83 protein-coding genes, 1 tRNA gene and 1 pseudogene are annotated in these 90510 nt (G+C 69.9%); 39 read left to right on the forward strand and 46 right to left on the reverse strand.

Features of this window, described 5'->3' with window-relative positions:
* Nucleotides 1-3590 (reverse strand): glutamate synthase-related protein (locus tag VEC03_RS16925; RefSeq protein ID WP_324917793.1); only part of this gene is annotated, 3590 nt, incomplete at its 3' end.
* A 66-nt stretch (nt 3591-3656) separates the two neighbouring features.
* The gene (locus VEC03_RS16930) at nt 3657-4418 is read right to left on the reverse strand and encodes a transposase (protein WP_324917796.1); all 762 of its coding nucleotides are present in this window, start codon (nt 4416-4418) and stop codon (nt 3657-3659) included.
* A gap of 122 nt (nt 4419-4540) precedes the next feature.
* On the opposite strand from VEC03_RS16930, the gene VEC03_RS16935 reads away from it, so the two are divergent.
* The gene (locus VEC03_RS16935; RefSeq protein WP_324917798.1) at nt 4541-4726 is read left to right on the forward strand and encodes a hypothetical protein; all 186 of its coding nucleotides are present in this window, start codon (nt 4541-4543) and stop codon (nt 4724-4726) included.
* On the opposite strand, the gene VEC03_RS16940 is transcribed toward VEC03_RS16935, so the two are convergent.
* From VEC03_RS16940 to VEC03_RS16990, 11 genes are read right to left on the reverse strand one after another with little or no spacing between them, the layout of a single operon-like run.
* Complete coding sequence (locus VEC03_RS16940; protein WP_414708514.1) at nt 4723-5601, reverse strand: class I SAM-dependent methyltransferase; 879 nt, start codon at nt 5599-5601, stop codon at nt 4723-4725. The two genes, VEC03_RS16935 and VEC03_RS16940, sit on opposite strands and share 4 nt — an antisense overlap.
* Nucleotides 5571-6128: a DUF1415 domain-containing protein gene (locus VEC03_RS16945; RefSeq protein ID WP_324917804.1), complete on the reverse strand. Its 558-nt coding sequence runs from the start codon at nt 6126-6128 to the stop codon at nt 5571-5573. Before VEC03_RS16945 ends, VEC03_RS16940 begins: the two co-directional genes overlap by 31 nt.
* A 33-nt stretch (nt 6129-6161) precedes the next feature.
* Nucleotides 6162-7361: a CynX/NimT family MFS transporter gene (locus VEC03_RS16950; protein ID WP_324917806.1), complete on the reverse strand. Its 1200-nt coding sequence runs from the start codon at nt 7359-7361 to the stop codon at nt 6162-6164.
* Nucleotides 7358-8485: a deoxyguanosinetriphosphate triphosphohydrolase gene (locus VEC03_RS16955; protein ID WP_324917809.1), complete on the reverse strand. Its 1128-nt coding sequence runs from the start codon at nt 8483-8485 to the stop codon at nt 7358-7360. The genes VEC03_RS16950 and VEC03_RS16955 overlap by 4 nt, the downstream gene beginning before the upstream one ends.
* Before the next feature lie 35 nt (nt 8486-8520).
* Nucleotides 8521-9630, reverse strand: a complete 1110-nt coding sequence (gene aroB / locus VEC03_RS16960) for a 3-dehydroquinate synthase (RefSeq protein WP_324917812.1) — start codon at nt 9628-9630, stop codon at nt 8521-8523.
* Nucleotides 9631-9660: 30 nt separating this feature from the next.
* Nucleotides 9661-10188: a shikimate kinase gene (locus VEC03_RS16965; protein ID WP_324917815.1), complete on the reverse strand. Its 528-nt coding sequence runs from the start codon at nt 10186-10188 to the stop codon at nt 9661-9663.
* Nucleotides 10189-10207: 19 nt separating this feature from the next.
* On the reverse strand, nt 10208-12313 hold the full coding sequence (gene pilQ, locus VEC03_RS16970; protein WP_324917818.1) for a type IV pilus secretin PilQ: 2106 nt from the start codon (nt 12311-12313) through the stop codon (nt 10208-10210).
* Nucleotides 12310-12852, reverse strand: coding sequence for a pilus assembly protein PilP (locus tag VEC03_RS16975; RefSeq protein ID WP_324917821.1), 543 nt, complete (start codon nt 12850-12852; stop codon nt 12310-12312). Before VEC03_RS16975 ends, pilQ begins: the two co-directional genes overlap by 4 nt.
* Complete coding sequence (locus tag VEC03_RS16980) at nt 12849-13520, reverse strand: type 4a pilus biogenesis protein PilO (RefSeq protein ID WP_324917824.1); 672 nt, start codon at nt 13518-13520, stop codon at nt 12849-12851. Before VEC03_RS16980 ends, VEC03_RS16975 begins: the two co-directional genes overlap by 4 nt.
* Before the next feature lie 5 nt (nt 13521-13525).
* On the reverse strand, nt 13526-14146 hold the full coding sequence (locus VEC03_RS16985; RefSeq protein WP_324917827.1) for a PilN domain-containing protein: 621 nt from the start codon (nt 14144-14146) through the stop codon (nt 13526-13528).
* Complete coding sequence (locus VEC03_RS16990) at nt 14143-15222, reverse strand: pilus assembly protein PilM (protein WP_324917830.1); 1080 nt, start codon at nt 15220-15222, stop codon at nt 14143-14145. Before VEC03_RS16990 ends, VEC03_RS16985 begins: the two co-directional genes overlap by 4 nt.
* A gap of 268 nt (nt 15223-15490) precedes the next feature.
* On the opposite strand from VEC03_RS16990, the gene VEC03_RS16995 reads away from it, so the two are divergent.
* Nucleotides 15491-17971, forward strand: a complete 2481-nt coding sequence (locus VEC03_RS16995) for a penicillin-binding protein 1A (RefSeq protein WP_324917833.1) — start codon at nt 15491-15493, stop codon at nt 17969-17971.
* Nucleotides 17972-17980: 9 nt separating this feature from the next.
* Here the strand turns inward: VEC03_RS16995 and cyaY are convergent, their stop codons facing one another.
* Nucleotides 17981-18310 carry an iron donor protein CyaY gene (gene cyaY / locus VEC03_RS17000; protein WP_324917836.1) on the reverse strand — a complete coding sequence of 110 codons (330 nt, stop codon included), beginning with the start codon at nt 18308-18310 and terminating at the stop codon, nt 17981-17983.
* An 84-nt stretch (nt 18311-18394) separates the two neighbouring features.
* On the opposite strand from cyaY, the gene lptM reads away from it, so the two are divergent.
* Nucleotides 18395-18583, forward strand: coding sequence for an LPS translocon maturation chaperone LptM (gene lptM / locus VEC03_RS17005; RefSeq protein WP_414708515.1), 189 nt, complete (start codon nt 18395-18397; stop codon nt 18581-18583).
* Nucleotides 18580-19851, forward strand: coding sequence for a diaminopimelate decarboxylase (gene lysA / locus VEC03_RS17010; RefSeq protein WP_324917842.1), 1272 nt, complete (start codon nt 18580-18582; stop codon nt 19849-19851). Before lptM ends, lysA begins: the two co-directional genes overlap by 4 nt.
* A gap of 3 nt (nt 19852-19854) precedes the next feature.
* On the opposite strand, the gene VEC03_RS17015 is transcribed toward lysA, so the two are convergent.
* The 5 genes from VEC03_RS17015 to VEC03_RS17035 all read right to left on the reverse strand — a co-directional run bounded on the left by VEC03_RS17015 (nt 19855) and on the right by VEC03_RS17035 (nt 25763).
* The gene (locus VEC03_RS17015; RefSeq protein ID WP_324917845.1) at nt 19855-20490 is read right to left on the reverse strand and encodes a protein-methionine-sulfoxide reductase heme-binding subunit MsrQ; all 636 of its coding nucleotides are present in this window, start codon (nt 20488-20490) and stop codon (nt 19855-19857) included.
* On the reverse strand, nt 20490-21485 hold the full coding sequence (msrP, locus tag VEC03_RS17020; RefSeq protein WP_324917848.1) for a protein-methionine-sulfoxide reductase catalytic subunit MsrP: 996 nt from the start codon (nt 21483-21485) through the stop codon (nt 20490-20492). Before msrP ends, VEC03_RS17015 begins: the two co-directional genes overlap by 1 nt.
* A gap of 63 nt (nt 21486-21548) precedes the next feature.
* On the reverse strand, nt 21549-22868 hold the full coding sequence (ccsB, locus tag VEC03_RS17025; protein ID WP_324917851.1) for a c-type cytochrome biogenesis protein CcsB: 1320 nt from the start codon (nt 22866-22868) through the stop codon (nt 21549-21551).
* Complete coding sequence (locus tag VEC03_RS17030) at nt 22865-24985, reverse strand: cytochrome c biogenesis protein ResB (RefSeq protein WP_324917854.1); 2121 nt, start codon at nt 24983-24985, stop codon at nt 22865-22867. The genes ccsB and VEC03_RS17030 overlap by 4 nt, the downstream gene beginning before the upstream one ends.
* A gap of 103 nt (nt 24986-25088) precedes the next feature.
* Nucleotides 25089-25763, reverse strand: coding sequence for a c-type cytochrome (locus VEC03_RS17035; RefSeq protein ID WP_324917856.1), 675 nt, complete (start codon nt 25761-25763; stop codon nt 25089-25091).
* A gap of 85 nt (nt 25764-25848) precedes the next feature.
* Between VEC03_RS17035 and yihA the strand changes: the two genes are divergently transcribed.
* Nucleotides 25849-26526, forward strand: coding sequence for a ribosome biogenesis GTP-binding protein YihA/YsxC (gene yihA, locus VEC03_RS17040; protein ID WP_324917858.1), 678 nt, complete (start codon nt 25849-25851; stop codon nt 26524-26526).
* Nucleotides 26523-27446, forward strand: a complete 924-nt coding sequence (locus VEC03_RS17045; RefSeq protein ID WP_324917860.1) for an alpha/beta hydrolase — start codon at nt 26523-26525, stop codon at nt 27444-27446. The genes yihA and VEC03_RS17045 overlap by 4 nt, the downstream gene beginning before the upstream one ends.
* Here the strand turns inward: VEC03_RS17045 and VEC03_RS17050 are convergent.
* A complete protein-coding gene (locus VEC03_RS17050) occupies nt 27440-28306 on the reverse strand; it encodes a lipid A biosynthesis acyltransferase (protein ID WP_324917863.1) in 867 nt (288 codons plus the stop codon). The genes VEC03_RS17045 and VEC03_RS17050 overlap by 7 nt on opposite strands.
* Nucleotides 28306-29124, reverse strand: a complete 819-nt coding sequence (locus tag VEC03_RS17055; protein ID WP_324917866.1) for a lysophospholipid acyltransferase family protein — start codon at nt 29122-29124, stop codon at nt 28306-28308. The genes VEC03_RS17050 and VEC03_RS17055 overlap by 1 nt, the downstream gene beginning before the upstream one ends.
* A 133-nt stretch (nt 29125-29257) precedes the next feature.
* Between VEC03_RS17055 and metK the strand changes: the two genes are divergently transcribed.
* Entirely contained in the window at nt 29258-30442 is a 1185-nt protein-coding gene (metK, locus tag VEC03_RS17060; protein ID WP_324917870.1) for a methionine adenosyltransferase, read from the forward strand.
* A gap of 43 nt (nt 30443-30485) precedes the next feature.
* On the opposite strand, the gene VEC03_RS17065 is transcribed toward metK, so the two are convergent.
* Nucleotides 30486-31376 carry a hypothetical protein gene (locus VEC03_RS17065; RefSeq protein ID WP_324917873.1) on the reverse strand — a complete coding sequence of 297 codons (891 nt, stop codon included), beginning with the start codon at nt 31374-31376 and terminating at the stop codon, nt 30486-30488.
* A gap of 249 nt (nt 31377-31625) precedes the next feature.
* On the opposite strand from VEC03_RS17065, the gene VEC03_RS17070 reads away from it, so the two are divergent.
* Genes VEC03_RS17070 through VEC03_RS17085 form a run of 4 tightly spaced genes read left to right on the forward strand, consistent with a single transcriptional unit; the run spans nt 31626 to nt 37006 of the window.
* A complete protein-coding gene (locus VEC03_RS17070) occupies nt 31626-32735 on the forward strand; it encodes a PA2169 family four-helix-bundle protein (RefSeq protein ID WP_324917876.1) in 1110 nt (369 codons plus the stop codon).
* A 21-nt stretch (nt 32736-32756) separates the two neighbouring features.
* A complete protein-coding gene (ligD, locus tag VEC03_RS17075; protein WP_324917879.1) occupies nt 32757-35351 on the forward strand; it encodes a DNA ligase D in 2595 nt (864 codons plus the stop codon).
* 18 nt (nt 35352-35369) lie between these two features.
* Nucleotides 35370-36125, forward strand: coding sequence for a histidine phosphatase family protein (locus VEC03_RS17080; RefSeq protein ID WP_324917882.1), 756 nt, complete (start codon nt 35370-35372; stop codon nt 36123-36125).
* Nucleotides 36125-37006 (forward strand): NAD(P)H-hydrate dehydratase, encoded by an 882-nt coding sequence (locus tag VEC03_RS17085; protein ID WP_324917884.1) that lies wholly within the window; start codon nt 36125-36127, stop codon nt 37004-37006. Before VEC03_RS17080 ends, VEC03_RS17085 begins: the two co-directional genes overlap by 1 nt.
* A 5-nt stretch (nt 37007-37011) precedes the next feature.
* Here VEC03_RS17085 and VEC03_RS17090 read toward each other — a convergent pair whose 3' ends face one another.
* A complete protein-coding gene (locus tag VEC03_RS17090; RefSeq protein ID WP_324917887.1) occupies nt 37012-39321 on the reverse strand; it encodes an NADP-dependent malic enzyme in 2310 nt (769 codons plus the stop codon).
* Nucleotides 39322-39439: 118 nt separating this feature from the next.
* On the opposite strand from VEC03_RS17090, the gene VEC03_RS17095 reads away from it, so the two are divergent.
* From VEC03_RS17095 to VEC03_RS17115, 5 genes are all read left to right on the forward strand, one after another.
* The gene (locus VEC03_RS17095; protein ID WP_324917890.1) at nt 39440-39922 is read left to right on the forward strand and encodes a TlpA disulfide reductase family protein; all 483 of its coding nucleotides are present in this window, start codon (nt 39440-39442) and stop codon (nt 39920-39922) included.
* Between the two features lie 143 nt (nt 39923-40065).
* The gene (locus tag VEC03_RS17100) at nt 40066-40908 is read left to right on the forward strand and encodes an electron transfer flavoprotein subunit beta/FixA family protein (RefSeq protein ID WP_324917893.1); all 843 of its coding nucleotides are present in this window, start codon (nt 40066-40068) and stop codon (nt 40906-40908) included.
* Nucleotides 40905-42005: an electron transfer flavoprotein subunit alpha/FixB family protein gene (locus VEC03_RS17105; protein WP_324917897.1), complete on the forward strand. Its 1101-nt coding sequence runs from the start codon at nt 40905-40907 to the stop codon at nt 42003-42005. Before VEC03_RS17100 ends, VEC03_RS17105 begins: the two co-directional genes overlap by 4 nt.
* Nucleotides 42006-42023: 18 nt before the next feature.
* Nucleotides 42024-43322 (forward strand): FAD-dependent oxidoreductase, encoded by a 1299-nt coding sequence (locus VEC03_RS17110; RefSeq protein WP_324917900.1) that lies wholly within the window; start codon nt 42024-42026, stop codon nt 43320-43322.
* Nucleotides 43323-43359: 37 nt separating this feature from the next.
* Nucleotides 43360-43647 (forward strand): ferredoxin family protein, encoded by a 288-nt coding sequence (locus VEC03_RS17115; RefSeq protein ID WP_324917903.1) that lies wholly within the window; start codon nt 43360-43362, stop codon nt 43645-43647.
* Nucleotides 43648-43654: 7 nt separating this feature from the next.
* On the opposite strand, the gene VEC03_RS17120 is transcribed toward VEC03_RS17115, so the two are convergent.
* From VEC03_RS17120 to VEC03_RS17135, 4 genes are all read right to left on the reverse strand, one after another.
* Nucleotides 43655-44266 (reverse strand): DUF2939 domain-containing protein, encoded by a 612-nt coding sequence (locus tag VEC03_RS17120; RefSeq protein ID WP_324917906.1) that lies wholly within the window; start codon nt 44264-44266, stop codon nt 43655-43657.
* A gap of 126 nt (nt 44267-44392) precedes the next feature.
* Nucleotides 44393-44599: a DUF6494 family protein gene (locus VEC03_RS17125; RefSeq protein WP_324917909.1), complete on the reverse strand. Its 207-nt coding sequence runs from the start codon at nt 44597-44599 to the stop codon at nt 44393-44395.
* A 52-nt stretch (nt 44600-44651) separates the two neighbouring features.
* Nucleotides 44652-45752, reverse strand: a complete 1101-nt coding sequence (locus tag VEC03_RS17130; RefSeq protein WP_324917912.1) for a HAMP domain-containing sensor histidine kinase — start codon at nt 45750-45752, stop codon at nt 44652-44654.
* A gap of 111 nt (nt 45753-45863) precedes the next feature.
* Nucleotides 45864-46322, reverse strand: coding sequence for a MerR family DNA-binding transcriptional regulator (locus VEC03_RS17135; protein WP_324917915.1), 459 nt, complete (start codon nt 46320-46322; stop codon nt 45864-45866).
* A 311-nt stretch (nt 46323-46633) separates the two neighbouring features.
* Here VEC03_RS17135 and VEC03_RS17140 point away from each other — a divergent pair, with 311 nt between their 5' ends.
* The 6 genes from VEC03_RS17140 to VEC03_RS17165 all read left to right on the forward strand — a co-directional run bounded on the left by VEC03_RS17140 (nt 46634) and on the right by VEC03_RS17165 (nt 54488).
* The gene (locus VEC03_RS17140; RefSeq protein WP_324917918.1) at nt 46634-48241 is read left to right on the forward strand and encodes an acyl-CoA carboxylase subunit beta; all 1608 of its coding nucleotides are present in this window, start codon (nt 46634-46636) and stop codon (nt 48239-48241) included.
* 40 nt (nt 48242-48281) lie between these two features.
* Nucleotides 48282-49436, forward strand: coding sequence for an acyl-CoA dehydrogenase family protein (locus VEC03_RS17145; protein WP_324917920.1), 1155 nt, complete (start codon nt 48282-48284; stop codon nt 49434-49436).
* A gap of 39 nt (nt 49437-49475) precedes the next feature.
* The gene (locus VEC03_RS17150) at nt 49476-51455 is read left to right on the forward strand and encodes an acetyl/propionyl/methylcrotonyl-CoA carboxylase subunit alpha (RefSeq protein ID WP_324917923.1); all 1980 of its coding nucleotides are present in this window, start codon (nt 49476-49478) and stop codon (nt 51453-51455) included.
* Nucleotides 51452-52327, forward strand: coding sequence for a 3-keto-5-aminohexanoate cleavage protein (locus VEC03_RS17155; protein WP_324917926.1), 876 nt, complete (start codon nt 51452-51454; stop codon nt 52325-52327). Before VEC03_RS17150 ends, VEC03_RS17155 begins: the two co-directional genes overlap by 4 nt.
* A gap of 90 nt (nt 52328-52417) precedes the next feature.
* The gene (locus VEC03_RS17160; RefSeq protein WP_324917929.1) at nt 52418-53302 is read left to right on the forward strand and encodes an SDR family oxidoreductase; all 885 of its coding nucleotides are present in this window, start codon (nt 52418-52420) and stop codon (nt 53300-53302) included.
* Nucleotides 53303-53327: 25 nt separating this feature from the next.
* Nucleotides 53328-54488 carry an acyl-CoA dehydrogenase family protein gene (locus VEC03_RS17165; RefSeq protein ID WP_324917932.1) on the forward strand — a complete coding sequence of 387 codons (1161 nt, stop codon included), beginning with the start codon at nt 53328-53330 and terminating at the stop codon, nt 54486-54488.
* 146 nt (nt 54489-54634) lie between these two features.
* Here the strand turns inward: VEC03_RS17165 and glmS are convergent, their stop codons facing one another.
* Nucleotides 54635-56485, reverse strand: coding sequence for a glutamine--fructose-6-phosphate transaminase (isomerizing) (gene glmS / locus VEC03_RS17170; RefSeq protein WP_324917935.1), 1851 nt, complete (start codon nt 56483-56485; stop codon nt 54635-54637).
* A 134-nt stretch (nt 56486-56619) separates the two neighbouring features.
* On the opposite strand from glmS, the gene VEC03_RS17175 reads away from it, so the two are divergent.
* Nucleotides 56620-57117 carry an Lrp/AsnC family transcriptional regulator gene (locus VEC03_RS17175; protein ID WP_324917937.1) on the forward strand — a complete coding sequence of 166 codons (498 nt, stop codon included), beginning with the start codon at nt 56620-56622 and terminating at the stop codon, nt 57115-57117.
* A 6-nt stretch (nt 57118-57123) separates the two neighbouring features.
* Here VEC03_RS17175 and glmU read toward each other — a convergent pair whose 3' ends face one another.
* Entirely contained in the window at nt 57124-58509 is a 1386-nt protein-coding gene (gene glmU, locus VEC03_RS17180; RefSeq protein WP_324917940.1) for a bifunctional UDP-N-acetylglucosamine diphosphorylase/glucosamine-1-phosphate N-acetyltransferase GlmU, read from the reverse strand.
* Between the two features lie 55 nt (nt 58510-58564).
* Here glmU and VEC03_RS17185 point away from each other — a divergent pair, with 55 nt between their 5' ends.
* Together VEC03_RS17185 and VEC03_RS17190 are read left to right on the forward strand one after the other, a co-directional pair.
* A complete protein-coding gene (locus VEC03_RS17185) occupies nt 58565-59401 on the forward strand; it encodes a DUF6279 family lipoprotein (protein ID WP_324917943.1) in 837 nt (278 codons plus the stop codon).
* On the forward strand, nt 59398-60540 hold the full coding sequence (locus VEC03_RS17190) for an MFS transporter (RefSeq protein ID WP_324917946.1): 1143 nt from the start codon (nt 59398-59400) through the stop codon (nt 60538-60540). The genes VEC03_RS17185 and VEC03_RS17190 overlap by 4 nt, the downstream gene beginning before the upstream one ends.
* Before the next feature lie 45 nt (nt 60541-60585).
* On the opposite strand, the gene VEC03_RS17195 is transcribed toward VEC03_RS17190, so the two are convergent.
* From VEC03_RS17195 to VEC03_RS17215, 5 genes are all read right to left on the reverse strand, one after another.
* Complete coding sequence (locus tag VEC03_RS17195) at nt 60586-60888, reverse strand: hypothetical protein (protein WP_324917951.1); 303 nt, start codon at nt 60886-60888, stop codon at nt 60586-60588.
* Nucleotides 60889-60996: 108 nt separating this feature from the next.
* Nucleotides 60997-61986 carry an MBL fold metallo-hydrolase gene (locus VEC03_RS17200; protein ID WP_324917954.1) on the reverse strand — a complete coding sequence of 330 codons (990 nt, stop codon included), beginning with the start codon at nt 61984-61986 and terminating at the stop codon, nt 60997-60999.
* Between the two features lie 139 nt (nt 61987-62125).
* Nucleotides 62126-63271 carry an alpha/beta hydrolase gene (locus VEC03_RS17205; protein ID WP_324917957.1) on the reverse strand — a complete coding sequence of 382 codons (1146 nt, stop codon included), beginning with the start codon at nt 63269-63271 and terminating at the stop codon, nt 62126-62128.
* Between the two features lie 56 nt (nt 63272-63327).
* On the reverse strand, nt 63328-64698 hold the full coding sequence (locus VEC03_RS17210; RefSeq protein ID WP_324917959.1) for a hypothetical protein: 1371 nt from the start codon (nt 64696-64698) through the stop codon (nt 63328-63330).
* Between the two features lie 151 nt (nt 64699-64849).
* Nucleotides 64850-65761 carry a LysR family transcriptional regulator gene (locus VEC03_RS17215; protein ID WP_324917962.1) on the reverse strand — a complete coding sequence of 304 codons (912 nt, stop codon included), beginning with the start codon at nt 65759-65761 and terminating at the stop codon, nt 64850-64852.
* An 87-nt stretch (nt 65762-65848) separates the two neighbouring features.
* On the opposite strand from VEC03_RS17215, the gene VEC03_RS17220 reads away from it, so the two are divergent.
* Nucleotides 65849-68068, forward strand: coding sequence for an indolepyruvate ferredoxin oxidoreductase subunit alpha (locus VEC03_RS17220; protein WP_324917965.1), 2220 nt, complete (start codon nt 65849-65851; stop codon nt 68066-68068).
* Nucleotides 68069-68073: 5 nt separating this feature from the next.
* The gene (locus tag VEC03_RS17225; RefSeq protein WP_324917968.1) at nt 68074-69699 is read left to right on the forward strand and encodes an indolepyruvate oxidoreductase subunit beta family protein; all 1626 of its coding nucleotides are present in this window, start codon (nt 68074-68076) and stop codon (nt 69697-69699) included.
* Between the two features lie 24 nt (nt 69700-69723).
* Here VEC03_RS17225 and VEC03_RS17230 read toward each other — a convergent pair whose 3' ends face one another.
* Nucleotides 69724-71046, reverse strand: a complete 1323-nt coding sequence (locus VEC03_RS17230) for a sialidase family protein (RefSeq protein WP_324917971.1) — start codon at nt 71044-71046, stop codon at nt 69724-69726.
* Between the two features lie 155 nt (nt 71047-71201).
* Between VEC03_RS17230 and VEC03_RS17235 the strand changes: the two genes are divergently transcribed.
* On the forward strand, nt 71202-71477 hold the full coding sequence (locus VEC03_RS17235) for a YkvA family protein (protein ID WP_324917974.1): 276 nt from the start codon (nt 71202-71204) through the stop codon (nt 71475-71477).
* Between the two features lie 15 nt (nt 71478-71492).
* Here the strand turns inward: VEC03_RS17235 and VEC03_RS17240 are convergent, their stop codons facing one another.
* The 4 genes from VEC03_RS17240 to xdhC all read right to left on the reverse strand — a co-directional run bounded on the left by VEC03_RS17240 (nt 71493) and on the right by xdhC (nt 76387).
* Nucleotides 71493-72911, reverse strand: coding sequence for a hypothetical protein (locus VEC03_RS17240; RefSeq protein ID WP_324917977.1), 1419 nt, complete (start codon nt 72909-72911; stop codon nt 71493-71495).
* Nucleotides 72912-73025: 114 nt separating this feature from the next.
* Nucleotides 73026-74354, reverse strand: a complete 1329-nt coding sequence (locus VEC03_RS17245; RefSeq protein ID WP_324917980.1) for a glycerate kinase — start codon at nt 74352-74354, stop codon at nt 73026-73028.
* A gap of 16 nt (nt 74355-74370) precedes the next feature.
* The gene (locus tag VEC03_RS17250) at nt 74371-75576 is read right to left on the reverse strand and encodes a urate hydroxylase PuuD (RefSeq protein WP_324917983.1); all 1206 of its coding nucleotides are present in this window, start codon (nt 75574-75576) and stop codon (nt 74371-74373) included.
* A 7-nt stretch (nt 75577-75583) separates the two neighbouring features.
* Nucleotides 75584-76387: a xanthine dehydrogenase accessory protein XdhC gene (gene xdhC, locus VEC03_RS17255; RefSeq protein WP_324917986.1), complete on the reverse strand. Its 804-nt coding sequence runs from the start codon at nt 76385-76387 to the stop codon at nt 75584-75586.
* Between the two features lie 149 nt (nt 76388-76536).
* Here xdhC and VEC03_RS17260 point away from each other — a divergent pair, with 149 nt between their 5' ends.
* A complete protein-coding gene (locus tag VEC03_RS17260; RefSeq protein WP_324917988.1) occupies nt 76537-77046 on the forward strand; it encodes a hypothetical protein in 510 nt (169 codons plus the stop codon).
* A 143-nt stretch (nt 77047-77189) separates the two neighbouring features.
* On the opposite strand, the gene uraH is transcribed toward VEC03_RS17260, so the two are convergent.
* A complete protein-coding gene (uraH, locus tag VEC03_RS17265; RefSeq protein ID WP_324917991.1) occupies nt 77190-77543 on the reverse strand; it encodes a hydroxyisourate hydrolase in 354 nt (117 codons plus the stop codon).
* A gap of 78 nt (nt 77544-77621) precedes the next feature.
* On the opposite strand from uraH, the gene puuE reads away from it, so the two are divergent.
* Genes puuE through VEC03_RS17280 form a run of 3 tightly spaced genes read left to right on the forward strand, consistent with a single transcriptional unit; the run spans nt 77622 to nt 81641 of the window.
* The gene (gene puuE, locus VEC03_RS17270) at nt 77622-78599 is read left to right on the forward strand and encodes an allantoinase PuuE (protein ID WP_324917994.1); all 978 of its coding nucleotides are present in this window, start codon (nt 77622-77624) and stop codon (nt 78597-78599) included.
* 5 nt (nt 78600-78604) lie between these two features.
* A complete protein-coding gene (gene uraD / locus VEC03_RS17275; RefSeq protein WP_324917997.1) occupies nt 78605-80389 on the forward strand; it encodes a 2-oxo-4-hydroxy-4-carboxy-5-ureidoimidazoline decarboxylase in 1785 nt (594 codons plus the stop codon).
* Between the two features lie 4 nt (nt 80390-80393).
* A complete protein-coding gene (locus VEC03_RS17280; RefSeq protein ID WP_324918000.1) occupies nt 80394-81641 on the forward strand; it encodes a M20 family metallopeptidase in 1248 nt (415 codons plus the stop codon).
* 63 nt (nt 81642-81704) lie between these two features.
* On the opposite strand, the gene VEC03_RS17285 is transcribed toward VEC03_RS17280, so the two are convergent.
* On the reverse strand, nt 81705-81971 hold the full coding sequence (locus tag VEC03_RS17285) for a GlsB/YeaQ/YmgE family stress response membrane protein (RefSeq protein ID WP_324918003.1): 267 nt from the start codon (nt 81969-81971) through the stop codon (nt 81705-81707).
* 419 nt (nt 81972-82390) lie between these two features.
* On the opposite strand from VEC03_RS17285, the gene VEC03_RS17290 reads away from it, so the two are divergent.
* The 5 genes from VEC03_RS17290 to VEC03_RS17310 all read left to right on the forward strand — a co-directional run bounded on the left by VEC03_RS17290 (nt 82391) and on the right by VEC03_RS17310 (nt 84701).
* The gene (locus VEC03_RS17290) at nt 82391-82918 is read left to right on the forward strand and encodes a hypothetical protein (RefSeq protein ID WP_324918006.1); all 528 of its coding nucleotides are present in this window, start codon (nt 82391-82393) and stop codon (nt 82916-82918) included.
* Between the two features lie 130 nt (nt 82919-83048).
* Nucleotides 83049-83321, forward strand: coding sequence for a hypothetical protein (locus VEC03_RS17295; RefSeq protein WP_324918008.1), 273 nt, complete (start codon nt 83049-83051; stop codon nt 83319-83321).
* A 380-nt stretch (nt 83322-83701) separates the two neighbouring features.
* Entirely contained in the window at nt 83702-84319 is a 618-nt protein-coding gene (locus VEC03_RS17300) for a hemerythrin domain-containing protein (RefSeq protein WP_324918011.1), read from the forward strand.
* Nucleotides 84320-84405: 86 nt separating this feature from the next.
* On the forward strand, nt 84406-84582 hold the full coding sequence (locus tag VEC03_RS17305) for a hypothetical protein (protein ID WP_324918014.1): 177 nt from the start codon (nt 84406-84408) through the stop codon (nt 84580-84582).
* A gap of 29 nt (nt 84583-84611) precedes the next feature.
* Nucleotides 84612-84701, forward strand: a tRNA-Ser gene (locus tag VEC03_RS17310).
* A 118-nt stretch (nt 84702-84819) separates the two neighbouring features.
* Here the strand turns inward: VEC03_RS17310 and hemW are convergent.
* The 5 genes from hemW to VEC03_RS17335 all read right to left on the reverse strand — a co-directional run bounded on the left by hemW (nt 84820) and on the right by VEC03_RS17335 (nt 89432).
* Complete coding sequence (gene hemW, locus VEC03_RS17315) at nt 84820-86016, reverse strand: radical SAM family heme chaperone HemW (RefSeq protein ID WP_324918017.1); 1197 nt, start codon at nt 86014-86016, stop codon at nt 84820-84822.
* The gene (gene rdgB, locus VEC03_RS17320; RefSeq protein ID WP_324918020.1) at nt 86013-86618 is read right to left on the reverse strand and encodes an RdgB/HAM1 family non-canonical purine NTP pyrophosphatase; all 606 of its coding nucleotides are present in this window, start codon (nt 86616-86618) and stop codon (nt 86013-86015) included. Before rdgB ends, hemW begins: the two co-directional genes overlap by 4 nt.
* A gap of 14 nt (nt 86619-86632) precedes the next feature.
* On the reverse strand, nt 86633-87370 hold the full coding sequence (gene rph / locus VEC03_RS17325) for a ribonuclease PH (protein ID WP_324918023.1): 738 nt from the start codon (nt 87368-87370) through the stop codon (nt 86633-86635).
* 135 nt (nt 87371-87505) lie between these two features.
* Nucleotides 87506-88408, reverse strand: coding sequence for a PP2C family serine/threonine-protein phosphatase (locus VEC03_RS17330; RefSeq protein WP_324918026.1), 903 nt, complete (start codon nt 88406-88408; stop codon nt 87506-87508).
* A 19-nt stretch (nt 88409-88427) separates the two neighbouring features.
* A complete protein-coding gene (locus VEC03_RS17335; RefSeq protein ID WP_324918029.1) occupies nt 88428-89432 on the reverse strand; it encodes a serine/threonine-protein kinase in 1005 nt (334 codons plus the stop codon).
* A gap of 28 nt (nt 89433-89460) precedes the next feature.
* Here VEC03_RS17335 and VEC03_RS17340 point away from each other — a divergent pair, with 28 nt between their 5' ends.
* A complete protein-coding gene (locus tag VEC03_RS17340) occupies nt 89461-90390 on the forward strand; it encodes a YicC/YloC family endoribonuclease (RefSeq protein WP_324918032.1) in 930 nt (309 codons plus the stop codon).
* Between the two features lie 10 nt (nt 90391-90400).
* Nucleotides 90401-90510, forward strand: a pseudogene (locus VEC03_RS17345) (guanylate kinase); the annotation flags it as partial.

Here is a 90510-nt window from a genome sequence, read left to right on the forward strand (position 1 = left end):
GGCTTGCCGGAGAACTTCTTGCGCAGCACCGGGTCCTGGGTGGCCACCCCCGTGGGGCAGGTGTTCAGGTGGCACTTGCGCATCATGATGCAGCCCTCCACCACCAGCGGCGCGGTGGCGAAGCCGAATTCGTCGGCGCCCAGCAGCGCACCGATGGCGACGTCGCGGCCGGTCTTCATCTGGCCGTCCGCCTGCACGCGGATGCGACCGCGCAGGCGGTTGAGCACCAGCGTCTGCTGGGTCTCGGCCAGGCCGATCTCCCAGGGCGAGCCGGCGTGCTTGATCGACGACCAGGGCGAAGCGCCGGTGCCGCCGTCATGTCCGGCGATCACCACGTGGTCGGCCTTGCACTTGGCGACGCCCGCGGCGATGGTCCCCACGCCGACCTCGGACACCAGCTTGACGCTGATGGAGGCGTGCGGCGCCACGTTCTTCAGGTCATGGATCAGCTGCGCCAGGTCCTCGATCGAATAGATGTCGTGGTGCGGCGGCGGCGAGATCAGGCCGACGCCGGGCACCGAGTAGCGCAGCTTGCCGATGTAGCGCGAGACCTTGCCGCCCGGCAACTGGCCGCCCTCGCCCGGCTTGGCGCCCTGGGCCATCTTGATCTGGATCTGGTCGGCCGAGGACAGGTACTCCGCGGTCACGCCGAAGCGCCCCGAAGCCACCTGCTTGATCCGCGAGCGCAGCGAATCGCCCTCGGCCAGCGGCAGGTCGATCTCGACCACGTCCTGGCCGATGATGCCGGCCAGCGTCTGGCCGGCCCGGATCGGGATGCCCTTGAGCTCCTGCCGGTAGCGCGCCGGGTCCTCGCCACCCTCGCCGGTGTTGCTCTTGCCGCCGATGCGGTTCATGGCGATCGCCAGCGTGGCGTGGGCCTCGGTGGAGATCGAGCCGAGCGACATCGCACCGGTGGCGAAGCGCTTGACGATCTCCTTCGCGGGCTCGACCTCCTCGACCGGGATGGCCTTCGAGGGATCGACCTTGAATTCGAACAGGCCGCGCAGCGTCATGTGGCGGCGGCTCTGGTCGTTGATCAACTGGGCGTATTCCTTGTAGGTGCTCCAGTTGTTGGCGCGCGACGCATGCTGCAGCTTGGCGATGGCGTCGGGCGTCCACATGTGCTCCTCGCCACGGGTGCGCCAGGCGTACTCGCCGCCGGCGTCCAGCATGGTGGTCAGGACGGGGTCGTTGCCGAACGCGGCCCGGTGCATGCGGATGGCTTCCTCGGCGATCTCGAACACGCCGATGCCGCCGACGCGGCTGGCGGTGCCGGTGAAGTACTTCTCGACCACGTCGTCGTTCAGCCCGATGGCCTCGAACAGCTGGGCGCCGCAGTAGCTCATGTACGTGCTCACGCCCATCTTGGACATGATCTTGGACAGGCCCTTGCCGATCGCCTTGACGTAGTTGTAGACCGCCTTGTCGGCGCTCAGCTCGCCCGGCAGGTCCTTGTGGATGGCCACCAGCGTTTCCATTGCCAGCCACGGGTGCACCGCCTCGGCGCCATAGCCGGCCAGCACGGCGAAGTGGTGCACCTCGCGCGCGGAGCCGGTTTCGACGACCAGGCCGGCGGTGGTGCGCAGTCCCTCGCGCACCAGGTGCTGGTGGATGCACGACAGGGCCAGCAGCACGGGGATGGCCACCTTGCCGGGGCCCACGCCGCGGTCGCTGATGATCAGGATGTTCTTGCCGCTTCGGATCGCATCCACCGCTTCCGCGTTGAGCGACGCGAGCTTGGCCTCGACGCCTTCCTTGCCCCAGGCCAGCGGATAGGTGATGTCCAGCGTGTAGCTGCGGAATTTGCCCTGGGTGCTGGCCTCGATGGCGCGCAGCTTGCCCATGTCCTCGTAGTCGAGGATGGGCTGGCCGACCTCCAGCCGCAGCGGCGGGTTCACCTGGTTGATGTCCAGCAGGTTCGGCTTGGGCCCGATGAAGGACACCAGCGACATCACGATCGCCTCCCGGATCGGGTCGATCGGCGGGTTGGTCACCTGGGCGAACAGCTGCTTGAAGTAGTTGTAGAGCGGCTTGTTGCGGTCGGACAGCACGGCCAGCGGGCTGTCGTTGCCCATGGAGCCTATGCCCTCCTCGCCGGCTACGGCCATGGGCGCCATCAGGAACTTGATGTCCTCCTGCGAGTAGCCGAAGGCCTGCTGTAGGTCCAGCAACTTGGCCGGATCGGACACCGGGATGTCCATCGCCCGCGGCGGGACGTCATCGAGCTTGATGCGCAGGTTCTCGATCCACTGCTTGTATGGCTTGCTGTTGGCGAGGTTGGCCTTGAGCTCCTCGTCGTCGATCAGCCGGCCCTGCTCCAGGTCGATCAGGAACATCTTGCCGGGCTGCAGGCGCCACTTGCGCACGATGCGGTTCTCCGGCACCGGCAGCACGCCGGTCTCGGAGGCCATGATCACCAGGTCGTCGTCGGTGACGCAGTAGCGCGACGGGCGCAGGCCGTTGCGGTCCAGCGTGGCGCCGATCTGTCGGCCGTCGGTGAACACGATGGAGGCCGGGCCGTCCCAGGGCTCCAGCATCGCGGCGTGGTATTCGTAGAACGCCTTGCGCCGCTCGTCCATGAGCGTGTGCTGCTCCCACGGCTCGGGGATCATCATCATCACGGCCTGGGCCAGCGGGTAACCCGCCATGGTGAGCAGTTCCAGGCAGTTGTCGAAGGTGGCGGTGTCGGACTGGCTGGGGAAGCTGATCGGGTACAGCTTCTTGAGGTCGGCGCCCAGCACCGGGGAGGACATCACGCCTTCGCGGGCCCGCATCCAGTTGTAGTTGCCCTTGACCGTGTTGATCTCGCCGTTGTGGGCGACGTAGCGGTACGGGTGGGCGAGCGGCCACTCGGGGAAGGTGTTGGTGGAGAAGCGCTGGTGCACCAGGGCCAGCGCCGAGATGCAGCGTTCGTCGGCCAGGTCGCGGTAATAGGTGCCCACCTGGCCGGCCAGCAGCAGGCCCTTGTAGACCACCGTCCGGCTCGACATCGAGGGGACGTAGTACTCCTTCGAGTGCTTGAGGCGCAGGCTCTGGATGGCGGCGCTGGCGGTCTTGCGGATCACGTACAGCTTGCGCTCCAGGGCGTCCTGCACGATCACGTCGTTGCCGCGGCCGATGAAGACCTGGCGCAGGATAGGCTCCTTGGCCTTGACCGCCGGCGACATCGGCATGTCGCGGTCGACCGGCACGTCGCGCCAGCCCAGCAGCACCTGCCCCTCGGCCTTGATGGCCCGCTCGAGCTCCTGCTCGCAGGCCAGCCGGGAGGCGTGTTCCTTGGGCAGGAAGATCATGCCGACGCCGTACTCGCCGGGCGGCGGCAATTCGACGCCCTGCCTGGCCATCTCCTCGCGGTAGAGCGCGTCCGGCAGCTGGATCAGGACGCCGGCCCCGTCGCCCATCAGTTTGTCGGCGCCCACTGCGCCGCGATGGTCCAGGTTCTCGAGGATCTTCAGGCCCTGCGTGATGATCGCGTGGCTCTTTTGGCCCTTGATGTGGGCCACGAAGCCGACGCCGCACGCATCGTGCTCATGGGCCGCCGAATACAGGCCGTGTTCTTGCAGATGGGAAATCTCGGCAGCCGTCGCCATGGCTCACCCTCCGGTTCGTCTCAGGGTTTGCCAGCATAGTGCAGCGCAGCACGACTGCCAAGAAAATTAAATGGGGTCAGATTCCAATTTCATGCCGCCACTTTCATCTGCATCTTTAATTGGGGACAGATCAATACCACGCACCTGCGCCTTGGGGCGGCCTTTGGAAAGAGGTGTCGGTCGCCGGCCGCTGCGCCGCCCCAGCTCGGCCAGGTACGAGGGATCGCCAAGGGCCCATCCCCTATGGGTCGAGTCCGAAAAGGCCTGCTGCACGTCGCGGTTGAGACCGTGGGCAATCAGGTCGGCGTAGGCCTGCTCCCTCGCGAACGGCGTATTGCCGAGCTCCCAGAAGAGCGGGTGCGGCGTGACGAGGCGGTCGGATCCCAGCCCCGCGTAGTGGCGGTGACTGGACCAGGGGTACTGGGCTGGCTCACCCACCATCCCGGCACGCACCGGATTGAGGTCGATGTAGACCATGCAGGCCAGCAGGTAGCGTTCGGCCTGGACCAGGGTCGAGCGGTAGCGGCCCTCCCACAAGGTGCCGCTGCGCCCGTAGCGGCCATTGAAGTAGCGCACGTAGCGGCGTCCGACGGCCTGCATCATCGCCGGCAAGCCCTTGTCGGTCTCCGGCGTGGCCAGCAGGTGGAAGTGGTTCCCCATCAGCACATAGCTGTGGATGGAGACCTTGAAGTCGCGCGCGTATTGCTGCAGCAGTTCGAGCAGGAAGCGGTAGTCGGCATCCTCCCCGAAGATCGGCTGGCGGTTGTTGCCGCGCTGGATAAGGTGGTGCGGGTAGCCGGGGACGGTCAGGCGTGGAAGTCGGGCCATGTCGGATGTGATTTGGGGTCTGACCCCAATTATCCGGATGCTGACGGCGGAGTGGGGGCTGGACCGACAGCCGACGAGGCACCGCGCACCAACAATGCAGGGTTCGCCGCCGGAGGTGCCCCATGCCGTTTGCTGTCTACATGATCGGGTTCCTGCTCTTCATGGCCATCGTGGTCTGGGCGGCGGTGGTGGTGGGCGTGCCGCAGCTCTACATCACCATCGCGGCCCTGGTGCTGCTGGTCGTCGGCGGCCTGGTCGGCCTGGCCCGGTCGCGATCGCGGCAGCGAAGGCCGCGAGGGCCCTATTAGGAGGCCGCTGCGGCCAGCGCCGGGAAGCGCACCGGCTCGAACGCTTCCAGGCCGAATTCCGCCAGCAACGCCCGCAGCCGCTGCGCCGCGCTGTGCTTTCTCTGCCCCGTGTAGCGGGCGAGGATCAGTTCGTTCTTGAGGCTGTGTTCCCAGCCGACCAGTTCGGTCACGGTCACCTGGTAGCCGCAAGCCTCCAGGTACAGGCAGCGCAGCACGTTGGTCAGTTGGCTGCCGATCTCGCGCGTGTGCAGCGGGTGCCGCCACAGCTCCGCCAGCGGCGTGCGGCTCAGCGACAAAGCCTTGTTGCGGCGCAGCTGCGCCGCCACCTCCGCCTGGCAGCACGGCACCAACGCCATCGCCCGCGCCTGCTTGCGCAAGCCGAAAGCGATGGCATCGTCGGTCGCGGTGTCGCAGGCATGCAGGGCGGTGACCAGGTCGATGCGTTCCGGCAGCCCTTCGTCGGTCGCGGCCGCGGCGGCGCTCGTGTTGAGGAACACCATGCGCTCGAAGCCCAGCCGGGCTGCGAGCTCGCGCGATCGCGTCACGAGCTCCGGCCGCGTTTCGATCCCGTACACGCGGCCCTTGCCCGAGGCCTTGAGCGACAGGTCGTACAGGATGAAGCCCAGGTAGGACTTGCCGGCCCCGTGGTCGGCGATGGTCGGCCCCTGCTCGGATTCGGGCAGCGCCTTCAGCAGCTCGTCGATGAAGCGGTGCAGGTGATGGACCTGCTTGAGCTTGCGGCGCGAATCCTGGTTGAGCTTGCCCTCGCGGGTGAGGATGTGCAGTTCCTTGAGCAGCTCCGTGGACTGCCCCGGCAGCAGGTCCGGCTCGCGGGCAGCCGTCGTCATGCCGACCCCGCCTGCAACGCCTGCCATCCCTCGGGGCCGAGCCGCTCCAGCGTGCGGACGTTGGCTTCGTAGATCGCCTCCGCCTGCGGGAACGCCGCCACGGCGCGGTCGATGCTGGCCTCGCGCAGCAGGTGCAGGGTCGGCCACGGGGAGCGATTGCTGCAGTTGGCGATGTCGTCCTCGCCGGCCCCGGCGAACACGAACTGCGGATGGAAGCTGGCCAGCTGCAGCGTCCCTTCCAGCCCCTTGCGCGCCAGCAGCCGCTCGCCGGCGCGCACCAGCTCGTTGAACAGCAGGAAGTCGTCGAAGCCTCGGGGCACCATGAGCAGGGTCGTGTCGCGCTCGCCGGCCGGCAGCGCCAGCAGCGCGTCGACCTGCGCTTCCAGGTCCGCCAGCACCGGCGCGAAGTCGTCGCCGTCGCTGAGCGCGTAGTGGACCTGCCCTTTCACGTGCACGGCCTTGGCGAAGGGACAGAGGTTCAGGCCGATCACGGCACGCTCCAGCCAGCGGCGCATGTCGGCGATCACCTGCGAAGGCGTGCGGTCTGCAGTCATGGGGGACGCGATTCTAGGGGTGTCCCCAAGTCCCTAGTGGCCGCGCACCTGCGGCAGGCGCGAGGTCCACGAGGCGAGCACCAGCCCCGCCAGCGCGCAGCCACCGGTGACCAGCCAGCTCCATTGCCAGCCGCCCGTGCGCGCGGCCACCCAGGCCACCAGGGGCGGGCCGAGGAACTGCCCCAGCGCCGACCATTGCTGCATCCAGCCGACGGTGGTCGACACGGTGCGCTCGCTCGGCGCCAACCGCACGGCCAGCGAGAACAGCGTGCCGGGAATCATCCCGCCGACCGTCGAGAACGCCAGCACCGCGAGGTAGCGCAGCAGGGCACCCGATTCCGGCGGGCCCAGCAGCGAGGAAAAGGCGACCACGCTCGCCAGGCCCATGGTGACGAAGCCGATCGACATCAGCGCGCGCGCCGTGAAGCCCTGTTGCAGCAGGCGCCCGGAAGCCAGGTTGCCGACCATGTTGACGGCCGCCGCGAGGGCCGTGGCCGCCGCCGCCGTGGCCGGCGCCAGTCCGGCTGCCAGGTAGATCGACGGCAGGAAGCCGATGACTGCCAGCCATTGCGAGGAATAGACCCCGAACGCCGCCGCCACCAGCCAGGGGCCGGGTGCCGCCAGGGTCTGCCCGATGCGGCCCAGCCAGTCGCGGGCGGGCGCCGGCGGCTGCACCGGGTCGGCGGGCAGCGCGCGCCCCAGCCAGGCGGCCATCACGAGCGACAGACCGCCCAGCAGCCACCACCACCCGGGCCAGCCGGTCCAGGCCATGAAGGCCGGCCCGCACAGCAGCGCAAGCGCGGTGGCGAACGGCATGTACGCGCCCCACACGCCCAGCATCCCGCTCATGCGCTGCGGTGGCACCAGGCGCCGGATCAAGCCCGGCGCCGGCATGGTGGCCAACAGGAAGCCGAAGCCCTCGACGGCACGCAGGACCAGCAAGGTGCCGGCACCGTCGGCCCAGCCCCCCAGCACGCTGGCCCCGCCGACGATCCACAGCCCCGTGACCATGGTCCGCTTCAAGCCCAGGCTGTCCGCCGCCAGTCCCGACAGCAGGCCCAGCGTCATGCCCGCGAACTGCACCAGCGACAACAGGAAGCCGGCCTCCACCAGCGTGATCGCCAGCGCGTCGCGCAGCACCGGGATGGCGGGTGGCAGCTTGCCGACGTGCACGGCGGCGGCGACGCCGCCCAGCACCACCAGCCAGGCGCGCCCGGCGGCCGCGCCGCTCACGGCAGCAGCCGGCGGCCAGTCAGCCGCTCGTGCTCGTGGGCCGCGAAGCGGTCGGTCATGCCGGCGATGTAGTCGGCGACGGCCCGCTCGCGATCGGGCCGCTCGTCGAAGCCCCCGCCCATCCGGGCCGGCTCGGCGACATACGCCTCGAACAGCTCGCGCACGACCTGCCGCGCGCCGTCCATGGTGGCCATCACCTGCGGATGGCGGTACAGGTTGTGCAGCAGGAACTGCTTGAGGGCGCCCGACTGCGCCTGCATGGCCGCGCTAAAGCGGACCAGCGGGGCGGCGCGGCGGGCCGCGTTCGCACTGTCAATGCCACCTGCGGCCAGCGCCTGCGCCGTCGCGTCGATGACGTCATAGACCTGGGCGCTCAGCATGCGGCGGATCGATTCATACAGCAGCCGGCGCCCGTGCAGGTGCGGATGCTCGGCCAGCGCCTCGCGGCGGAAGCGCTCGAACAGTTCCACCGTCTCGAGCTGCTCCAGCGCGAGCAGGCCGGAGCGCACGCCGTCGTCGATGTCGTGCGCGTTGTAGGCGATCTCGTCGGCCAGGTTGCACAGCTGCGCCTCCAGGCTGGGCTGTGTGCCGTCGAGGAAGCGCCGCCCCACCCCGCCCGGCTCGGCTGCCTCCAGCTTCTGTGCGTTGGCGCGCGAGCAGTGCTTGAGGATGCCCTCGCGCGTCTCGAAGCTGAGGTTGAGTCCGTCGTACTCGGGATAGCGCTCCTCCAGCCGGTCCACCACCCGCAGGCTCTGGAGGTTGTGCTCGAAGCCGCCGTATCCCCGCATGCATTCGTTCAGCGCATCCTGCCCCGCGTGGCCGAAGGGCGTATGGCCCAGGTCATGCGCCAGCGCGATCGCCTCCACCAGGTCCTCGTCCAGGCCGAGCGGCCGTGCGATCGATCGGCCCAGCTGCGCCACTTCCAGCGAGTGCGTCATGCGCGTGCGGAACAGGTCGCCTTCGTGGTTGAGGAAGACCTGCGTCTTGTAGACCAGCCGCCGGAAGGCGGTGGAATGGACGATCCGGTCGCGGTCGCGCTGGAACTCGGTGCGCGTGGGCGCCGGCGCCTCCGGGTGGCGCCGCCCGCGGGAGAGGTCCGGGTCGGAGGCGTAGGGAGCCGTCATGCGTGAAGAAGCAGCCGCGGCGCCATGCGCCGCATTCAGGCCGTGCAACGCTCTATCACCTCGCGCACCAGCGGCTCGGGCGCCGCGCGCATGCCGGCGCGCCCGGGTGACTCGATCACGACGAAGCGGATGTCGCCCGCTTCGGCCTTCTTGTCCAGCCGCATCAGTTCCAGGTAGCGATCCGCACCGAGCCGCGGTCCCTGCACCGGCAGTCCGGCCACGCGGACCAGCCGCGTGAAGCGGTCGACCAGGGCGTCATCGACCAGGCCCAAGGCACTTGACAACTGCATCGCCATCACCATCCCGCACCCCACGGCTTCGCCGTGCAGCCATTGGCCGTAGCCGAGGCCGGCCTCGATGGCGTGGCCGAAGGTGTGGCCGAAATTGAGGATGGCCCGCAGCCCCGATTCGCGCTCGTCGTGACCCACCACCGCCGCCTTGATCTCGCAGCTTCGCCGGACCGCATGGGCCAGTGCGGCCGCGTCGCGCCGGACCAGCGCCTCCAGGTTGCCTTCGATCCAGTCGAGGAAATCCATGTCCGCGATCGGCCCGTACTTGATCGCCTCGGCCAGCCCGGCGCTGAACTCGCGCGCCGGCAGGCTCGCCAGCGTGTCGAGGTCGCACACCACCTGCACCGGCTGGTAGAACGCGCCGATCATGTTCTTGCCGAGCGGGTGGTTGATCGCCGTCTTGCCGCCCACCGAGGAATCGACCTGGGCCAGCAGCGTGGTGGGGACCTGCACGAACGGCACGCCGCGCATGTAGCAGGCGGCAGCGAAGCCGGTCATGTCGCCGACCACGCCGCCACCGAGCGCGAACAGCACCGTCTTGCGGTCGCATCCGCGTGCGAGCAGCGCGTCGAAGATGGTGTTCAGCGTCGGCCAGTCCTTGTAGACCTCGCCGTCCGGCAGCTCCACCTGGTGGACCTGGCGGAAGCGCCCCTGCAGCGCGCCCGCGAGCCGCTCCAGGTACAGCGGCGCGACCGTCGTGTTGCTGACGATCATCGCCGCCGCGGCGGCGGGCACGCGCTGCCAGGTGGCGGCATTGCCCAGCAGGCCTTGGCCGATCAGGATGGGATAGCTGCGCTCGCCCAGCTCGATCGCTACTTCGTGCAGGACGGCCGGGTCGGATACGACGGAAGACATGGCCCCGGAAGTGTAAGGGGCCGCAAATGACTAGCCTGCCGGCAGGAGTCCCGCCAGTTCGAGCTGCATCACGATCATGTTCACCAGCGTGGGCACCGACGGCCGGCCGGTGTCGATGATGAAGTGCGCGGCCTGCCGGTACAGCGGGTCGCGCTCGGCATGCAGCTGGCGCAGCCGGTCCAGCGGATCGGCCACCTGCAGCAGCGGCCGCTGCGTGTCGCGGCGCAGCCGGCGCCACAGCTCCTCGGGGGTGGATCGCAGGTAGATCACGTGGCCGGCGCCACGCAGCGCCTGGCGGTTGGCCTCGCGCAGCACGGCACCGCCGCCGGTGGCCAGCACGCAGGGCTCGGCCTGCGCCAGTTCGGCCAGCACCTCCTGCTCGATGTCGCGGAAGCGCGCCTCGCCTTCCTTCGCGAAGAAGTCGCGGATCGTGCAGCCGATGCGCTGCTCGATCAGGTGGTCGGAATCGCGAAATGCGAGGCGCAGCCGGCGGGCCAGGTTGCGGCCGACGGTCGACTTGCCGCTGCCGGGCAGGCCGACCAGGACCAGGCTGCGCACGCCGGGCCTCGCGCCGCCCTCAGCGGACCGCCCCGCGGTCGGCGATCATCTTCGGCGTGATGAACACCAGCATCTCGCGCTTCTCGGAAGCGCGCTGCCGGTTCTTGAACAGGTTGCCGGCGACCGGGATGTCGCCCAGCACCGGGACCTTGGCCTCGGTCTCGGACTCGTTCATGTCGAAGATGCCGCCGATAACGACGGTGCCGCCGTTCTCCACCAGGACCTGGGTGCGGACATGCTTGGTATCGATGGCGATACCGGCCGCCGTGGTCTCGCCACGGCTGTCCTTGCTGATGTCCAGGTCCATGATGATGTTGCCCTCGGGCGTTATCTGGGGCGTGACCTCCAGTTTCAGCGTCGCGCGGCGGAATGCAACCGAGGTGGCGCCGCTGGAGGTGGCCTGCTGGTAGGGGAACTCCGTGCCCTGCTCGATCAGCGCCTTGGTCTGGTCGGCCGTGACGATGCGCGGGCTGGACACCAGCTTGAGCTTGTTGTCGGCTTCCATCGCCGAGATTTCCAGGTTCAGCAGCCGGGTCAGGTTGGACTCGAACAGCGACACCGCGAAATTGGCCGCCGGGAAGCCGCCGGCGCCCGAGGACGGCAGGCTGACGAAATCGCCCGCCGTGGTGCCGATGTTGCTGCCCAGCTGCGGTACGGTGCCGGGCGGGATGTCCGGAGCGATGTAGGTCGGCCCGAACATCACGTTGCGGCTGCCGTTGAACGTGAACGGCCGGCCACCCAGCCGAACCCCCAGCGACTTGCTGAAGGTATCGGCGGCCTCGACGATGCGCGCCTCGATCAGCACCTGGCGCACCGGGATGTCGAGCTTGGTGATCAGGTCCTGCACCTGCTGCAGGCGCGTAGGGATGTCGGTGACGAACAGCTGGTTGGTGCGCGGCTCGGCGATGACGCTGCCGCGCGGGCTCAGGATGCGGGCCGCGCCGCTGCCGCTGGTGATCTGCGCGGCGATGTCGGCCGACTTGGTGTAGTTGAGCTGGAACGACTGGGTGCGCACCGGCTCCAGGCTCTGGATGGCGGCCTGCGCCTCCAGCTCGAGCTTCTCCTTGGCGGCGATCTCGTCCTTGGGCGCGATCCACAGCACGTTGCCGGTCTTGCGCATGCCCAGGCCTTTGGCCTGCAGGATGATGTCGAGCGCCTGGTCCCAGGGCACGTCCTTCAGGCGCAGCGTGACGGCGCCGGACACCGAGTCGGAGGTCACGATGTTGAAGTTGGTGAAGTCGGCGATCACCTGCAGCAGCGAGCGGACCTCGATGCTCTGGAAATTGAGCGACAGCTTCTCGCCGGTGTAGCCGGGACCCTGGCTGAGCTTGGACGAGTCGATCTTCTGCTGCCGCACCTCGACCACGAACTGGTTGTCGCTCTGGTAGGCGCTGTGCTCCCACTGGCCCCGGGGCTCGATGACCATGCGCACGCGGTCGCCGGCCTGGGTGGTGGTGACGGTCTGCACCGGGGTGCCGAAGTCCGACACGTCCAGGCGGCGGCGCAGGCCCTCGGGCAGCGAGGACTTGAGGAATTCGACCACCAGCTGCTGGCCCTGCTGCTTGATGTCGACGCCCACCTGGTTGCTGGGCAGTTCGACCATCACGCGGCCGGCGGCGTCAGGCCCGCGGCGGAAGTCCAGGTCCTTGATCGGCTGGGTGTCGCGGTTGCGGCTCTCGGCGAAGGCCGTCTGGGCCGGCGTCGGTGCATTCGCGGCAACGGCGACCGGCTCCAGCGACACCAGCAGCGACTTGCCCTGCACCTGGGCCTTGTAGCCCGTGGGCGCCTTGAGGTTGAGCACCAAACGCGTGCGGTCGCCGGCGGTCACCACGTTGACCGAGCGCAGGTTGCCCTGGTTCAGCTCGATCGACGAGCGGCCCATGGCGTTGGTGGCACCCGGCACGTCGAGCGCGATGCGCGCCGGGGTCTGGATCGTGAAGCCGTTGGGCACGCCGGCCAGCGGCTGCGCGAAGTCGATGCGCACGACCTCCACGCCGCCCTGGACCGAGCTGGTGACGTTCTCGACCGCGTTCTGCGCACGGGCCGGCAGGCTCGCGCCCAGTGCCAGCAGGCACCCCACGCAGGCAAGGAGGAGGCGCCACGCGATGGATTGTTGTTGCTTCATTTCGACCTCTCTTGCAGTTGCAGCGTCGCGGTGCGCTCGATCCATTCGCCCGCGGCGTCCTGCACGATCTCGCGCAGCACGACCTCGCTTTCGCCGACCTTGACGATCTTTCCGTAGTTCTGGCCCAGGTACATGCCGGGGCTGACCTGGTACAGCAGGTTGTCCACCTTCACCAGCGCGACCGGGTTGCCCTGCTTGATCAGGCTGCCGACCATGGACATGGTGTCCAGCGGGTAGCTCTCCAGCGGTTGCTTGCGGCGCGCCAGCTCGGGCGCCAGCAGGCCGGTGCCGGAAGCGCTCTGTTCCGAGTCGCGCTTGAGCGCCTGCGTGAGCTTCTGGTTGCTGAAGGGATCGAAGGCGTTCTCCTGCGTATAGGACTGCGGGCTGAACTTCTTCGGTTCGGGGATGGGTTGCACCTTGGGCCGGGACTGCGCCCGCTGCTCGGCCATCCACTGGTGGATCTCGCCCTCGTCGGAGGAGCCGCAGGCGGCCAGCACCAGGGCGGCGGCCAGCGGCGCGGCGATGCGTAGCGCGCTCATTTCCTGCCTCCCTTGGGCGCGGCCTTGCGCTGCTTGTCGACCTCGTCCGAATCGAGGTAGCGGAAGGTCTTGGCCGTGGCTTCCATGACCAGGGTGCCGTCACGCACCGGGGTCACGGCGAGGTTGTTCAGCGTCACGATGCGCGAGAGGTGGGCGATGTCGGAGGCGAAGGCGCCGACGTCGTGGTAGCGGCCGGTCACGCGCAGCGCGATCGGCAGCTCGGCGTAGTACTCCTTGACGTTCACCTGGCCGGGGCGGAACAGCTCGAACGTGAGGCTGCGGCCCAGCCCGGCCTGGTTGATGTCGGACAGCAAAGCGTCCATCTCGGCCTTGCTCGGCAGCTGCTTCTCCAGCTGGGTCACGTACTGCTGGACCTGCTCGCGCTGCTGCTTCAGCGCCTGCAGGTTGATGGCCTGGGCCAGCTTCTTGCTGTAGTCGGCCTTGAGCGTGGTTTCCTTGGCCAGCTCGGCCTCCAGCTCGGCATCGACGTTGGACAGCCAGACGAACCACAGCGCCAGGACGATGACCACCATCAGCGCGAGGCAGGCCAGCAGCCGTGGCAGCGCCGGCCAGGTGGAGGGATCGTTGGGGTTGAGCCCGCGGAATTGCGCGGTGATCTTCTGCTGCAGCGCAGCCAGGTCGATCTTGGGTGCGGCGACGGTAGCCATGCGGATCAGCCCTTGGCGGCGGCAGGCGCGGGTGCGGAAGCAGCGGCGGCCGCCTTCTGCACCTCGCTGGAGCGCAGCAGCCGCACGCGCACGTTGAAGTTGGCGACGCGACGGTTGTCGCGCGGCCCCAGCGAGACGTTGCCCGCGACGATTTCGATCAGCTCGGGCTTGGTCAGGTAGGGACTGTTGTTGGCCAGGTTGCGCAGCAGTTCGGAGACGCGCTCGTTGGACTGCGCGACCCCCGTGATCGAGACCACCTGGTCGGACTGCTTCACGCTGCTGATGTAGACGCCGTCCGGCAGTTGCCCGACCAGCTCGTTGAGCAGGTGCACCGGCATGTTGCGGTCGGCCTGCAGGTCTTCCACGGCCTGCTGGCGGGCCCGCAGCGCCGCGATTTCCTGCTGCAGCGTGGAAATCTCCTTGATCTGGCCTTCCAGCTTCTTGATCTCGGTCTCCAGGACCATGTTCTTGTCCTGCTGGTTGGAGATCTGCGCCTGGTACCAGACGAAGACGCCCCCGGCGATCAGGCCGCCGAACAGGCCGGCGACGACCAGCGAGGCGAAGAACGCCTCGCGCTTGCGCTTGCGGGCCGCCTCGCGGTGCGGCAGCAGGTTGATCAGGATCACTGCAGGAACCTCCGCATGGCCAGGCCGCAGGAAGTCAGGTACGACGGGGCCTCCCGCCGCATCCGCTTCTCGCGCACGCCTTCGCCGATGTGCATGCCTTCGAACGGATTGGCCAGAGCGCAGGCAAAGGACGTCTGGGCGGTCACCGCCTCGTTGAGGCCGGGCAGCGCCGCCGACCCGCCGGCGAGCATGATGTGGTCGACCTTGTTGTGCGGCGTGCTGGTGAAGAAGAACTGGAGCGCACGGGCGACCTCCTGGGCCATGCTGTCCACGAACGGCCGCAGCACGGCGGTCTCGTAGTCGTCGGGCAGGTCGCCGCTGCGCTTCTTGGCCTCGGCTTCCTCGGGCGAGAAGCCGTACTGGCGCACGATGAGCTGGGTGAGCTGGGCGCCGCCGAAGGCCTGGTCCCGGTCGTACAGCACCTCGTCGTTGCGGATCACCTGCATGCTGGTGGTGAAGGCGCCGACCTCGAACAGCGCCACCAGCGTGTCGACGCCGCCGCCGGGCAGGGCCTCGATCAGGCGGCCGGCGGCGAGCCGGGAGGAATACGACTCGACGTCGATGATCACGGGCTTGAGTCCGGCGGCTTCGGCCAGCCCCTGGCGGTCCTGGACCTTCTCCTTGCGCGAGGCGGCAATCAGCACCTCGATGTCGCCGGCGGACGTCGGGCTGGGTCCGACTACGCAGAAGTCCAGGCTCACTTCGTCGAGCGAGAACGGGATGTACTGGTTGGCTTCCGCCTCGACCTGGACCTCCAGTTCCTGCTCGGTCATGCCGCCAGGCAGGATGATCTTCTTGGTGATCACGGCCGAGGGCGGCAGGGCCATGGCCACGCTGCGGGTCTTGGTCCCGCTCTTCTTGACCAGCCGGCGCATGGCCTCGGCCACCTCGTCGAACTTCTCGACGTTGCCGTCGGTGATCCAGCCGCGCTCCAGCGGCTCCATGGCGCAGCGCTCGAGCACCAGGGTGCCCGACTTGTCGCGACCGAGTTCGACCAGCTTCACGCTCGATGAGCTGATGTCCAGGCCCAGCAGTGGCGCCGGCGCCCGGCTGAACAACGAATCCAGAGCGATCAACCCAGTCTCCCGATCCGCCCTTACAAGGCGTAAAAAAACTTAAGATTCCACTTCAATGCTAGCAGTAACATCCTTGTCACCCAAAGGATTTTCCCGGCGCACCCCTAGCTCAACGTTGCCAAAAACCGACGCGGACGAGACCTCGTCCCCAGAGCGAAGGGAAGGGATCCAGCCATCAGGGCCGGTGCCGCCGGGCCGGGCAGGCCCAGCCGGACAGGATGTCCTGTAGCGCCTTCCTATACTCCCGGCACCTCACCCGCCGACCCGAATGCCCAACGACAAGACCGAAGGACGCCCGGCGTCCCGCCCGCGCCCGAAGAAGTCCCCGTCCAGCTGGAGCCGCCGCCTGCTGCGGCTGGGCTCGTGGGCGTTCGGGCTGGCCGCGGCCGGCGTGCTGTCCCTGGTGATGGTCGTCGCGGTGGCGCTGGCCGTCGCCTATCCCAACCTGCCCGACATCTCCGACCTGTCCGACTACCGGCCCAAGCTGCCGCTGCGGGTGTTCTCGGCCGACGGCGTGCTGCTGGGCGAGTTCGGCGAGGAGCGGCGCAACCTGACCCCCATAGCCGAGATCCCGGCGGTCATGAAGAATGCGGTGCTCGCGATCGAGGACGCCCGCTTCTATTCGCACGGCGGGGTGGACTATCGCGGCCTGCTGCGCGCCGCCATCGCCAACCTCGGCCGGGTCAAGAGCCAGGGCGCCTCCACCATCACCATGCAGGTGGCGCGCAACGTCTACCTGTCGTCCGAGAAGACCTTCACCCGCAAGCTCTACGAGGTGCTGCTGACCTTCAAGCTGGAGCACCTGCTGACCAAGGACCAGATCCTCGAGATCTACATGAACCAGATCTTCCTGGGCAACCGCGCCTACGGGTTCGCGGCCGCTTCGGAGATCTATTTCGGCAAGCCGATGAAGGAGCTCACCATCGCCGAGGCGGCGATGCTGGCCGGGCTGCCGCAGGCGCCCTCGGCCAACAACCCGATCAGCAATCCCAAGCGGGCCCGGGTGCGCCAGCAGTACATCATCGAGCGCATGGAGGAGAACGGCTTCATCACGGCCGCCGAGGCCGAAGCCGCCCGCAAGCAGGAACTGAAGCTGCGCACCGGGGGCACCGAGGCCGCGACCTACGCCGCGTGGGTGGCGGAGACCGCCCGACAGCTGGTGTTCGCCCAGTACGGCGCCGCCACCTACACGCGCGGCCTGAACGTGATCACCACCGTGCAGTCCAGGCAGCAGGAGGCCGCGTACCGCGCGCTGCGCAAGGGCATCATGGACTACGAGCGCCGCCAGTACTACCGCGGGCCCGAGGAGTTCATCGACCTGCCGCAGGACGCACGGGACCGGGAAGACGCCATCGACGACGTGCTGGCCGACCACCCGGACAACGGCGACGTGATGGCGGCGGTGGTGCTGGAGGCCGGGCCGAAGAAGGTGGTGGCCGTGCGCAGCGTCGGCGACCCGTTCGAGATCACGGGCGAGGGCCTGCGCCCCGCCCAGTCGGGCCTGTCGGACAAGGCGGCGCCCAAGATCAAGATCAGGCCGGGCGCCGTGATCCGGGTGGCGAGGACGCCGAAGAACACCTGGGAGATCACCCAGCTGCCGGAGGTCGAAGGCGCCTTCGTCGCCCTCAATCCGCGCGACGGCGCGATCCAGGCCATGGTGGGCGGCTTCGACTTCCACAAGAACAAGTTCAACCACGCCACCCAGGCATGGCGCCAGCCGGGCTCGGGCTTCAAGCCCTTCATCTACTCGGCGGCCCTGGAAAAGGGCTTCACGCCCACCACCATCGTCAACGACGCACCGCTGTTCTTCGATGCCGGCGTCACCGGCGGCCAGCCGTGGGAGCCGAAGAACTACGACGGCAAGTTCGAGGGGCCGATGCCGCTGCACACGGCGCTGGCCAAGTCCAAGAACATGGTGTCCATCCGCATCCTGCAGGCGGTCGGCACGCAGGACGCGCAGGACTGGGTCACCCGTTTCGGCTTCGACGCCGACAAGCACCCGGCCTATCTCACCATGGCGCTGGGCGCCGGCTCGGTCACCCCGATGCAGATGGCCGTGGGCTACGCGGTGTTCGCCAACGGCGGCTACCACGTCAACCCCTGGCTGATCAGCCGCATCACGGATCACCGCGGCAAGGTGCTGGTGGAAACGCAGCCCCCCCTGCCCACCGAGGCGATGCGGGCGATCGACGCGCGCAACGCCTTCATCATGAACCGGCTGTTGCAGGAGATCACGCGCAGCGGCACCGCCGCGCGCTCGCAACGGGAACTGAAGCGGCCCGACCTGTACGGCAAGACCGGCACCACCAACGACTCCATCGACACCTGGTTCAGCGGCTTCCATCCGTCGGTGGTCGCCGTGGTCTGGATGGGCTATGACAACCCGCGCCCGCTGGGCGACCGGGAGACCGGCGGCAGCCTCAGCCTGCCGGTGTGGATCGACTTCATGTCCACCGCGCTGAAGGGGGTGCCCGAGGTCACGCTCACGCCGCCGCCCGGCGTGGTGAACGTGGATGGCGAGTGGTACTACGAAGAGTACGCGCAGGGCGCCGGCGTCAGCAGCCTGGGGTTGCCGGCCACGATACCGGTCGAGCCGATCCCCCTGAGCGGCGCCAACGTGCGGGGCAGTTCCGGCCAGGGCACGCCCATCGTGCCGGGCGACCGCAGCCTGCTCAATGCCGACGGCATGCCGCCGCAACGCGGTGCGGCGGAGGAACGCCGCAGCATCCTGGACCTGTTCCGCAACTAGCGGCGTTGCTCACGCGCCGAATCGCAGGGGCTGGCCGGCCTGGTCGCTGGCCTCGCGGGCCAGGTCCTCGAAGAATTCGCCGCTGCCCTTGGTGTCCACCCAGCGCTTGCCGTCGAAGCGGTAGTGGAAGCCGCCGGCGCGCGCCGCCAGCCAGACCTCGTGCAAGGGCTTCTGCAGGTTGACGACGATCTGGCTGCCGTTGCGGAAGCCGAGCGTCACCATGCCGCCGACCCGCTGGCTGTCGATGTCCGCATCGGTCTCCTCGTTGATGCGGTCGCAGTCGCTCTCGACCTGCCGCAGCAGCGCTTCGGCCTGGTCCATGTACTCGGGGTCGGTCATTACAATTTTGCGATGTCGAAACTGCAGCGAATTCTATGCAGCGGGTCGCGCGCGGGCTGGCTCTGCGCAGCCGTCGCCGCTCTCATGCTGGCCGGCTGCGGCCAGCGCGGGCCGCTCTATCTCCCCACCGAACCCGCCGCTGCGGATCGCGCCACCCTGCCGGAGACGCTGAGGCCCGGAGGAACACCGACCACGCCCGCGCCGGCGCCACGGCCGCGGGACGACCGGCAAGGCGGCATGGGAACCGGGACGGCAACGCCGGTGCGGCCATGAGCACGACCCCGGGCCATCCCTTCTTCGCCTGGCGCGCGGGCCAGCTGCACGCCGAGGCCATCCCGGTCGAGGACCTGGCACGTCGCCACGGCACGCCGCTGTTCGTCTACTCGAAGGCGGCCATGCTGGCGGCGCTCGCGGCCTACCAGCGCGGTTTCGCGGGCCGCCGCTCGAAGATCTGCTACGCGATGAAGGCCAACTCCTCGCTCGGCGTGCTGCAGGTGTTCGCGCAGGCCGGTTGCGGCTTCGACATCGTCTCGGGCGGCGAGCTGCAGCGCGTGCTGGCCGCGGGCGGCCAGGCCGCGGACGTGATCTTTTCCGGCGTCGGCAAGACCCGCGTCGAGATGGCGCAGGCGCTCGAAGCCGGCATCGGCTGCTTCAACGTGGAGAGCGAGGCCGAACTGGAAGTGCTGGACGAGGTCGCCCGGGCCCACGGTCGCCGCGCGCCGGTGAGCATCCGCGTCAATCCCAACGTGGATCCGAAGACTCATCCCTACATCTCCACCGGCCTGAAGGGCAACAAGTTCGGCATCGCCCACGAGCGCACGCTGGCCGCCTACCGGCGGGCGGCCGACCTGCCGGGCCTGCGGGTGGTGGGCATCGACTGCCACATCGGCTCGCAGATCACCGACAGCAGCCCCTACCTGGACGCGATGGACCGCGTGCTGGACCTGGTCGAGGCCATCGAGGCCGCCGGCATCCCGCTGCAGCACATCGACTTCGGCGGCGGGCTCGGCATCGACTACCAGGGCGTGCTGCCGCCGGCGGCCGACCAGCTCTGGGCGCAGCTGTTGCGCAAGCTGGATGCGCGCGGCTACGGCGGCCGCGAGCTGATGATCGAGCCGGGCCGCTCACTGGTCGGCAACGCCGGCATCTGCCTGACGGAAGTGCTGTACCTCAAGCCCGGCGAGCAGAAGAACTTCTGCATCGTCGATGCCGCCATGAACGACCTGCCGCGGCCGGCCATGTACGAGGCCTACCACGCCATCCTGCCGGTGGCGCCGCGCGAAGGCACGGAAGCCGGCTACGACGTGGTCGGCCCGGTGTGCGAGAGCGGCGACTGGCTGGGCCGCAACCGCCAACTGGCGGTGCAGCCGGGCGACCTGCTCGCCGTGATGTCGGCCGGCGCCTACTGCATGAGCATGGCGAGCAACTACAACTCCCGCCCGCGGGCGGCGGAGGTGCTGGTGGACGGCAGCCAGGCGCACGTGATCCGCGAGCGCGAACAGCCGGCGGACCTGATGCGCGGCGAACGCCTGGTGGCCTGATCGCTACCCCGGCTGCAGCCGGGGCGCGCGCAGCCGCCGCCACAGCCGCCAACCGAGCAGCGCCGCGAGGATGGCGGCGTAGACGAACACCTCGGCGAAGTCGTTCTTGCCCGCGCGCATCCAGAAGAAGTGCAGGATCGCCAGCCCGGCGACCGCGTACACGGCGCGGTGCAGGGCCTGCCAGCGCGCCGCCCCCAGCCAGCGGATCGCCCGGTTGAAGGACGTCGCGGCCAGCGGCGTCAGCAGCACGAAGGCGGCGAAGCCAACCAGGATGAACGGGCGCTTGGCGATGTCGGCCGCGATCTCCGGGACGTCCAGGCCCATGTCGAACCAGGCGTACGAGACCAGGTGCAGGCCGGCGTAGAAGTAGGTGAACAGACCCAGCATGCGCCGAAAGCGCGCCAGCGCCGGCTGTCCGGCGACGATGCGCAGCGGCGTCACGGCCAGGGTCAGGCACAGGAAGCGCAGCGTCCAGTCGCCGAGCGAGCGGATCAGGTGCTCCTGCGGATTGGCGCCGAGCTGGTCGGTTGCCGCGGCGTAGAACAACCAGGCGAAGGGCAGCAGGGCCAGCACGAACAGCAGCGGCTTCGCGGCGGGGTGCAGCGCGGCCGGGCGCCGCCGCGGTCCGGCGGCCGCCATCAGTAGTTCTTCTTCAGGTCCATGCTCGCATAGAGCTGGCCGACCTGGGGCTCGTAGCCGTTGAACAGCAGCGTCTTGCGACGTTTCGCGAACAGGCCGCCTTCGCCGATGCGCCGCTCGGTGGCCTGGCTCCAGCGCGGATGGTCGACGTCGGGATTCACGTTGGAGTAGAAGCCGTACTCGTTGGCGGCGGCCTTGTTCCACGCCGTCCTGGGCTCCTGTTCGGTGAAGCGGATGCGCACCAGGCTCTTGGCGCTCTTGAAGCCGTACTTCCACGGCACCACCACGCGCACCGGCGCGCCGTTCTGCTTGGGAAGCACCTCACCGTACATGCCGAAGGACAGCAGCGTCAGCGGGTGCATGGCTTCGTCCATGCGCAGCCCCTCCACGTAGGGCCAGTCCAGCACGCTGGAGCGGATGCCGGGCATGGTGGCGCGGTCGGCCAGCGTGTAGAACTCGACGAACTTGGCCGACCCGAGCGGCTCCACGCGCTCGACCAGCCTGGCCAGCGAGTAGCCGATCCACGGAATCACCATCGACCAGCCTTCCACGCAGCGCAGCCGGTAGATGCGTTCTTCCTGCGGCGCCAGCTTGAGCAGGTCCTCCAGCGCGTACCTGGCCGGCTTCTTCACCAGCCCGTCGACTTCCACCGTCCACGGCGAGGTGCGCAGCGTGTGGGCATTGCGAACCGGGTCGGCCTTGTCGGTGCCGAATTCGTAGAAGTTGTTGTAGCTGGTGGTGTCCTCGTAGGACGTGGGCTTCTCCATCGTCATCGCGCCCGCCACCTTCGAGGGCTGCGCGGGCAGCGGCGCCAGCTTGTCCGGCCGCTGCACGGCGGCGAGCGCCTCGCGCGAGGCCCAGCCCGCCAGCGCCGCGCCGGCCGCGCCGCCGGCCATCAGCTTGAGCAGCTCACGGCGCCGCTGGTAGACCGCCTGCGGGGTGATCTCGCTGGCGATCGGGTGGTGGTAGCCGTCGCGGCCGGTCTTGATCAGCATGTGGGGTCCCCTTCGCGAGTTGGGCGGGCTGCCTGCACTACGCGCTGTGACCCGCAGCCGGGATCAGAGTTCGCCGTAGCTGTGCAGGCCCGACAGGAACATGTTGACGCCGAGGAAGGCGAAGGTGGTCACCGCCAGCCCGACCAGCGCCCACCAGGCCGACAGCGTGCCGCGCAAGCCCTTCATCAGCCGCATGTGCAGCCAGGCAGCATAGTTGAGCCAGACTATCAGCGCCCAGGTTTCCTTGGGGTCCCAGCTCCAGTAGCCGCCCCACGCCTCGGCCGCCCACAGGGCTCCCAGCACGGTGGCGATGGTGAAGAAGGCGAAGCCGACGGCGATGGACTTGTACATCACGTCGTCCAGCACCTCGAGCGCGGGCAGGCGCTGGGCGATGCGCTGCCGGCCCCACAGGATGCCGGCCACGATCAGCGCCGCGATGCCGAAATAGACGACCCAGTAGCTGCCGCCCGCTTCCTGCGAGCGCCGGAACACCATGGGCTCGAAGCACAGCACCACGCCCAGCAGCCACAGCGGCGCCAGCTTCCACCAGCGCGTCTCGCCCGCCTGCTGCTTGATCAGGTAGGCGAAGGCCACCATCGCCGACAGCGCGAAGGTGCCGTAGCCGATGAAGTTGGCCGGCACGTGCAGCTTCATCCACCAGCTCTTGAGCGCCGGCACCAGCGGCTGGATCTCGTGCGCCTCGCGCACCACCGTGTACCAGAGCAGGAAGCCGACCGCCGCGCTGACCACCAGCATGACGAAGGCACCCAGGGCGCGCGTGCCGTACTGCTGCTCGAAGTACAGGTAGAACAGCGCCGTCATCCAGCAGAACATCACGAACACTTCGTAGAGGTTGCTGACCGGGATGTGGCCCACGTCCGGGCCGATCAGGTAGCTCTCCCACCAGCGCACCATGGTGCCGACCAGCGCCAGCGTGACCGCCGCCCAGGCCAGCCGCGAGCCGATGCGCTCCATGGTGCCGGACTGGCTGCGCCCCACCATGCCGATCCAGTAGAAGGCCGTGCTCATGAAGAACAGCATGCTCATCCACAGGATGGCCGACTGGCTGGACAGGAAGTACTTGAGCCAGAACACCTCGTCGGCCCGGGCCAGCGAGCCCTGGTACGAGCCGATGCCCAGCAGCGACAGCCCCGCCACGACCACCATCAGCAGCTGCAGCGGACGCCAGAACCAGCCCAGCCAGATGGCGGCGGGGATGCTGGCCAGCAGGATGCCCTTCTCGTAGACGTCCATGTGCGCCGCGTAGCGGCCGAAGGCGTACAGGCCGCCCGCAGCGACCAGCAGGGCGAACACCCAGTCGAGCGGACGCCGGCGGGAGAAGAAGCCCTCGTGGAGGGTCAGGGTCTGGGTGGCGGTGTTCATGTGGATCCGAGCAATTGGGTACGCAGGCGGTCGAATTCGCGGTCGGTCTCCAGCGTCTTGCGGCTGCTGGACAGCGCCATGGTGGCATCGCTGCCCGACGGCGCCGGGCCGAGCCAGACCCACAGGCGACGCTCACGCACATAGAGCATCGCAAATATGCCGAAGATCAGCAAAGCGCACCCGAGGTAGACGACATTGCGGCCGGGGGATCTTGTCACCTGGAACACGCTGGCCTGGACCTGCTCGAAATCCTTGAGCTCGAAGGCCATGGGCGCCGGGTACAGGTGGGCATCGCCCAGCGCCAGCAGCGACTGGGCCATGAAGGCCTGGGTGCGCTCGCCCGGCTCCAGCGGCTTCAGGCCGGCACGCTCGCGGCCGAGCTCCGCCAGTTCGAACAGCACGCCGCCCAGGATGCGCACCACCACCTCGCCGGCGCGGCTGCGCTCGGCCTCGGGGACGCGAGCTTCCAGGTACTCGGACACCGCGGCCAGGCCTGCGCCCTTGCCGCCGGCGGCCGGGTCGCCGGCGAACAGGGCCAGCGCCTGGCTGGCCGAGGCGACCAGCTGCTGCGCCACCTCGGGCCGCCCGGGATCGGTGGCCTTGCGCGCGTAGCGCCGCACCGCCTCCTCGCGCTGGGCCGGATCGGCCAGCCCGGCCCGCATCCGCAGGAAGCCCTCCATGGTGCCTTCAGCGTCGGCCGGCACCCGCAGGTAGCGGAAGGCGTCGGACGGGTTCTCGCGCATGCCCAGCAGGAACAGCGGCACGCCCTCGCCCAGGTCCACCGGCAGCATGTAGTTGTGGAATTCGCGCGCCTGGCCGGCGGTATCGCGCAGCTTGTAGGTGATGGACGGGCCGACGTTGCGCAGCTCCTTCTTCGTCACCGTGCGGTCGGCGGCGCCGAGCCGGGCGGTGATCGACTCGCGCAGGTCCACCTTGCGCGGATCGGCGCCGCTGCTGCTGCCGTCGGCCATGTTCTCCACGTTGATCACCCGCAGGCCGGTGTACTCCAGCGTCAGCTGGTCGCCGCTGCCCTGCCCGGCGCGCTTCAGCTGGGTGCTGCCGCCGATCACGCCCTCGACCTCGAAGCGCTTGCCGCTGCCGTCCAGGGGCACCGCCGCCAGCTTCACGCGCGAGCCGCCGTCGTCGAAGCTGGACTGGTAGATCTCGATCCCGCGCCAGCTGACCGGATGGTTGACCTCCACCCGCGCCGGCACCTTCTCGCCGGTCTGGTGGTCGTGGATCACGATGTCGCTGGCAAACAGCTTGGGCATGCCGGTGGAGTAGTGCTCGATCACGAACTTCTTCAGCTCGATCGAGAACGGCAGGTCCTGCAGCAGGATGCCGTCGGACTGCGACAGGATGGCGGTGCCCGACTGGGTGCCCTCGGCCACCAGCAGGTTGCCGCGGAAGGTGGGATTGTTCGCCGCCAGCCGGTGCTTGTCGGCCACGTCGGCGATCATGCCGCCGCCGGTGTACGGCGCCTTGCCGCCGAACCACATCTGGGCGCGCACGATCAGGTCGCCGTCCAGCAGCCCGCCCAGGCAAACCAGCACGATGGCGCTGTGGGCGGCGATGTAGCCGATCTTGTTGGCGCCGCCGGTCTTGGCGGCGACCATCCAGCCTTCGCCCTTCGGGGTGCTGCGCTGCTGCAGCCGCACCTTCCAGCCGGCGCCGGCCAGCCCCTTGCCGATGCGGCGCGCGGCGTCGGCCGGAGCATCGGGCAGAAGGCCCTTGCCGCGGTGGTGGAAGGCCTGCAGGCTCTGCTCGCGGATGTTCTCCTTGTAGCTACGCATGTCGGCGATGAAGCGCGGCGTGTTGCGGGCGATGCACAGCGAGGTGCTGACCACCAGGAAGGCCAGGATCAGCAGGAACCACCAGGCGCTGTAGACGGCATTGAGCTTGATGGCCAGGAACAGCTGCGACCAGAACGGGCCGAACTGGTTGACGTAGTTCACCACCGGCTCGTGCTGCTTGACGATGGTGCCGATCACCGAGGCGATGCAGATCACCGTCAGCAGCGCGATGGCGAACCGCATCGACGAGAGCAGTTCCAGGGCGCTGCGCAGGCGTTCGGAGGGGGCGGGGGCCAGGCGCGTAGCCTGGGTGGAAGCGGTCATCGGGGCTTCTCAAGGAAAAAAGGGCGGGCATCCGAAGATCCCCGCCCGCTGTAGGGTCCGCGCGGGATTGCTTGGTTCCCGTCGCGGCCGTGTGCTGCTTGCTCTAACGCAAGCCGGCGATGTAGTCGGCGACCGCGCGAATTTCACGATCGTTGAGCTTGGCCGCGACATCCAGCATCTGCTGGCTGTTCTTGCGCGTGCCGTCGCGGAAGGCGACCAGCTGGGCCGCCGTGTAGTCGGCGTGCTGGCCCGACAGGCGCGGATACTGCGCCGGGATGCCGGCGCCGTTGGGGCTGTGGCAGGCCGCGCAGGCGGCGATCTGCCGATCCGGCACGCCGCCGCGGTAGATGCGCTCGCCCAGGGCGACCAGGTCCTTGTCCTTGGCGAAGCCGGGCTTGGCGGTCGACGCGGCCAGGTAGGCCGAGATGTTGCGCATGTCCTGCTCGGCCAGTTGCGCGGCGAAGGGCTGCATGATCGCGCTGGCGCGCTTCTTGTCCTTGAAGTCCAGCAGCTGCTTGACCAGGTATTCGGGATGCTGTTGCGCCAGCTTGGGGTTGGCCGCGATCGTGGAATTGCCATCGGCCGCGTGGCAGGCCGCGCACACCGCGGCGTAGCGCTTCTCGCCTTCGGCGGCATTCGGCTTGGCGGGCTGCGCGGCGGCCGCAGGCGCCGCGGCCGGAGCGGAAGCCGCGGGGGCGGCCCCGTTGGCCTGGGCGGAGGCGTCGAGCGCGAATGCGGCCAGGAGCGCGGCGGCGAGCAGGCTAGCGTGCAACTTCATGTTCTCTCGGTTCGGGTTCTACGGGCGCAAAACCCCATGATTCTACAATGGCCCTCCCCGGCCCCTCGCCGCAATTCCCCTGCCCATGACCCCACCGCCGGCCCCCGGCGCCGCCGCATCCGCGGGTGCGAAGGCCTCCGCCGAGCGCGCCCTGGCCTGGCTGCACACGGCGCGCTTCCTCACCACGGCGCCCACGCTGGAATTCCTGCCGCCGCACGAACACCCGGAGATCGCCTTCGTCGGCCGCTCCAACGCCGGCAAGTCCACCTGCATCAACACGCTCACGCAGCAGAAGCGACTGGCCTTCGCTTCCAAGACGCCGGGGCGCACCCAGAGCATCAACCTGTTCGCGCTGGGCAAGCAGGGCATCGTCGACGCGGTGCTGGCCGACCTGCCCGGCTACGGCTATGCGGCCGTCCCCAGGCAGGACAAGCAGCGCTGGCAGCAGGTGATGGCCAACTACCTGGTCAGCCGGCCCAACCTGCGCGCCGTGGTGCTGCTGTGCGACCCCCGCCACGGGCTGACGGAGCTGGACGAGATCCTGCTGGAGGTGATCCGGCCGCGGGTCGAGCAGGGCCTGAAGTTCCTCGTGCTCCTGACCAAGGCCGACAAGCTGAACCGGAGCGAGGCGGCCAAGGCGCTGTCCATCATGCGACTGCAGGCGGGCGGCGGCGAGGTCAAGCTGTTCTCCGCCCTCAAGCGGCAGGGCGTGCCGGAAACGGCGCTGCTGCTGTGGCAATGGACGCACGAGGAGACCCCATGATCGAACGCTTCCAGCTCGCGCTGCCGCACGGCATCACCCTCAGCTGCCGCGCTGCCGGCGCACGCGGCCGGCCGGCGCTGGTGTTCCTTCACGGCTTCCCCGAAGCGGCGTTCGTGTGGGACGAACTGCTCGAGCACTTCGCCCAGCCCGCGAACGGCGGCTTCCGCTGCGTCGCACCCAACCTGCGCGGCTACGAGCAGTCCAGCGCGCCGACCGAAGTGAGCGCCTATCGCGCCAAGCACGTGGTGCAGGACATCGCCGCCCTCATCGCCAGCGAAGGCGGCCGGCTCGAGTGCCTGGTGGCGCACGACTGGGGTGGCGCCGTCGCCTGGAACCTGGCCAACCAGCTGCCGCAGCTCACGCGCCGGCTGGCCATCGTCAACTCGCCGCACCCGGGCACCTTCCTGCGCGAGCTGCAGCACAACCCGCAGCAGCAACAGGCCAGCGCGTACATGAACTTCCTGATCCGGCCGGACGCGGAGAAGCTGCTGGCCGAGGACGACTACCGTCGCCTGTGGGGTTTCTTCACCCAGCTCGGCCAGGCCGACTGGCTGACCGAGGCGACGAAGCAGCAGTACCGCGATGTGTGGAACGGCCCCGGGGGCAGCCCGCCGGGGTCCGGCCTGGTGGGCGGCTGCAACTACTACCGTGCCTCGCCCCTGCGCCCGCCGAGGCCCGACGATCCGGCCGCCGCGGCGGTGACGCTGCCCCGCGAGATGCTGACGGTGGACCTGCCCACGCTGGTGCTGTGGGCGATGGAGGATTCCGCGCTACCGCCCTCGCTGGTCGACGGGCTGGAGGACTACGTGCGCGACCTGACGCTGGAGCGCGTGCCCGGCGCCAGCCATTGGATCGTGCACGAGCGCCCGCAGTTCGTGGCCGAACGCCTGCAGGTCTTTCTCGCGCGCCCCGTTCAATAGACCGGCTTGGCGCCGGCCGGGCGGCTCTTGAACCGCTTGTGCACCCAGTAGTACTGCTCGGGCATGCCGTCGATGTAGTCCTGCAGCCGCTCGTTCATCAGGGCGGTGTCGGCTTCCAGGTCGTCGGACGGGAAATCGTGCCAGGCCGGCAGCACCTGCACGTCGTAGCCGGTGGGCGTGATGCGCGTGAGCAGCGGCACCACCTTGGCGCGCCCCAGGCGCGCGAAGCGCGACAGCGAAGGCACCGTGGCGGCCGGGACCCCGTAGAACGGCACGAAGATCGATTCGTCGGCCCCGAAGTTCATGTCCGGCAGCAGGCACAGCGGCACGCCTTCGCGCAGGGCACTGATCACCGGCTTGACGCCGTCCACCCGCCGGAACAACCGCACGTTGCCGAACCGCTCCCGGCCCTGGCGGATCCAGGCATCGACGACCCGGTTCGACTGGTGCGTGTAGATGGTCATGAAGGGGCGGTCGGACTGCAGCGTCAGCGCCGTCCAGCCGGCATCCATGCCGACGAAGTGCGGCCAGAACACCACCGTGGGCTCGCGGCCTCCCAGTTCCGACAGCGCGCCGGTCAGCCGCACGCGCTCGCGCACCCGCTGCGGGTCGCCATGCCAGAGCCAGGACCGATCCAGCCAGGCCTGGGCGAAGGCGATGAAGACGCGCGGCACCAGCGCGCGCCGCTGGTCGGCCGTCCACTGCGGGAAGCACAGGTCCAGGTTGACGCGCACGACGTGCCGGCGCGCCGGCACCACCGCGTACAGCAGCCAGCCCAGCGCCCAGCCGAGCGCGCGCAGCACCGGCAGCGGCAGCGGCGCCATCAGCCGCATCAGGAGCAGGCCCGCGCGGCTGAGCATCAGCCGGCCCTCCGGGGCGTCTTGTAGCGTGCGTAGCCCCACAGATACTGCGAGGGGCATTCGCGGATCAGCGCTTCCATCTGCGCATTGACCTGGCCCGCAGCCGCCACCGGTTCGGCCGGCAGCTCGCCGGGCCAGGCGCGCAGGTGGATCCGGTAGCCGCGGCCCCAGCCCAGCCGTTCGCCCCAGGCCAGCAGCACCGCGGCGCCGGTCTGGCGTGCCAGCCGCGCCGACAGCGTCATGGTGTAGGCCGGCTTGCCGAAGAACGGCGCCCACACCCCCAGGCCTTCGGGCGGCACCTGGTCGGGCAGCAGCCCCACCGCCTGGCCGGCCTGCAGCGCCTTGAGCATCTGTTTCACGCCGGCCAGCGTGGTGGGTGCCGCGGCGAGATTGGGGCGTGCCCGCGCACGCTCCACCAGCGGGCGCAGCCAGGACTTGCGCGCCGGCCGATAGAGCACCGTGATCGGGCCGTAGCGCCGGGCATAGCCCTGCGCCGTGACCTCGAAGCAGCCCAGGTGCGGGGTCAGGAAGACGATGCCGCGGCCGCGCGCCAGCGCCGCGTCGATCAGTTCGGCGCCGGACCAGAGCACGCGCGGCGCGGCGCCGAACCATAGCCGCGGCACTTCCGCCACCAGCCGGCCGGATGCCGCCACCGCGCCGATCACCTCGCGCGGCCGGTAGCCGGCCTGCCGGGCGTTGGCGGCGAAGCGGCGCCGGTAGGTCGGGGAGCCGAGGAACGCCAGCCAGCCCAGCCCCCAGCCGATGCCGTGCAGCAGCCACAGCGGCAACACGGCCAAGGCGCGGAATAGCGGTATCACGTCGATTAGAATCGGCCCCGTCGCCGAGTTACTGAACTACTTGCAGGGCGACTCACGAAATTCTGCTAAAGCGTTCGCCCGAAGCTCCGGCCAAGGCAACGCGCCTCAACCGATACCGCTGGAGTTTATTCAAATGGCGAACGACTTCCTCTTCACGTCCGAATCCGTTTCCGAAGGCCATCCCGACAAGGTGGCCGACCAGGTTTCCGACGCCATCCTCGACGCGATCTTCCGCCAGGATCCGCGCAGCCGCGTGGCCGCCGAGACGCTGTGCAACACCGGCCTGGTGGTGCTGGCCGGCGAGATCACCACCAACGCGCACGTCGACTACATCCAGGTCGCGCGCGACACGATCAAGCGCATCGGCTACGACAACACCGAGTACGGCATCGACTACAAGGGTTGCGCGGTGCTGGTGGCCTACGACAAGCAGTCCAACGACATCGCCCAGGGCGTGGACCACGCCAGCGACGACCACCTGAACACCGGCGCCGGCGACCAGGGCCTGATGTTCGGCTACGCCTGCGACGAGACGCCGGAGCTGATGCCCGCGCCGATCTACTACGCGCACCGGTTGGTCGAGCGCCAGGCCCAGTTGCGCAAGGACGGCCGCCTGCCTTTCCTGCGCCCGGACGCCAAGAGCCAGGTGACCATGCGCTACGTGGACGGCAAGCCGCACAGCATCGACACCGTGGTGCTGTCCTCGCAGCACTCGCCCGAGATGAGCGACGGCACCAAGATGAAGCCGGCGTTCAACGAGGCGGTGATCGAGGAGATCATCAAGCCGGTGCTGCCCAAGGAGTGGCTGAAGGAAACCCGCTACCTGATCAACCCGACCGGCCGCTTCGTGGTCGGCGGTCCGCAGGGCGATTGCGGCCTCACGGGCCGCAAGATCATCGTCGACACCTACGGCGGTGCCTGCCCGCACGGCGGCGGCGCGTTCTCGGGCAAGGACCCGTCCAAGGTGGACCGCTCGGCCGCCTACGCGGCCCGCTACGTGGCCAAGAACATCGTGGCCGCCGGCCTGGCGCGCCAGTGCCAGATCCAGGTGGCGTACGCGATCGGCGTGGCCAAGCCGATGAACATCACGGTCTACACCGAAGGCACCGGCGTGATCCCGGACGAGAAGATCGCCCAGCTGGTGCACGAGCACTTCGACCTGCGTCCCAAGGGCATCATCCAGATGCTGGACCTGCTGCGCCCGATCTACGAGAAGACGGCCGCCTACGGCCACTTCGGCCGGGAAGAGCCCGAGTTCACGTGGGAGCGCACCGATCGCGCCGCCCGGTTGCGCGAGGCCGCGGGCCTGAAGGGCTGATGGCCCCTCGGACCGGGCGAAAGGCGCCCACCGGGCGCCTTTTTCATTCCAGCAGCGTCTGCTGCCGTTCGACCTCCTGCCGCTTCATTGCGGCGTAGGTGCCCAGGTCCAGTTCGCGCAGCTGCGGGTAGTGCTGGGTGGCCTTGTACCAGCCGCGGATGCGGCGGTCGACCTGCTGCTCCGGAGGGGCCGCGAGCGAATCCAGGTAGGCGTCGACCGCCAGGTAGTAGCGCATCGCATTGCGTTCGACCGCGCCGCGCACGCCGCCGATGTACAGCGGCTGTCCGCTCGCATCCTGTCCCACCACCGTGAACCCGGTCTTGTCGGCACCGGCCGTCGCCAGGTACAGCTGCATCGCCGTCCGGCCCGCCCAGCCGGCGCCATAGGAGTAGTCCAGGCGCAGGAAGGTGCGCTGGCCCTCCAATGGCACCGCCGAGACGACGATGCGGTAGTCGCGCGTGCCCACCGGGCCCTGGTCCGCCAGCAGGCGGCTCTCGAAATAGCCGGGCTGCAGCGCCACGTTGCGGTGCTCGAACCGGAGGCGGTAGGCCTGCTCCACCGGCTGGTCGAACCGGCGTCCGATGCGCACCCGCAGCGCGCTGCCGGACGGGCCCTCCACCGCATGGCAGTACTTGGTGTTGAACGGCAGGATCAGGATGTCGCACCAGCTCGCCGGGCGGCGCAGCGCGGCGCTGACTGTGGCGAACGGATGGTCGAGCACCGCATGGACCACGCCGGCGAGCCGCTCCTGCTGCTCGGCGGAGACGATGTGCAGGGGGCGGCCGAAGCCGTTGTTCCCCAGTTCGTCCTGCAACGCCTGGTACTGCGCATGCAATTCGTCCGCGTCCGCCAGGCCGGTCACCGGCCACAGCGCGGCGGCCAGCGCCAGCCAGGCGCCGGCGGCCACGCGCCGCACCGTCGTCGTCGAATGCATGGGCAGTTTCCTCGCCGGCAGCGTGCCTGCCCGCGTGGACCCGAGGTGTAGGACGCACCAGCGAATCGACGTGCGCGGCGCCGCGGCAAGCGGCACGGCAGCAATCGCCGTGCAGAGGCGGCGCCGTTTTCCTACACCCGGTCCTTGGCTTGGCTGACGGCCCAGTTTCGCGGGCCCCGGAAGATGTTCCTCGCAGGGGTGCGGCCGCGCCGCCACCCGTCGCCGTCCCGGACGGCAAGGAGCATTCACATGGCTGAAGACAAGGACCTGAACCGCGATCCCATCACCGACGAACCGGGCGCGCACCCGGTCGGCACCGGCGTCGGCGCCACCGGCGGTGCGGTGGCCGGCGCGGCCGCCGGCTCGATCGGCGGGCCGGTCGGATCGGTCGTGGGCGGCGTCATCGGTGCCGTCGTCGGCGGCCTGGCCGGCAAGGCCGCGGCCGAAGCCATCAATCCCACGGCCGAGGAGGCGCACTGGCGCGACAACTACATGCGCGAGCCGTACTACGAGCAGGGGCGCAGCTTCGACGACTACGGCCCCGCCTACATGCACGGCGTGCACGGCCGCATGCAGGAGGAAGGCGACTGGGATACGGCCGAGCCGCGGCTGGCCTCCGGGTGGGCCAACGCGCGGGCCGGTTCCGGCCTGAACTGGGAACAGGCCCGGCCCGCCAGCCGTGCCGCCTGGGAGCGGGTGGAGCTGCAACGCGGCGGCATGGCCAGCGACACGGCAGTGGTGCGTGCCAGCGACCTGGCCGGCGGCTCCCGGGGCCCCATGACCGGTGGGACCGACATGGCGCGCGCGGGCATAGGGACGGACCAGGATCTCGACGCTCCGGGAACGACGGCCGGCAAAGGCGCGGCCGGCCTGGTGGGCACGGCCCAGAGTGCGGGCAACACCCAGGGCGGCCGCGGCGACGTCATTGACGCCCTGCAGGACCTGGTGGAGTGCTGCAAGGACGGCGAGTACGGCTTCCAGGCCTGCGCCGACCAGGTGCAGCGGCAGGACCTCAAGTCGGTGTTCCTGCAGCGAGCGGACGACTGCCGGCGCGGCGCCGTCGAATTGAACCAGCAGATCCTCGGCCTGGGCGGCACGCCGAAGGACAGCGGCAGCGCCGCCGGCGCCGTGCACCGCGGCTGGGTGTCGGTGCGCTCGACGCTGTCCAGCCATGACGACAAGGCCGTGCTGGAGGAGGCCGAACGCGGCGAGGACAACGCGATGGCGCGCTACCGCAAGGCGCTGAAGCAGCCGCTGCCCGACGCCGTCCGGCAGGTGGTGGAGCGCCAGTTCCAGCAGGTGCAGCGCAACCACGACCAGGTCCGCATGCTGCGCGACCAGTTCCGCGCCGCCTCCTAGGCAGCGCGGCACGACAGCCGCATGGCCGACGAGCGAATCCCCGCCACCGCGTCCGACGCGCTGAAGACCTACAGGGCCAAGCGCCGGTTCGATGCCACGCCCGAGCCGGCCGAAGGCGGCATCGCCAACGAGGAGGAGCGCGCCTTCGTGGTCCAGAAGCACTGGGCCACCCGGCTGCACTACGACTTCCGCCTCGAGCTGGATGGCACGATGAAGAGCTGGGCGGTGCCCAAAGGCCCCAGCTACGACCCGGCCGACAAGCGCATGGCGATGCCGACCGAGGACCACCCGATCGCCTACAACCGCTTCGAGGGGTCCATTCCCAAGGGCAATTACGGCGCCGGCAAGGTCATCATCTGGGACAAGGGCACCTGGCACCCGCTGGAGGATCCGCACCAGGGCTGGCGCGAGGGCAAGCTGAAGTTCGAGTTGCGCGGCCACAAGCTGCAGGGCCACTGGACCTTGGTGCGGATGAAGGGCCGCGGCAACGGCCGCGAGGACCCCTGGCTGCTGATCAAGGAGCGCGATGCGCTGGCGCGGCCCGCCGGCGAGTTCAGCGTGGTCGACGAACGCCCCGACAGCGTGCAGCACCTGCCGGATCGGCCCGGCGCGGCAGCGGCCCCAGCACCGGCCAGCGCAAGCCCCGCGGCGCCTGCCTCGGGGCCTCCCGCGGGGTCGGTGCCCGCCGCGCTGCCGCAGGAGCTGCAACCTGAACTGGCCGTGCTGGTGGACGCGCCGCCGGCCGACACCGGGGCCTGGATCTTCGAGATCAAGTTCGACGGCTACCGGATGCTGGCGCGGGCCGAGGCCGGTCAGGTGCGGCTGGTCACCCGCAACGGCAACGACTGGACGGCACGGTTGCCCGGGCTGGTCGCAGCGCTGAAGGCGATGGACCTGCCGGACGGCTGGTACGACGGCGAGATCATCATGCCGGGGCAGGACACCCCGGCCGACTTCCAGGCCCTGCAGGGCGCCTTCGACAGCCGGCGCACCGACCGGATCGTCTACTACCTGTTCGACCTGCCGTACTGCGCAGGGCAGGACCTGCGCGACGTGCCGCTGGTGCAGCGGCGCGAGGTGCTGCAGCGCATCGTGCTGCGCAAGCCGCATCCCAACGTGCGCTTCAGCGAGGAGTTCCAGGCGGCACCGCAGGACCTGCTGGCGTCCGCCTGCCAGCTCGGCCTCGAGGGCCTGATCGCCAAGCGGCGCGACTCGGCCTATGTCGGCCGTCGCTCGAGCGACTGGCTCAAGCTCAAGTGCGCGCGGCGGCAGGAATTCGTGATCGGCGGCTGGACCGACCCCAAGGGCGCGCGCACCGGCATCGGCTCGCTGCTGCTGGGCGTGCACGACGACGACCGCCGGCTGCGCTACGCCGGCAACGTGGGCACCGGCTTCAACGAGCGCACGCTGCGCGAGCTGCGCCGGCAGCTGGACGCGATCGCCTCGACGCGCAATCCCTTCGAGGCCGGCAGCGGCTGGCCGCGCGGCGCGCACTGGGTGGCGCCGGATCTCGTGGCCGAGGTGTCCTTCGGCGAGTGGACGCGCGACGGCAAGATCCGGCACTCGGTGTTCCACGGCCTGCGCAGCGACAAGCCGGCGCAGGCGATCTCGATCGAGACGCCCGTGCGCCCGGATGCGGGCGCAGCGCCCCGGCCGGCCCGCGGCAAGCCGGCGCGGCGCGCGAAAGCCGCACCGGCTGCCCAGCCGCCCGCTCCCGGGCCGGGCGCCACGCTGCCGCCGACGCTGCGCGTCAGCAACCCCGACCGCGTGATCGATGCCCGCAGCGGGCTCACCAAGATCGAGCTGGTGCGCTACTACGCGCTGGTGGCGCCGCTGATGATGGAGCACCTGCGCCGCCGCCCGATCGCGCTGGTGCGCGCACCGGACGGCATCGACGGCCAGCTGTTCTTCCAGAAGCACCTGGAGCGCTACCGCATGCCCGGCGTCGAGCAGCTGGATCCGGCGATCTTCCCCGGCCATCCGCCCATGCTGGAGATCGCCAGCGGCGAAGGCCTGCTGTCGGCCGCGCAGATGAACGTGATCGAGTTCCACACCTGGAACGCGGTCGCCGACCAGGCCGACAAGCCGGATCGCATGACCTTCGACCTGGACCCCGGCGAAGGCGTCGGGTGGCCGCAGATGCAGGAGGCCGCCGGGCTGGTGCGGACCTTCCTGGAGGAACTGGCGCTGCCCGCCTGGCTCAAGACCAGCGGGGGCAAGGGCCTGCACGTGGTGGTGCCGCTGCGCCCGCAGCACGGCTGGGACACCGTCAAGGACTTCTCGCAGGCCATCGTGCAGCACCTGGCGAAGACGCTTCCGCAGCGCTTCGTGGCCAAGAGCGGGCCCAAGAACCGGGTCGGTCGCATCTTCATCGACTACCTTCGCAACGGCTTCGGCGCCACCACCGTCGCCGCCTGGTCGGCGCGGGCCCGGCCCGGGCTGGGCATCTCGGTGCCGGTGCGCTGGGACGAACTGCGCAAGCTCAAGGGCGGCGACCACTGGACGGTCGGCAGCGTGCACCAGCGCCTGGACGAGGGGAACGCGCCCTGGGACGGCTACCGCGACAGCAGCGCGAAGCTGGACGCGGCCATGCGCAAGCTGGGCTTTCGCCCCTGAGCCGGAGGCCGCCGCGAGATGCCCCACGACTGGCCGCGCACCCTGTGGATCGTCCGCCATGGCCAGAGTGCGGGCAACGTGGCGCGCGATGCCGCCGAGGCCGCCGGCCTGGCGATGATCGACATCGCCGAGCGCGACATCGACGTACCGCTGTCGCCGCTCGGGCGCGAGCAGGCCGCCGCCCTCGGCCACTGGTTCGGCGGGCTGCCGCCTTCGCGCCGGCCGGAGGTGATCCTGACCTCGCCCTACGTGCGGGCCCGCGAGACCACGCGGCTGCTGATGCAGGCCGGCGGGCTCGACACGGGACAGGTGCGGCTGCGGGTGGACGAGCGCCTGCGCGAGAAGGAGTTCGGCATCCTCGACCGGCTGACCGTGCTGGGCATCCGCGAGCGCTACCCGGAGCTGGCGGCGCAGCGCGGCCATGTGGGCAAGTTCTACTTCCGCCCGCCCGGCGGCGAGAGCTGGTGCGACGTCATCCTGCGCCTGCGCAGCGTGCTGGAGATGCTCACCCGCGAGCACGCCGGCCAGCGCGTTCTGGTGGTGGCGCACCAGGTCATCGTCAACTGCGTGCGCTACCTGGTCGACTGCCTGGAGGAGCACGAGATCCTGGCGCTGGACCGCAAGGGCGACGTGCCCAACTGCGGGGTGACCTCGTGGGAGCACGATCCGGCGCACGGCCTGGTGCCGGACCTGGTGAACTTCGTGGCGCCGCTGCGCGAGGCCGGCGCGCCGGTGACCCTGGAACCCGACGCGCTGGCGGCGCCGAAACCCTGATGGACCGCCGGCCGATCAGGATCGATGCGGGCTGCCTGCGCGACTGGCCTTTGCCCGCGCTTGCCGACGACGCCGACAAGGAAGCGCGCGGCCGCATCCTGGTGATCGCCGGCAGCCGCGAGGTGCCGGGCGCTGCCGTGCTCGCCGCAGCCGCCGCCTTGCGGGTGGGCGCCGGCAAGCTCGCGATCGCGACCCCGAGTTCCATCGCCACGCAGATGGCGTTCACCATGCCGGAGGCGCGCGTGATCGCGCTGCCGGAGACCGCGTCTGGCGGACTGGACCCGGCGGGCATCGAAGCGCTGGAAGAGGCCGCCACGGCGGCGCACGGCGTGCTGGTCGGCCCCGGCCTGCTGGACCGCGACGCCACCTGCGAGTTCCTGTGGCGCCTGCTGCCGCTGCTGCAGGAGCAGCTGGTCGTGCTGGACGCCCTCGCGATGGACTGCGTAGCCGGCGCCGGCCCGTTCGAGCGGCCGGTGCTGCTGACGCCGCACGCCGGCGAGATGGCGCACCTGACCGGCGCCAGCAAGGAGGACGTGCTGGCCGATCCGCTGGCCGCCGCCACGCGAGCCGCGCAGCGCTGGAACGCCGTTGTGGCCGTGAAGGGCCCTGCCACGGCCATCGCGGCACCGGACGGCCGCTCGTGGCTGCACGAGGGCGGCAATGCCGGCCTGGCCACCTCCGGCTCCGGCGACGTGCTGGCCGGCGCGATCGCCGGCCTGTGCGCACGCGGCGCCACGCTGGAGCAGGCCTGCGCCTGGGGCGTGGCGCTGCATGCGCGCGCCGGGGACCGGTTGGCGCAGCAGCTGGGCCCGGTCGGCTACCTGGCGCGCGAACTGCCGCGGGAGATGCTGGCCGTGCTGCGGGAACTGCAGCCGGCCTGAGCCGTTCAGGCCCGGATCGCGGCCAGCGCCGTCATGTTCACGATGCGCCGCACGGTGGCGGCCGGGTTGAGCACGTGCACCGAGGCGCGCGCGCCCAGCAGGATGGGCCCGACGGTGATGCCATGGCCGCCGGTCATCTTCAGCACCGTGAACAGGATGTTGGCCGAATCCAGGTCGGGGCAGATCAGCAGGTTGGCCTCGCCGTCCAGCGAGCCGCCGTCCATCAGGCTCTCGCGCCGGATCGGCTCCGACAGTGCGGCATCGCCCTGCAGTTCGCCGTCGCACTCGATGTCGGGCGCCAGCTGCGCGAACAGCTCGCGGGCGCGCCGCATCTTCGGCGCCGCGCCGCGCGTGGAGGAGCCGTAGCTGCTGTGCGAGAGGAAGGCCACCTTGGGCGGCAGGCCGAAGCGGCGCACCTCCTGCGCCGCCATCAGCGCGATGCTGGCCAGCAGCTCGGCGCTCGGGTTCTCGTTGACGTAGGTGTCGGCGATGAACAGGGTGCGATGCGGCAGCATCAGCGCGTTCAGCGTCGCCAGCCCGGGGGCGTCGGGCGCGGTGCCGATGACGTCGCGGATGTGCGCCAGGTGGGCGTCGAAGCGCCCGACCATGCCGCACAGCATGGCCTCGGCATCGCCCAGGTGCACCGAGAGCGCACCGATCAAGGTGTTGGAGCGGCGTACCGCGGCCTTGGCCGCCTCGGGCGTGACGCCGTTGCGGCCCATCAGCCGGTGGTAGGTCTCCCAGTACTGGCGGAAGCGCGCGTCGCTTTCCGGGTTGACGCATTCCAGGTCCTGGCCCAGCTTCAGGCGCAGGCCGGCGCGGGCGATGCGCGCCTCGATCACGGCCGGCCGACCGATCAGGATGGGCTGGGCCAGCCGCTCGTCCAGCGCGAGCTGCGCCGCCCGCAGCACCCGCTCGTCCTCGCCCTCGGCATAGATCACGCGGCGCCCGGCGCTGGCCTTGGCCGCCGCGAACACGGGCCGCATGATCATGCCGGTCTGGTAGACGAAGCGCGTCAGGCTCTGGCGGTAGGCCTCCAGGTCCTCGATCGGCCGCGTCGCCACGCCCGACTCGAGGGCCGCGCGGGCGACTGCGGGCGCAATGCGCAGGATCAGGCGGGAATCGAAGGGTGTCGGGATGAGGTAGTCCGGGCCGAACGTGAGCTCCTTGCCCGCGTAGGCGTTGGCGACTTCCTCGCTGATGTCGGCCTTGGCCAGCGCGGCGATCTCGTGCACGCAGGCCAGCTTCATGGCTTCCGTGATCCGGGTCGCACCGCAATCCAGCGCCCCGCGGAAGATGTAGGGGAAGCACAGGACGTTGTTGACCTGATTGGGGTAGTCCGAGCGGCCGGTGGCGATGATGCAGTCCGGCCGTGCCGCCTTCGCCACCTCGGGCCGGATCTCCGGCTCCGGGTTGGCCAGCGCCAGGATGATGGGCCGCGGCGCCATGGTGCGCACCATGTCGGCGGTCAGCACGCCCGGCGCCGAGCAGCCGAGGAAGACGTCAGCGCCCTGCACCACGTCGGCCAGGGTGCGGGCGGGGGTGTCCTGCACGTAGCGCGCCTTGGACGGGTCGTAGCCGCCGGGGCGGCCTTCGTACAGCACGCCCTTGGAGTCGCACACGAAGATCTGCCGCTGCGACACGCCCAGCCCCACCATCAGGTCGATGCACGCAATGGCCGCCGCGCCGGCGCCGGAGACCACCACCTTCACGGCATCGATGGACTTGCCCACCAGTTCCAGGCCGTTGAGCAACGCGGCGCCCGAGATGATGGCGGTGCCGTGCTGGTCGTCGTGGAAGACCGGGATGTTCAGCCGCTCGCGCAGCTTGCGCTCGATGTAGAAGCACTCGGGCGCCTTGATGTCCTCGAGGTTGATCCCGCCCAGCGTCGGTTCCAGCGCCGCGATGATGTCGACCAGCTTGTCGGGGTCGCGCTCGGCCAGTTCGATGTCGAACACGTCGATGCCGGCGAACTTCTTGAACAGGCAGCCCTTGCCTTCCATGACAGGCTTGCCCGCCAGCGGGCCGATGTCGCCCAGCCCCAGCACCGCGGTGCCGTTGGTCACCACGCCGACCAGGTTGCCGCGCGAGGTGAACTCCGCCGCCAGCGAGGGATCGGCCTGGATGTCCAGGCAGGGATAGGCGACGCCGGGCGAATACGCCAGCGAGAGGTCGCGCTGGTTGGACAGCGGCTTGGTCGGGGTGACCGCGATCTTGCCGCGCGTCGGGCCGCGGTGGTACTCGCGGGCGGCGTCGCGCAGCGCCTGTTCGGCGCCGGAAAGCGCCTGCCGGTCGGAGGGGAATTGCTCAGTCATGCGGGATCAAAGCCTCGAATCCCGTCACTCTATCGCCAACGCACGGAAGCCGATGGGCAAGGACAATGAAGCACCCGGGCCCGTAGGAGCGACCTGGACGCCTGGAGGAACCCGACCGATGCGGATGCTCGAAACCGCCACCCCTGCCCCGCCGCTCGAGGTCAGCGAGTGGCTGAACACCAAGGGACCGCTCGCGCTTCCGGACCTCGCCGGGAAGGTGGTGGTGCTGCACGCCTTCCAGATGCTGTGCCCCGCCTGCGTGCAACTGGCGACGCCGCAGATGCAGAAGCTGCAGGCGATGGTCGAAGGCAGCGAGGTCGCGGTGGTGGGCCTGCACACCGTGTTCGAGCACCATGCGGCGATGACGCCGGTGGCCCTCAAGGCCTTCGTGCACGAGAACCGCCTGAGCTTCCCGATCGGCATCGACCGCCACGACGACGGCGACGCCATCCCGCTGACCATGCGCGCCTACGGTTTCGAGGGCACGCCCAGCGTGGTCCTGATCGACCGCCAGGGGCGCATGCGCTTCCAGGGTTTCGGCCACCAGCCCGACCTGGCGCTGGGCGTGCTGATCGGCTCGCTGGTGGCCGAAACGGCCTGAAACCGGGCGAACCGGGCCGTTGGAAGGCCGGGCGCGGCCCGGCATTGCCTTCAATCAATCCGAAACCCCGGGTCAACCCGTGCCCGGGAACCTGTCGTGGGCCTGAATAATGGTAAAGAAGTACCGGAATACGGAGATACCCCATGAGCCTCCACATCGTCGCCTGCATCAAGCAGGTGCCGGACTCCAGCCAGATCCGCGTGCACCCGGTGACCAACACCATCATGCGGCAGGGGGTGCCCGCGGTCGTCAACCCGTTCGACCTGGTTTCGCTGGAAGAGGCGCTGCGCCTGAAGGACCGCTTCGGCGCGCACGTCACCGTGCTGAGCATGGGCCCCAAGATGGCGGCCGAGGCGCTGAAGAAGTGCATCTCCTACGGCGCCGATGACGCGATCCTGATCACCGACCGCGTGTTCGCCGGCTCCGACACGCTGGCCACCTCGTATGCGCTGTCGTCGGCGATCCGCACCATCGCCGCCTCTCGGCCGGTCGACATGGTGTTCTGCGGCAAGCAGACCATAGACGGCGACACCGCGCAGGTGGGCCCCGGCATCGCGCGCCGCCTCGGCCTGCAGCAGCTCACCTACGTGTCGCGCATCGAGTCCGTGGATCCGGTCGCGCGCGAGATCGTCGTGCATCGCCGCGCCGAGGGCGGCGTGCAGGTGCTGCAGAGCCGGCTGCCCTGCCTGGTGACCATGATGGAAGGCGCCAACACGATCCGCTTCGCCGGCATGGACGACATGTTCCGCGCGGCGCGGTGCGAGGTGCAGGAGTGGGACCACAAGGCCGCCGGCATCACCGAGCTCGCGCGCTGCGGCCTCAAGGGCTCGCCGACGGTGGTCAAGAAGGTGTTCGCCCCGCAGCCGCGCGCGAACAAGGCCGAGATCATCGACACCGCGGGCCGGAGCGCGCGCGAGTCGGTGCAGGCGCTGCTGGAGCGGCTCGGCAGCCGCCACCCCGGGCTGGAAGCCGAGGCCCTGCCATGAGCGGCGAGCACGAAGCGGCGACGTCCACCGCACCGGCAGCCGCGGCGCCGCGCCGCGCTGACGGCGCCGACCTGCGCGGCTGGCGCGGCGTCTGGGTCTACGTCGAACTCGAGCGCGGGCGCGTGCACCCGGTGTCCTGGGAACTGCTCGGCGAGGGCCGCAAGCTGGCCGACCACCTGGGCGTTCCGCTGTCGGGCATCGTGCTGGGGCCGGGGGGCGAAGCGACCCGCCAGGCCTGCGCCGAGGCGATCCGGCACGGCGCCGACGAGGTCCGCGTGGCCTGCGACCCGGTGCTGGAGCATTACCGCACCGACCCCTACGCGCAGGCGCTCACCAGCCTGGTCCAGCGCGGCCAACCGGAGATCCTGCTGCTGGGCGCCACCACCCTAGGGCGCGACCTCGCCGGTGCGGTGGCGACCACGCTGGGCACCGGCCTGACCGCCGACTGCACCGAGCTGCGCATCGACGACGAGACGCGCAGCCTGGCCGCCACCCGGCCCACCTTCGGCGGCACCCTGCTGTGCACCATCCACACGCTCGAATACCGGCCGCAGATGGCGACCGTGCGGCCGCGCGTGATGGCGATGCCGAAGCGCGATCCGCAGCGCACGGGCGCGATCGTGGAGGAGGCCGTCACCCTCGCCGAGGACGACGTGGTCACCAAGATCCTGTCGTACATCCAGGATGCCGACGCCGGCAAGGCCCAGCTGGCCTATGCCGACGTGGTGGTCGCCGGCGGCCGCGGCCTGGGCAAGCCGGAGAACTTCCAGCTGGTGCAGGAGCTGGCCGCGCTGCTCGGCGGCGAGTGGGGCGGCTCGCGTCCGGTGGTGCAGGCCGGCTGGCTGGGCGCCGACCGCCAGATCGGCCAGACCGGCCAGACCATACGGCCGCGGCTGTACATCGCGGCCGGCATCTCCGGCGCCATCCAGCACCGGGTCGGGGTCGAAGGTGCCGACGTGATCATCGCGATCAACAGCGACCCCAAGGCACCCATCATGGAATTCGCCACCTACGGCGTGGTCGGCGACGCCCTGCAGATCCTGCCGGCACTGACCGACGCCCTGCGCGAGCGGCAGGCCCTGCGGGCGGCCGCCTGACTACCGGAGACTAGCAGCATGGCCGAACATTTCGACGCGATCGTGGTCGGCGCGGGGCCCTCGGGCAACACCGCCGCCTACCTGCTGGCCAAGGCCGGCATGAAGGTCCTGCAACTCGAGCGCGGGGAGTACCCGGGCTCGAAGAACGTGCAGGGCGCGATCCTGTATGCCGAGGCCCTGGAGGAGGTGATCCCCAACTGCCGGCGCTCCGCACCGCTGGAACGGGCCGTCATCGAGCAGCGCATGTGGCTGATGGACGACCACTCCCACGTCGGCTCGCACTTCCGCGCCGAGGCCGGCAAGGACGAGCAGCCCACGCGCTACACCGTGGTTCGCGCCAACCTGGACAAATGGTTCTCGAAGAAGGTGCAGGACGCGGGCGCGCTGCTGGTGTGCGAGACCACGGTGCTCGACCTGCTCAAGGAAGGCGACCGGGTGGTCGGCGTGCGCACCGACCGCGCCAACGGCGAGATCCGGGCCGACGTGGTGGTGCTGGCGGACGGCGTCAACTCGCTGGTCGCCACCCGCGCCGGCCTGCGCCCGCCGGTGCAGGCCCAGGACGTCGCGCTCGCGGTCAAGGAGATGCACTTCCTGCCCCGCGCCACCATAGAGGAGCGCTTCAACATCCAGGGCGACCACGGGGTGGTGATCGAGATGTTCGGCAAGATCACCCGCGGCATGGTCGGCACCGGCTTCCTCTACACCAACAAGGAGTCGATCTCGCTGGGCGTGGGCTGCATGGTCAGCGACTTCAAGGCCTCGCGCCTGACGCCCTACCAGTTGCTGGAGGACATGAAGGCCCATCCCTCGGTGCGGCAGCTGATCGCCGGCTCGGAGGTCAAGGAGTACTCGGCACACCTGATCCCGGAAGGCGGCTACAACGCCATCCCGGTGGTGCACGGCGAGGGCTGGGTGATCTGCGGCGATTCGGGCGGCTTCGTCAACGCGGTGCACCGCGAAGGCTCGAATCTGGCGATGACCACTGGCCGGCTCGCCGCCGAGACCCTCATCGCCCTGCGCGACGCGGGCAAGGACTTCAGCGCGGCCAACCTGCGGCGCTACCGCCAGGCGCTGGAGCAGAGCTTCGTGATGAAGGACCTGAAGAAGTACCGCGACGTGCCACAGATCCTGCACGGCAACCGCCAGTTCCTGACCACCTACCCGGAGCTGCTGTCGCGCGCCGCGCACACGCTGCTGAAGGTCGATGGCGTGGACAAGCGGTCCAAGGAGCGGCAGATCCAGCGCGACTTCGTCGAGAAGCGCTCGCGCCTGGGGCTGTTCGGCGATGCCATCAAGCTGATCCGGGCCTTCCGCTGAAGGCGCACCCCCACACCATCCCTGGAGCGGAGCTTCCATGATCAAGGTCGAAGAGAAACTGTTCGAGAACCGCTACCGGGTGGACGAGGGGCGCTCGCACGTCGCGATCCGCCACCCCGACATCTGCCGCGACCAGTGCACCACGCCGGCCTGCACCTGGTGTTGCCCCGCCGGCTGCTACACCTTGTCGGAAGACCGCGGCGTGGTGCTGTCCACCGACGGCTGTCTCGAGTGCGGCACCTGCCGGCTGCTGTGCACCGAGCACCAGAACATCGACTGGGCCTACCCGCGCGGCGGCTACGGGGTGCTGTACAAGTTCGGGTGAACGGCCATCACCCGCCGGAGCGACCCGGCGTCGAAGCGGGCAGGTGCAGGCGCATCCCGCTCAGCTTCCAGGAAGCGAACCCGTAGCGATCCAGCACCAGCCCCACGCTGTCGTCCCGGGTCCGTTCATCGTCGGGATAGAACACGACGCGATCGGCATCCACGCGTTCGGCACGCCATCGCGCCGGTTGGCGCTGCCCAGAGGCGGGCGCCTCTGGCGCATCCGGCGTCGCGGACGGCGATGGCGAGGACTTTGCGCCGGACGGCCGGGGCCGACCCAGCCCGGTTCGGATGCTGTACATCAGCATCCGGGGCTGCACCAGCACCTCCACCACGCCGCCGACCATCATTCGCCCGACGGCCGCGCCGGCCGCTGCCAGAGGGCTGTCCTGCGTGTCCGCCAGGCTCCCAACCATGGCGGCCTCAAGCTGCCCCTTGATGCTGGCGCGAAGCCGCGGGAAGTCCACGTGCTCGTTGATCGTGTCGACGTCGCCGGCCTCGGCGGCCGCCTGCAGCTTGCGAATGGCCAGGTACGGCGAGAAGTACCAGTAGGCTGCGACGACAGCGAGCAGCAACAGCGCGCTCGCAGCCGCCAGCCAGGCTTGGCGGCGCAATGCCATGGGACCCTCCGGCGGAAATGCCCAGGCACTGTAGCGACGGCGGACGCGGGCGGAAGTAACCAGTTGAGGCGCCGCCAATGCATGAGCCACCGCCGTGGCTCCGGCCCCGGGACGCCGGCTGCCGCCCTACTGCAGCTTCACCTCGCCATCGAAACTGACCTTGAGGTCCAGGGCCGGGATGTCCAGCGTCATCCTGGCCGGCAGGACGTCCTGGCCGCCCAGCTTGCCTTGCTCGAGCGCGCGGGCGACGGCCTGTTCGATCTCGCGCTGCGAGCTCACGCCGACCAGCTTGAGGAACTTGCGGATGCTCATGTTCAAGGCTTCGTCGTCCATGCTGACCTCCGGCTGTTGGAACCCGCCATCCTAGGACAAGCGGCGCCCGCGGCTAATCCTGGATCGGCAGGATGATTTCGAACCGCGTGCCCTCGCCTTCGCCCCGGCTCAGCGCATTGACCGTGCCCCCATGCAACTGCACCAGCCGCCGTACGAGCGACAGTCCCAGTCCGAGCCCCTGTCCCCCTTCCTTCACCTGGGAGAAGGTGTCGAACACCCAATCGAGCTTGGACGGCGGGATCCCGGCGCCCGAATCGGTCACGCTGATGCAGACGCCCCGGGGGGCGCGCCGGGCTTCGATCCGGATGACGGACGCCGCGGGGGAGTACCGGGCGGCGTTGAAGAGCAGGTTGGTCAGGACCTGGTACATGCGGGCTGGGTCGACCCTCAGTTCCGGCACGTCCCCGGCCACGGCCACCTCGCAGCGCTGGTCCCGCGCACGCAGCGTCTCATCGACGGCTTCCAGGGCGGCCGCCACGAGGTCGGCCACCACGGCCCTCTCCAGCTTGAGCTCGATCTTGCCCTGCTGGATGCGGGCGGCGTCCATGAGGTCCTCGGTCAGGCGGTTCATGTACTCCGCCTGCCTCGCGATGATGGCGGCGGCGCGCCTCTGCAACTCGCTCGGCTCCTTGTCCAGTGCGATGGCCTGGAGGGCCGACCGGATCGCCGACAAGGGGCTGCGCATCTCGTGCGCCAGGGTTGCGAGCAGCTCGGACTTGCGCGCGTCTGCGGTTTCGAGTCGTTCGATCAGGTGCTTCGCCGCCTCGCGCGAGCGGATCGCCCGGTGGCTGATGTAGAGCACGACGACCACGAGTGCCCAGTAGAAGGCCGATTCCACGGCCTTCGCGGTCGATACGACCAGGACCTGGTGGCGCGGCTCGACGAAGAAGTAGTCGCCCCAGGCGAAGGACAGCAGCGCGCACAGCAGGCCGGCGCGCCACGTCCCGTGCCAGGCCGCGAACGCCACCGCGGCAAAGGCCGACGTGAAGGCATGGTAGGAGCCCAGGAAGGGATCCGCGGCATACCGGATGGCCAGGGCGAGGGCCGAGCACCCGGCGGCCAGCATCGCCTGCTTCCAGAACGGCGGTCGCGGCTCATCGAGCCGGAAGCGGCTCTGCCGAGCATCGTTCGAGGGTTGCGGCGCCGTGGGCACGAACTAAGGTAACAGAACTGCGGACGTGCGGACAGGGTGGATCCGGGGCCTCGAAGGCAGGCGTCCACCGGCGCAGTCCCGGGCGACCGCTTCAAGCGGCCGCCAGTTCCTTCACGACCCCCGCGCGGGTTTGCCGGCGCGCCGGCGCGAGGCCAACTGCTTGCGGCAGCTGTCGTTGATGACGCGCAGCTCGGCCAGGGTCTCGTCGATCTGGGCGCGCTTGCGTTCCAGTTCCGCGATGGCGCTGTCGGTGCGGCGGATGACGTACTCCAGCTGCTCCGAACGGCCTTCGCCGTGGTCGCCGTACAGGTCCAGGTAGCGCTTGATTTCCGCCAGCGGCGAGCCGATGGCCTTGGCGCGCAGGATCAGGGCCAGGCGCGCGCGGTCGCGCCGGGTGTAGACGCGGGCGCCGTTCACGCGCATGGGCGCGAGCAGGCCCTTGTCCTCGTAGAAGCGCAGGGCGCGCAGGGTGATGCCGAACTCGCGGCACAGCTCCGTGATGCCGAACAGCTGGGTCGCGCCCGGGTCGCGGTGCGAATCCAGGAACGCCTGCGCATCGGGCGGCGACACAGGCGCTGGTGCCGCCTTGCGCGCCGTCCCTGCCGCGGATCTCGCCTTGCCCACGGAAGTGCTCGCCAGCACCGCCTCAGATGACGCGCTGCAGGCGCAGCGCGACGCCCATGGCGCCTCCGACCTTCTTGCGGATGGCTTCGGTGCATTCCTGGAGGTTCATGGGGTCCTCGTGGTTGGGTGTGAGCGAGGCGGGATGGTATCGGCGCCACCGTCCGCAAATCCCGGGAAAAGTACCTATACGAAATCAGGTTGACCTTAACGTTACCCACTGCGTCTAATCCCGCGCATTCCCACCGGAAGCCCACCCCATGCCCGCGATCCGCTCCAAGCTCCAGGTCCAGTCGGAGGCCTTTGCCGCCAACCGGCAACGCATGCAGGCGCAGCTCGACGAGGTGCGGCGGCTGGAGCAGCTGGTGATCGCCGAGTCCGAGTCCAAGCGCGACAAGTTCGAGAAGCGCGGCCAGCTGCTGCCGCGCGAGCGCGTGGCCCGCCTGCTCGATCGCGGCACGCCCTTCCTCGAGCTCAGTCGCCTGGCGGGCCTGAACATGCACGACGACGACGGCAAGAAGGCCGTGCTGGGCGGCGGTTCCATCGTCGGCATCGGCGTGGTGGCGGGCCGCCGCTGCCTCGTGTCGGCCAACGACAGCGCCGTCAAGGGCGGGACCGTGGCGCCCATGGGGCTGCGCAAGGCGCTGCGCGCGCAGGAGATCGCGCGCGAGAACAAGCTGCCGCTGATCTACCTGGTCGAGAGCGGGGGCGCCAACCTGATGTACCAGAGCGAGATCTTCGTGGACGGCGGGCGCAGCTTCGCCAACCAGGCACGGATGTCCGCCATGGGCCTGCCGCAGATCGCGGTGGTGCACGGTTCGTCCACCGCCGGCGGCGCCTACCTGCCCGGCCTGTCGGACTACGTGATCCTGGTGCGCGGGCGCTCCAGCATCTACCTGGCCGGCCCGCCGCTGGTCAAGGCCGCCATCGGCGAGGACGCCAGCGACGAGGAGCTGGGTGGCGCCGAGACCCACGCGCGCGTGACCGGCCTGGGCGAGTACCTGTGCGAGGACGACGCCCACGCCATCGGCATGGCGCGCGAGCTGATGGACAAGCTGAACTGGGACACGGTCCCCGCGCGGGGCGCCTTCGCCGAGCCGCTGTACGACGAACAGGAGCTGCTGGGCGTGGTGCCCGCCGACGAACGCGAGCCCTACGACGTGCGCGAGGTGATCGCCCGGCTGGTCGACGGCTCCGACTTCCTGGAGTTCAAGGCCGAGTACGCGCCGGAAACGATCTGCGGCCACGCCCGCATTCAGGGTCGGCTGGTAGGCATCCTGGGCAACAACGGCCCGATCCAGCCGGCCGGTTCGACCAAGGCCGGGCAGTTCATCCAGCTGTGCGACCAGAGCGCCACGCCGCTCGTGTTCCTGCAGAACACCACCGGCTACATGGTCGGCTCGGCCGCCGAGCGCGGCGGCGCCATCAAGCACGGGGCCAAGATGATCCAGGCCGTGGCCAACGCGCGGGTACCCAGGTTCACCGTGGTGCTGGGCGGCTCCTTCGGCGCCGGCAACTACGGCATGTGCGGCCGCGGCTTCGACCCTCGCTTCATCTTCGCCTGGCCGAGCGCGCGCACCGCCGTCATGGGCGGCGCCCAGGCGGCGCAGGTGATGGACATCGTCAACCGCGCCAAGCTCGAGCGCATGGGCCTGCCGGCCAACGAGGCGCTGAAGGCGATGTCGGACGGGCTGCGCCAGCGCCTGGACCAGGAGTCCTCGGCGCTGTTCGGCACCGCGCGCCTGTGGGACGACGGGATCATCGATCCGCGCGACACGCGCCGCATCCTGGGCCTGTGCCTGGCCCTGTCCGAGGAGGCCCAGGCGCGCCAGCTGAACCCCAACACCTTCGGCGTGGCGCGCCTGTAGCCGCGCCTTGCCCCCGCATCCTTCTTCGAGCGAGGCCGCCATGCAATTCACCCCCGAACACGAGCAGATCGCCGACACCGTCCGCAAGTTCGTTGCCAAGGAGATCAACCCCCACATCGCCCTGTGGGAAGCCGAGGGCATGTTCCCGGCGCACCAGGTCTTCAGGAAGCTCGGCGCGCTCGGCCTGCTGGGGATCAAGTACCCCGTCGAGTACGGCGGCATGGGGCTGGACTTCAGCTACTCCATGGTGATGGCCGAGGCCTTGGGCGAATGCAACGCGGGCGGCGTGCCCATGGCCATCGGCGTGCAGACCGACATGTGCACGCCGGCGCTGGCGCGCTTCGGTTCGGACGAGCTCAAGCGCGAGTTCCTGGCGCCGTCCATCGCGGGCGAGCTGGTCGGCTGCATCGGCGTCAGCGAGGCCAGCGGCGGCTCGGACGTGGCGGCGATCAGGACGGTGGCCGAGAAGGACGGCGACGACTACGTCATCAACGGCTCCAAGATGTGGATCACCAACGGCATGCAGGCCGACTGGTGCTGCCTGCTGGCCAACACCTCGCAGGGCTCGCCGCACAGGAACAAGTCGCTGATCGTGGTGCCCATGAACACGCCCGGCATCACGCGCCAGGCCATCCACAAGATCGGCATGCATTCGTCGGACACCGCGCAGCTGTTCTTCGACAACGTGCGGGTGCCGCGGCGCCACCTGATCGGCCAGGAAGGCATGGGCTTCATGCTGCAGATGCTGCAGTTCCAGGAGGAGCGCCTGTACGGCGCGGCCGGCTCGCTGCGCACGCTGGACCGCCTGATCGACCAGACCATCGAGTACACGCGCCAGCGCAAGACCTTCGGCCGGCCCATCCTGGACAACCAGTCGGTGCACTTCCGGCTGGCCGAGCTGCGCACCGAGGTGGAGGCCCTGCGCGCGCTGACCTACCGCGCGGTGGAGGCCTACATTTCGGGCAAGGACGTGACCCGGCTGGCCTCGATGGCCAAGCTCAAGTGCGGCCGCCTGAGCCGCGAGGTGGCCGACGCCTGCCTGCAGTACTGGGGCGGCATGGGCTTCACCGCCGACAACCCGATCTCGCAGGCCTACCGCGACGGCCGCCTGATCTCCATCGGCGGCGGCGCCGACGAGATCATGCTGGGCATCATCTGCAAGCTCGAGGGCACCCTGCCCAAGCCCGCCGCATGAACGTGCCGGTTCGCCACTGCGCCACCGCGGAGTCCCGCCATGTTTGAAAAGATCCTCATCGCCAACCGCGGCGAGATCGCCTGCCGCGTGATCCGCACCGCGCGCACGCTGGGCTACCGGACGGTGGCCGTGTACAGCGACGCCGACGGCGACGCGCCGCACGTGCAGCAGGCCGACGAGGCCGTGCACATCGGCGGCGCCGCGGCGGCCGACTCCTACCTGCGCATCGATGCGCTGCTGGACGCGGCCCGCAAGACGGGCGCCGATGCGGTGCATCCGGGCTACGGCTTCCTCAGCGAGAACGCCGGCTTCGCCCAGGCCTGCGCCGATGCCGGCCTGGTCTTCATCGGCCCGCCCGCGTCGGCCATCCAGGCGATGGGCGACAAGGCGCTGGCCAAGCGCCGCATGATCGAGGCGGGCGTGCCCTGCGCGCCCGGCTACCTCGGCGAGGACCAGGGCGAAGACCGCCTGCACGCCGAAGCGCTCGAGCTCGGCCTGCCGCTGCTGGTCAAGGCCGTGGCCGGCGGCGGCGGCCGGGGCATGCGGCTGGTGCGCGAGGCCGGCGAGATCGAAGCGGCCATCGCCGGCGCCCGGCGGGAAGCACAGAGCGCGTTCGGCGACGGCACGCTGATGCTGGAGCGCCTGGTCGAGAACGGCCGCCACATCGAGATCCAGGTCTTCGCCGACGCCCACGGCAACGCGGTGCACCTGGGCGAGCGCGACTGCACCGCCCAGCGCCGCCGGCAGAAAGTGATCGAGGAGGCGCCCTCGCCCGTGGTGAGCCCGGCGATGCGCGAAGCCATGGGCCGCGACGCGGTCGCCGCCGCACTGGCGGTGGGCTACCGGGGCGCGGGCACGGTGGAATTCATCGTCGACGACCAGCTCAAGCACTACTTCCTGGAGATGAACACCCGGCTGCAGGTGGAGCACCCGGTGACCGAGGCGATCACCGGCTTCGACCTGGTCGAGTGGCAGCTGCGCGTGGCCGCCGGCGATCCGCTGCCGATGCGCCAGGAGGACATCCGATTCCAGGGCCACGCCATCGAGGCGCGCCTGTACGCCGAGGACCCGTATGCCGGCTTCGCGCCACAGGCCGGCACCGTCCGCTGGTGGCGCCCGCAGCAGGCGCTGCACGGCGGCGTGCGCATCGACGACGGGATCCGCGAAGGCGGCGAGGTCACGCCCTTCTACGACCCGATGGTGGCCAAGGTGATCGCGCACGGCCGCGACCGCGAGGACGCCATCCGGCGCCTGCGCGCCGCGCTCGCCGACGCACCGCTGCTGGGCCTGCGCAACAACGCGCGCTTCCTGTCGGACCTGCTCGACCACCCGGCCTTCCGCGGCGCGGCGATGACCACCACCCTGATCGACCGCTGGCTGGACGAGGGCGAGGCGCTGCTGCAACGCCCGCAGCCCGATGCCGCCACCTGGTGCCTGGCCGCCGCCGCCCTGGCCCTGCGCGAGGGCGCCGGCTGGCGCGCCGACAGCGTGGCCGCCTTCGACCTGCCGCTGCAGTGCGGCGAGGCGCGCCACACGCTGCGCGTGCGGCCCGACCGGACCGGCGAGGTGCGGGTCACGTTCGAAGGCGCCTCGCACGCCCTGCGCATCCTGCGGCTGGCCGACGGCGAGCTGCGCTACGAGGCGGACGGCGTGCTGCGCCGGGCCATCGCGCTGGTGCACGGCGCCGAGCTGCACCTGGCCGTGGGGTGCACGGTGCACGTGTTCAGCGAGCTCTCGCCCTTCCCGCAGCGCGACACCCGCCGCGACGCCAGCCGCGCCCTGGCGCCGGTGGCCGGCAAGGTCACGCAGGTGCAGGTGGCCGTGGGCGACCGCGTCACCGAGGGCCAGCCCATGGTCTGCGTGGAAGCGATGAAGATGGAGATGTGGCTGAGCGCGCAGGCCCCGGGGCAGGTGGCGCGGCTGCACGTGGGCGCCGGCGACCAGGTGGAGCTGGACGCCCTGCTCGTGGAACTGGACCTCGCCGCCGCCGGCGGCGAGGGGAACGACACGGAGACATGATGGACCAGGCGATCCTGACCTGCGCGCTGACCGGCGTGCTCACCAACCCGAAACAGCACCCGGTGCCGGTGACGCCGGCGCAGATGGCGGCCGAGGCGCGCGACGCGTTCAATGCCGGCGCATCGATCATGCATGTGCACCTGCGCATGCAGGAGGAGGGCATGGGCCACATGCCCTCCTGGGACCCGGAAGTGGCCGAGTCCGTGGTCGGCGCGATCCGCGACGCCTGCCCGGGCGTGATCATCAACCTGACCACCGGCGTCATCGGCAAGGACATCTCCGGCCCGGCGGCCTGCATCCGCCGCGTCCGGCCCGAGATCGCCGCCTGCAACGCCGGCAGCCTGAACTACCTGAAGATCAAGGACGACGGCCAGTGGGCCTGGCCGCCCATGGTGTTCGACAACCCGGTGGCCAAGGTGCAGCAGTTCCTGGACGTGATGGCCGAGTGCGACGTGCACCCCGAGTTCGAATGCTTCGACGTCGGCATCGTGCGCTCGGTCGGCATGTACCTCAAGGCCGGCATGCTCGAGCCCGGCATGGGCCGCCCCGAATACAACCTGGTGATGGGCGTGGCCTCCGGCATGCCCTGCGACCCCGACCTGCTGGCCCTGCTGCCGCGCTGGATGGCGCCCGACAGCGCCTGGCAGGCCACGCTGATCGGCCGCCAGGAGATCTGGCCGGTCCAGCAGAAGGTGGCCGAGCTGGGCGGCATGCTGCGCACCGGGCTGGAGGACACCTTCTACCTGCCGGACGGCAGCCGGGCCACCGGCAACGGCGTGCTCGTCGAAGCCCTGGCCGCCTGCGCGCGCCGGGCCGGGCGCAGCGTCGCCAGTCCCGCGCAGGCGCGCCAACTGCTCGGCCTGCGCCGCTGATGGCTGCTGCCAGGAGGCAGGTGAGCGGGCGCCAGCGCGAGGCGGTGGAGGCCATGTACCGCGACGCACCCTGAACGACAAGGAGGAACCATGGGCTACCGATCCGTTTTCACCGCCGGACTGTTCGCGGACAAGGTGGTGCTGGTCACGGGCGGCGGTTCCGGCATAGGACGCTGCACGGCACACGAACTGGCCGCGCTCGGCGCCCGCGTCGCGCTGGTGGGCCGCAAGGTCGAGAAGCTGGAGGCCGTGGCCGCGGAGATCGCGGAGGACGGCGGCGCCGCGCCCAGCATCCACGCCTGCGACATCCGCCATGAGGACGCCGTGCGCGCCATGGTGGCCGCCGTGCTCGCACGGCACGGCCGCATCGACGGCCTGGTCAACAACGCCGGCGGCCAGTACATGACGCCGCTGGAAGCGACCAGTGCCAAGGGCTGGGAAGCGGTGGTCGCCACCAACCTCACCGGCGGCTTCCTGGTGGCGCGCGAGTGCTTCGTGCAGTCGATGGACCAGCGCGGCGGCAGCATCGTCAACATCGTGGCCGACATGTGGGGCTCCATGCCCGGGATGGCGCACAGCGGCGCGGCCCGCGCCGGCATGGTGAGCTTCACCGAGACCGCGGCGATCGAATGGGCCGGGCGCGGCGTGCGCGTCAATGCCGTGGCGCCGGGCTACATCGCCTCCAGCGGCATGGACCGGTACCCGCCCGAGATGGGGCCCATGCTGCGCGAGATGGGCAAGACGGTTCCGCTGGGCCGCTTCGGCACCGAGGCGGAAGCGGCGGCGGCCATCGTCTTCCTGCTCAGCCCGGCAGCGTCCTTCATCAGCGGCAGCACGCTGCGGGTCGATGGCGCGCGGCCCCAGGTGCGCATGGGCTGGCCGATGCGCATTGCCGACGCGAAGACCCGCCAGCGCGAAGCCATCCGGCCCTTCGAGGGCTTCCACCGGGCGCAGGCGCCCAAGGTGTTTTCCTGATTCTTTCCGGCCCCGGGATCGTCCGATGTCCACCACCGCCGTGAACCGCGAAGAGCTGCAGCTGATGGCCGACGCCGCCCGGCGTTTCGCGCAGGCCGAGATCGTCCCCCACCTGCAGGCCTGGGAGGACGCCGGCGAGATTCCCCGCAGCCTCTACCGCCGCGCCGCCGAACTCGGCTGGCTGGGCATGGGCTACCCCGAGGCGCTGGGCGGCACGCCCACCGACTGGGCGGTGCGCAATGCCATGACCATCGCCCTGGCCCGCTACGCCGGCAGTGGCGGCCTGATGGCCAGCCTGTTCAGCCACAACATCGGGCTGCCGCCACTGGTGCGCCACGGCAGCCCGCAGCTGCAAGCCGAGGTGATCCCGCCGGTGCTGCGCGGCGAGAAGATCGCGGCGCTGGCCATCAGCGAGCCGGGCGGCGGCACCGACGTCTCGGCCCTGCGCACCACGGCGCGCCTCGAAGGCGACGAGTACGTGGTCGACGGCGAGAAGATCTTCATCACCTCGGGCATGCGGGCCGACTGGCTGACCGTGGCCGTGCGCACCGGGGAGAAGGGGCCGATGGGCATCTCCATGCTCGTGGTGCCGGGCGACGCACCCGGGCTCTCGCGCAGCCCGCTGCGCAAGATGGGCTGGCTGTGCTCGGACACGGCGCACCTGCGCTTCGACGGGGTGCGCGTGCCGGCGCGCTACCGGGTCGGCCAGGAAGGCAGCGGCTTCAAGATGATCCTGACCAACTTCAACGGCGAGCGCCTGTCGATGGCGGCGCTGGCCCTGGGCTTCGCCGAATGCTGCTACGACGAGGCGCTGGGCTGGGCGCGCCAGCGCAAGACCTTCGGCACCGCGCTGGTCGACCACCAGGTGATCCGCCACAAGCTGATGGACATGAAGATGCGCATCGAGTCCACGCGGGCCTGGCTGGACGCCGTGACGGCGCGGGCCGACAGCGGCGACCAGTCCGAAAAGGGGGCGGAGTGGGTGGCCCAGGTCTGCCTGCTGAAGAACCACGCCACCCAGTCCATGCAGTTCTGCGCCGACCAGGCGGTCCAGATCCTGGGCGGCATGGGCTTCATGCGCGGCACCGCGGCCGAGCGCATCTACCGCGAAGTCAAGGTCATGGCGATCGGCGGCGGCACCGAGGAGATCATGAAGGAGCTCGCTTCGCGGCAGCTGGGGATCTGAAGCCCCGTCGATCACTCCACCGTGACCGACTTGGCGAGGTTCCTCGGCTTGTGGTGGCCACATCACATCGCCGCGCGATGTGAGTGGCCCCCAATCCGAGTAACTCGCGCCTGCCGCGCGCGGCGCTGCGCGCCGCGCCAAGTCGTTCACTCTACGGTGACCGACTTGGCGAGGTTTCTCGGCTTATCCACATCGGTGCCCCTCGCCACGGCCGTGTGATACGCGAGCAGCTGCAGCGGGACCACGTGCAGCAGTGGGCTGAGCGGACCGTAGTGCTCGGGCATGCGGATGACGTGGATGCCGTCCTCGCTCTCGATGCGGCTGTCGGCGTCGGCCAGCACGTAGAGCACGCCGCCGCGGGCGCGCACTTCCTGCATGTTGCTCTTGAGCTTTTCCAGCAGCGCGTCGTGCGGCGCCACGGTGACCACCGGCATCTGGCTGGTCACCAGCGCCAGCGGGCCGTGCTTCAGCTCGCCGGCGGCATAGGCCTCGGCGTGGATGTAGGTGATCTCCTTGAGCTTGAGCGCACCCTCCAGCGCGATCGGGTAGTGCAGCCCGCGGCCCAGGAACAGCGCGTTCTCCTTGGCGGCGAAGTGCTCGGCCCAGCCGATGATCTGCGGCTCCAGCGCCAGCACGGCGCTCAGCGCGGCGGGCAGGTGGCGCATGGCCTTCAGGTGCGCGGCTTCCTGCGACTCGGTCATGCGGCCCTTGACGCCGGCGATCGCCAGCGTCAGCAGGAACAGCCCGGCCAGCTGGGTGGTGAAGGCCTTCGTCGAGGCCACGCCGATCTCCGCGCCTGCGCGCGTGATGTAGGCCAGCTTGCACTCGCGCACCATGGCCGAGGTCGGCACGTTGCACACCGTCAGCGTGTGCGGCATGCCCAGCTCGCGCGCATGGCGCAGCGCCGCCAGCGTGTCGGCGGTCTCGCCCGACTGGCTGATGGTGACGACCAGCGTGCGCGGGTTGGGCACCGATTCACGGTAGCGGTACTCGCTGGCAATCTCGACCTGGGTCGGCACCTTGGCGATCCCCTCCAGCCAGTACTTGGCGGTGCAGCCGCTGTAGTAGCTGGTGCCGCAGGCCAGGATCAGCACCGAGTCGATCTCCTTGAAGATCGCGTAGGCACCGTCGCCGAACAGCTCCGGCACGGCCGCCTGCACGCCCTCCAGCGTGTCGGCGATGGCGCGCGGCTGCTCGAAGATCTCCTTCTGCATGTAGTGGCGGTACGGCCCCAGTTCGGCGGCACCGCTGTGCGCGTGCACCGTCCGCACCGCGCGAGTGACCGCCTTGCCGCCCGCGTCCGCCACCCAGTACTTGCCCAGTTGCACGTCGACGATGTCGCCTTCGTCGAGGTAGACGATCTGGTCGGTGACGCCGGCTAGCGCCATCGCGTCGCTCGCCAGGAAGTTCTCCCCGCCTTCCGAACCGACTCCCAGGATCAGCGGCGAGCCGGCGCGCGCGCCGACCACGCGCAGCGGCTCGTCCTTGCAGAACACGGCGATCGCATAGGCCCCGCGCAGCCGCGCCACCGCCGACTTCACGGCCTCGAACAGGTCGCCCTCATACAGGCTGTCCACCAGGTGGCAGATCACCTCGGTGTCGGTCTGGCTGGCGAAGTGGTAGCCCTTGGCCTTGAGCGCCGCGCGCAGTTCGTCGTGGTTCTCGATGATCCCGTTGTGGACCAGGGCGATGCGGCCGGGGCGGTCGGCAGCGTGCTCGCCGGGCCCATGGCTGAAGTGCGGATGCGCGTTGTGGACGGCCGGCGCACCATGCGTGGCCCAGCGGGTGTGGGCGATGCCGGTCGTGCCTTCGATGCCATCGCGCTCCACCTGGGCCAGCAGTTCCGCGACCCGGGCCGTGCTGCGCGCCCGGCGCAGGCCTTTTTCGTGGACGGCCACGCCGCAGGAGTCATAGCCGCGGTATTCGAGCCGCTGCAGTCCCTGGACGAGGACGGGGACGATGTTCCGGGTCGAGACGGCGCCGACGATGCCACACATGGGTTTGCTCCTGGGAGGGGTGCGCAACTGTAGGAGCAGTGCAGCGAAACAATCGATCTGATTTCAGTCGATTATGAATTTTTCTGTCGATAGGATATTCTTGTCGAAGAACCTTTCACGTAGGCGCTGCTTCAATGGACGATATTTCACTGGATGCCATCGACATGGCTCTCCTGGACCAGTTGCAGCAGGACGCCTCGCTCACCAACCAGGCGCTGGCCGAGCGGGTGCACGTGTCGCCGCCCACCTGCCTGCGGCGGGTCCGGCGGCTGCTGGACGCCGGCTTCGTCGAGCGGCAGGTCGCCATCCTGGCGCGCGACCGGCTGGCCCCGCTGGCCGGCTACGGGCTGGATGCGATCGTGGAGATCACGCTGGACCGGCAGGACAACGCCGCCATGGAGGCCTTCGAGGCCAAGGTGGTGGCCGAGGCGGCGGTCCAGCAGTGCTACCGGGTCTCGCCCGGGCCGGACTTCATCCTGGTGGTGCAGGCGCCCGACATGCCCGGCTACCTGGCGCTGGCGCAGCGGCTGTTCACCGCCGACGCCAACGTGCGCAACGTGAAGGCCTTCTTCGCCGTCAAGCGGGCCAAGTTCGACCCGCGCATCGCACTGCCGCGGCCGGCCCGCGGCTGACTCCGTCTACTTGGGCGCCTTCTTCGGCCGCTGCCAGCCGGTGATGCTGGCCTGCTTGCCCCGCGCCACCGACAGCACCTCCGGCGCCGTGTCCTTGGTGATGGTGGAGCCGGCGCCCACGGTGCCGCCCTTGCCGATGGTCACCGGCGCCACCAGCACGCAGTTGCTGCCGATGTGCACGTCGTCCTCGATCACCGTGCGGTGCTTGTAGGCGCCGTCGTAGTTGGCGGTGATGGAGCCGGCGCCATAGTTGACGCGCTCGCCGACCACCGCGTCGCCCAGGTAGGCCAGGTGGTTGGCCTTGGCGCCGCGCGCCAGCGAGGAGTTCTTCACCTCGACGAAGTTGCCGATGTGCACCTGCGGACCCAGTTTCGCGCCGGGGCGCAGTCGGGCGAACGGGCCGACCTCCGCGGCCTCGCCGATCTGCACCTCGCCCTTCTCGCCATCGATGTGGCAGAAGGCCTCGAGCACGGCGCCGGCGGCGATGGTGGCGTTCGCGATCACGCAGTTCGGGCCGATGCGCGCACCGTCGCCCAGCACCACCTTGCCCTCGAACACGCAGTTCACGTCGATCTCGACGTCGGCGCCGCATTCGAGCGTGCCGCGCACGTCCAGCCGGGCCGGATCGGCCAGCCGCACGCCCTGCTCCATCAACTCGCGCGCCCGGCGCAGCTGGAACGCGCGCTCCAGCTCGGCCAACTGCACCGGGCTGTTCACGCCCTCGACCTGCACCCGGTCGTCACAGTCGATCGCCACCACCTCGACGCCATCGGCCACGGCATGCTTGACCACGTCCGTCAGGTAGTACTCGCCCTGGGCGTTGTCGTTGCGCAGGCGCGCCAGCCAGCGCTTGAGCAGCGCGTTGGGCGCCGCCATGAAGCCGGTGTAGATCTCGCGGATGGCGCGCTGGGCCTGGTCGGCGTCCTTGTGCTCGACGATGGCGCGCACCCGTTCGCCCTCGCGCACGATGCGGCCGTAGCCGGTCGGGTCGGGCATGACCACGCCCAGCAGCGCCAGCCGCTCGCCGCCGCAGGCGTCCACCAGCGGCTGCAACGTTTCCGGCCGGATCAGCGGCACGTCGCCGTTGAGGATGAGTGCGATGCCGTCGTCCGGCAGCTTAGGCACGGCCTGCTGCACGGCATGGCCGGTACCCAGTTGCGGCTCCTGGCGCACGAAGACCGCCTTCGGGGCGGTCTGCCGCACCGCGGCCTCGACCTCCTCGGCGCCATGCCCGGTGACCAGGATGGTGCTGCGCGCGCCCAGCTGCGTCGCGCAATCGACCACGTGGTCCACCAGCGCACGGCCCGCCAAACGATGCAACACTTTGGGCTTGCGGCTCTTCATGCGCGTGCCCTTCCCCGCGGCCATGATGACCACATCCACTGCTTTCATGTCGTTCCCTTTGCTTGCGACGCGCAGGGCGCCCCGCCTGGCCCGAATTATCGGCTTGCTGAGTCTTTCGCTCGCGCTCGGCGGCTGCAGCGCGCTCAAGCTCGGATACAACTCGCTGCCACAAGTCGCCTGGTGGTGGCTGCAGCGCTACGTGGACTTCGAGGGCGAGCAGGCGCGCGATGTCCGCGAGGACCTGCACCGGCTGCTGGCCTGGCACCGCAGCGCCGAGCTGCCCCGCATCGCCGCCCTGCTGCAGCGCGTCGAGCAGGAGGCGGTGGCCGACACCACGCCCGAACGGGTCTGCGGATTCGAGCCCGAGCTTCGCGAGCGCTACCTCGCACTGCGTCGGCAGGCCGAGCCGATGATCGCCGCGCACGCGATGACGCTGACACCAGCCCAGCTGCAGCAACTGGATCGGCGCCATGCACGCAACGCCCGTGCATTCGAGCGCGACTGGCTGCAGTTGACGCCCGCCGAGCAGCTGGACAAGCGCCTGCAGCAGATGCGCGAGCGCGCCGAGCGGGTCTACGGCCACCTGGGCGAACCGCAGCTCGCCGCACTGCGCCGGGAACTGGAGCAGTCGGCCTTCAGCCCGGTGTTGTGGCACACCGAGCGGCTGCGGCGGCAGCAGGACACGCTGGCGGTGCTGCGCGGGATCACCTCGCAGCCGGCGACGGCGGAACAGGCCCGGGCCGCGGTGCGCGGGTTGCTGGAGCGCCTCGACCGGTCGCCCGACCCCGCCTGGCGCGCCTGGCAGCAGGAGCAGGTGCCGGAGGCCTGCCGCCTGGTCGCCGCCCTGCACAACGCCACCACGGCCGAGCAGCGCGCGCACGCCGTGCGGCGCCTGCGCGGCTGGCAGCGCGACCTGGCGGACCTGTCGGCGGATCGATGAGTTCGGTCGCCGGCGGCAATCGCATGGTCGTGGTGTGGCGCTTCGCCGCGGCCACCACGCTGATCATGCTGGCCTTCGCGATGAGCGCGCCGGTGCTGGCCGTGAGCCTGCAGCAGGCCGGCGCCAGCCCCTCCGCGGTGGGCCTGTTCGCGATGTTGCCGTTCCTGATGATCGGCGTGCTGATCCCGCTGGTGCCGCGGGTGATCGCGCGCTGGGGCGTGGTCCGCACCTACCGCGCGGGCTGCCTGCTCGACCTCGCCGGCGCCGCCCTGTATGCGCTGACCGACCACTGGCTGCCCTGGTCGCTGGGCTCGGTGATCACCGGCATCGGCGCCGCGGCGCTGTGGAACGCCACCGAGGCGCTGCTCGCGCGCGAGGCACCGCCGGCGCAGCGCGGCCGGGTCATGGGGCTGTACCAGACCTCGCTCGGCGCTTCCCTGGCCATCGGCCCCTTCCTGCCCGGCCTGCTTGGCTGGGGCGCGCGGCCGGTGCTGTGGGCCGGCGCCGCCCTGGTGGCCCTGTGCTGCGGGATGGCGGCCGCCATCCCGGCGCGTTCCACCCGCGAGCCGCCACCGGGGCAGGCCGGCACCTGGGAGGCGATGCGCACCGTGCCGCTGCTGGTGCTGATCGCGTTCAGCGGCGGCGTGTTCGAAGCGGGATTGGGATCGGTCAGCGCGGCCCATGCATCGGCCATGGGATTGCAATTGAGCGCGGCCGCCACGGTGGCGGGCGCGATCGGCGTCGGCAGCTTCGCCTGCCAGTACCCGGCCGGCCTGGCGGCCGATCGTTTCGCGTTGCGCAACGTGTTCACGGTCGCCGCCCTGCTGCTGCTGGCTTCCAGCATCGCGGCCGGCTTCATCGCGCAGGCGCCGTGGCTGCTCTGGTGCGTGGGCGTGGTGTGGGGCGCGGTGGGCGGCGCGCTGTACACGCTCACCATGGTGGAAGTGGCCCACGTGTTCGCGGGCCGCGCGACGGCCGGGGGCGCCGCCGCCATGATCACCGGCTACACCGCCGGCGGCACGGCCGGCCCGGTTGCCACCGGCGCCGCGCTGCAGTACGCCGGCGTGGCCGGGATGGCGACGGTGCTCGGCCTGCTGGCCGTGGCGACCTTGGTGGCGGCCCGCAGCGTGCGGGATTGACGCCGCGGCCGCGAATGGACCTGCGGCATCGCCCGGGCGGGAGACTCAGTGCTCGCCCTTGGAGTGCGAACGGCCTTCCCGTTCCGCCTCCTTCATCTCGCGCGCTTCCTGCTCCGAGCGGGGGCGGGCCGCCTCGGCGTCGGACTTCACGTCGTGCGACTTCAGGTACTCCTCGGTGCGCTGGTTGTAGTCGCGCGTGCCTTCGTAGCTGCCCTCGCCCATCTGCTGCTGGGGCTTGCCTTCGGGCGATGGCTGCTGGCCGCCCTTCTTCGGGTCCTGCGACTGGGCCCGCTGCTGGGGCTGCTGTTGCTGCTGCGACTGCTGCCGCGATTTCCTGTCCTGGTTCATGGGGCACTCCTTCGAAAGCCCCAGCTTAGGAAACGCGACAGCGTGCCGCCGTCGGCGCAGTTCGCGCGATCCGTCAGCGGGTTTCCGACAGTTCGCGCGACTCCGCGCTCACTGCTGCAGCTGGGCCCACATCTCCTTGTCACGCTCGGCCGTCCAGATGCGCGGGTTCTTGATGCCGCGAGCCTCGTCATAGGCGCGGCTGACGTCGAACGGCAGGCAGTGCTCGTAGATGAAGACGTGGCCGAACACCGGGTCCATGCTCTTGCGCGTGTGCGCCATGGCCGCCTTCAGGTCCATGTTGGCGGCGGCCGCTTCCTTGGCGGCCGCGAACAGCGTCTCGACCCAGCGCTTGGTGTAGTCCAGCGCCTTGTTCACCAGCGCGTTGCCCTTCATGGCCTCGCCGCGGCCGGGCACCAGCGCCTCGGCCTTGAGCGCACGCAGGGCCTCCAGCGTGGCCGGCCACTCCTCCAGGTGGGCGTCGCCGGTGTAGACGCCGGCTTCGTACTCGACCAGGTCGCCGGAGAACAGCACCTTCTCCTCTTCCACCCAGGCGATGGTGTCGCCGCGGGTGTGGCCGGGGCCCGGGTGCCAGACCTGCACCTTCACGCCGCCCAGGTCCAGCGTCAGCTTGCCGGGCACCTCGCCCTTGGTCGGGTCGCCGCCGCCGATCACCAGGGTCGGCCAGGTCAGGCCCGGCACCGTCTCGGCGTTGCGGAACAGGCGCGGGAAGCGCTCCATCTCCGACTGCATGTCTTCCTTGCCGCGCTCGACGATCAGCTCGTAGGTGCCCTGGCTGGCGATGATCTCGGTGGCGCCCTCGGCCGCATACGCGCTGGCGCCCAGCACGCGGACCGCGTGGTAGTGGGTCAGCAGCACGTACTTGATCGGCTTGTCGCTGACGGTGCGGATGCGGGCGATCAGGTCGCGCGCCATGGCCGGGGTGGCGGTGGCGTCGCTGACCATGATGAACTTGTCGCCGATGATCACGCCCGAGTTCGGGTCGCCTTCGGCCGTGTAGGCCCAGCAGTGCGGGGAGAGCTGCTCGAAGGTGATCTTCTTGTCGGCCAGGTCGGCCTGGCTCGCGAAGGCTTTGGACACGGTGGGTCTCCTGCAATCCGGTGGCAAAGCAAACGATTCTACTTACCGTAATGCATTACGGAATGTTGAACGAGGAAAGACCCGGAGCGCTGCTTCCCTCGGGGTGCCCCGTTACGGCCGAAGGCCTCCGCGAGAGGCCTCAGAGCGCCAGCATCCAGTCGGCCATCTCGTCCGCGACCTGCTCGACCAGCCGGGGCTGCCCCGCCAGGTAGTGGTTGCCGCCCTTCACGTCGATGTTGCGGATGCGTCCCGGCGCGGCGGCCAGCCAGGCGTCTCGCGTGCTCGGGAAGGTCGACTGGTCGGCGGTGTAGGTGTGCAGCAGCACCGGCACGCTGGTCCTCGCCAGGTTGGACGGCCCGTCGGCGCGGCTGGCCGGCGACCACTGGGACAGGAATCCGGTGAGCGAGGTGATGCGGCCCATCTGGCTGGCTGCGTAGTTCACCGCGCGGGCGCCGGCCACCCCGTTGCCCCAGACGCTGCCCACCTCGCGGTCGTTCGCATCCAGCGACAGGTCCAGGCAGCGCGGGTCGGCGTGGGGGCGGTGGATGACGAACACCTGGTCGCGAGGGCTGCCGGGTGCATCGAGACTGCGCAGCAGGGCGAGGCGCTGGCGCACCCAGCGGTCGATGCGGTCCAGGCGCGCCTGCTGCGCCGCGTGGAAGCTCGCCATGAACTCCGGCGTGTACGGCGGGCCGTTGGCGGGGTCGTACATGTCCAGGTCCGGATTGGCCGACAGCGGATCGGCCTCGTCGAACACCGAGGGATCGATCCACTTGCGCATCAGCGCCGAGCGGCCCTCGTGCGCGGCGCACAGCGCGATGCCCTGCACCGGCGGCAGGTCCGCCGGCGACAGCCCGGCCGGGTCGCCATCGAGCATGTGCTCTATGGTCAGCTGCTCCGCCTGCGCCTGGTAGAAGGCCGCCAGCGAGGCGCCGCCGGAATTGCCCACCAGCACCACCTTGTCGTACCCCTGCGCGCGCAGCCACTGCACGCCGGCGCCCAGGTCCTGGATCACCCGCTCCATCAGCAGCAGCGTGTCGTTGCCCGAGTAGCGCGAGTTCAGCCCCAGGCAGGCCACGCCGCGCTGCGCCAGCGGGCCGATCAGGTAGTGGCCCATGAAGTTGCTGGTGGGGTGCATCACGATGGCCGCCACCCGCTTCGCACCGGCGGGCTGCGCGAAGGCACCGTAGATGCGCGGGCGCAGCAGCTGCAGGCCGGACTGGCTTTCCAGCGCGGCGCCGGGCTTGACGTCGATGACGGCGAGCTGCGGGGTGGGAGTGGTCATGGGGGGGCAGTTTGCCAGCGACTATTCGGCATGAAGTCCGCTGCGCTACTCCCGCTTCAGCCCGGTTTCTCGTGAGGGCGAGCGATGGGACGCCTTGGCGCCGGCTTCCCGATCTTCACCTTGGCACTTCTCTCGTCTGTGATTTCGGTCGGACCAGCTACTACCTTAGCTCTTGGTTTTCGGCGGATTTTGACATCTTCAATGACGGGCTTAGCGGCCTGCGAGTCCTCAACCACCTTGGAAGAAAAACTTATGTCGTAGATATCCTTGTATGCACCCTGAAATTGCTCGCTCTCTCTAAATTTATGAAAGAGCGGCCATTCGTGGTAGTTCAGTTCATTTACAAGTTCACCATTTTTTCCGATCTGCCGCATGATGTCAGCCGCACCATCAAAATCGTCGTTCATGACTGCAATCGCGAGCTTGAAATCTCGATACGACGCAGACCAATCCATCGAGTCCAACAGCCTAAGTGCTTCCTCGTTTCGATCGGAGAACTTAAGAGCAATGGCGGCATTCACAACACGCACACGGAGATGAATCTCTTGGACATTCTTGCGCATCGCATCAGTCAAACTAAACTCTGCGAGTTCAGCAGCCAACCTCCAGCGCTTTTGCTGCAGTACAGAGTAAATCGCATCACTCATCGCGCGCGACTGGAGCTCAACTTCATTAGGGAATAGTTTTCTCCAGAGCGTGTGAGTCAACATGAACCCAACCTTCATGATCAGCCGAGTCGCTCTATAGAAGTATTTCGCGTCGACCCGAAGAACTTCGCCAAGTACAGGACGCTTCTCGAAGCGGCAACCCTCTCGTTCGCATATAAGCAGATACTGCTCACTGACTTTCCCGCCACAGTGCGTTAATAGGTTTCTACGCTGCGAAAGCTCAACAAACTCGCCCCATTCGCGAAATTCACGCAACTTTAAGCCAAATTTCTTCTCTAATGAGGCAAACTGTTCCACATAGCTATCGCGCCGGAAGGTTTCAATTTCCTTCTCCAGCATATTAAGCTTAACCGCATCAAGATTTTCAAACTGAAGAAGATCCGCGAAGCTAACTTCTCGACTAATGCTTTTTAGCAGATCACTTTTGGAAGTATAAATCGCCGCAAGCAGCGTTCCGGTAAATGAGTCAAACTCGCTAAATAACTGCGTAAAAAGCGACTTCTCCAGTGTGTGGATCATCTGTGTTCCCGGAAACTCCTTAAGCTGTCGAGTGGCATCGAGCAGCTCCGCCGCTTCGTGCGCAGACTGAATTAAATATCCGTTGCCATCTTTATCGAGGTGGCCTTGGAATTTTTCGATCTTCTTCCATTTTTTTGCAGCCTCATCACTCACCCATTTCGCAGTATTCGGAATAACCGTCGAAGCCGTGTCACGGATGGTCCCAACGGCAGCAAAGAGATTCTCCAGTGCCGAGTTCATTTCACTTTGAGCTTGAATCACAGGTTGCGGCACAACGGCCGACGTAGCAGGCGCGTTACTCACTATCACCCCCGAGACTGAACCGAGGCACATTCTAGAAAGTTGGGGTAAAGGCGAAAGCCCGGCCGGTCTGCCACTCCGAATTCCCAAGCTAAGTTGTCTCCCGCCGGTTGAATAGTTGGTGAATCAGATTGAGCAGCCACCGGATCCCCGCATCCCCCTCGAACCTTCGGCTCCAGTGCAGCGACACCGCGAAGTCGCGCCCGGCCACCGGTGGCTCCACGATCGCGAAGCCGCCGGCCTCGGCAAAGCCGCGCGCGATGTCGCGCGGCATCACCACCGCCAGGTCGGTGGCCCGGACGATGGAAGGAAGAGCCATGAAGTGCTCGGCCGTCAGCCGCAGCCGGTCCTCCACCCGCAGCCGCTGCAGGATCCGCAGCGTGTCGGCGTGGGTGCGCACGTTGACGAACTCCAGCTCGCGCAGCGCCTGCAGCAACGCGGCGCCGGTGCGGCGCTTGCGGGTGAAGGGGTGGCCTTCGCGCAGCAGCACGATGTAGCGGTCGCGGAACAGCTCCAGCCGCGGGGCTTCGCGCACCATGGGCAGGAAGCCGATGGCGAAGTCGATGCGGCCGCTGTCCAGCGCGTCGGCGATCTCGTCGGATGGCAGCGGCTGGCTGGCCAGCCGCACGCCGGGAGCGCGCTCGCGCAGCGCCACCATCAGGTGGGGCAGGAAGCGGCCCTCGCCGATGTCGCTCAGGTGCAGGCGGAAGGTGCGCTGCGAGGTGGCGGGGTCGAACTCCACCGACTCGCCCAGGGCGCCTTCCAGCAGGGTGAGCGCGGCCGCCACCTGCGGCGCCAGCCGGTCGGACTTGGGCGTGGGCTGCACGCCGCCGGGCGCGCGCATGAAGAGCGGATCGCGGATCAGCGTGCGCAGGCGGGTCAGGCCCTGGCTGGCGGCCGGCTGGGTCAGGCCCAGGCGCTCGGCCGCGCGGCTGACGCTGCGGGCGCGGTAGACGGCGTCGAACAGGCGCAGCAGGTTCAGGTCGACGTCCTTGAGATGCATCCTGCTTATGTCGCTTAGTCGGCTCATTGTATTGATCGATGTCACTGCACCGCCGACACTGGCGCTTCACCGCGGAGGCACGAACCCTTGGAAGTCTCGTTCAGCAAGGAAATCGAACTGCTGCGCCTGGGCCGCGGCGAGGTGTTCCACGGCGAGGGCATCCTCGCCATCACCAAGGCGCTGCTGCAGTCCGGCGTGGCCTACATCGGCGGCTACCAGGGCGCGCCGGTGTCGCACCTGCTCGACGTGATGGTGCAGGCCCGGCCCTACCTCGACGAACTGGGCGTGCACGTGGAGGCCTGCTCCAACGAGGCCTCGGCCGCCGCCATGCTGGGGGCATCCATCCACTACCCGTTGCGCGGCGCGGTGACCTGGAAGTCCATAGTCGGCACCAACGTCGCGTCGGACGCGCTGTCCAACCTGTCGTCGCCCGGCGTGACCGGCGGCGCGCTGATCGTGGTGGGCGAGGACTACGGCGAGGGCGCCTCGGTGATCCAGGAGCGCACCCACGCCTATGCGCTCAAGTCGACGATGTGCCTGCTGGATCCGCGCCCGCAGCTGCCGCAGATGGTGAAGATGGTCGAGCACGGCTTCCGGCTGTCGGAGGCGTCCAACATGCCGGCCATCCTGGAGTTGCGCATCCGCGCCTGCCACGTGCGCGGCAGCTTCGTGGCGGGCGACAACCGGCCGCCACCGGTGTCCACGCGCCAGCTGATGGCGAACCCGGCCGCGTTCGACTACATGCGGCTGGCCCACCCGCCGGTGACCTTCCGCCACGAGAAGCTCAAGTCGGAAGAACGCATCCCGGCGGCGCGGCGCTACATCGTGGAGAACGGGCTGAACGAGCTCATGCCCGGCAAGCGCCAGGACATCGGCATCGTCGTGCAGGGCGGCCTGTACAACGCGCTGGTCCGTTCGCTGCAGCAGCTGGGGCTGGCCGATGCCTTCGGCGACAGCGAGATCCCGCTGCTGGTGCTCAACGTCACGTATCCGCTGGTGCCGGAGCAGGTCGCGGAGTTCTGCGCCGGCAAGCAGGCGGTGCTGGTGGTGGAGGAAGGCCAGCCCGAGTACATCGAGCAGGAGATCGCCACCCACCTGCGCCGGCGCGACATCCAGACGCGGCTGCACGGCAAGGACCTGCTGCCCATGGGCGGCGAGCTGGGGGTCGAGGTGCTGGTCAAGGGACTGCTGGATTTCCTCCCTCCCCCTCTGGGGGAGGGTCAGGGTGGGGGCACGCGCGGCGCCCCCGGCATGCCCCCACCCCAGCCCTCCCCCAGAGGGGGAGGGAGCCTGAAGGCGGCGAGCGAATGGCTCGCCTCGAATGGCAAGCGCCGGCAGGAAGCGGCCGCAATGCTGGCCAAGCCGCTGCCGGCGCGGCCGCCGAGCTTCTGCATCGGCTGTCCCGAGCGGCCGGTGTTCTCCGCGCTCAAGCTGGCGCAGCAGCAGATGGGCCCGGTGCACGTGGCGGCCGACATCGGCTGCCACGCCTTCGGCACCTTCGAGCCCTTCTCCACCGGCCACTCCATCCTGGGCTACGGCATGAGCCTGGCCAGCCGCGCCGGCGTGTCGCCCATGATGCAGAAGCGCACGCTGGCCATCATGGGCGACGGCGGCTTCTGGCACAACGGCCTGCTCACCGGCGTGCAGAGCGCGCTGTTCAACGGCGACGACGCGGTGCTGCTGATCTTCAAGAACGGCTACACCTCGGCCACCGGCACGCAGGAGATCATCTCCACGCCGCAGGAGGACGCAAAGTTCGCCAGCAGCGACAAGGCGCAGAGCCTGGCGCACACCAACCGCACGATCGAGTCGACGCTGCAGGGGCTGGGCGTGAAGTGGATGCGCACCGTGCACACCTACGAGGTCGAGGCGATGCGGCGCACCATCCTCGAGGCCTTCGGCACCGACTTCGACGGCCTGAAGGTGATCGTGGCCGAGGGCGAGTGCCAGCTGGAGCGCCAGCGCCGCATCAAGCCCTGGATCGCCGGCCTGCTGAAGAAGGGAAAGCGCGTGGTGCGCGTGAAGTACGGCGTGGACGAGGACGTGTGCAACGGCGACCACGCCTGCATCCGGCTGTCGGGCTGTCCCACGTTGACGCTCAAGGACAACCCCGATCCGCTCAAGGTCGACCCGGTCGCCACCGTGATCGACGGCTGCGTGGGCTGCGGCCTGTGCGGCGCCAACGCCCATGCGGCCACGCTGTGCCCCAGCTTCTACCGCGCCGAGGTGGTGCAGAACCCGAAGTGGCACGAGCGGCTGCTCCATTCCCTTCGCAGCGCCGTGGTGCGCGCCCTGCAACCGGCATGACGACGATGAACGCTTCCCCCATCACCCTGCTGGTCTGCGCCCTGGGCGGCGAAGGCGGCGGCGTGCTGACCGAATGGCTGGTCGACACGGCCCGACGCGCCGGCTACCCCGCGCAGGCCACCTCGATTCCCGGCGTCGCGCAGCGCACCGGGGCCACGACCTACTACGTCGAGGTGTTCCCGCTGCCGCTCTCGCAGCTGGGCGGGCGCGAGCCGGTGTTCAGCCTCAGCCCGGTGCCGGGCGCCCTGGACGCGCTGGTCTCCTCGGAACTGCTGGAGACCGCGCGGCAGATCGGCGCCGGCATGGCCTCGCCGGAACGCACGCGGGTCCTGACCTCGACCGCGCGGCTGCTGACGGTGCAGGAGCGGATGCAGCTGGGCGACGGCCGCGCCGATGCAGGCGAGCTGCTGAAGCTGGTGCAGGCCTTCAGCCGCGAGCACCAGGTGTTCGACATGAACGCGGTGGCCAAGGAATGCGGCACCGTGGTCAGCGCCGTGCTGCTGGGAGCGATCGCGGGGAGCGGCCTGTTCCCGTTCGAGCGGCGCTTCTACGAGGAGGCCGTCTGCGGCGGCGTGGCGCCGGAACAGGCGGGCGGGATGGCCAAGGCCAGCCTGCGCGGATTCGCGAAGGCGTTCGACATCGTGAGCCGGCACCAGCAGCAGGCCGGGTACCTCGCGCAGGTGATGGGAGCGGACGCACCGGACTCCCACCTTGGTGCGGACGACCCGGCACTGTCCGTCATCCCCACAGAGGCGGGGATCCAGGGCTTCCCGGAACCCGTGATGGAGATGGCCAGGCTGGGCTACGCCCGCCTGCTCGACTACCAGGACCGCGCCTACGCCGACCGCTACGCCGAGCGCCTGCGCCAGGTGCTCACGGCCGAGCGCGAAGTCGATCCTGATGGCGCGCACGCTTTCGCCATCACGCGCGAGATGGCGCGCTGGCTGGCCCTGTGGATGGCCTTCGACGACATTGTGCGGGTGGCCGACCTGAAGAGCCGTGGCAGCCGCCGCCGGCGCGTGCAGGGCGAGGTGAAGGCCGCCGACGGCGACCTGCTCAAGGTCTACGACCACTTCAAGCCCGGCGTGCCGGAGTTCGCCGCCCTGCTGCCGCCGGCGCTGGCGAAGCGGCTGGTCGCGTGGGACCGCCGCCGCATCGCCGCTGGCCTCGAGCCCTGGGCGCTGCCGCTGAAGGTCGGCACGCACACCGTGCTCGGCATGCTGGCGCTGCGCACGCTGGCCGGCCTCAAGGGCCTGCGCACCCGCGGCAGCCGCTTCGCCTTCGAGCAGCAGATGATCGACCGCTGGCTGGGCGGCGTGCTGCAGGGCACGCGGCGCGACTGGGCGCTGGGCCACGAGCTCGCGCTGTGCGGCCGCCTGATCAAGGGCTACGGCGCGACCAACGAGCGCGGCAAGGCCTCGCTGCTGCACGTGCTGGACCACCTGGCCGGCCTGCCGGACGCGCAAGCCGCGGCCGGCGCGGTCGCCGAGGCACGCAATGCCGCATTGGACGACGATGCCGGCAAGGCGCTGGACGCCACGCTGGCGCGGCACGGTGCGCCGCCGCGCGAGATCCAGCCGCAGCCGATCCGCTTCGTGCGCCGCAATCCCGCCCCGCGCAAGGCCGCCTGACCAGCACGGCGACCCGGCGGCAATTCACGCACGCATCCGGCCACGCAGCAGCCACACGCGGCTGTGCGAGCCCTCGCGCAGGGCGCTGTTGACGATCGCCAGCTCGCCGTCGGCGTGGACGGCGAGCTTGGGGATCAGCAGCCCCTGCGAGCTGCCGTTGAAGCCGCCTTGCGGGTCCCGGCTGTGCGGCACCAAGGCCGTGGGCAGGAAGTGCTCGCCGCCGTCCAGCGACACCGCGAGCCCGAGGCCGCGCGGACGTTGCCGCACGTCGTCCTGCAGCTCGGCCAGAACGTACACCCTGCCGCGCGCATCCACGCCGAGGGATGGGTAGCCCGCGCTCACGAAGGGCCGCAGCAAGGTCGGCGTGATCGCGCGTGGCGCCTCGAAGCTGAGGCCGCCGTCGCGCGAACGCGCATGCAGGATGCGCTGGCGCCGGAAGGGCGCGCCTTCGCTTTCGCCCCAGGCCAGGTGCACCACGCCCGCACCGTCGACTGCCAGCCGGGGTGCATCGGAGTAGCCCTCGCTGCGTTTCACCCGGACAGGCGCACCGAAGCGAGCGCCATCGGGGGCACGCGCGACATGGACGTCGGCGGCGGGATCGTCTCCCTGGGTCCAGGCGAGCAGCAGCGCGCCGTCGTCCGCGAGCGCCAGCGACGGCGCCCGGGCCGGCGGCTCGCCGCGACCACCGGCCACCCGCTGCGGCCGGTCGAAGCTTCGACCCCCGTCCTGCGAGCGCGCCAGCCACAAGGGGCCGTCGTACTCGGTCCATGCCGCCCACACGCGGCCTTGCGTGGCCGCCAGCAGGTCGTAGCTGCCGTTGTGCCAGATGTCGGGCGTGACGCGCCCCTTGCCGTCGCCGCCGCGGGAGGACGAGAGATCGATCGGCGCCGCGAAGCTGCGGCCGCCGTCCTCCGAGCGCGCCAGCAACATCTCGCCGCCGTGCGAGCCGCCGGAGAAGACGATTTCCTGCCACAGCACGCAGGCCGATCCGGGCGCGTCCGGCGCCAGCGCCAGCCGCGGCAGCCAGGAAAAAGCCTCGGGCTGGCCGGCGACCAGGACCGGATCGCTCTCCGCCCGGCCGTCCGCGCGGCGCCGCTGCACCAGCACGGCCTTGCGTGCCTGGTCCACCCACGCGACCACCGCCGTGCCGTCGGCCGCCAGGGCCACGGCCGGATCGTCCACGAAGTCGTAGCGCGAGTCGTTCTGCTGCCACGGACCGCGTACGCCCTGGCCGCGCGCCAGCTCGACCGGTTCGCTCCATTCCAGCCGAGCTTCATCCTGGCGCGACGGTGATGCCCGCGCGATCCCAAGCGACGGCAGCAGGAGAAGCAGCGCCCGCCGGTGCATGGCCTTTGGAGCCGAGCCCTCCTGCGCGGTTCGGCCCAGCGGACCCAGCGCGCGCAGGGGCAGGTGTAACGCCCGGTTCCATCCCCTTGCAGCGGGTCCATCCGCCGCCACCTGTGCTGCGACGCGCCGGCCGGCGCGTGCAACCTGGAGTGGCCATGTTCAAACGCCTGACCTTGCTGTGGACCCTGGTGCGCGGTGATGCGCGCCAGCTCTGGTTCGCGCTGCGGCACCCGGCCGCCCCGGGCTGGCTCAAGCTCGGCACGGCCCTGGTCGCGATCTACCTGCTCTCGCCGATCGACCTGCTGCCCGACGCGATCCCGTTCGTGGGCGTGGTCGACGACCTGGTACTGGTGCCGCTGGCGATCCGCTGGATGCTCAAGCGGCTGCCGCCCGAGCTGGCACGAGCCAGCGAGCAGCGGCGCGCGCACTGAATCCCGCAGCCGGCCTCACGAGGAGGGCAGCAGCAGCACCAGGAAGCGCCCTGAACTCATCGCCAGGATGGCCCCGCTGCGCGAAATAGCGAACGCGTCGATCAGCTCCACGCCCGAGACGCGGGTGTTCAGGTCCACCAGCCCCTGCGCGGCCGTCCAGATGAACGCGTGGGTGCGGTCGCTGCCGGCCAGCGCCGAGCGCCCGACCACCTGCCCCGAGTCGTTGATGGCGGCCGCGACCGACGCGGGCCCGCCCAGCGTGCCGAGGTCCTGCATCGTGCCGTCGGACCAGAGGAAGGCGTGCGGCCGCGGGTCGGCGCCTTCCGCGCTGTCGGCCTGACCCACGACCTGGCCGCTCCTGTTCATCGCCAGCGCATCCGACTGCGGTCCGCCCAGCGTGCCCAGGTCGCGCAGGCCGCCGACCGCACTCCACAGGAAGGCGTGGTGCGCAGTCTCCGACTGCAAGGGTGCGAGCTCGGCGTTGCCGGCGGCCTGGCCGGCATCGTTCAAGGCCCGCACGGTCGCATTCGGGCCGCCGAAGGTGCCGAGGTCGCGGATACCCGCAGTTGCGCTCCACACGAAGGCATGCGTGCCCGGCTCCGCATCGTCGGTACGCATCGAACCAGCCACCTGGGCGGCTTCATTGAGATGCAACGCGGTCGTGTGGGTGAAGGGCGCCGGTGGCTCGCCCAGGTCCATGCGGCCCGAGCCTTCGGTCCAGAGGAAGGCGCGCTGCGGACTGCTGGAGCCGAAGCCGGGTGACGGCGACTGCGTGCCGGCGACCTGGCCGGCCTCATTGATCGCCGCGCCGATCGAGGACCCGCCCTCCGGCGCGCCCAGGTCCAGCGGCGGGATCGGTCCGCTGCCGGCGTCCGGGGTCCAGCGGGCGGCGTGCACGAGGCCGTCCGCCATCTGGATGCCGCCCGCCACCTGCCCCGCTTCGTTCATGGCCGCAGCGGACGACCACATGAAGGACGGCGACGGATCGAGCAGGCGGCTGGTGTTGGTGGGGCCGTCGAAGAAGCTGGCGAAACGGCCCGCGTGCGAAGCCGTCACGGCCATCTGGCCGGCCGCGTTGACGCAGCTGTGGCAGCTGCCGTCGTCATAGGGCGTGAGCTGGAAGACGCGGTAGATGACGGCGACCTCGCCGCCATTGGAAGGTGCACCCGGCGTGACCGGCGGCGTGCCGCTTCCCTGCCCGGTGCCGCCACTGCCGCTGCCGCCCGAGGGCATTCCCGCAGTGCCGGCCGTCGTGCCGCTGCCCTGTCCACCGCCGCCGCTGGCGCTGGCGCCGCCCACATCGCCGGCGACGAGGCTGCCATCGCCGCCTCCGCCCCCGCCACCGCCGCAGGCAGCGAGTGCGGCCACCAGGATCGTGCGCAACAACCACGGCCGCCCATTCACGGCGGCCAGCCGACCAGCGAGCTGCGACATGGCGCTCTCCCGAAGCGCCGCCAAGGTAGGCCTTTCCGGTCAACGCGGCGCATGGCGCGCTGTAAGCGGCGTGTCACTTGGACACTGAGCTGGGCGGCCTGGCTGCCCGGGCGCTCAGAGCACCAGCAGCGCGCGGAAGTCGTTGACGTTGGTGTGGGTCGGGCCGGTGACCAGCAGGTCGCCCAGCGGGTCGAAGAAACCGTAGGCGTCGTTGCGCTGCAGGTGCGCGTCGGCCTTCAGCCCGGCCGCCGCCGCCCGCGCCAGCGTGTCCGGCGCGACGAAGGCGCCGGCGTTGTCTTCCACGCCGTCGATGCCGTCGGTGTCCGCCGCCAGCGCCCAGACGCCGGGCTGGCCCTGCAGCGCCTGCGCCAGGCCGAGGCAGAACTCGCCGGCGCGGCCTCCGCGGCCGGGCGCCGTGCCCGGCGCCGGCTTGCGCACCGTCACCGTCGTCTCTCCCCCCGAGAGGATCACGCACGGCCGCGCGAACGGCTGGCCCTGTCGCGCCACCGCTCGCGCCAGCGCCGCATGCACCTTGCCGACCTCGCGCGATTCGCCCTCGATCTCGTCGCTCAGGATGTGCGCCGCCAGCCCGGCCGCGCGTGCTGCGTCGGCGGCCGCCTGCAGCGACTGCTGGGGCGTGGCGATCAGGTGCACGGCATGGCCGGCGAACACCGCATCGCCCGGCTTGGGCGTCTCCAGCGCACCCTGCTCCAGCAGGCTCATGATCGCGCCCGGCACCGCGATGCCGTAGCGCGAGAGGATGGCGACCGCATCCGCGCACGAGCTCGCGTCCGGCACGGTGGGGCCGCTGGCGATGATCGACGGGTCGTCGCCCGGCACGTCGCTGATCGTGAGGGTGACCACCGGGGCCGGCGCGCAGGCTGCGGCCAGCCGGCCGCCCTTGATGCGCGAGAGGTGCTTGCGCACGCAGTTCATCTCCGCGATGGTGGCGCCGCTGGCCAGCAGTTCGCGGTTGATGCGCTGCTTGTCCTGCAGTTCCAGCCCCTCGGCGGGAAGCGTCAGCAGCGCCGAGCCGCCGCCGGAAATCAGGCACAGCACCAGGTCGTCGGGCGTGAGGCCCTGCGCCAGCGACAGCATGCGCTGCGCCGCGGCCAGGCCTGCCGCGTCGGGCACCGGGTGGGCGGCTTCGACCACCTCGATGCGCGCGGGCAGCCCCGGCGGGCGCGGCGGCACATGGCCGTAGCGCGTCACCACCAGGCCCGACAGGGGCGCCTCGGCCGGCCACAGCGCCTCCACCGCCTGCGCCATTGCACCGCCCGCCTTGCCGGCGCCGAGCACGAGGGTGCGACCGCGGGGGGGCGGCGGCAGGAACGGCGCCGTATTGTGCAGCGGCAGCGCGCGATGCACCGCCGTGCGGTACAGGTGTTCGAGGAAGGCGCGCGGCTCGCGCCGCGGATCGGGGGGTGTGGGCGGCTGGTGCACGCGGCGATTGTGCCGCTCACTCCACCGGGGCGCCCTGCTCGAACCAGCGCGCCAGCAGCGCCCGCTCGGCGTCGGTCATGCCGGTCGAATTGTTCAGCGGCATCAGCTTCGCGACCACGGCCTGCTGGTAGACCGACACGGCGTGCTGCTTGAGCGCCTGCGGGCTGTCCAGCCGGACGCTCTTCATCTGCACCTGCTCGCCGTGGCAGAGGTAGCAGCGCTGCGCCAGCACGGGCTGGACCTGGGCGTAGCCGACCTGCTGCGGCAAGGCCGGCGCGGCGGCCGCACCGCCGCCGGCCGGCGCCATCCACGCCGCAGTGGCCGCGATCACGGCGATGCCGACCAGCGCATAGGGCAGCGGATGGCGGTTGCGTCCCAGCTTCCAGCCGTGCCGCAGCACGAAGAACTGGCGGATGGCCGCACCGGCGGCCATCAGCAGCACCAGCACCAGCCAGTTGCGCGGATGGTTCCACAGGAAGCTGTAGTGGTTGGACAGCATGGCCAGCAGCACCGGCAGCGTGAAGTAGGTGTTGTGCACGCTGCGCTGCTTGCCGCGGATGCCGTGGATGGGATCGACCGGCTGGCCGGCGCGGATGGCAGCCACCATCTTGCGCTGGCCCGGGATGATCCAGGCCAGCACGTTGGCGCTCATGGCCGTGGCGATCATGGCGCCCACCAGCAGGAAGGCCGCGCGACCGGGGAACCACTGGCAGGCCAGCCAGGCGGCCAGCGCGACCAGCACGGCGACCAGCGCGCCGACGATGCGGTCGCCGCCTGGGCGGCTGCCGAACACGCGGCAGACCGCGTCGTAGGCGAACCAGAACACGGCCAGGAAGGCCAGCGCCACCCCGGCCGCGACCGGCGGCGACCAGTCGACCAGCGAGCGGTCGACCAGGTAGCTGCCGGCGTTCCACAGGTAGGACACCGTGAACAGCGCGAAGCCGGACAGCCAGGTGGTGTAGCTCTCCCAGTAGAACCAGTGCAGGTGCGCCGGCAAGACGGGCGGCGACACCGCGAACTTGACCGGGTGGTAGAAGCCGCCGCCGTGCACGGCCCACATCTCGCCGGACACGCCCTGGCGCCTGAGGTCCTCGTCCTCCGGCGGCGTCAGGCTGGAATCCAGGAACACGAAATAGAAGGAGGAGCCGATCCAGGCGATGGCGGTGATCAGGTGCAGCCAGCGCAGCAGCAGGTTGGACCAGTCGAGCAGGTAGCTTTCCATGGGGTGTTCAGTCGGGCGCGGACGCCGCTTGCAGGAGTTGGGCGACGGCGGCCACGGCGATCACGGCCGGCTGCTTGCCGGTGATCCCGGCGATGCCGATCGGGCAATGCACCGCATCCAGTTCGGCCGCATCGAAGCCGCGGTGCTCCAGCCGGTGGCGGAAGGTCGCCCACTTGGTCTTGCTGCCGATCAGGCCGATGAAGGGCAGGTCGGCACGCGCGCGGCGGCGCTGCAGGCAGGCCGCGAGGATGTCCAGGTCCTCGGCGTGGCTGAAGCTCATGATCAGCACCAGGCTGCCGGGTGCGAGCTGCGGCACCGCGCCGTGCACCGGGTCGGAGTGCTCGCAGGCGACGTTGTCCGGCACCTGCCGCGGGAAGACGCCGTCACGGCTGTCGATCCAGGTGAGCTGCAGCGGCAGGCCTTCGCACAGGCGCGCGATGGCGCTGCCCACGTGGCCGCCACCGAACAGCGCCACCGGCGTGAGGGGACGGGCCAGCCGCTGTCGTAGCGCCGGCAGGTCGGCAGCGTCCACCGATTCGAAGTCGAGGTGCACCACGCCGCCGCAGCACTGGCCCAGGCTGGGGCCGAGCGCATAGCGCTGCCGCCGCGGCGCGGACTGCCGGCCCGCCAGCATCTCGCGCGCCAGCGCGATCGCATCGAACTCCAGCCGGCCGCCGCCGATGGTGCCGGCCTCGCCCTGCGGCAGCACCAGCATCCATGCCCCGGGTTCTCGCGGTCCCGAGCCCTCGACCACGGCGACGGTGACCAGCACCGCGCGGCCCTGCGAAGCGAGCGCAGCGAACGCGTCCATCACAGGATGGTCCCGCGTGTCTGTGTCGGAGGGCAACAGGTGAACTCAGCCGTTAACGAGGGCATCAGGATTTTTCCGCTGGCAACAGCTCTGCAGTCACCGGATGATCGCGCCCGGCAGGAACCGCCTGTCGTGCCCGAGGAGAAGAAATGAAGAAGTTGTCGCTCCGCGGCGCTGGTTGGCTGGTGGCCGGCGGCACCGCCGCCCTGCTGGCCGCCTGCACGTCGACGCCGCCCGAGCCCGAACCCCCGCCGCCCGTGGTGGTGACCCCGCCGCCCGCCGAACCGCCGCCGGTCGCCGAGCCTGAACCGCGCGCCGTGTCCTCCGCCAGCACGCCACGCGCCTACCGCCGCGATGCCGCCAGCCACCTGTACTCGCTGCACCAGGACCGCATCTGGAAGGGCCGCATGCCGCCGCTGCTGTACGCCATCGGCGTGCTGCAGGTCGAGGTCGACCGCCAGGGCCAGGTGGGCAAGATCGACTGGATGCGCGCCCCGCGCCACGCCCCGGAGGTGATCGCCGAGATCGAGCGCATGGTGCGCGCCGCCGCGCCCTACCCCGCGCCGACGCGCATGGGCAAGGTCGTCTACACCGACACCTGGCTGTGGCACAAGAGCGGGCGGTTCCAGCTGGACACGCTGACCGAAGGGCAGGACTGAGAACCCATCCTCGCGACCCGATTGGTCATCCCCGCGCAGGCGGGGATCCAGGGCTTCTGGGAAGCCCGCGAAAGCGGTCGCACTGGATTCCCGCCTTCGCGGGAATGACGGGTACCTCATGCGCGGAATTCCATCGGGGGTTTTCATGACCCCCGATACGTCGAATAGCTCCACGGGCTGACCAGCAGCGGCACGTGGTAGTGCTCCTGGCTGCGCGCGATCCCGAAGTCGATCGCGACCTGGTCCAGGAAGGGCGGATCCGGCAATTCGACACCGCGCGAGCGGAAATAGCCGGCGACGTCGAACACCAGCCGGTACGTTCCCGCCTTCAGTTCCTCGTTGCCATACAAGGGGCCGTCCGGGTTGCGCCCGTCGGCGTCCAGCGTCAGGCGCCGCACCAGGGTGGCCTGCCCGCCCTGCGTCGTGTACAGCGCCACCGCCATGCCGGCGGCGGGCGTTCCATGCATCGTGTCCAGCACGTGGGTGCTCAGGCCCATGTTCAGCTCCAGGGGGGTCTGGCACGAGTGTATGCACACCGTGCTGCACGACTATCATGCCCGCGGCAAGGACACGACGTGAGCACCTTCTACGACAGCACCGCCGACTACCCGCGCGACCTCGTCGGCTACGGCCGCAAGCCGCCGCATCCGCAATGGCCGGGCCAGGCCCGCGTCGCCGTGCAGTTCGTGCTGAACTACGAGGAAGGCGGCGAGAACGCCGTGCTGCATGGCGATCCGGCCAGCGAGCAGTTCCTCTCCGAGCTGTTCAACCCGGCGGCCTACCCGGCGCGGCACCTGAGCATGGAGGGCATCTACGAATACGGCTCGCGCGCCGGCGTCTGGCGCATCCTGCGCGAGTTCGAACGGCGCGGCCTGCCGCTGACGGTGTTCGGCGTGGGCATGGCGCTGCAGCGGAACCCGGAGGTGGCGGCCGCCTTCGTGGAGCTCGGGCACGAGATCGCCAGCCACGGCTGGCGCTGGATCCACTACCAGGACGTGGACCGCGAAACCGAGCGCGAGCACATGGCGCTGGCGGTCCGCACCATCGAGCAGCTCACCGGCGTGCACCACGGCACGCCCGGCGCCATCCACGGCGCCGGCTGGTACACCGGCCGCGACAGCCCCAACACGCGCCAGCTCGTCGTGGACCACGGCGGCTTCGAGTACGACAGCGACTACTACGGCGACGACCTGCCGTTCTGGATGAAGGTACGCCGCAGCGACGGCCAGGTGGTGCCCCACCTGGTGGTGCCCTACACGCTGGACACCAACGACATGCGCTTCTCGCTGCCGCAGGGCTTCTCGCAGGCGGACGACTTCTTCACCTACCTGCGCGACAGCTTCGACGCGCTCTACGCCGAAGGCGATCCCGCCGGCCTGGATCGGCCGAAGATGATGAGCGTGGGCATGCACTGCCGGCTGCTCGGACGCCCCGGCCGCATCGTCGCGCTGCAGCGCTTCCTGGACCACGTCGAGAAGCACGACCACGTATGGGTGTGCCGGCGCATCGACCTCGCGCGCCACTGGAAACGCGTCCATCCTTTCCCCGCCTGACCACCATGCCCCTGACCCTGGACCCACTCAATGCCGCCGGCGAGACCGAGGCGGCGCGCCTGCTCGAGGGCGTGTACGAGCATTCGCCCTGGATCGCGCAGGCGGCGCTCGCGCAGCGGCCGTTCCGCTCGCTCGCCCACCTCAAGCACGCGCTGGCACAGGCGGTGCAGGCGGCCGATGGCGAGCAACAGCTCGCGCTGCTGCGCGCCCACCCGGAGCTGGCCGGCAAGGCGATGGTGAGCCGGACGCTGACGGCGGAATCCACGCACGAGCAGGGCAAGGCCGGGCTGGCCGACTGCACGCCCGCGGAATTCGAGACGATCCAGCGCCTGAACGCGGAGTACCGGGCCAAGTTCGGCTTCCCCTTCATCCTGGCGGTGCGGGGGCCGCGCGGCACCGGGCTGGCGCGCACCGAGATCATCGACACCCTGGCGCGGCGCCTGGCCAACCCGGCGGACTTCGAGAAGGCCGAGGCGCTGCGCAACGTGCACCGCATCGCCGAGATCCGCCTGGACGACAAGTTCGATGCCGCGCCCGTGCAGGGCGAGCGGGTCTGGGACCAGCTGGAACGGCTGGCCCAGTTCAGCGATCCGGGCTTCAAGGAGCAGGGGCAACTGACGGTCACCTACCTCACCGACGCGCATCGCTCGGTGGCGGCGCTGGTCGTGCAGGACATGCAGGAGGCCGGCTTCGACGACGTGCACGTCGATGCGGTGGGCAACGTCGTGGGCCTGTACCGGGCCAGCGCCGACGGCGCGGGCGTGCGGCGCCTGCTGACCGGCTCGCACTACGACACGGTGCGCAACGCCGGCCGCTACGACGGCCGGCTCGGCATCTACGTGCCGATCGCCTGCGTGCGCGAACTGGCCCGCGAGCAACGCCGGCTGCCCTATGCGATCGAGGTGGTCGCCTTCGCCGAGGAGGAAGGGCAGCGCTACAAGGCGACCTTCCTCGGTTCGGGCTCGCTGATCGGCGATTTCGACCCGGCCTGGCTGGACCAGCGGGACGCCGACGGGACCTCCATGCGCGAAGCGATGCAGCGCGCCGGCCTGCCCGCCACGCTGGAGGCCATCGCCGGGCTGCGGCGCGATCCGGCGGCCTACCTGGGCTTCGTCGAGGTCCACATCGAGCAGGGTCCGGTACTCAACGAGATGAATCTGCCGCTGGGCGTGGTCACCTCCATCAACGGCGGCGTGCGCTACCTGTGCGAGGTCACCGGCATGGCCAGCCACGCTGGCACCACGCCCATGGACCGGCGCCGCGATGCGGCCGTCGGCGTGGCGGAGCTCGCGCTGTACGTGGAGCGGCGCGCCGCGCGCGACGGCGACTCGGTGGGGACCATCGGCATCCTCACCGTGCCGGGCGGATCCACCAACGTGATCCCCGGCCGCTGCCAGTTCACGCTGGACCTGCGCGCGCCGAACGACCCGCAGCGCGATGCGCTGGTCGACGACGTGCTGGCCGAGCTGCAGGCCATCTGCGACCGGCGCGGCCTGCGCTTCACCTGCGAGCGGACCATGCGCGCCGCCGCGGCCCCCAGCCATCCGCAATGGCAGGCGCGCTGGGAACGGGCCGTGCAGGCCCTGGGCCTTCCCGTGCACCGCATGCCCAGCGGCGCCGGCCACGACGCCATGAAGCTGCACGAGGTGATGCCCCAGGCCATGCTGTTCGTGCGCGGGCAGAACGCCGGCATCAGCCACAACCCGCTGGAGAGCACGACCGCCGACGACATCGAGCTGGCGGTGCGCGCCTACCGGCACCTGTTAGAGCAGCTGGCAAGCGAGGCCTGAGGCCATGAGCGACCACGACCGGATCGACGCCTGGATCGATGCGCATTTCGACGAGGAGGTGCGCTTCCTGCAGGAACTGGTGCGCGTGCCCACCGACACGCCGCCCGGGAACAACGCGCCCCATGCCGAGCGCACGGCCGACCTGCTGCAGGGTTTCGGCTTCGAGGTCGAGAAGCACCCGGTCCCGGCCGCCGAGGTGCAGGCGCGCGGCCTGCAGTCCATCACCAACCTGATCGTGCGACGGCGCTACGGCGGCAATGGCCGGGTGGTGGCCCTGAACGCCCACGGCGACGTGGTCCCTCCGGGCGAAGGCTGGCGGCACGACCCCTACGGCGCCCAGGTGGAGCACGGATTCCTCTATGGCCGCGCAGCGGCGGTGAGCAAGAGCGACTTCGCCTCCTTCACCTTCGCCGTGCGCGCGCTCGAATCGCTGCAGGCGCCGCTGGCCGGCGGCGTCGAGCTGCACTTCACCTACGACGAGGAATTCGGCGGCGAGATGGGTCCCGGCTGGCTGCTCAGGCAGGGCCTGACCCGGCCCGACCTGCTGATCGCGGCCGGCTTCAGCTACGAGGTGGTGGTGGCCCATAACGGCTGCCTGCAGCTGGAGGTGACGGTGCACGGCGACGCGAGCCATGCCGCCATCCCCGACAGCGGCACCGATGCCCTGCAGGCGGCCACCCACATCCTGGATGCGCTGTACCGCCTCAACGAGATCTACACGCAGGTGAGCTCGGCGGTGCCGGGCATCACGCATCCCTACCTGAACGTGGGCTGGATCGCCGGCGGCACCAACACCAACGTCGTGCCCGGCAAGGTGGTCTTCAAGCTGGACCGGCGCATGATCCCGGAAGAAGACCCGGCGCAGGTGGAGGCGGCGCTCCGGGAGGACATCGCGCAGGCGGCCAGCTCGTTCGCGCCGCCGCGCGGCGGCCGGGGCATCCGGGTCGAGGTCCGCCGCATCCTGCTGGCGCGGGCCATGGTGCCGCTGCCCGGCAACCGGCCCCTGGTGGAGGCCCTGCAGCGCAACGCGCAGGCCGTGCTCGGCGAAGCCGTGCCGGCCGTCGGCACCCCGCTGTACACCGACGTCCGCCTCTACACCGAAGCCGGCATCCCCGGCGTGATCTACGGTGCCGGCCCGCGCACCGTGCTGGAGTCCAACGCCAAGCGGGCCGACGAGCGCCTGAGCCTGGACGACCTGCGCCGCGCCACCAAGGTCATCGCCCGCACGCTGCTCGACCTGCTGCGGGCATAGAAAAGGCCGGGCATGGGCCCGGCCTTTTCGGTCGAATGCTTCGCGCCTGGCGCGGTGGCGCGGTCAGCGCACGCGGCCGCGACGGAACAGGTTGACGATGGCCAGCAGGATGATCGCGCCGACCAGCGAGACCAGGACCGAACCGATGCTGATGCCCTCATTGATGGTGCCCACGCCCACCATCGGCGAGATGATCCAGCCGCCGAGGAAGGCGCCGATGATGCCGACGATGACGTTCAGCAGGATCCCCTGCTGCCCGTCGGTGCGCATGATCAGGCTGGCGAGCCAACCGACGATGCCACCCACGATCAACCAGATGAGAAAGCCCATGATTCACTCCTTTGTGCCGCTAGCGGCGTATTGTTGAGAGCCGGCCGGCGCCACTGGCTCCGACCCCCTGCCGCCCCAAACGGCAGCCGGTGATCCCAATATGGTTGCGCCCCCCAAGCGCAGGCGTAGTCGGGCACTGGGCCTGACCGTGCGCGGGCATCGCGTGGAAGCGTCGGAAAACCCCTACCACTGCCCGGCCGCTAGCGGCTCTCCAAGGCAGCGGCCCTGCCGGCCGGAAAATGCTCGTGCACAGAGGGAATCGGCACGGCCGCGCAGGCCCGCTGCGCCGGCCCTTGCCTGCCAGCATCGTCCTACGGGCGTCGCCTGCGCCGGCCGCCCCTTGCCGCCAGCATGCGCCGTCACCGGCCGCACGGAAGGGCTCGTAGATTGGCCGCATCCATGATCTGCAAGGAGGCCCCATGAAAAGCCAACATTCCCGGCTGCACCTGCATGCACCCCTCGTTTCCTTTGCCGCCGTGTCCCTGCTGGCCATGAGCGCGGCCACGGCCCAGGTCGCCTCCGGCAAGGCCGATGCCCTGACCTCGGCCCATCCGGATGCGACCTATCGCATGCAGATCCAGGACTGCAAGACGGGCCAGACCCAGCAGGACCAGGCCACCTGCCTGCGAGAAGCCCGCAACGCCAAGGCCGCGGAGCAACGCGGTGCGCTCTACAAGGGAGCGAGCGAGAGCCAGTACGAGGCGAATGCGAGGGCGCGCTGCGACGTCTTCAAGGACGCCGAGGAAAAGGGCGCCTGCGAAGCCCGCGTGATGGGCTACGGCAACGTGAGTGGCAGCGTCGCCGGCGGGGGCGTGCTGCGCGAGGTGGAGACGGTGGTGCTGCCTCCGGGCCAGGACTCGGTGACCATCGCGCCCAAGACCGACGACCCGGTGCTGCTGGTGCCGGTGCCCGCGACCACGGTGAAGGAACCCCGGTCGACGCCCTGACTTTCGGCAGCACGCGTAACAGAGCGCAGGCGGGGCTGCGTCCTACACCCCTGTGGGCCGCAGCCGCTAGTCTTGCTGCGTTCGAGGCGTCCGGCTGGACAGGACGCCCGAGACCAGGGGAACGACCTCCATGAAAGAGCAGCAACCGCCGGCGGAACGGCAGCCCGAGCCGGCCCGCGCGCGCCACGGATACCGCAATGAAGTCAACTGGGAGGGCGGTTCGGCGCGGCACGACATGCCGACCGGCAGCCCGTCCCGGCTGACAGGGCGCCAGCCCTACGCCAACCAAGGGCCCGTTGAAACACCGAGCCCCGCCGCCAGTGCCGAATACCCGGCGGGCAACCGGGCCGAGCGCTCCGGGCGCAACCTGGAGCAGCTCGAGCAGGCCCGGCGCAAGCCGTGAGCGTCAGAGCACGCCCAGCAGCATCAGGACGACTATCACGACGAGCGGAACGCCCAGGAGCCAGAGGATCACCGGCATGTGCATCTCCTTGGTTGACCAGGCGATCACCGTAAGCCGCCGGCCGTCGCTCCATTGACGGGCAGCCGCCACACACGAGGTAGGCCACCGCGCCGGCGCGGTGTCGTCGCGCGGCGGCCGGCACGCATCCCGGCCTGCGTAGGCCGGACAGGCCGTGTTCCTACAGACGGGCAGCGGCCGGCGCCGTCATGATGACCCGGCACGCAGGTTGCCGCGAGCCCCTGTCCGAAGCCGCCGGGACGCGGCGCTCGGGCCAACCCCGCCGAGCCGGCCTGAGGCCGCAACGAACGAAGGAGCCCTCGATGAACTCCATCCTGAACCGGATGTCGCCGACCATCACCAACATGATCCGCATGGACCACACCCACGTGGTGTCGGCCTTCCACCAGTACCAGCGCGACACGCCGGAGCGCGTGAAGAAGGGGCTGGCGGACAACATCTGCCTGGCCCTGGAGGTGCATGCGCAACTGGAAGAGGAGATCTTCTATCCGGCGATGCGAGAGGTGGCGCCCGGCGACGAGGCGCTCGAGAAGTCCAAGCCGGAGCACGACGAGATGCGCAGCCTGATCGCCCGCCTGCGGGCGCTGCAGCCGCACGACGCCGCTTTCGACCAGACCGTGTTCGACCTGATGCGCACCGTGCTGCACCACGTCGCCGACGAGGAGACGCAGATCCTGCCCAAGGCGGAGCGCCTGCTGGCGGGCCAGCTGTCCGAGATGGGCGCACGCATGACGCGCCGGCGCCTGCAACTGATAGGCCCGCGCAGCGGCGAGCTGGCCGGCAGCATGGCCCGTTCCATGAGCAGCGGCACCCTGCTGGCCGCGGCCGGCGCGCTGGCGGCCGCGGGCGGGCTGCTGCTGGCACGCAGGACCCACGGCGCGAACGACGAGAGCTGGCACTCGCAGCACGCCGGCCGCTGACGCCGCGTGCCGGGGTCGCGTGCCGGGTCATCCAATCGGTGGCAGCATCCCGGCCGTCCACCCTCGCCGAAAGAAAGGAGAACCGGATGCCCGGCAAATCCCTCGCCCTGCTGCCGCTCCTGGCAGCCTTCCTCAGTTCCCCGGCCTGGTCCCACGAGGGCCACGGCCTGGCCGGTGCACACTGGCACGCGACCGACACGCTCGGGCTGCTGCTGGTGGGCGGCATCGCCGCGCTCCTGGTCTGGCTGCTGCGCGGCCGCTAGCGGCACCCGCCACTAGAATGGCCGCTCCCGGAAGCGTGGCAGAGCGGTCGATTGCACCGGTCTTGAAAACCGGCGACGTCGCAAGACGTCCGTGAGTTCGAATCTCACCGCTTCCGCCAATTTGGAAAGCACCCATGTCGCGAAGCGACGTGAGGTGCTTGCCAAAACCGGGAGTGGGGCCGAAAGGAACCGCTTCCGCCATTTCTCGAATGGCTGCTGCCACGGCGCTGGGCGCCCTCACTCCGGCAGGAACAGCTCCTGCAGGTCGCTGAGGAAATCGAATCCCCGCTCGGTCGGCGTCGCACGGCCGGCCTTCACTTCAAGCAGGCCCCGCTCCCTGGCCTTGGCCAGCGGCGCCTGGATGGCGGACAGCGGCAGGCCGGTGCGCTCGAAGAAGGACTGCAGGGTGAAGCCGCCGCGCAGTCGCAGCGCATTGAGCATGTACTCGAAGGGCAGTTGCGCGCGCGAAACCTCCTGCTCCTGGGTGACCGCGTTGCCGGCCAGGGCCTTGTCCATGTACAGCCGCGGCTCGCGGAAGCGCACCTGGCGCACGATGCGCTGCGGAAAGCTCAGCTTGCCGTGCGCGCCGGCACCCAGCCCGAGGTAGTCGCCGAACTGCCAGTAGTTCAGGTTGTGCCGGCACTCGTGCCCGGGCTTGGCATAGGCGGAGACCTCGTAGCGCGCCAGGCCGGCGGCCGAGGTCAGCTCGGTGATGCGGTCCAGCATGGCCCAGGCGATGTCCTCGTCGGGCAGCGGCGGCGGGTGCTTGGCGAAGAAGGTGTTGGGCTCGATCGTGAGGTGGTAGACCGACAGGTGCGTCGGCATCAGCGCCAGCGCCTGCGTGAGGTCCTGCTCCAGCATCGCCAGGTCCTGCCCCGGCAAGGCATACATCAGGTCGAGGTTGAAGGTCTCGAACGCCAGCGCCGCTTCCTCCGCGGCCGCGATCGCCTGCTGCCGGTCGTGCACGCGCCCCAGCGCGCGCAGGTGCTGGTCGTTGAAGCTCTGCACGCCGATCGACAGGCGGGTGACGCCGGCGTCGCGGAAGGCGCGGAAGCGGTCCTTCTCGAAGGTGCCCGGGTTGGCTTCCAGCGTGACCTCGCAGCCGGGTTCGAGCTTGAGGCGGGCGCGCACGCCGCCGATCAGCGACTCGATCGCGGCCGGGGAGAACAGGCTGGGCGTGCCGCCGCCGATGAACACGCTGTGCACGGTGCGGCCCCACACCAGGGGCAGCGCCGACTCCAGGTCGGCCATCACCGCATCGACATAGCGCTGCTCGGGGACCTCGCCGCCCGTGGCCTCGTGCGAGTTGAAGTCGCAGTAGGGGCACTTGCGCAGGCACCAGGGCAGGTGCACGTAGACCGACAGCGGCGGCAGCGCCCGCAGCTGTAGCAGCCCCGGGCGCAGGTAGTGCGCGGCGTCGGCGGCGGTGCTCACAGCCAGCGCTCCCGCATCAGCTGCACCATCTGCCGCGCGGCCTGGCCGCGGTGGCTGTGGGCGTTCTTCACCTCCGGCGGCAGCTGGGCGAAGGTCTTGCCGAGCGAAGGGATGAACATGACCGGGTCGAAGCCGAAGCCGTTCCCGCCCGTGGGCTCGCGCGTGATCTCGCCCACGGCGCGGCCGACGGCGATCAGCGGCTCGGGATCCTGCGGCGAGCGCACCGCCACCAGCGTGCTGACCAGCGCGGCGCGACGTTGGTCGATGCCGCGCATCTGCTCCAGCAGGGCCCGCACGTTGTTGTCATCGCCTTTCTCGTAGCCGAACTGGGTGGCGTAGTAGGCCGTGTCCACGCCGGGCAGGCCGCCGAAGGCATCGACGCACAGGCCCGCGTCGTCGGCCAGGGCCGGCAATCCGGCGTGCTGGGCCGCGTGGCGCGCCTTGGCGAGCGCGTTCTCGACGAAGGTGCGGAACGGCTCCTGCGCCTCCGGGATGCCGAGGTCGGCCTGCCGCACCAGCTCGACGCCCAGCGGCTCCAGCATGGCCTGCAGCTCCGCCAGCTTGCCGCGGTTGTTGGAGGCCAGGACGATGCGCGACACCATGGGCGCGGCTCCGGTCAGGCCGCCGCCGGCGCCTGCAGCGCCTGCTGCTGCAGGCGCACCAGCTCGGCGATGCCCTGCTCCGCCAGTCGCAGCAGCTGGTCCATCTCGGCACGGGTGAAGGCCACGCCTTCGGCGGTGCCCTGCACTTCCACGTAGTGGCCGGCCCCGGTCATCACCACGTTCATGTCGGTGTCGCAGGCCACGTCCTCCACGTACTCCAGGTCCAGCACCGGCACGCCCTGCACGATGCCGACCGAGACGGCGGCCACCGGCCCCGTGATCGGAGACGCAGTGATCTTCCCCTGGGCCATCAGCCGGCTGACGGCGTCCTGCGCGGCGACGAAGGCGCCGGTGATCGCCGCGGTGCGCGTTCCGCCATCGGCCTGCAGCACGTCGCAATCGAGCTGGATGGTGCGCTCGCCCAGCGCCTTGAGGTCGAACACCGCGCGCAGCGAGCGGCCGATCAGGCGCTGGATCTCCTGCGTGCGGCCGCTCTGCTTGCCACGCGCCGCCTCGCGGTCGCCACGCGTGTGGGTGGCGCGCGGCAGCATGCCGTACTCGGCGGTGACCCAGCCCTCGCCGCTGCCCCGCTTGTGGGGCGGCACCTTGTCCTCCACCGAAGCGGTGCACAGCACCCGGGTCTGGCCGAACTCGATGAGCACCGAGCCTTCGGCATGGATGGTGAATCCGCGGGTGATGCGAACGGGGCGGAGCTGGTCGGCCGCGCGGCCGTTGGGACGGGTGAAGGACATGGAGGAGATGACGGATGACGATGGACTTCGCTGCGCTTCGATGACGAGCCGCGCGAACAGCCCTTCATTGTGTCATCCGTCATCGGCGCTGCGCAGCCGCGCGGGCATTCGCCAGGCGGCAGCGCGCCGCGCGGCTCAGCCCTTGCGGGCCGCCGAACGCCGGATCGCTTCGTTGATCTCGGCGATGGACCGCTCGATGGCGGCATCGTCCAGGTCGTCGATCAGCGTGTCCATCACGCCGGCCTGGATGGTGGAGGCGAACACGCCGTCGGAGATGCTGTCGGTGGACACGCCGTGGGTGGTCTCGAACACGTCCGGCGTCTCCCATTCGAGGGCGATCACGGTGGTGTTGTCGCAGCCCGCCCCGCCGTTGCGCAGGGCGAGTTCCACCAGGTCGGGCGCCGCTTGCGAGACCGGCTTGGCGCTCAGGTGCTGCACGATCTCGGCATCGGGCACGGTGCCCCACAGGCCGTCGGAGCACAGCAGGATGCGGTCGCCCTGCTGCAGCACCACCGGGCCGGTCACGTCGAACACCGGCTTGGTGGGCGAGCCGAGGCAGGTGAACAGGATGTTGCGGTTGATCCGCTCCAGCTTGATCACGCCCGCGCTCTGCTGCTCGAGGTAGGAGTGGTCGCGGGTGCGCGTGAGCAGCTCGCCGTCGCGCACCAGGTACAGCCGCGAGTCGCCGCAGTGCACCCAGGTGGCCGAGGTGCCCTGCAGCAGGGCCGCCACCAGCGTGGTGCGCGGCGTGTCGAGGATGCCCTTCTCGGCGGCGTAGCGGATGATCTGGTGGTGGGCCGCCATCAGCGCCCCGGACAGGAAGGTCTCGGGGTCGCGGACGGTGGGCCGCGCTTCCTTCTGGTACAGCGCCGAGATGGTCTGCAGCGCCAGCTGCGCGGCGACCTCGCCGTCGGGGTGCCCGCCCATGCCGTCGGCCAGCACGAACAGGCCCGATTCGCGCGTGTAGCAGTAGCCCATGCGGTCCTCGTTCTTCTCGCGCCCGCCGCGGCGGCTGATCTGGAAGACGGAGAATTTCATGCGAGGCCCCGCGATGGGTTCATTTCAGGCGGGCGGCGCCCGTGGCGCGGCGCAGCCCCTTGCGGGAGTCCGACACCATGTTGTCGAACTGCAGCCGCACCTTCTCGCCCACGGTCAGCTTGGTGTAGCGCCGCTCGCCTTCCCGGCTGAGCTCCTTCTGCAGGGCGAACACCGACTGCGGGCGGGACAGCGGATCGAGCGACATGCACCATTCCACCACTTCGATCAGGTTGTCGGAATAGACGCCGCGCAGGCGCGACAGGGCCAGCGCGAGGCGGTCCTTCTCCAGCCGCTGCGGCGCGTCGTTGGGCGGGTAGCCCTGCATGCAGGCGTAGATGCAGGCGCCGATGGCGTAGATGTCGGTCCAGGGGCCCATGGACGAATCGCGCCGGTACATCTCGGGCGCGGCGAAGCCGGGCGTGTACATGGGCCGGATGAAGTTGCCTTCCTTGGACAGCACCTCGCGCGCGGCGCCGAAGTCGATCATCACCGCCTTGTTGTCGTCGGTGATGAAGATGTTGGCCGGCTTGATGTCCAGGTGCAGCATCTTGTGCTGGTGCACGATGCGCAGGCCGCGCAGGATCTCGTCGAACAGCGAGCGGATGGTGCTCTCGCGGAACACCTTGTCGCGCTTCAAGTCGCGCGCGGTGACGATGAAGTCCTGCAGGGTGTCGCCCTGCAGGTAGTTCATCACCATGTAGACGGTCTCGTTCTCGCGGAAAAAGTTGAGCACCGAGACCACGCTCGGGTGCGAGATCTGCGCGAGCGAGCGGCCTTCCTCGAAGAAGCTCTTGAGACCCAGACGGTACAGGGGTTGCTTCTCGGGCTTGACGCGCGGTGCGAGCTCGCCCGGCGAGCGCTCCGCGAGCGAGGACGGCAGGTATTCTTTCAGCGCCACCAGGCGCTTGTCCTGATCTTCGGCGAGATAGACGACGCCAAAGCCCCCGGCAGCCAACTTCTTGATGATCTGATAACCACCGACCACGGTGCCCGGCGGCAACGGGGAGGGCTTGGGCTTTGACATAATCGGATTTTGCAATGCGATAAGTGTCATGGCAGTTTACAGCATGACCGGGTACGCGAGCGCCGCCTCGCAAGCCCTGGTTTCCCCGAGCGAAGAAGCCACGACCCGAAGCGACGCCAATCCGTCGGCAACGGTCACCGTGGAGCTGCGTTCGGTCAACAGCCGCTTTCTCGATCTGGCCTTCCGCATGCCGGACGATCTGCGGGCCATCGAGCCCGCGCTGCGCGAACTGCTCACCGCCAGCTTTCGCCGGGGCAAGATCGAGCTGCGGCTGAACGCGCAGCGTGAGTCCGACAACGCCCTCCCCCATCCGCAGACCGACCAGTTGAACCGCCTTGCGGGACTCGAAGCCACCGTCCGCGGTTGGCTCCCCCAAGCGCAGCCGCTGTCAGTGCACGAGGTGCTGCAGTGGTGCCGCGGCAGCGCTCCCGGCGAGAAGCTGGACGAAGCCGCGGTCGCGGCCACGCGCCAGTGCATCGCCGGGCTGATCGATGCTCGGGCACGGGAAGGCGAACGGCTCGTCGGCATCCTGATGGAACGCATCACCAAGCTGCGCGAGCTCGCCAAGCAAGCGGCACCGCTGGTGCCCCAGGTGGTCGAGAAACAGCAGCAACGCTTCCTCGAGCGCTGGCAGGCCGCGCTGGACACCGCCGGCGCCACGCAGAGCATGAGCGCCGATGCGCTGCGCGAACGCGCGCTGAGCGAGGCGGCTGCCTACGCGCTGCGCATCGACGTGGCAGAGGAGCTGTCGCGGCTCAACGCCCATCTGGACGAGATCGCTCGGCTGCTGAAGGCCGGCGGCGAGCTCGGCAAACGCCTCGACTTCCTGATCCAGGAGCTGCATCGCGAAGCCAACACCCTCGGCTCCAAGGCCTCGGCGCTCGAGTTGACGCAGATCTCGGTCGAGATGAAGGTGCTGATCGAGCAGATGCGCGAGCAGGTGCAAAACATCGAATAGGGTCGGTCCCATGGAATACCCCGGCAATCTCTTCGTGGTGGCAGCGCCGAGCGGGGCGGGCAAGTCCAGCCTGGTGAAGTCCTTGCTGGAACTCGACTCGCATCTGGTGGTGTCGATTTC

The organism is Ramlibacter sp. (genome assembly GCF_035627355.1).
Taxonomy (GTDB): Bacteria; Pseudomonadota; Gammaproteobacteria; order Burkholderiales; family Burkholderiaceae_C; genus Ramlibacter.

Excerpts from the sequence above, each read along its gene's own strand:
- VEC03_RS17300 (WP_324918011.1), top strand. The coding sequence starts at position 83,702 with ATGAACTCCATCCTGAACCGGATGTCGCCGACCATCACCAACATGATC.
- VEC03_RS17145 (WP_324917920.1), top strand. The coding sequence starts at position 48,282 with ATGCAATTCACCCCCGAACACGAGCAGATCGCCGACACCGTCCGCAAG.
- VEC03_RS16945 (WP_324917804.1), bottom strand. The coding sequence starts at position 6,128 with ATGACTGCAGACCGCACGCCTTCGCAGGTGATCGCCGACATGCGCCGC.
- VEC03_RS17250 (WP_324917983.1), bottom strand. The coding sequence starts at position 75,576 with ATGGAAAGCTACCTGCTCGACTGGTCCAACCTGCTGCTGCGCTGGCTG.
- VEC03_RS17110 (WP_324917900.1), top strand. The coding sequence starts at position 42,024 with ATGGCCGAACATTTCGACGCGATCGTGGTCGGCGCGGGGCCCTCGGGC.
- VEC03_RS17150 (WP_324917923.1), top strand. The coding sequence starts at position 49,476 with ATGTTTGAAAAGATCCTCATCGCCAACCGCGGCGAGATCGCCTGCCGC.
- VEC03_RS17175 (WP_324917937.1), top strand. The coding sequence starts at position 56,620 with ATGGACGATATTTCACTGGATGCCATCGACATGGCTCTCCTGGACCAG.
- VEC03_RS17050 (WP_324917863.1), bottom strand. The coding sequence starts at position 28,306 with ATGCTCAGCCGCGCGGGCCTGCTCCTGATGCGGCTGATGGCGCCGCTG.
- xdhC (WP_324917986.1), bottom strand. The coding sequence starts at position 76,387 with ATGGACGCGTTCGCTGCGCTCGCTTCGCAGGGCCGCGCGGTGCTGGTC.
- VEC03_RS17120 (WP_324917906.1), bottom strand. The coding sequence starts at position 44,266 with ATGGCATTGCGCCGCCAAGCCTGGCTGGCGGCTGCGAGCGCGCTGTTG.
- VEC03_RS16980 (WP_324917824.1), bottom strand. The coding sequence starts at position 13,520 with ATGGCTACCGTCGCCGCACCCAAGATCGACCTGGCTGCGCTGCAGCAG.
- metK (WP_324917870.1), top strand. The coding sequence starts at position 29,258 with ATGGCGAACGACTTCCTCTTCACGTCCGAATCCGTTTCCGAAGGCCAT.
- glmU (WP_324917940.1), bottom strand. The coding sequence starts at position 58,509 with ATGAAAGCAGTGGATGTGGTCATCATGGCCGCGGGGAAGGGCACGCGC.
- VEC03_RS17090 (WP_324917887.1), bottom strand. The coding sequence starts at position 39,321 with ATGACTGAGCAATTCCCCTCCGACCGGCAGGCGCTTTCCGGCGCCGAA.
- rph (WP_324918023.1), bottom strand. The coding sequence starts at position 87,370 with ATGTCCTTCACCCGTCCCAACGGCCGCGCGGCCGACCAGCTCCGCCCC.
- lysA (WP_324917842.1), top strand. The coding sequence starts at position 18,580 with ATGAGCACGACCCCGGGCCATCCCTTCTTCGCCTGGCGCGCGGGCCAG.
- VEC03_RS17235 (WP_324917974.1), top strand. The coding sequence starts at position 71,202 with ATGTTCAAACGCCTGACCTTGCTGTGGACCCTGGTGCGCGGTGATGCG.
- VEC03_RS17290 (WP_324918006.1), top strand. The coding sequence starts at position 82,391 with ATGAAAAGCCAACATTCCCGGCTGCACCTGCATGCACCCCTCGTTTCC.
- VEC03_RS17215 (WP_324917962.1), bottom strand. The coding sequence starts at position 65,761 with ATGCATCTCAAGGACGTCGACCTGAACCTGCTGCGCCTGTTCGACGCC.
- VEC03_RS16955 (WP_324917809.1), bottom strand. The coding sequence starts at position 8,485 with ATGACGGCTCCCTACGCCTCCGACCCGGACCTCTCCCGCGGGCGGCGC.
- VEC03_RS17260 (WP_324917988.1), top strand. The coding sequence starts at position 76,537 with ATGAAGAAGTTGTCGCTCCGCGGCGCTGGTTGGCTGGTGGCCGGCGGC.
- VEC03_RS17015 (WP_324917845.1), bottom strand. The coding sequence starts at position 20,490 with ATGGCGGCCGCCGGACCGCGGCGGCGCCCGGCCGCGCTGCACCCCGCC.
- uraD (WP_324917997.1), top strand. The coding sequence starts at position 78,605 with ATGCCCCTGACCCTGGACCCACTCAATGCCGCCGGCGAGACCGAGGCG.
- VEC03_RS17240 (WP_324917977.1), bottom strand. The coding sequence starts at position 72,911 with ATGTCGCAGCTCGCTGGTCGGCTGGCCGCCGTGAATGGGCGGCCGTGG.
- VEC03_RS17085 (WP_324917884.1), top strand. The coding sequence starts at position 36,125 with ATGGACCGCCGGCCGATCAGGATCGATGCGGGCTGCCTGCGCGACTGG.
- VEC03_RS17335 (WP_324918029.1), bottom strand. The coding sequence starts at position 89,432 with ATGTCAAAGCCCAAGCCCTCCCCGTTGCCGCCGGGCACCGTGGTCGGT.
- cyaY (WP_324917836.1), bottom strand. The coding sequence starts at position 18,310 with ATGACCGACCCCGAGTACATGGACCAGGCCGAAGCGCTGCTGCGGCAG.
- rdgB (WP_324918020.1), bottom strand. The coding sequence starts at position 86,618 with ATGGTGTCGCGCATCGTCCTGGCCTCCAACAACCGCGGCAAGCTGGCG.
- VEC03_RS17230 (WP_324917971.1), bottom strand. The coding sequence starts at position 71,046 with ATGCACCGGCGGGCGCTGCTTCTCCTGCTGCCGTCGCTTGGGATCGCG.
- VEC03_RS17160 (WP_324917929.1), top strand. The coding sequence starts at position 52,418 with ATGGGCTACCGATCCGTTTTCACCGCCGGACTGTTCGCGGACAAGGTG.
- lptM (WP_414708515.1), top strand. The coding sequence starts at position 18,395 with ATGCTGGCCGGCTGCGGCCAGCGCGGGCCGCTCTATCTCCCCACCGAA.
- ccsB (WP_324917851.1), bottom strand. The coding sequence starts at position 22,868 with ATGAACACCGCCACCCAGACCCTGACCCTCCACGAGGGCTTCTTCTCC.
- VEC03_RS17045 (WP_324917860.1), top strand. The coding sequence starts at position 26,523 with ATGATCGAACGCTTCCAGCTCGCGCTGCCGCACGGCATCACCCTCAGC.
- VEC03_RS17205 (WP_324917957.1), bottom strand. The coding sequence starts at position 63,271 with ATGACCACTCCCACCCCGCAGCTCGCCGTCATCGACGTCAAGCCCGGC.
- VEC03_RS16940 (WP_414708514.1), bottom strand. The coding sequence starts at position 5,601 with ATGGCAGGCGTTGCAGGCGGGGTCGGCATGACGACGGCTGCCCGCGAG.
- VEC03_RS17035 (WP_324917856.1), bottom strand. The coding sequence starts at position 25,763 with ATGAAGTTGCACGCTAGCCTGCTCGCCGCCGCGCTCCTGGCCGCATTC.
- VEC03_RS17095 (WP_324917890.1), top strand. The coding sequence starts at position 39,440 with ATGCGGATGCTCGAAACCGCCACCCCTGCCCCGCCGCTCGAGGTCAGC.
- VEC03_RS16935 (WP_324917798.1), top strand. The coding sequence starts at position 4,541 with ATGCCGTTTGCTGTCTACATGATCGGGTTCCTGCTCTTCATGGCCATC.
- VEC03_RS17295 (WP_324918008.1), top strand. The coding sequence starts at position 83,049 with ATGAAAGAGCAGCAACCGCCGGCGGAACGGCAGCCCGAGCCGGCCCGC.
- VEC03_RS17140 (WP_324917918.1), top strand. The coding sequence starts at position 46,634 with ATGCCCGCGATCCGCTCCAAGCTCCAGGTCCAGTCGGAGGCCTTTGCC.
- VEC03_RS17195 (WP_324917951.1), bottom strand. The coding sequence starts at position 60,888 with ATGAACCAGGACAGGAAATCGCGGCAGCAGTCGCAGCAGCAACAGCAG.
- VEC03_RS17080 (WP_324917882.1), top strand. The coding sequence starts at position 35,370 with ATGCCCCACGACTGGCCGCGCACCCTGTGGATCGTCCGCCATGGCCAG.
- VEC03_RS17115 (WP_324917903.1), top strand. The coding sequence starts at position 43,360 with ATGATCAAGGTCGAAGAGAAACTGTTCGAGAACCGCTACCGGGTGGAC.
- VEC03_RS16995 (WP_324917833.1), top strand. The coding sequence starts at position 15,491 with ATGCCCAACGACAAGACCGAAGGACGCCCGGCGTCCCGCCCGCGCCCG.
- VEC03_RS17105 (WP_324917897.1), top strand. The coding sequence starts at position 40,905 with ATGAGCGGCGAGCACGAAGCGGCGACGTCCACCGCACCGGCAGCCGCG.
- VEC03_RS17330 (WP_324918026.1), bottom strand. The coding sequence starts at position 88,408 with ATGAAATTCTCCGTCTTCCAGATCAGCCGCCGCGGCGGGCGCGAGAAG.
- VEC03_RS17100 (WP_324917893.1), top strand. The coding sequence starts at position 40,066 with ATGAGCCTCCACATCGTCGCCTGCATCAAGCAGGTGCCGGACTCCAGC.
- VEC03_RS17305 (WP_324918014.1), top strand. The coding sequence starts at position 84,406 with ATGCCCGGCAAATCCCTCGCCCTGCTGCCGCTCCTGGCAGCCTTCCTC.
- aroB (WP_324917812.1), bottom strand. The coding sequence starts at position 9,630 with ATGTCTTCCGTCGTATCCGACCCGGCCGTCCTGCACGAAGTAGCGATC.
- VEC03_RS16930 (WP_324917796.1), bottom strand. The coding sequence starts at position 4,418 with ATGGCCCGACTTCCACGCCTGACCGTCCCCGGCTACCCGCACCACCTT.
- uraH (WP_324917991.1), bottom strand. The coding sequence starts at position 77,543 with ATGGGCCTGAGCACCCACGTGCTGGACACGATGCATGGAACGCCCGCC.
- VEC03_RS17280 (WP_324918000.1), top strand. The coding sequence starts at position 80,394 with ATGAGCGACCACGACCGGATCGACGCCTGGATCGATGCGCATTTCGAC.
- VEC03_RS17340 (WP_324918032.1), top strand. The coding sequence starts at position 89,461 with ATGGCAGTTTACAGCATGACCGGGTACGCGAGCGCCGCCTCGCAAGCC.
- VEC03_RS17070 (WP_324917876.1), top strand. The coding sequence starts at position 31,626 with ATGGCTGAAGACAAGGACCTGAACCGCGATCCCATCACCGACGAACCG.
- VEC03_RS17285 (WP_324918003.1), bottom strand. The coding sequence starts at position 81,971 with ATGGGCTTTCTCATCTGGTTGATCGTGGGTGGCATCGTCGGTTGGCTC.
- VEC03_RS17065 (WP_324917873.1), bottom strand. The coding sequence starts at position 31,376 with ATGCATTCGACGACGACGGTGCGGCGCGTGGCCGCCGGCGCCTGGCTG.
- VEC03_RS17030 (WP_324917854.1), bottom strand. The coding sequence starts at position 24,985 with ATGACCGCTTCCACCCAGGCTACGCGCCTGGCCCCCGCCCCCTCCGAA.
- VEC03_RS17190 (WP_324917946.1), top strand. The coding sequence starts at position 59,398 with ATGAGTTCGGTCGCCGGCGGCAATCGCATGGTCGTGGTGTGGCGCTTC.
- VEC03_RS17125 (WP_324917909.1), bottom strand. The coding sequence starts at position 44,599 with ATGGACGACGAAGCCTTGAACATGAGCATCCGCAAGTTCCTCAAGCTG.
- VEC03_RS17210 (WP_324917959.1), bottom strand. The coding sequence starts at position 64,698 with ATGAACTCGGCACTGGAGAATCTCTTTGCTGCCGTTGGGACCATCCGT.
- glmS (WP_324917935.1), bottom strand. The coding sequence starts at position 56,485 with ATGTGTGGCATCGTCGGCGCCGTCTCGACCCGGAACATCGTCCCCGTC.
- VEC03_RS17155 (WP_324917926.1), top strand. The coding sequence starts at position 51,452 with ATGATGGACCAGGCGATCCTGACCTGCGCGCTGACCGGCGTGCTCACC.
- VEC03_RS17165 (WP_324917932.1), top strand. The coding sequence starts at position 53,328 with ATGTCCACCACCGCCGTGAACCGCGAAGAGCTGCAGCTGATGGCCGAC.
- ligD (WP_324917879.1), top strand. The coding sequence starts at position 32,757 with ATGGCCGACGAGCGAATCCCCGCCACCGCGTCCGACGCGCTGAAGACC.
- yihA (WP_324917858.1), top strand. The coding sequence starts at position 25,849 with ATGACCCCACCGCCGGCCCCCGGCGCCGCCGCATCCGCGGGTGCGAAG.
- VEC03_RS16975 (WP_324917821.1), bottom strand. The coding sequence starts at position 12,852 with ATGAGCGCGCTACGCATCGCCGCGCCGCTGGCCGCCGCCCTGGTGCTG.
- VEC03_RS17225 (WP_324917968.1), top strand. The coding sequence starts at position 68,074 with ATGAACGCTTCCCCCATCACCCTGCTGGTCTGCGCCCTGGGCGGCGAA.
- msrP (WP_324917848.1), bottom strand. The coding sequence starts at position 21,485 with ATGCTGATCAAGACCGGCCGCGACGGCTACCACCACCCGATCGCCAGC.
- pilQ (WP_324917818.1), bottom strand. The coding sequence starts at position 12,313 with ATGAAGCAACAACAATCCATCGCGTGGCGCCTCCTCCTTGCCTGCGTG.